The following is a 113,540-nucleotide window of genomic DNA, read 5'->3' on the forward strand; positions in this document are numbered from 1 at the left end:
CGACCCGCAACCGGGCGCGCGGGGTCAGGGCTGCGTTAGCGTGAGACACAAGAGGGCCTTTCTGACAGTGGACGACTTCGCAATCCCCACTCAACCAGCAAGGCCCTCCCTTGCGTTCACACCCCTGGATCACAGTCCTTCAACCAACCAGCCCGATCAGTACAGCTAGCCGTGCGCCCGTCCGTGCCGCCTGAACCGGCCCGAGGACCATCTGCTCGCCGCAGCAGCCCCTCAACGAGCGGGCACCCGCCGAACACGGCGGCCGCGCCGAGCGCACAGGCCACGAGAACCCGAAGAAGATCAGCGAGAACCTCATTCATGGTGCCACCGTAGAGGGGGCCACCGACACGCCCATCGCCTCGGCGAGCCGGGCCGTGGCGAGTTCCAGCCCCGCCGCCACCTCGCGGTGGTGGGCGGCCCGCAGGCGCTGGCCGACGGCTTGGGGGCTGATACCCAGGCGCCGGGCGGCCTGTGTCTGGGAGAGACCGGCCTCGACGAGGTCGATGACCTGCCAGCCGGCCGCGCTGCGCCGGTGGATCAGCGCCGCGACGAGGGCGAGCACCGTCTGCGCCTCGTCCAGCGCTCGGAGATTCCGCGTCCCCGCACCACCGACGAACCGTGGCGCGGCCGCAGCAGGGCGCCCAATGGCCTGCCGGGCCGCGAGGTAGGCCGGGCCGCGGGCGGCGCGGGTGGAGTCCGGCAGGGGAAGCTCGACCTCGCCCACGCCGACGCCGACATGCCAGTCCCCCAGCCGCCAGAGCACGGTGACGGCGCGCACGACGGCGGCGGGATCGGCGCTGAGCGCCTGGACCTCGTCTCCTGCCGTGCGTTCGAAACCCAGCCTGAAACCCTCGGCGAGGGGCGCCAGCGCCCGGAGGGCCTCGGGTACCCGGTCCGGCCCGCGCCGGCTCACGCGCTGATCGGCGATCACCACGGCCCAGCACCGGGCTTCGCCTTCAACCATGACCGAGATTCAACCCCTCAAACTTGATTCAAACAACTAAAGCCTCTGTCCTTGATGCCGAATCGGGTTCGTGTCATGCGTCGTGGGCGCAGCGGGCGGCCGCGGCCCCGGGGCGGTCTCAGCGGCAGCGCGCCACGCCGGGGACGACCACCTCATCCCACAGCCGGTCCACCTGGGCGCGCGTCGACTGCGGGGAACCGGCATTGTCGATGACGGTGTCGGCCACGGCCAGGCGCTCGTCGCGGGAGGCCTGCGCCGCTATGCGGCTTCTCGCCTGCTCGGCGCTCATGGCGTTGCGTGCCATCAGGCGCGTCATCTGCACCTCGACCGGCACGTCGACGACCACCAGGTGGTTGAAGTCGTGGGCCCTGCCGGTCTCGACGAGCAGCGGGATGTCGTGCACCACCACCGCTGCGTCGGGTGCGGCGTCCTGCAGTTCGGCGGCGGCGGCGTTGACGAGCGGGTGCGTGATCTCATCCAGCCGGCCCCGTGCGACGCGGTCGGTGAAGACGAGACCGGCGAGCCTTCCCCGGTCGAGCGCGCCCTGTGGGGTGAGGACCGACGGGCCGAACTCCTCGGCGAGGGCCTGCAGGCCCGCGCTCCCCGGCGCGACGACCTGCCGGGCCAGCTGATCGTAGTCGATGTGCACCGCCCCGTGCTCGACGAGAAGGGCGGCGACGGCGCTCTTGCCCGAGGCGATGCCCCCGGTGAGGCCGAGCGTGAAGACCCGGCCCACCGGCGGGCCCGTCACCGTGGGATGCGTGGTCGGCATGGCACGGTCAGCAGGTGAGCCGGCTCAACGCGTCGAGGGCGATCTCGAGGGCCACGCCGCGTGAGCCCCGCCCCCAGTCGCGGTCGTCGTGGCCGTTCTCCAGATCGGCCAGCGTGTCGGCGGTGTAGAAGAGCTGGGCGAACTGTGCCCCTCGGAGCGCGGCGGAGGCCGCCATGGCCGAGCACTCCATGTCGACGATGGCGCAGCCCTCGGCGCGGCGGTGGTTCAGCATGGCCCTGGTCTCCCGGTAGAAGGCGTCGTTCGTCCACACGGGCGCGTCATTGACCCGGTAGCCGGCGGCCTCGACGGCCTGGCCGATGACGGCGCGCATCGCGGGGTCGATGTCGATCCAGCGGCTGGCCGGCACGTACTGGAAGCTCGTTCCCTCGCCTCGCAGCGCCCTGGCCGGGACGACCAGCTCCCCGACCTCCAACGGTTCGAGGGCGCCGCACGAGCCGACGGCGATGGCCTTGCGGACACCGTGCCGGAAGAGCATGTCGGTGTTCATGACGGCCGCCGGGGCGCCCAGCGGCATCATGAGGATCGCGAAATCCCCCTGCGCGTCATGGCCGCGGTAGACCGGGTAGGTGTTGCCTATCTGCTCCAGCGTCTCGATGACGGGCAGGTTCTCGGCGCGGGCGTACTCGTCGACGACCTCGCCGAGGAAGGCGAGGATGGCCCGGCTCGGGTAGCGGTCGGCGGGTATGGACGCGTCCTCGCTCTCGCCGATGAGATCAATGGAGTCATCATCGCGTTCGAGGATGGGCAGGTCGTGGGTGTGAAGCATGAGGTCGGTTCCTGGCTCCGGCCGGCTCAACGCGCGGCCTCGGGCGGGTACGGGGTTCAGCGGACCGGTGGGCTGGGCCCTGCCGGACGCGATGAAGGCCCCAGCCCTTTTCAGGGCCGAGGCCTTCATCCTTTGTGACGTCCGCGTCATGCGACGAGGACGCCGACAGGCTCAGTGGCTGCCCGACAGCTTGTCGCGCAGCGCCTGAAGGGCCTCGTCGGAGGCCAGCGAGCCCTCGTCCCCGGCCGGGGCGGCCGAGTAGCTCGTGCCGGCCTCGGCGGCGGCCTGCTGGTCGGCCTCCTCGGCCTCGGAGGCCTGCTTCTTCAGGGCCAGCCAGCGGGCCTGGGCCTCGGCGTACTGGGCCTCCCAGGCGGCCTGCTGCTCCTCGTAGCCCGGCTTCCACTCGTTGGTCTCCGGGTCGAAGCCCTCGGGGTAGATGTAGTTGCCGTTCTCGTCGTAGCTGGCGGTCATGCCGTACAGCGAGGGGTCGAAGTCGTCGGCTGCGATGTCGACGCCCTCGTTGGCCTGCTTCAGGGACAGGCTGATGCGGCGACGCTCCAGGTCGATGTCGATGATCTTGACCAGGACCTCGGTGTTGACCGAGACGACCTGCTCGGGGATCTCGACGTGACGTTCGGCCAGCTCGGACACGTGCACCAGACCCTCGATGCCCTCCTCGACGCGGACGAAGGCGCCGAACGGGACGAGCTTGGTGACCTTGCCGGGCACGATCTCACCGATCTGGTGGGTGCGGGCGAAGACCTGCCACGGATCCTCCTGCGTGGCCTTGAGCGACAGGGAGACGCGCTCGCGCTCCATGTCGACGTCCAGGACCTCGACGGTGACCGGCTGGCCGACCTCGACGACCTCGCTCGGATGGTCGATGTGCTTCCAGGACAGCTCGGAGACGTGCACCAGACCGTCGACGCCGCCGAGGTCGACGAAGGCGCCGAAGTTGACGATGGAGGAGACGACGCCCTTGCGGATCTGCCCCTTCTGGAGCTGCTCCAGGAAGTTGTGCCGGGTCTCGGACTGGGTCTGCTCGAGCCAGGCGCGGCGCGACAGGACGACGTTGTTGCGGTTCTTGTCGAGCTCGATGATCTTCGCCTCGAGCTCCTGCCCCACGTAGGGCTGCAGATCGCGGACCCGGCGCATCTCGACGAGCGAGGCGGGCAGGAAGCCGCGCAGGCCGATGTCGACGATGAGACCGCCCTTGACGACCTCGATGACGGTGCCGGTGACGACGCCGTCCTCGTCCTTGATCTTCTCGATCGCACCCCAGGCACGCTCGTACTGGGCGCGTTTCTTGGAGAGGATCAGGCGGCCGTCCTTGTCCTCCTTCTGCTGGACGAGGGCCTCGATCTCGTCGCCGACGCTGACGACGTCGAAGGGATCGACATCATGCTTGATGGAGAGTTCCTTGGACGGGATGACGCCTTCGGTCTTGTAGCCGATGTCGAGGAGTACCTCGTCACGATCAACCTTGACGACAGTGCCGGTGACGATGTCGCCGTCGTTGAAGTACTTGATGGTGGCGTCGACTGCGGCTTCGAAGGCCTCAGCGGTGCCGATGTCGTCGATTGCGACGGCCTCAATGGAGGAGGTCATGTAGTAGGGCTCCGATGGTGGATGGTTATTGACTCAGTGCGCCGTGCCTGCTGGCGCGCACGACGGCGACGACGAAATCCGCGAAGAGCCCGCAACCACCGCTGTGAGCACCCGCCCGCGAACCGGGGACGTTGACCACGAACCGGCCCGCCGGCGACGACGCCGCACCCTCTGTCCGGCACGGCGCACACAGCGCAGCGACAAGTTTAGGCGGCCCCGGCGGCCCCGGGCAACCTTCGGATCCGCCGTCGGCCCCTGACCGGGCCCCCGCCCCGGCGACGCCCCGGCCGGGCCCGGCGGCAGGCTCAGCGCCAGGGGTCGGGCAGTGCGACGTACACGGTCTCGAGGTACTCCTCGATCCCCTCGAAGGAGCCCTCACGGCCGATGCCGGACTCCTTGACGCCGCCGAACGGCGCCGCCGCGTTGGAGAACAGGCCCGTGTTGGCGCCGATCATGCCGGTCTCCAGCACGTCCGAGAACCGTTGGATGCGATCGAGGTCCCGGGTGAAGACGTAGCCGGCCAGTCCGACGGGCACCGAGTTGGCGATGGTCAGGGCCTGTTCCTCGGTCGTGAAGGTGGTGATCGGGGCGACGGGCCCGAAGATCTCGGTGGTCATGATCTCGGCGTCGGGGGCCACTCCGGTCAGGACGGTGGGCTGGTAGTAACTGCCGGGCAGGTCGGGGATGCGGGCACCGCAGGTGGCCCTGGCCCCGGCCGCGATGGCACGATCGACCAGACCGGAGAGGGCGTCGCGGTCCGCGGCGGTGATCAACGGCCCCACCTGGGTGCCGGGTTCGGTGCCGGGCCCGCACACGAGCCCGGACAGCCGAGCGGTGAGCTTCTCGGTGAACTCGGGCGCGCACGCCTCGTGGACGATGAACCGGTTGGCCGCGATGCAGGCCTGGCCCATGTTGCGCATCTTCGCGGCGACGGCGCCGTCAACGGCCGCGTCGACGTCGGCGTCATCGAAGACGACGAATGGTGCGTTGCCGCCCAGTTCCATCGAGACGCGCAGGCTGTGCCGGGCTGCCGCTGCCGCGAGCGACTGACCCACCGGTGAGGAGCCGGTGAACGAGAGCTTGCGCAGGCGCGGGTCATCGATGATCGCATCGGTGACGTCGTGGGAACGGCAGGTGATGACATTGACGACACCGTCGGGCAGGCCGACGTCGGCGAGGACCTTCGCGAACAGCAGGGTGGTCAGTGGTGTCGCGCTGGCCGGGCGGATGACGGCGGTGCAGCCGGCGGCCAGGGCCGGCGCGATCTTCCGAGTGGCCATGGCCAGCGGGAAGTTCCACGGGGTGATGAACAGGCAGGGCCCGACCGGGCGCCGGGTGATGAGCTGGCGGAGGTTCCCCTCGGGGGTACCCGCATAGCGGCCGGTGATGCGCGGGGCCTGCTCGGCGAACCAGCGCACGAACTCGGCGCCGTAGGTGACCTCGCCATGGCTCTCGGCCAGTGGTTTGCCCATCTCGAGGGTCATGAGCAGCGCGAAGTCGTCCCTGCGCCGGATGATCTCCTCGAAGGCTGCGCGCAGTAGTTCCGCACGCTCACGAGGAGCGGTGCGGCGCCAGGCCTCCTGCGCCCCGACGGCGGCGTCGAGACCGGCCAGCCCCTGCGTCGCATCGGCGTCGGCGATGGCGGCCAGGATGCTGCCGTCGGCCGGATTCGTCACGTCGAAGGAGCCGGCTGCACCGGGCACCGCCTCGCCACCGATGATCAGCGTCCGGGGGGTGTCTGCTGGAATCGTGTACGAGGCCATGCGCTCACGATAACGCCCGGCCGCCGCCGGGGACGGGCGAGGGCGGCGGCCGGATCGCGGACCGGGACCGGCCTTCCGTCCCCGCTGTTAGGCTGGACGCGTCGTCGTCACCAACCCCGGACGGCCCGACGAAAGGTTCCCGTGAAAAGGTCAACGAAGCGCATCCTCGGCTGGAGCATCCCGCTGCTCGTCGTGGTGATCATCGCCGCCTACTTCGGCTGGCGCTGGCTCAAGACGCGTCCCTCCCAGTACGAGCAGGAGATCCCCGTCTACCCCATCACCCCCACCTCAACTGCCGGCGAGAGCGCTTCCGACGTGCCCGAGGGCTGCTCCCCCAATCCGTCGGAGATCGTGGGCACCCACATCCAGTTCGACGGGCACACCGATGAGTTGACCCTGCTCTCCCTCGGCCTCGACGCCGAGGGCCTGCCCGGCACGCCCCCCGGGGACGAGGGCTACACCCTGGCCTGGTGGAACGGCGGCCCGTCGGTCGGCTCCGGGCAGGGCAAGGTCGTCCTCACCTCGCACACCTTCCGCTACGGCGGCGCGCTCGGCAATGACCTCAACGAGGGGCTGCTCTCCGAGAACGACGTCATCCGGATCAGCGACGACGCCGGGAAGACGGTCTGCTACCGCTTCACCAATGCGCTCAAGATCTTCGTCGACGACTACGATCCCAACTCCAACGTCCTCTACGACGACTACGGCGACCCGATGATCGTCATCGTCGTCTGCTCGGACTACCCGGCCAACGGCGGCGACCCGGCCGCCCGGGTTCTCTACTACGCGGAGCTGGTGCGCGCGGCCTGACCAACGCGGCGGCCTCCTCGCCGGCCCGCCCTGAAGGACCCCGGTCATCGCGTCGGCAGGTCTGCGGTGGCTCGGGCGTAGGCGGCTGCCAGCCGGACGGGATCGGCGCGGTGCACGGCCAGCGCACAGCCGTCACCGCGAGCGTTGAGCCCGATGCCCTCATCGGCCCAGTGCTCCAGCGCCCTGCGCCAGGGCCCGAGCGTCCCCCTGGCATTGACGATGCGCCACCACGGCACGGGCGAGCCGTCGGTCGCCATGATGCGCCCCACCTGGCGCGGACCGGTCCCCACCAGTGCGGCGATGTCGCCGTAGGTGGCCACCTGCCCCGGCGGAACGCACTCGACGGCGCGCAGCACGTACTCGGTGAGCAGGTCGTCGGCCGGGGGCACGGCTGTCCTCAGTGCGCGGCGTCGTTCCAGCTGCGGCCGTAGCCGAAGGAGACCGACAGCGGCACCTTCAGCTCGACGGCATGGGTCATCGCATCGGCGACGATGTCCTGAACCTGCTCGCGTTCGCCGGGAGCGACCTCGAGGACGAGTTCGTCGTGGATCTGCAGCAGCATGCGGCTGGACAGCCCGGCCCGGGCCAGGGCCTGCTCCACCGCGAGCATGGCCACCTTGATGATGTCGGCGGCCGTGCCCTGGATGGGCGCGTTGAGGGCCATCCGCTCGGCCATCTCGCGGCGCTGGCGGTTGGCCGAGTTGAGGTCGGGCAGGTAGCGGCGGCGCCCCATCATCGTCTGCGTGTACCCCTGCTTGCGGGCCTGGACGACGATGTCGGCCAGGTAGTCGCGCACGGCTCCGAAGGTCTTGAAGTACTCCTCCATGAGCTCCCTGGCCGTGGGCACGGGGACACCGAGACGGCTCGACAGTCCGTAGGCCGACAGCCCGTAGGCCAGGCCGTAGTTCATCTGCTTGACGCTGGAGCGCTGGTCGGGGGTGATCGACTCGACCGGAACGCCGAAGACGTGGGAGGCGGTGACCGTGTGGAAGTCGATGCCCGAGGCGAAGGCCTCGATGAGCGCCTCGTCCCCCGAGGCGTCGGCCATGACGCGCATCTCGATCTGGGAGTAGTCGGCGCTCATCAGCCCCTCGTAGCCCTTGGCCGCGACGAACCCGTCGCGGATGCGCCGGCCCTCGGGGGTGCGGATCGGGATGTTCTGCAGGTTCGGCTCGGTGCTCGACAGCCGGCCGGTGCCGGCGACCGTCTGCAGGTAGGTGGTGTGGATGCGGCCGTCGTCACCGACCGACTTCGCCAGGGCGTCGACGATCTGGCGCAGCTTGATGGAGTCGCGGTGGGCCAGCAGGTGCTTGAGGAAGGGGTGCCCGGTCTTGAGGTACAGGCTCTCGAGCGCGGCGGCGTCGGTCGTGTAGCCGCTCTTGGTGCGCTTGGTCCTGGGCATGTTGAGCTGGTCGAAGAGGACGCCCTGCAGCTGTTTCGGTGATCCCAGGTTGATCTCACGGCCGATGACCTCGAAGGCCGCCGCCTGGGCGGCCTGCACCGTGGCGTCGAACTCGTCGTGCAGGTCGGCGAAGACGCCCTCGTCGACCCCGATGCCGCGCCGCTCCATGGCGGCCAGTACCTTCTGGAGCGGCATCTCGAGCTCACGCAGCAGGCCGAGCTGATCGGTCTCCTCGAGTGCCTTGTCGAGGGCGGGTGCGAGCTGCCCGACGGCCCGGGCCCGCACCATGGCCGCCGTCCCGGCCCGCTCGTCGGGGTCGTCCCCGAAGTCAAGGGTCTCCTGGGCCTGTTCCGGCGCCCCGTCACCGGTGTCGAGGGTGAGCCCGAGGTGGCGTCCCACGAGTTCTTCGAGTTCGTAGCGCCGCTGGTCCGGACGCAGGAGATAGGCGGCGAGCTGGGTGTCGCTGACGAGTCCGGCCAGTTCGAGTCCGCGCGCGCTCATGGCCTGCATCGGCCCCTTCGCGTCATGCATGACCTTGGTCGCGCTCGGATCGGCCAGCCACGCCGCCAGCGCGTTGTCGTCGTCGGCGCTCAGCGAGCCGAGGTCGAGCCGGGCGGCCTCGCCGTCGGACGCCGCGAGGGCCAGGTGACTCACGTCACCGGTGCCCGCGCCCCAGTGGCCGGAGGCCTCGACGCCGGTACCGACCCGGGCGTGCTCGGCGAGCCAGCCGCCGAGCGCACCGGGCTCGGGCGTCACGGGTGTGATCGTGACCGAATCGGCGTCGGCCGGGGCGTCCGGCTCATCGGTGGCGAACACCCGGTCGCGCAGCCCCCTGAACTCGAGGGCGTCGAACAGTTCGTTGACGGCTTCGCGGTCGATCGGTCTCCTGGCCAGCCCCTCGGCGGCGGTCTCGAGGGGGAGGTCACGGACCAGGCCGTTGAGGCGCCGGTTGCGCCGCACGTCGTCGAGGTGCTCGCGGAAACTCTGGCCCGCCTTGCCCTTGATCTGCTCGGCGTTGCCGATGAGTTCGTCGAGCCCGCCGTAGGCGCTCAGCCACTTCGCCGCCGTCTTGGGGCCGACACCGGGGACGCCGGGCAGGTTGTCGCTCGTCTCACCGACCAGGGCGGCCAGTTCGGGATACCGCTGCGGCGGCACACCGTACTTGGCCTCGATGGCGGCCGCGTCCATGCGCACCAGGTCGGAGACGCCCTTGCGGGGGTAGAGCACCGTCGTGTTGGAGTCGACGAGCTGGAAGGCGTCGCGGTCGCCCGAGACCACCAGCGACTCCCAGCCGAGTTCGTCGCCCTGCTGCGTCCAGGTGGCCAGGATGTCGTCGCCCTCGTAGCCGGTGAGGCTGGCGTGGACGATGCCCATGGCGTCGAGCACCTGTTCGATCAGCTGGATCTGGCCCGCGAACTCGGGCGGGGTGGCCGATCGGGTCGCCTTGTACTCGGGGTAGGCCTCGGAGCGGAAGGTGCCGCCGGACAGGTCGAAGGTGACGCCCACATGCGTGGGCCTCTCGTCCCGCAGCAGGTTGACGAGCATCGACGTGAAGCCGTACACGGCGTTGGTGTGCTGGCCGGTGGACGTCGAGAAGTTCTCGGCCGGGAGGGCGTAGAAGGCGCGGAAGGCCATGGAGTGGCCGTCGATGAGCAGCAGTCGTGGACGATCGTTCACGCCCACGAGCCTAGGCGCTCCGACCGGCGGTTTCATCCGGACCGGCCCAGAGCCGGCTGTGGAGGGGCCTCGGCGCGGCCCCGCCATTGGTCCTGGTCAGTTCTTCTTGGCCTTGTTGTGGTCGACGACGCCCTCCGCGACCTCGCGCATCGACTTGCGCAGGTCCATGGCGGTCTTCTGGATCCAGCGGAAGGCCTCCGGTTCGCTCATGCCGAGGCTCTCCTGCAGGATGCCCTTCGCCTGGTCGATGATCTTGCGGGAGGCGAGCCGGTCCTCGAGCGAGGAGACCTCCTCGTCGAGGGCGACGATCTCGGCGAACCGCGCGAGGGCGATCTCGATGGCGGGGACGACGTCTGAGGCGTCGAAGGGCTTGACGACGTAGGCCATCGCACCGGCCTCGCGGGCCTTCTCGATCAGCTCGCGCTGACTGAAGGCGGTGAGCATGACGCAGGCGGCGATGCGGTCGCCGGCGATCTGCTCGGCAGCGGTGATGCCGTCCATGACGGGCATGTTGACGTCGAGCACGACGACATCGGGTTTGAGTTCACGAGCCTGGTCGACCGCAGCCTGCCCGTCACCGACCTGGCCGACGACCTCGTAACCCTGTTCGGTGAGGAGTTCGACCAGATCGAGCCGGATGAGCGCCTCATCCTCCGCGACGAGGACGCGAGGCTTCGCGTCGGTTGCTGTACTGTCGGTCTTCTTTGCCACTATCTCTGCTCCTGTCCTGGCTCGTGATTCCTGCCCCAGCAGCGGAAACGGACAGAGCTGTCAGGGACGACACTGCCCACGCCGACCTGAGCATAGCGCTGTGAGACCTGTTGCGGGGTGTTGCATGAAATTGTTCTCAACCACCCGATGTGCTCGTGCACTAGGCGTGTGACACAATGGTCGGCGCCTGCCCGAGTGGCGGAATGGTAGACGCGGCGCACTCAAAATGCGCTGCCCGCGAGGGCGTAGGGGTTCAAGTCCCCTCTCGGGTACCAGCAGGCGAGTGTCGACTGCCCGCCGCTTCGCTGTCGCCTCGGCCATCACCGGTTCACCGTGTTCGCGTGCCGGACCCTCCCGGGACCGGCGAGGGGGCGGGAATCGATTCCCGCCCCCTCGCCCCTGGTGGACCATTCACCGAAGGTGCAGCCGGTTTCACACGGCGTTCTCCATGTACGGCGGCAGCTCGACGGGCTCGACCCAGTTGATGTCCTTGAGACGGTGGACACGCATCGTGTTCGTCTTGCCCTTGATACCCATGGGGGCGCCGCAGACCAGGACGACGACGTCGCCCTCCTCGGCCAGCTTCAGCTCCTGGAGCAGGCGGTTCACCGCGGTGACCATCTCCTCATTGGAGCCGTAGCTCGGGGTCTGGATGACGCGGGCGCCCCAGCAGAGAGTCAGCCAGCGCGCCGTCTTCTCGTCGGGGGTGAAGGCGAGCAGCGGGATGTCCGAGCGCAACCGTGACATGCGGCTCGCGGTGTCACCCGATTGGGTGAAGGCGATGAGATACTTCGCGCCGAGCTGACGGCCCGACGTGGCGGCCGCCATCGCGATGACGCCACCCGTGGTGTGCGGGTCCCATTCGATCTTCGCGATGCTCTCGAAACCCTGCTTCTCGGTGTTCTCGACGATGTTGGCCATCGTCTGGACGGTGATGACCGGGAAGGCGCCCACCGAGGTCTCGCCGGAGAGCATGACGGCGTCTGCGCCGTCGAGGACGGCGTTGGCGACGTCGGAGGCCTCCGCGCGGGTCGGGCGCGGATTCGAGATCATCGAGTCGAGCATCTGGGTGGCGACGATGACCGGCTTGGCCCACATGCGCGCCTTCTGGATGATCGTCTTCTGCACCAGCGGGACCTGCTCGAGCGGCATCTCGACGCCGAGATCACCGCGGGCGACCATGAAGCCGTCGAAGGCGTCGATGATCTCGTCGAGGTTCTCGATGGCCTGCGGCTTCTCGAGTTTGGCGATGACGGGTACGTGCACGCCCTCCTCGTCCATGATCTCGTGAACGCGGTTGACGTCGGCCGCGCGGCGCACGAACGACAGGGCGATCATGTCGAAGTCGTTGCGCAGCGCCCAGCGCAGGTCCTGCTCGTCCTTCTCGGACATGGCCGGCACGTTGACGGCGACGCCGGGCAGGTTGATGCCCTTGTGGTTCGAGACGGGGCCGGCGACGGTCACCCTGGTGACGACGTCGTTGCCCTTGACCTCGATGGCCTCGAGACCGATGTTCCCGTCATCGATGAGAATGCGGTCCCCGGGCTTCACGTCACCGGGCAGACCCTTGTAGGTGGTGGAGGCGCGGTTGGCGTCCCCGAGGACGTCATCGGTGGTGATGGTGAAGGTCTGTCCGTGAGTCAGTTCGACCTTGCCCTCGGCGAAGACGCCGAGACGGATCTTGGGGCCCTGCAGGTCGGCGAGCAGGCCGACGGTCTTGCCGACGGCCTCGGACGCGGCACGGGTCTCGGCCAGCCGACGAGCATGTTCGTCATGGTCGCCGTGGCTCATGTTGAAGCGGGCGACGTCGAGGCCCGCACGGATGATCTCTTCCATTCGCTCCTGGGTCGACGTCGCCGGCCCGAGGGTACAGACAATCTTCGCTCTTCGCACGGCCTCCAGCCTAGCTGAAGCCCCCGGCTCCGGCGCCTGGATGCATCGTCGAGTACCCCGGTTGCACCGATGTGTCACCGCCGACCGCGCGACCCGGTCAACCGCTCAGTCCCGCAGCAGCTCGAGAGCGCGGGTCAAGTCGGGCGGCGGCTCCGACTCGAAGTGCACGTACTCCCCCGATCCGGGGTGGACGAAACCGAGCTCTGCGGCGTGCAGCCACTGACGATCGAGACCGAGCCGGGCCGCCAGCTTCGGGTCCGAGCCGTACAACGGGTCGCCGACGCAGGGATGGTGCAGGGCGGCGAAGTGCACGCGGATCTGGTGGGTCCGCCCCGTCTCGAGGTGGACGCGGACCAGGCAGGCCGACCTCATCATCTCGATCACCTCGTAGTGCGTGATCGAGGGCCGCCCGTCGGCGGTGACCGCGAACTTCCACTCCGAACCGGGATGCCGGCCGATCGGGGCGTCGATGGTCCCCTCGAGGGGGTCGAGGTGGCCCTGGACGAGCGCGAGGTAGACCTTGTCGACGGTGCGGTCGCGGAAGGCGCGTTTGAGCATCGTGTAGGCGTGCTCGGACTTGGCGACGACCATGAGGCCGCTCGTGCCGACATCGAGACGATGGACGATGCCCTGGCGCTCGGGGGCGCCCGACGTGGTGATCCGGAAACCCGCCCCGGCAAGGCCGCTGACGACGTCGGGTCCGTCCCAGCCGAGTGAGGGATGGGCGGCCACGGCGGCCGGTTTGTCGACGACGACGATGTCCGGGTCGTCGTACACGATCGACATGTCGTCGATGCGCACGGGCCTGACGCCGGACCGGCGCTCGGCCAGGTCGATGTCGAACACCTGTCCGGGGCTCACGCGTTGGGAGGCCTTCGTCACGAGGGCACCGTCGAGCAGCACCTTGCCCTCGGCGATGAGCGCGGCCAGACGCGAACGGGTGAGTCCGGTCATCCGGGCTGCGGCGACATCGGCACGTTCACCGGCCAGGCCGTCGGGAACGAGCAGGACGCTCACGAGCCCTCCTCCGCCGTGCCGGAGGCCCCGCCGGTACGGGCGAGGTCCACCGCGTCGGCCCTCTTGACGGCCCTCTCCACGGCGCGGTCGGAGCGCACGGCCCACCAGATGAAGAGGATCGCGGCGCTGGTGATGCACACATCGGCGACGTTGAACACCGCGAAGTAGCGCACGGCGATGAAGTCGACGACGGTGCCGCGCATCGGCCCGGGCTCGCGGAGGAGGCGATCGAGCAGGTTGCCGGCAATGCCGGCCGCGATGAGTCCGGAGGCCAAGCTGGTCAGCCGGCCGCGGGCGCGCGGGAAGACCCAGACGAGCACGAAGGCGAGTGCGATGATCGACAGGCAGCTGAGGCCGATCGTGAACGAGGTGCCCATCGAGAAGGCGGCGCCCGAGTTGTAGACCACGTGCAGGCTCAGCCAGCCGGGGATGATCTGGTGGTCGTGCGAGGACAGGGCGTGCAGCGCCCAGTGCTTCGTCACCCGGTCGAGAACGAGGCCGAGGACGGCGACGGTGACCATGACCGCGCGCGTCGCTCTCAGCCGCGGATGCGCGCGGCGGGACATCACAGGGTCAGCGCCTCTCGGCGCGCTGCTTGCACGAGACACACATGGTGGCCTTGGGGAACACCTCCATGCGCGCCTTGCCGATCGGGTTGCCGCAGTTCTCGCAGACGCCGAACTGGCCGGCCTCGAGACGGCGCAGCGCTGCCTCGTTCTGCTCCAGCAGGGTGCGGGTGTTCGCGTTCATGCTGAGTTCCTGGTCGCGCTCGAAGTTCGTGGAGCTGACGTCCCCCGGATCCTTGCCCGAGGTGTCGCTGCTCTCGCCCATCAGCTGTTCGAGTTCGGCGTCCGAGGCCTCGACGGCCCGGCGCATGCGTTCGATCTCGGCGATGAGATCTGCACGCACCTCGATCACTTCTTCCGCGGTCCACGCCTCCTCGCCGTCCAGGACGGGCAGTGCGACAGCGATCTGCTGCGCCGCTGCCACGGACAAACCATTAGTCGTCATCGTTCAACTTCCTCCAGACGGTGACCACCTCGTAGAGGGACCATACACCAGCGGCCGATGATGGCCCATACCATCATCGGCCGCGGTGGCAGTCTGATCGTGCTGCTCAGCCCTGTCTCAGTCCTCCTGATTGCCCAGGAGAGCGTCGAGGCGAGGGGTCTGGCCGCCTGCGGTGGGCCGCAGGGAGAGGCTGCGCAGGCTTTCGAGGTGGCGCTGGATCTGCCCCTCGATGTTGCTGCGGTACTCCGACTCGAAGCCGCGCAGCTGGCTCACCGAGGCGGTGAGATTGTCCCGCTCCGCCTCGAGGGCGCTCAACAGCTCCGTACGCTTGCTGGCGACCTCGCCGTCCAGGGCGTCGGCGCGCTGCTGGGCCTCGTCCGTGACCCTCTTGGCGTTCTCCTGCGCTTCGGCGGTGACACGGTCGGCGGTGTTCCGGGCCTCGTAGTCGAGCCGGGCCGCCTTCTGGGTGGCCTCCTCGACGAGCTGGTCGGCCTGGACCCGGGCATCGGATCGGATCCTCTCGGCCTCGCTCTCGGCGCTGGACTGCACCTCGGCGGCCTTCCGGTTGGCCTCCTCGACGAGCTGGTCGGCCTCGCGGGTGCTCATCTCGAGCAGCCGGGCGGCCCACGGGCCGGCCTCCTCGGCGGTGGTGACGACGATGTGCTGCGGTTCGCCGCTGACAGCGGGCTGAACGCTCGTCGCGGTCGCCGCGTTCTGGGCGTCCTGCAGCTGGGACTGCAACTCGGCGATCCGCGCGCGCAGCTGCTCGTTCTCGCCGGAGAGCTGCGCAGCCGCGGCGGAGCCCTGGTCCGAGGACGAGCGCAGATCGTTCAGCTGGGCGCGCAGCTGCTCGTTCTCCTGACCGAGGCTGGCGACCTGGCTGTTGAGCTGTTCGACCTGCTGGCCGAGCTTGGCGTTCTCCTCGCCGGAGCCGGCATTCGCCTTGAGCTTCTCGTTCTCGTTGACCAGATCTGCATAGCTGATCTCGAGTTCGTCCATGAACTTGTCGACAGAGCTGGCGCGGTAGCCGTCCTCATTGGGCTTGCGGGCCATGGGGAAACGGATACTGCGAACCTCGTCAAGGGACAGCGTCATCTGTGCGCTCCAAACCTCGATATTGATTCCAAATCCTGCCCGCAACTGCGGGGACAGCCCCGAGGCTACCCTGCTTGCCCCAAACAGGTGCAGTCGGACACTCAAAACTCAACTTCGGGTTGAGACTCTCACACGAGCCACCACACCATCCTCTGAAGCATGACGACGGCGAGAAAGACGACCATGAAGGCGACGTCCAGACCGATGGTCCCGATCCTGATGGGCTTGATGTAGCGCCGCACGAACTTGATCGGAGGATCGGTCACCGTGTAGATCGCCTCGAATACCGCGGCCGCCGCGCCCCGGGGCCGGAAGTCGGGCACGAGCAGCGGGATCCAGCTGATGACCATGCGTGCGATGAGCACCCACAGGTAGATGCTGCACAGCATCGAGAGGAGACGGACGAGCAAGAACACGGGCACTCAGCTCTGGTTGAAGAAGCTGGGGCTGGCGAGCCGCTGCTTGTCCTCGGCAGTGACGTGGACGTTGCGCGGGCTGAGCAGGAAGACCTTGCTCGTGACGCGTTCGATGGAGCCTCGCAGGCCGAAGATGAGCCCGGCCGCGAAGTCGACCAGCCGTTTGGCGTCCGCGTCATCCATGTCGGTGAGGTTCATGATGACGGGGGTCCCCTCCCGGAAGCTCTCGCCGATGGTGCGCGCCTCGTTGTAGGTGCGGGGGCGGACCGAGATGATGCGGGCGAGATCGGCGGGCTGCGATTCCTCGGCCTCGTCGTCGATGTCGTGGGAGGCACGATGCTCGTGCGAGCCGGGTGAGGCCGCCTGCTTGGGACGCCGGTCGGGCAGCCGGGTGACGGTGGAGACCTGGACGGATTCCTCGGCCACCGCGTCGGTGTAGACCGAATCGGTGTAGTCGCCCCGCTCGGCAGGCTCCTCAGCGAAGCGGTCATCACTGACCAGACCCAGCCACACTGCGGCCTTCCTCATCGCTCCCGGCATGCCGTCCCCCTCTGATCAGCCGCGGTTGTCCATGAATGACACGACTGGAATTAGGGTACCTGTTCAGCCCCTGCTATCGGAACGATCACCTCGCTCGGCGCGCCAGATCAGGCCGATCTGCCGGCCGGTGACGCCGCGGTCCCGCCGGTGGCTGAACAGCTGAGGCGTCGTGCGGGTGCACGGGTCGTGGTGCTCGACGCCGACGCCGTCGCGTTCCAGCACGGCGTGCACCCCGGCCCCCAGGTCGAGGGAGGGCGTGCCCCAGCTCGTCGTGGCGCCCAGCTCGGGGATGATCGCGCAGGATTCGGCCTGCATCTCGGGCGGCACCTCGTAGCAGTCGCCGCAGATGTGCGGGCCGACCCACGCGTGGATGCTCGTCGCACCGAGTTCACGCATCCGGCGGACCGTGGCCGCCAGAACCCCGGCCAGCAGGCCTCGGCGGCCGGCATGGGCGGCGCCGATGACGCCGGCCCGGGCGTCGGCGAGCAGGACCGGAACGCAGTCGGCCACTCGGATGGCCAGTGGTGCTCCGGGCAGGGCGGTGACCAGGGCGTCGGCCTCTGCCAGCGGGCGCCGGCTGGGTCCGCTGGCCCCCAGCCAGTCGTCCGGGCCGGGCAGGTCGGCTCGGGTGATGGTCTTGACGGTGGTGCCGTGCACCTGGTGGACGACGCTGATCGGCGCCAAGGCGAGCCTGGCGCGCAGGGCCGTCATGTTGGCGCTCAACGCGGCCGGGTCGTCCTCGCCAGCTCGTCCGAGGTTCAGTGCGGCGAAGGCGCCTTCGGAGGCCCCGCCCTCGCGGTCGGTGAAGGCCACGCCGACGCCGTCGGCGCCCGGCTCGCTGAGGAAGGCGAACACCGGCCCGTCACTTCATGAAGTCGGGAATGTCCAGGTCATCGTCGTCCTCGGCCGGCCCGGCGCCCTGTTCGGCCCCGACCCCGGTACGGCGTGTCGGCTCCTCCTCGTTCTCGGCGGGGGCCTGCGACACGAACGACGTGCGGCCGGCAGAGCGCGCCGGCTGATTCTGCTCGGGACGTTCCTGGGCCGGGCGTTGCCCGGCGGGGCGGGTCTGCGGGCGGTCGGCCACCGCGGGACGACGGACCGGGACCGACTGTGAACTCTGGTCGCTGTCGAACCCGGCGGCGATGACGGTGACCCGCACCTCGTCGCCCAGCGCGTCATCGATGACGGTGCCGAAGATGATGTTGGCGTCCTCGGCGGCGGCCTCCTCGATGAGATCCGCGGCCTCGGAGACCTCGAACAGGCCGAGGTCGGAGCCGCCCGCGATCGAGAGGAGAACACCCTTGGCCCCGTCGATGGTGGCCTCGAGGAGGGGACTGTTGATGGCCTGCTCGGCGGCCGAACGGGCCCGGTCCTCGCCGCGCGCCGAGCCGATGCCCATGAGCGCGGATCCGGCGTCCTTCATGACCGATTTCACATCGGCGAAGTCGAGGTTGATCAGGCCCGGCGTGGTGATGAGGTCGGTGATGCCCGAGACGCCCTGCATGAGCACCTGGTCGGCCTGCTTGAAGGAGTCGAGGATCGACATCTGACGGTCTGTCATCTCGAGCAGTTTCTCGTTCGGGATGACGATCAGCGTGTCGACTTCCTCGGACAGGCTCCCGATGCCCTCATCGGCCTGCCGGGCGCGACGCTTGCCCTCGAAACGGAACGGGCGGGTGACGACGCCGATGGTCAGGGCGCCCAGCGACCGGGCGATCTTCGCGACGACGGGGGCCCCGCCGGTTCCCGTGCCGCCGCCCTCCCCGGCGGTGACGAACACCATGTCGGCGCCCTTGAGGGTCTCCTCGATCTCGTCGGCGTGGTCCTCGGCCGCCTGCCGTCCGGTCTCGGGGTTGGCGCCCGCACCAAGACCCCTGGTCAGTTCACGGCCGATGTCGAGTTTGACATCGGCATCGCTCATGAGCAGCGCCTGCGCGTCGGTGTTGACGGCGATGAACTCGACCCCCTTGAGACCATCTTCGATCATGCGGTTGACGGCGTTGACACCACCACCACCGACGCCCACGACCTTGATGACCGCCAGGTAGTTCTGGGACGCAGTTGCCACGAGAGTCCGCCTCATTCCTCGGGAGCCGCCGGGACCGCCCCCACCATACCGACTTGCTGGATCGAGTGCGTCCTGGCAGCGAGCCGCCAAGACTGATGCTCAGGCTAGGGAAGGCGGGGGTCTTAGTCCAACAGCCTCGGCGTGTTCAGCTCAGAATCTAAACCTGTGGTCGAGACATTGAGTGCCGAACCGTGACGGCACCTGCCAGGGCCCGAGCCGGGCATGATCGGCGGCCCGGTCAGGAGGCAGCGGGCCTGGAGGGCGCCGAGACGTCGTAACTGGTGTAGTCCCCGCCCTGGGCCAGCAGGACATCGATGACGGAGGCCTTCTCGGCGGACTGCTCGGCGCTGCCCCAGAAGATGGTGACGTTCCCGTCATCGATCCGGAAACTGATGGAGTCGGGAGAGTCGGCACCGACCTCGGTGAGCCGGTCGCGCACGGCCTGGGGCAGGGCGTTCGTCGCGGTGGCGACGTCGGCACGCAGATCCTGGTCGTCGGCGTCGGCGAGAGTGGCGATCGGTGCGGCGCCCCGGTCGGTGCTCGTGGCGAAGACGACGCCCTCGGCGTCAACCTGGCCGAAGCCGGCGCCCTGGGCGATCTGGTAGACGGCGGTGCGCTCGGTGACCTCGATGCGCACGGTACGCGGCCAGGCGCGCACCATTTCCGCGTCGGCAACGGTTGTCAGCTGCTTGACCCGGCCGGTGACCTCGTCGGCGTCGAGCCGGGCGAGCGGGGTGCCGGCTGGGACGGCCGCGGCGGCCACGACGTCCTCGTCCGACGTCAGCGTCGTGCCGGTGACCTCGACGTCGCCGACCACGAGCAGCGGGGAGAACCCGACCAGCCAGACGAGCCCGGCCAGTACGAGCGCGATGATCGCGCCGAAGGCGATTCTCCTGTTGCGCCTGCGGGCCCTGGCCCGCTGCCGCACCCTCAGCGCCTGATCCAGGTCGGAGCTCATGGCCGGTGCCCCGCGAGCCGGTCGAGCAGCGCCGGACCGGCCCGGGTGATGTCACCGGCTCCGATCGTCATGACGAGATCGCCGCCGCGCACGAGCGCGGCCAGCTCGCCGGGGAGGGCGGTCTTGTCCTGCACGTACCGCACGCGCGCGCCTGCCGCCCGCGCCGCGTCGGCGACGAGTTCACCGGTGACCCCGGGGATGGGTTCCTCACGAGCCGGGTAGACGTCGGTCACGACGACGAGGTCCGCCCGGGCCAGTGCCTGGCCGAAGGCGTCGGCGAAGTCGAGCGTCCGGCTGAACAGGTGGGGTTGGAAGCAGGCCACCAGCCGCCCCTGCCCGGCCACCCGGCGGCCTGCCGACAGGGCCGCGGCGATCTCGGTGGGATGGTGAGCATAGTCGTCGACGACGGTGACGGTTCCGCCGTCGAGTTCGGCGGTGCCCAGAAGCTGGAACCGGCGGTGGGTACCGGCGAATGACGTCGCACCGGCGCCCAGCGCGTCCTCGTCGAGGCCCAGCAGTTTCCCGACGACGAAGGCGGCGGCGGCGTTCTGCACGTTGTGGCGGCCGGGCACCGACAGGTTGAGGACGTGGTCGCTGCCGTCGTGGCTGAGTACCGCACGCCCGGTCATGCCGGAGAAGCCGATGTCGGTCAGGCGCGCGTCGGCGTCGTCCGCCTCGCCGTAGGTGATGACCCGGGCCGTCGTCGAGGGGTCGTGGCGCAGCCGTTCGGCCAGGGCCCGCGCTCCCGGGTCGTCGGCATTGACGACGACCTGCTCGACCGGTTCGGCCGTGGCGAACCGGTCGAAGCCGGCCGCGTAGTTCTCGGGGCTGCCCCAGTTGTCCAGGTGGTCGGCCTCGACGTTGGTGATCACGGCGATGTTCGTCGGGTACTGCAAGAAGGAGCCGTCGGACTCGTCGGCCTCGACGATGAAGCAGTCGCCGTGGCCGATGTGGGCGGACTGGCCCGTCGTGGCCAGCGGGGAACCGATGACGTAGCTCGGGTCGGCCCCGGCGGCCGCGACCATGGTGGCGATCATCGCGCTGGTCGTCGTCTTGCCGTGGGTGCCCGCCACTGCGACGGTGCGGTGGCCGAGCATGAGCGCGGCCAGCGCCGTGCTGCGGTGCCAGACTCGCAGCCCGGCCCGGCGGGCGGCCACGAGTTCGGGATTGTCCGCCTTGATGGCGCTTGAGACGACGACGGTGCTGACCCCATCGAGCTGGGCCGGGTCGTGGCCGACGTGGGCGGGGATGCCCATCGCCGCCAGGTGCCTCAGGGTCGGCGAGTCGGCCTGGTCGCAGCCGCTGACCGGGATGCCCAGCTCGTGGTAGCCGATGGCGATGCCGCTCATGCCGGTGCCGCCCATGGCGATGAAGTGCAGGGCGCCCAGCTGATCGGGGGGCACGAGGTCGACGGGTTCACGAAGCGGCACGGCCCGCCTCCTCGAGGATGGTCTCGGCGACCCGCCGGGCGGCCCCGGGCGGCATGACCTCCTGGGCGGCGGCACCCATCCGCTCCAGTCGCGCCCGGTCCCCCATGAGGGGAACGAGTTCGCCGACGAGCCGGTCACCGTCGAGTTCGGCATCGGGCACGAGCAGGGCGGCGCCCGCCTCGACGAGCGGTGCGGCATTGCGGGCCTGCTCGCCGTTGCCGATCGGCAGCGGCACCATGAGCGCGGGCAGGCCGACGGTGGCCGTCTCGACGACGGTGCCGGCGCCGGAGCGGCCCAGCATGAAGTCGGCGGCTGCGTAGGCGTTGTCCATGTCATGAACGTAGGCCAGCGGGTGGTAGCCGGCACCGGTCGACTCGTCGACGACGGCCTGGTCGTCGTGGAAGTTCTTCATGCCGAGCACGTGCAGCACCTGGATGCCGGCGGCCAGCAACGCGTCCCTCGCATCGGTGACGGCCCTGTTGATCGAGCGGGCCCCCGAGGAGCCGCCCGAGACGAGCAGGACGGGCAGGTCGTCACGCAGGCCGTAGCGGGCGCGGGCGGCCGCGCGGCGCGAGGCCCTGCCCTGCTCGGCCAGTTCGGCGATGGCCGAGCGCACCGGAAGACCCACCTGCCGGGCCCCCGGGAGCGGTGTGCCGGGGAAGGAGGTCAGGACCGCCGCCGCGAAGCGGGCGGCGACGCGGTTGGCCAGCCCGGGCAGGGCGTTCTGCTCATGGATGATCACGGGGATGCGCCTGCGGCGAGCCGCCAGGTAGGCGGGCATCGAGACGTAGCCGCCGAAACCGACGAGCGCCTCGGCGCGGGCGTCGTCGAGGATCCGGCCTGCCTGACGGACGGCCTCGCGGAGCCTGAAGGGCACCTTGAACAGGTCGCCGGTGACCCTGCGGGGCATCGGCACCGGCGGGATGAGACGCAGTTCGAGCCCGGCCTCGGGGATGACGCGGGTCTCGAGCCCCTTGGGGGTGCCGATGCACAGCACCGTACCGTGCGGGTCGAGTTGCTTCAGCTGCTCGGCGGTGGCGATGAGCGGCGAGGTGTGACCAGCCGTCCCACCCCCCGCCAGCACGACATTGACCATCATCGTCCCTTTCCATCGACCACTGAGGTGACGCGCACCGTCCGCTCCCGGGTGGGCGTGCCGCGGCGCGCAAAGGCGGCCATCGCCTCCGGCTCGTGACGTGCCGCCGCCAGCAGCACCCCGACCGCCATGAGGTTGGCGATGAGTGAGGAACCGCCATAGCTGATGAATGGCAGCGGCACGCCCATGACGGGGATCATCCGCATGGCGACGGCGATGTTGCAGATGGCCTGGATGAGCAGCCAGGCGGTCACCGAGGCGGCGGACATGCGCCAGAAGACGCGCGTACTGCGGGCGGCGATGCGCATGCCGATCAGGCCGAGCCCGAGGAACAGCCCGATCACGACGATCGTGCCGAACAACCCCAGCTCCTCGCCGAGCACCGCGAAGACGTAGTCGTTCAGTGCGCCGTCGTACAGGCCGCCCCACTTGGCCCTGCTGCGTCCCAGGCCGACGCCCCACCAGCCGCCGGTGGCCAGGGCGTAGACGGCGTTGAGCGGCTGCTCCGAGGTCCCGACGGTGTCCGAACCCGAGACGAGGGCCTGGATGCGCTGCACGCGCCCCGGGCTGGTCACGACCATCCCCGCGACGAGCAGCACGGCGGCCGTGATGACGGCGGCGAGCAGGTACCAGGGGGTGCCGATGAACCAGAACATCGCGAGCATGATCGCCAGCAGGATGACGCCCGTCCCGAGGTCGTGCCCGCCGATGACGACCAGACCGATGATCGCGACGAAACCGAGGGCCGCCGGGATGAAGAGGGTGGCGGGCCTGGTCAGCTGCTTGTGCTTGACCGCGAAGATGCCCGCCGCCCACAGGATGAGGCCGAGCTTGGCGAATTCCGAGGGCTGCAGGCTGAGCGGCCCCATGTGGAGCCAGTTCCGGTTGCCCTTGTTCGACGCGCCGTCGGCCGCCTCCCCGAGGGGCGTGAAGACGACCAGGAGTTCGGCAAGGATCATCGCGATGACGAGCAGCCAGCCGACCATGCTGAGCGTCTGCTCGCTGCGCCGCGAGATCCACCAGGCCAGCGGCACGCCGAGAGCCAGGTAGATCATGTGGCGACCGAAGAAGTAGTACGCGTTGCCCAGGTTCTCTGCGGCGTAGACGGACGACGAGCTGAGCACCATGAGCACGCCGAGACCGACGAGCAGCCCGGCGCAGGACATCACGAGGTAGTAGTCGGCGGCGGGGCGCATGAGCGCCTCGTGGAAGAGATCCGTGCCCCGGCCCGATCCCCGCGGCCGCTCACCGGACGCAGCCATGTCAGGAGCCCTGACCGGTCATGGCCCGGACCGCCGCGGCGAAGTCGTCGCCGCGCTGGGCGTAGCCGGGCCACATGTCCTTCGAGGCGCACCCCGGGGCCAGCAGCACGGTGTCGCCGGGGACCGCCAGCTGGGCCGCGCGGCGCACGGCCTCGGCCATGAGAGACGTGTCGGCCCCGTCGAGGACGACGACCGGCACCTCGGGGGCGTGGGCGGCCAGCGCCTCGGCGACGAGCCGACGGTCTGCGCCCAGCAGGACGGCGCCGCGCAGCCGTTCGCGGTGCGCGGCGACCAGTTCGTCGAACGAGGTGCCCTTGGCCTGGCCGCCGGCGATCCACACGATGTGGTCGAAGGCCCGCATGGACGAGTTCGCGGCGTGCGGGTTGGTGGCCTTGGAGTCGTCGACCCACCGCACGCCATCGGCCTCGGCGATCGTCTCGATGTGGTGGCCGCTCAGCCGCACGTCGCGCAGCCCCTGGGCGACGGCGCCGGCCGGGACGCCGGAGCTGCGGGCCAGGGCGGCGGCGGCCAGGGCGTTCTCGACGTTGTGCGGGGCGTACGGCTGGACGTCACTCAGCGAGGCGAGCGGCAGGGCCGAGGTCTGGCGCTGCCGGATGAAGGCCCGGTCGACGATCTGATCGTCCACGACACCCAGCTGCGCGACCGACGGAATCCCCAGGGTGAAGCCGATGGCGCGGGCGCCCTCGACGACGTCGGCGTCGGCGACCATCCGGCGCGTGGCGGGTTCGGCGACGTTGTACACGCACGCGTGGTGCACCTGGTTGAAGATGCGGGCCTTGTCCGCCCCGTAGGCGGCCATCGCGGCGTCGGCGTCGCCGGCGTAGTCGTACCACTCGAGGTGGTCGGCGTGCAGGTTGAGGACGGCGGCCGAGTGCAGGGCCAGGGAGGGCGACCAGTGCAGCTGGAAACTCGACAGCTCGACGGCGAAGACCTCGTAGCCGGCCGGGTCGTTGATGGCCTCGATGATCGGGCGGCCGATGTTGCCGACGGCCGCCGACCTGAGGCCGGCCGCGCGCAGCATGGCGTCGAGCATCTGCGTGGTCGTCGTCTTGCCGTTGGTGCCGGTGACGCCCAGCCAGGTGATCCGGCGGTCCGCGGGCATGAGACGCCAGGCCAGCTCCGGTTCGCCCCAGATCGGCAGTCCGGCCCCGGCGGCCTGGGCGAGCAATGGCCAGTCGGGACGCCAGCCCGGTGACGTGATGACCAGATCGGTCCCCTCGGGCAGGCGGGCGCTGGAACCGGGGCCGAGGCGGACCTCGGCCCCGAGGGTCTGCAGGATCCGGCCGTGCTCGTGGAGGGAGGGGCTCTCGGCGTCATCGAGCACGGTGACGGCGGCACCCAGCTCGAGCATCGCATCCGCCGCCGCGTATCCCGAGGTGCCCAGTCCTGCGACGACGACATGGGCCTGCTCCCACGGCGAGGTCCTGTCGGCAGTCGGCATCCAGTCCTTCACGGTCTCACCAACCCCAGATCCAGCCGCCGTAGAACAGCGCGAGAGCCACCGCCACGCACACCCCGCAGATGATCCAGAAGCGGATCACCACCGTGACCTCATCCCAACCGACCATCTCGAAGTGGTGGTGGAGCGGGGCCATCTTGAACACGCGCTTGCCGTGCGAGAGCTTGAAGTAGCTCACCTGGATCATCACCGAGGCCGTCTCGATGACGAACAGCATGCCGAGCACGATGAGCAGCAGCTCGGTGCGGGTGTAGATCGCCAGGGCAGCCATCGCCGCGCCGAGCGCCAGCGATCCGGTGTCGCCGAGGAAGATCTTGGCCGGTTTGGCGTTCCACCACAAGAAGCCGAAGCAGGCCCCGGCCAGGGCGATGGACACCACGGCCAGGTCATTCGGGTCGCGCACGGTGAAGCACCGTGGACCGTGATTGCCCCCGGTGATGCACCACTGGTTGGTCTGGAAGATGCTGATGAGGGCGTAGGCCGCGAAGACCATCGTCGAGGCCCCGGTCGCCAAGCCGTCGAGCCCGTCGGTGAGGTTGACGGCGTTCGAGCTCGCCGTGATGAGCAGGGTCATCCAGATGATCGCCACGACGACGGGCAGCCGCAGCCAGTTGATGTCGTGGACCAGGGAGATCGCGACGGTGGCCGGCCGCGCCCCCACGTTCTTGGCGACCTCGGGGTCTGCTGCGGCCGGGAACATGAGCGAGGCGACACCGAACAGGACGCCGATGAGGCCCTGCCCGATCACCTTGCCGCGCGGCGTCAGACCGAGCGATCTCTGCTTGGAGATCTTCGTCCAGTCGTCGATGAAACCCACGAGACCCGTCGCGACGAACACGGCGAGCACGAGCAGCCCGGAGATCGTGACCGAGGAGCGGGAGATCAGGTGCGCCAGGAGGTAGGCCAGGACGACGGCGCCGATGACGATCACGCCGCCCATGGTGGGCGTGCCCCGCTTGGTGCGGTGACCGGTGGGGCCGTCGTCGCGGATGAACTGGCCGTACCCGCGGTGCGCCAGGAAGACGATGAAGAAGCGGGTGCCCACGAGCGCGACGGCCATGGCGATGATGGCCGCCGTGAGAATCGTGATCATCGCGCAGTCCCTTCCTCGTCATGGCCGATGAGCCGTGCGGTGACGTCCTCGAGCGCCAGGACACGGCTGGCCTTGACGAGCACGACATCACCCGGGCCCAACTCTAGTGACTCGGCGGCGTCCTCCTTGCCAGCAACCCTGGCATTGGCCCCTGCCGTCGATCCGGTTCCCGGGGGCCCGCCCGCTGCGCGGGCGCCGTCGACGATGGATCGTGCGTACTCGCCGATGGCGATGATCTCGTCGTAGCCGAGCGAGGCGGCCAGCGCACCGGCCGCCTCGTGCAGCCCGGTGGCGTCCTGGCCCAGTTCGGCCATGTCCCCGATGATGGCGACCAGCCGGGCCCCGGGGATCTCGGCCCTTCGGGCCCGGCCCATGGCGGCGACGGTGCGCAGCGCGACGGCCATGGAGTCGGGGTTGGCGTTGTAGCAGTCGTTGATGATCGCGGCGCCGCCGGGACCCTCGACCAGTTCCATGCGCAGCGGTGAGCGGACGCGGGCCCCGGAGAGTGCCTCGCCCACGCCGGTGAGGGGGAGCCCGGCCGCCAACGCCATGGTGGCGGCCGCGACGGCATTGGGGACCTGGTGGGCGCCGATGAGGCCGAGACTCACTCCCACCCGTCCGTGCACCCCCTGACGCACTGCGTGCAGCCCGAACGAGCCGCGTTGGAGGGCGTCCAGGCTGATGTCCTCCGCCCAGACCGCCAGTTCGGCGTCACGGGTCGGCTGACCGGTGACCGACCAACGGGCGACGCGGGCGACCGTGCGCCCGCCCATGTCGGCGACCTGTTCGTCGTCGTCGTTGAGGACGGCCCACCCGTCGGCGGGCAGGGCCTCGAGGATCTCGCCCTTGGCCCGGGCGATGGCGTCCTGGCTGCCGAACTCGCCCAGGTGCGCGGTACCGACGTTGAGCACCGCGGCGACACGCGGCGGCACCACCTCGCACAGCTGCCGAATGTGCCCGATGCCACGGGCCCCCATCTCGGCGACGAGGAAACGGGTGTTCTCGTCGACGCGGCAGGCGGTCAGCGGAACGCCGATCTCGTTGTTGTGGTTGCCGGTCGGGCTGACGGTGGGGCCGGCCTGCTCGAGCACCTGGGCGAGCAGGTCCTTGGTGGAGGTCTTGCCGCTGGACCCGGTGATGGCGAAGGTCGTCATGCCGCGCCCGATCTCCTCATCGACGAGGGCCCGGGCGAGTCGGGCCAGCGCCGCTGCGGCATCGGGCACGAGGATGCGGGTCAGGGGGGCCTGGGTGTCGTGGCCGAGGATGGCGGCCGCGGCGCCCCGTTCCGCGGCGTCCCCGGCGAGATCGGCGCCGTCGACGCGCTCACCGGGCAGGCCGATGAACAGGGAGCCCCGGCTGGCCAGCCTGGTGTCGATGACGACATCGGGCCCCACCCGGACCTGGCCGTCACCGATGACGGACGCCTGGGCGCCTGCGCCGGTCACGAGCTGCGCGATGTGCTGTGCACTGCTGACTCGCACGTCAGTTCCCCTCTGGCACGCCACGATGGCGTTCACCGTCGCCGGCCGCACCCTCATGCAGCCGGGCCCACTCCTGCTCGATCACCGCGGTGTCGTCGAAGGTGTGGAGCACTCCCCCGATGTCCTGTGTCGTCTCGTGTCCCTTGCCCAGCACGGCCACCGCGTCGCCGGGCTCGGCCAGGGACAGGGCCAGGGCGATCGCGTGACGACGCTCTCCCCCGTCGATGGCCTCGGCCCGGCCGGCACTCCGCGCGCCGGCGAGCACCGCGGCACGAATGCTTGCCGGGTCCTCGGTGCGGGGATTGTCGTCCGTGACGACGACGACGTCCGCGTTCTGCGCCGCGATCCGGCCCATCGGCTCACGCTTCGCCCTGTCACGATCGCCCCCGGCACCGACGACGACGATCGTCCGGCCGTGTACCGCGCTGAGGGCGGAGGCCACTGCCTGGGGGGTGTGGGCGAAGTCGACGTAGACGCGCGGGGCGTCGCCCGGCAGATGGATCCGCTGCATGCGCCCCGGCACCTGGGCGGTCGCGAGGCCCGGGAGGGCGGAGTCCAGGTCGACGCCGCAGCGGTCCAGCATGGCCACGCAGGTGGCGGCGTTGGCGGCGTTGTAGCGTCCCGGCAGGGCGATGTCGAAGCTCAGGCGCCGTCCGGCGGCGTCGAGCTCGACGTGCTCGCCGCCCGTCCCGCTGTCGCCGAAGGCCAGGACCCGGTAGTCGGCCGCGGGGCCGAACCCGAAGGTCGTCAGCTCGACGTCCCCGGTGGCCCGGACCCGCTCGGCGAGGACCCGCCCCCACTCGTCGTCCGCGTTGATGACGGCCCGGCGGGTCATGCCGGAAGTGAAGAGCCTGGCCTTCGCCTCGAAGTAGTCCTCCTGCGTCCGGTGGAAGTCCAGGTGGTCCCGCCCCAGGTTGGTGAACGCCGCGACGTCGAAGCGCACGCCCTCGACCCGGTCGAAGGCCAGCGCGTGCGAGCTGACCTCCATCGCCACGGCGTCGGCGCCTCGCTCGGCCATGACGGCCAGCAGCGCCTGCAGATCGCACGACTCGGGAGTGGTCACCGTGCCCCGGGTACTGCGCAGGGGCCGCCCCTCCAGCCGGAAGCCGATGGTTCCGATGGTGCCGACCCGGTGCCCCGTGGCACGCAGGGCCGACTCGAGCAGGAAGGCGGTCGTCGTCTTGCCGTTGGTGCCGGTGATCCCGGCCATGAACAGACCGTGCGAGGGTTCGCCGAACAGGCGTGAGGCGATGTGCGCCATCGCATGGCGCGGGGAATCGGCTACGACGAGGGGGACGCCGGCGTCAGCGGCCATGGCCGCGCCCGCGGCGTCGGTGAGGATGGCCGCCGCGCCGGCGCGAACGGCCTGGGCGGCGAAATGCGCGCCGTGGGTGCGGGTTCCCGGTAGGGCGACGTACAGGCAGCCGGGGGCCACCTGACGGGAGTCCAGCGTGATGTCGCGCACCATCACCGTCCCCGCGTCCCCGAGCATCCGCAGGCCGAGGTCCGCGACCATCGTGGCGAGGGGCTGGGGGTCGACGACGGTAGGGCGCAGCGCGCGCTTGCTGCTGGCGGGCACAGGTGCACTCATCACGGCTCGTACTCCAGGGGTTCGGTGTCGATCGGGACCTCAGCGCTCGGTAGAACACCGTAGCGCGGAAGGGCCATGGACATGAGCATGCGGGAGGTCGGCATGGCAACCGTGCCGCCGTACTGGTCCTGCACCTCGAGGACCGTGTAGACGAGGATCTGCGGGTCCTCGATCGGGGCGACGGTCACATAGGACGACATGTACCGGTGCGCATCGTACTGGCCCGTCTCCTGGTCGATCATCTGGGCGGTACCGGACTTGCCGCCCATGCGGTACCCGGAGATCATCCTGTTCTCCTGACCGGTGCCGCCCGCCGTGACCGCCTCCATGATGTCGCGCACCTCGGCGCTGGCCTGCTCGGAGATGACGCGGCGGGAGGTGCGCTCCGGCAGGGACACCGCGGCCCCCGTGGCATCGGTGGCGGAGGCGACGACCGTCGGCCGGTGATAGACGCCGCCGTTGGTGACGGAGGCGAGGGCCGCGGCCATCTGGACGACGTTGGTCGAGAAGCCCTGGCCGAAGGCCATGTTGTCCTGCGTGTAGTCCGCCATCGTCGCGTCGGGCAGGTAGCCCTCGGCCTCACCTGGCAGTTCGATGCCGCTGGCGGAGCCGAAGCCGAAATCGGTCATGTACTGCTGGTACGTGGCGGTGTCCATCTGGCGCAGCAGCAGGGCCGAGCCGATGTTCGAGGAGTGGTAGAAGACGCCGCGCGCCGTGTAGTACTTCGTGTCGGCGTGCCTGTTGGAGTCCCGGATCTGGCCATCGCCGGAGGCTATCGAGGCCGGGACCTCGACCTTGGTGTCCGGGTCGGCCAGGCCCTGGTCGAAGAGGGCCGCGTTGGTGAAGACCTTGGCGACCGAGCCCGGCTCGTAGGCCTCGCTGATCGCCCTGTTGCCCAGATCGTCGGGATCGGCCGCGCCCGGGTCGTTCGCGTCGTAACCGGGGGTGGTCGCCAGGGTCAGGATCTCACCGGTCTTGACGTTCATGATGACCGTCGAGGCGCTCAGCGCGTTGTACTTGGCGGCCTCCGAGGCGATGAGCTGCTGGGCGGAGTACTGCAGTTCGGAGTCGATCGTCAGCGTGTAGGTGGTGCCGTCGGTGGCGTCCTTGAGGGTGTTGTCCGCCAGCGGGATGCGCCCGTACTGGCCCGACTCGTACTGCTCGTAGCCGTCGGTGCCGGCGAGCTGTTCGTCGGCGTAGTACTCGAAGCCACCGGCCCCGGTGCCCTCGGAGTTCACGAAACCGACGATGTTCGAGGCGAGCGTGCCCGAGGGGTACACCCGGATCGGATCGTCCTCGCTGGTGATGCCGTACAGGCCCTTGTTGCCCAGGACGTCGGTGACCTCGTCGAGCGCCTGGCGGAGCTGCTCGTAGGTGTCGGCGACGACGTCCTCCTTGAGCACCTCGTACTGGTTGACCGAACCGTCGCCGGTGGTGGTCCGCTTGAGGGCCGGCAGGTAGTCGGTGGTCGCGCCGCCGAGGAAGTTGACGAGCACCTCGGCGATCTGGTGGGGGGTGCGATCGGCCAGGTCGGCGGCCTGCTGGTCGGTCAGATTGTCGGCGTTGTACCCGTTGACGCTGATCGAGGCGGGATCGGCTATCACCTTCACTGCGGGCTGGGTGGTCGCCAGCACCTCGCCGTTGCGGTCGAGAATCGATCCCCGGGTGGCCTTGATGGTGCGCGTGTGCGTCATCTTCTCCGCCGCCGCCTGGGCGTTGGCCGCCGAGTCGAGGCCCTGCAGCTGAAAGGCCCGTCCGGCCAGCAGGCACAGGATCAGGACGAGGACGATCATGCTGGCGCGCAGCCGGAAGGTGGTCGAGCCCAGCCTCATGTGGAAATCGGCCGGGGCGGGGCTGTGCCCCGACCCGCGTGAGGGGCCCCGTCCGCTGTGGGAGCGCGATGAGGTCGTTCGGCGCGGGCCGGGCTGGGCACCCCGTGAGGAGGAGCGGGGGCGAGGACGATCGGGGGACGCCATCAGCCACCGGCCTGACTGCTCTGGACGGCCCCGGGGTCCGTCCCCTGTGCCTCGTCATCCCCCTGGCCCGCCTGATCCTGCTCGTCGGGCAGGGGCGGCTCGGCGGCCTCGGCCGGCTGGCCGGCCGACGAGGAATTCGCCGACGGGTTGGCCGCAGCGCTCTCGGCGGGGACGACGCCCGGCATCTCGGTGCCGTCCATGGCGGCGGGCGTGCCGTGACTCGTGCCATCGGGCATCTGGATGATGAGCGGGTTCGTGTTGGGCACCATGCCGAGCGCCGCGGCCATCCTCGCCAGCGAGTTCGTGGTGCTGAGCTCGTTCACCTCGCCCTGCAGCGCCGCCTCGTGGTAGGAGGCCTGCTCGGCCTGGTCCTGCAGTTCCTCGAGCTCGGCCTGCTGCTGCTGGATCTGGGTGCTCAGTACGAGGACCAGCCCGAGGCCGATACCGAGCAGGCCGATGAGCAGCAGGACGAAGGCGCCGTTGGTCAGGCGACGGCCGCCGTGCCCGTCGGGGGTGAAGACGCGCAGGCGGACGCGACGGGATCGGTGCTGTGCCATCAGCGCGCCTCCCCGGTCGAGGGCCTGACACGTTCGATGACACGCAGCCGCGCCGAGGCGGCACGGGGGTTCTTGGCGATCTCCTCGGCGGTGGGGCGCTGGGCGCCGCGGGTGAGCAGGGTGAACCGGGCGAGCAGGTGCTCGGGGACGACGGGCAGGCCGGCCGGTGCCAGGTCGCTGGCCGCCTCGGCGAAGGCACGTTTGACGATACGGTCCTCCAGCGAGTGGTAGGCCAGAACGGCCGCGCGCGCATGCTGGTTCATGCGTTCCAGCATGACAGGTAGGACCCCTGCCAAGGCGTCCAGCTCGCCGTTGACCTCGATCCGGAGCGCCTGGAAGACACGGCGGGCGGGATGGCCGCTCTGTCTGCCACGGACGGCGGCGGGCAGGGCACTGATGATGGTCTGCACGAGACGGGCCGAGGTGGTGAAGGGAGCGTGGCCGCGCTCGGCGACGATCGCCCGCACTATGCGCTGGGCCTGACGCTCCTCGCCGTACTCGCGCAGGATGCGGACGAGTTCGGCGGGCGGGTAGGTGTTCAGGACATCGGCGGCCGTCAGGGTGCCGCGGGTGTCCATGCGCATGTCGAGCGGGGCATCGACCCGGTAGGCGAAGCCACGGGCTGCGCGATCGATCTGCAGGCTCGACAGGCCGAGGTCGAGGAGCATGGCGTCGAGGTGTGTGACGCCCGCGTCGTCCAGGATCCGCCCGAGGTCGTCGAACCGGGCCTGCACCAGCCGAACGCGGCTTCCGAAGCGGGCCAGTCGCCGCCCCGCCACGTCCAGCGCCTCGGCGTCCTGGTCGATGCCGACCAGGACCGCCTGCGGACAGCGATCGAGGATGAGACATGCGTGCCCCGCCATGCCCAGGGTGCCGTCGACGTAGACGGCGTCGGGGCGATCGAGCGCCGGCGCGAGGCGTTCGGCGACGGCACCGGCCATCACCGGGACATGGAGGACGGTGGGGTCATCCTCAGGACCCTGTTCGACCATGTTCTCCTCCCCCGCTCCCGACAGCGGAACTGCGGCATCCGGTTTCAACCCGAGCCAGGTTCACCTGGCGCCGGGGAAGGTGCGCCAGGGGATCAGCCCGGGCCGAAGCCGCATGCCGCAGTCAGCGGTCAACATCAGCTGCGAGGATCTCGCCGTTCATGTCGGCGAAGACATCCTCCTGGGCAGCGGAGTAGTTCTCCCAGGTGGCGCAGTCCCAGATCTCGACCCTGTTGATGGCGCCGACCACGACGATCTCCTTGTCGAGCCCCGCGTAGGAACGCAGCGCCGGGGGGATCGTCACCCGCCCCTGCTTGTCCGGCACCTCATCGCTCGCCCCGGCCGCCAGCATGCGCTGGAAGTCGCGGACCTGCTTCAGCGTCGCCGGAGCGGTGCTGACCGACTGGGTCATGGCGACGAACGTGTCCATCGGGTAGATGGCCAGACAACGATCCTGGGATCGCGTGATGACCAGACCCTCGGCCAGTTCGTCCCGGAACTTCGCCGGGAGGAAGAAACGACCCTTGTCGTCGAGCTTCGGGGTGTGGGTACCCAGGAACATTGGGCCTCCCCCTTCGCTCACCGATGACGGGTTTTCACTCCACTGGCCCCCACATTACTCCATTTCGCTCCATTTCATTACACACCGCCCCCCTGCACCCCCACCCATATCGCCGATGACCGTAGACGACTCGTGCCGGTGAACGCACAAGAGCCCCCGGGCCACGTGGCCCGGGGGCTCTTGGGATTCCCCGGTGGGAACCCTGATTCCTCAGTCGCGGCGCTGCTCGCCGCCGAGCTGCACCACCGGTTCGACTCGGCTGCGGATCACAGGCGCCCCTCGTCCTGACGGCGGCGCCAGCGATCCTCCATCCTCGTCGTGAAGGGATCGGACGAGATGGGCTTGCCCTGGACCGGCTTGCGCCGGGAGTCCGTCCTCGTCCTGGCGGAGGATCCGCTCCAGGCGTTGAGGGCGAGTACGGCCGAACTGAACATGGCGACGAAGCCGACCACGCTGACGACCCAGACCGTCTGCATGCCGATGAGCAGAAGGGCCAGACCCATGACGAACCCGAGTCCGGCGAGACCTGCCTTGCGGCGCGAACGGGTAGGAGGACGGCGCTTGGCCGGCGTGCCCATCGTACGAGCCAGCCGGGGGTCTTCGGCTCTCAGCGATGCTTCGAGTTCATCGAGCATCTTCTGCTCTTCGTTCGAGAGGGGCATCACACGCCTCCTTAAGTCAGGCGTCCAGTCCATCGATGGACTGACTGTGCCTCCAGTCTATGACCCGCCCTGTCTCTGGGAAACGCCGATCTCGGATCAATTCCGGGCCGTCATCGTGTGGCGCATCGGCGCCACCACACCGCCGCGACGCAGGGCCGGCACCGGACCACATGCCCACGTGGGCGGTGGCCCGGCACCGGCGATCGTCGTCGCTCGTCAGCGGCTCATCACCGACGACGCCTGCGCAGGAGCGGCACAGCGGCCACCACGCAGACCAGTGCCGCTGTGAGTCCTGCCGCACCAGCACCGGTCCTGGGCAGGCCGGACGGGCTCGTCGAGTGTCTCCTGGGTGACTCACCGGTGGAGGGCTCGGGAGCCGGAGTGGAGGATTCCGGGGTCTCGTCAGGGGTCGACGGGGTCGGCTCCGGGACCGGCGTGTAGACGTTCTCGAACTCGACCGGGACGACCTGGTCACGCTCGGAGACGGTCACCGTCCGGTCCTGCGGAGCGTCCAGCGTGTACCCGTCGATCTGCGCCGCATCCGCGTCCTCGGAGATGGTGCACTCGGTACCCAGCGGGAAGGACGTGTCCGCCGTGACCGCCGTGCCGTCGCCCGGGACGGTGAGCGAACCGGTCTGACCGTCGGTGCAGTCATAGGTGAAGGTGAACTCCTTGTCACCAGCCGAGGCGCCGGACACCGACTTCGCCACGGAGAACGTGCCGCGGTGCAGGGTGTACGTGTTCGTCGCGGCGATCGCGATCTCGGCGCCATTGACCACATCGAAACTCGCGCTCGGACCCGAGGCCTCCTGACCATCAAGGGTCAGGATCGCCGCCAGGTCGGTGCCGGCGGCCTCGGCGTCGCGCTCGGTCACGGTGCAGCGGCCGACCGGCACGTTCGTGACGCTAGCAGTCGCTCCGGCCCCGACCGTCAGCTCGCCGGACACGGTGCTCTCCCCGGCCTCATCGGTGCAGTCGTAGTCGAAGGTGAATGACGTGGGAGCCAGTGAGGCGCCGTCGCCGTCAACGGTCTTCGCGACGGTGAAGCCGCCGACCAGCCGCGTGTAGTCGTTCGTCACGGTCAGGACGGGATTCTCGCCCTTGGCGATGGTCACCGTCGTGTCCGAGTACCGTGTCGCCACCGCGAAACCGGCGCGTTCAGCGCTGCCGGCGTCCTCGGTGATCGTGCACGAGGTCCCGGTCGGCAGCCTCGGACCGGACACCTCGCTGCCATCGCCGGGCACCACCAGCGAACCCGTCGCGTCATTGTCACAGCTGTAGTTCACGGTGAACGCATCCGAGGGCGAGGCCTGGTAGTCACCGGTCACCTGCTTGGCCACCGAGAAGGTGGCCTCGTCGCGGGTGTAGGCGTTCTCGAAGTCGACCGGAACGACCTGATCCTTCTCGGTGATCGTCACCGTCCGGTCCTGCGGAACATCCAGCGTGTACCCGTCGATCTGCGCCGCATCGGCGTCCTCCGAGACCGTGCACCAGGTGCCCAGCGGGAAGGACGCGTCGGCCGTGACCGCCCTGCCATCGCCCTTGGCCGTCAGAGAACCGGTCTGACCATCAGAGCAGTCATAGGTGAAGGTGAACTCCTTGTCACCGGCCGAGACACCCGACACCGACTTCGCCACGGAGAACGTGCCGCGGTGCAGGGTGTACGTGTTGGTCGCGGCAACCGCGATCTCGGCGCCATCGGTCACATCGAAGCTCACGCTCGGACCAGAGGCCTCCTGGCCATCCACGGTCAGACGCGTCTCCTGGTCAGCAACGATCACCTCGGCGTTACGTTCGGTCACGGTGCACCGGCCGACCGGCACATCGGTGACGCTGGCAGCAGTACCGGCCTCGACCGCCACGGATCCGGACCGCGTCGGCTCACCGGCCTCATCGACGCAGTCGTAGTCGAAGGCGAACGCCCGAGGCGCGAGTGAGGCCCCGTCGCCGTCAACGCTCTTCGCGATGGTGAACCCGCCGACCAGCCGGGTGTAGTCATTCGTCACCGTCAGCAGGAGCGCAGCACTTCCTGAGATGACCACGGATGTGTCCGAGTAACTCGTCGCCACCACGTAGCCATCGCGCTCTGCGCTGTGGGCGTCCTCGGTGATCGTGCATACGATACCGGCCGGCAGTCTCGGGCTGAGTACCTCGGAGCCGTCACCTGGCACATCAAGCGAACCCTCCGACCCATCGTCACAGCGGTAATTGACGGTGAACATCTCAGCGGACGAGGCCTGGTAATCACCGGTGACCAGCTTCCTCACAAGGAGTGCACCCTCATTACGGGTGTAGTTATTTGTGAACGAGACCGGTATCGGCGTCATCGCGTCCGATATCGTCACTGTCTGGTCCTGCGGCACGTCCAGTGCGTGGTTTGGCACCTCCGCAGACGAGGTGTCCTCCGAGATCGTGCACTCAGTACCGAGCGGGAAGGATCTGTCGGCCGTGACCGCCGCGCCGTCGCCTTTGACCGTCAACGAACCGGTCTGACCATCAGAGCAGTCATAGGTGAAGGTGAACTCCTTGTCACCGGCCGAGACACCCGACACCGACTTCGTCACCGAGAACGTGCCCAGGGCGGTCACCTGGTTGCTCAGGTTGACGGCGACGGAGGTCTGGTCGCCGATCGTCAGGGTGTTGGTGGTGCGGTTGCCGATGGTGAAGACGGGATCGCCCCACGCGTAGCCGTCGGGGGCCGGCGAGGCCGTTGACGTGTCCTCCTCCAGGGTGATCCGGGTACCGGCGGGGAAGGTGCTCGGGTACGGGGTCTTCTGGCCGACTCGCACCGTCATCGTCGTGGTGCCGGTTCTGCGGTCGGCGTTGAGCGTGCCGGGAGCCGTCCAGCCCTCGTAGGCCGAGGCCGCAGCGGGCAGCTCGTAGTTCACGGCGACCGTCAGGCTCGTTCCGTCGGGCACGCTGCTCGCGCCGTTGCCGCGCAACAGTTTGGTGACGTCGAAGCCGCCGAAACCGGCCGCCATCTCGACAGAGATCGAGAAGGAGTCGACGTAATAGCGTTCCGCGCTGCGTGTCTGGTTCAGGCCCTGGAGGGTGACGCTGTTCTGGTACTGGAAGCCCTTGACGACGCTGCCACCCGGGAAATCAGCGTTGTAGACGATGAAGTAGTTGGTCTCGGGCGCGAAGGGACCGGTCACCGTGATGGTGGCGGTGCTCCCCTCGGTGGTCATCGTCATGTCGAAATCGCCGTAGGCGCTGCTCAGGTCCTCACCGGCGGCGTTGACGATCGGGTCGCCCGCCTCGCGGGCCGGGTCGGTGGCGCTGTTGCGCAGTAGGAGCCGTGCCGTGGTCAGGTCGGTGGAGAAGGTCATGCCGTCGCCGAGGGTGTCGGTGAAGGTGAGGGTCTGGTTCGTCGAGCCGTCGAAGACCATCCCGGTGTCCTGGGTCAGGCTGGTGGTGTTGAAGTTGATGCCCCACTGCACGCTGGTGGCGTTCTCGGCGATGGCGCCGCCCCACTTGGACAGCGAGCCCCATCGGCCGTAGTCGGGTCCGGGGATGCCGCCGCCCGCGGGCAGTTGGACGGCCGTGACGACACCGTTCGCCGTGATGTTCGCGGTCTGGCTCGTCGTGCTCGTCGTGGCGACGAGCAGGGCCTGCCCCGTGCCACTGAAGCTGGTGAAGCCCGAGTTGCGGAGCTCGTCGACCGTGCCGTCGAAGGTGCACACGACACGGGTCCTCGTCAGTTCGCAGCTGCCGATCTGTTTCTCGGCGCCGTCGTAGAGGATGGACATCGGGGTGGTCTTGGGGAAATCGAGGTTCCTGAAGTTGGCGCCGAGGTCGATCGAGAAGGAGTCGCCGCTCTTCACGTTGGCCCTGGTGGCGTCCCAGGTGAAGGACAGCTTCGCGTAGCCGCCGACCTCGATCTTGCCGTCCTGGTTCTCGCCGCCGACGGTGGACCGCACCAGGCTCAGACCCGAGACGGTGATGGCCGAGTTCTCCTCGGCCCGGGCGGGAAGGGTCGTGTTGAAGATGGTGAGCATCAGGGTGAGTGCGAGGAATACGGCACCCAGCGGGCGCCGCACCGAGCGGGTGCGCGACATGGCAATGAACCTTCCGGTGGTCATCGGCGGCGGGGGTGCGCAGCAGCATGAAGCTGCGACATGATACGCCGGTGAGTCGGTGTCCTGTCAACTCATGGCAAGCGGTTGGCAGTGGACCGTGGCATCAGCCCGTCATTCCGGAGTGGCCCGGAGCGGTGATCGGCCCAGGGTGATGGCGGGTGAGCCGGTCCGGGCACCGGGATCACTCGAGGCCTCGCGACCCTGGTGAGGCCCGGCCGTCCGCCACCACAGCGCACCGAGACGAGCCACGTGCAACGGCGCCGGGCCGCTGACGAAGCAGTCAGTGGCCCGGCGCCGAGGACGGAACGCGCAACCTCTTTCAGGGTGCCGTCACCGGCGGCGCCTGCGCAGCAGCGGCAGGGCGGCCAGCGCGCCGGCCGCAGCGACGGCCGTGAGCCCGGCGGCACCGGAACCGGTCCTGGGCAGACCGGACGGGCTCGTCGAGCTCCGCCTGGCCGACTCACTGGGTGAGGAACTCGTGACAGGCGCAGAGGATTCAGGGGTCTCCACCGGCGCCGAAGGAGTCTGGGTCGGGGCCGGCGCGGAGGGCTCCGGGGACTCGCCAGGGGTCGTCGGATCCGGCGCGGAGGGCTCCGGGGACGAAGGGCTCTCCTCCGGGGCCGACGGGGTCGGCTCCGGGACCGGCGTGTAGACGTTCTCGAACTCGACCGGGACGACCTGGTCACGCTCGGAGACGGTCACCGTCCGGTCCTGCGGAACGTCCAGCGTGTACCCGTCGATCTGCGCCGCATCCGCGTCCTCCGAGACCGTGCACTCGGTACCCAGCGGGAAGGACGCGCCGGCAACCACCGCCACACCATCACCCCTGGCCGTCAGCGAACCGGTCTGTCCGTCGGTGCAGTCATAGGTGAAGGTGAACTCCTTGTCACCGGCGGAGGCACCCGTCACCGACTTCGCCACCGAGAAACCGCCCTCATCACGGGTATAGGCATTGGTGAACGAGAGCCGCTGCGAGGTCTCATTCCGGATCTTCACCGTCTGGGTCTGTGGGACTTCCACCGAGTAGCCAGGCACCTGCGCAGAGGAGGGATCCTCAGCCACGGTGCACTCGGTACCATTCGGGAAGGTCGTGCCGGCCTCGACCGACGTGCCGTCGCCCGGGACGGTGAGGCTGCCCGACTGACCATCAGTGCAGGTGTAGGTGAAGACGTAGGGCCCCACAGACTGGTCCCCGATACCTTCAATCACCTTGCTTACCTCGAAAGTACCGTGCCGGCTGTAGACATTCCACACGGTGATCCTCGTGTCCCTTCCCCCAGTCACATCGAACTCGGCCCCGGCAATATCTTCCCAGATCACATCCTGGTTGCTCACAACCGTGGTCGACCCCAGGTCGGCGCCGGGCACCGAGGCGTCTCGCTGATACGCATCGCACTGCCCGATCGGCACATCGGTGATGGTGACACCACTGCCGACCTCAACCGTCAGCACACCGGACACGGTGGGCTCACCGGCAGTGTTCGAGCACTCGTAGTCGAAGGTGAAAGACTTGGGAGTCAACTCGCCCGCATTGCCGATTGCTGGGTCTACGAAGATGGTGAAGCTGCCGACATCATCGGCGTGCGCGGGGACAGTCGCGTTGAAGAGTGTGATCATCAGGGTGAGAATGAGGAACACGGCACCCAGCGGGCGCCGTCTTGAGTGACTGCGCAACATGAGGACGACCTTTCCCAGGAGCATCGCGGATCGGGGGGTGCGCAGACAATTGAAAGCAGAACCATGCTAGGCGGGGCACTCCCGGCAGTGTCAAATCACCCCGCGAGCAGTCGGCCCCGGCCACAGCAGCGGCTTTTCATCGTGGAGTAAACTTGGTCGGTCCCCGGCAGAGGAAGAATGCAGTTGAGCGAATCCGAACACCAGGATCTCACCGAGCCCCTGGCCTCTGAGCTGGCCGTCGAGCAGCAGCACGTCGACCGGGTCTACGAGGCCCTTCGCCGGGCGGAGGCGCAGGCCCGCAGCGTCGAGGCCGAGTCCCGCGCCCGCTTCACCTCGGACCGCGCCGACTGGCTGCGTGAGGAGAACAGCACGGCACTGTTCGAGCGCGACGCCTTCGCCTACCAGGCGGCCAGGCGCCTGGCGATTCTCGACGAGGAGCACGAGGGCCTGGTCTTCGGCCGCCTCGACCTGCGCGAGGACGACGAGAGCCGCTACATCGGCCGCATCGGGGTGCGCGACGCCGACTACGAGCCCCTCGTCATCGACTGGCGCGCTCCGGCGGCCTCAGCGTTCTACCGCGCGACCCCGACGAACCCGATGGGCGTGATCCGCCGCCGTGTCCTGCGGTGCCGCGACGACAAGGTCATCGGCATCGAGGACGACCTGCTCGACACCGAGGCGCAGTCCGATCTGGTGATCATCGGTGAGGGCGCGCTCATGGCGGCCCTGTCACGGGCCCGCGGCGCGCACATGCGCAGCATCGTGGCGACCATCCAGGCCGAGCAGGACGAGGCGATCCGCGCCCCCCACCAGGGTGTCACGATGATCGCCGGGGGCCCGGGCACCGGCAAGACCGTCGTCGCCCTGCACCGCGCCGCCTACCTGCTGTACACGCACCGCAAACGCCTGGAGCGCGGCGGTGTGCTCGTCGTCGGCCCCTCCGACGTCTTCATGCGCTACATCGAACGGGTCCTGCCCGGCCTGGGCGAGGACGCCGTGGCGCTGCGCAGCATCGGCCGGGTCGCGCAGGACGTGCTGGGCACGGGCACCGATCGCCAGGACGACGCCGAGACCGCGATCCTCAAGGGCTCGCTCGTCATGGCCAAGCTGATGCGCCGCATCTGCAACGAGCCCCTGGCCGCCGAGGCAGCGCGCAGCCTCAAGGTCAGCGTCAAGGGCGAGTTCCTCAGGGCCGATGCCCGCACCCTGTCGGGCATCCGTTCCCAGGTGCTCGGACAGCGCACGATGAACCAGGCCCGCCCCGCCGCCGAGAAGGCGTTGCTCGATGCCCTCTACGCGGGTCGTCCCGCCGAGATCGAGGACATGCCCCGCGAGGAGTTCGACGATCGTGTCACCGGGCAGGCCGCCTGGCGGATGTTCATGAACGCCTGGTGGCCGCTCGTCGGCCCCGAACAGACACTCGCCCGCCTCGCCGAGCCGTCGGTGCTCGCCAAGGTCGCGCGAGGCCTGCTCGACCCCGACGAGCAGGCCGTGCTGTCACAGTCCCTGGCCCACGCCCGCGGCTACCTGCCCGGCTCGGGCCAGCCCAGGCCGGCCTGGACGGTCTCCGACATCCCGCTGCTCGACGAGTTGCACGCCATCCTCGGGCCGGTGCCGCTCGCCGAGGACGCCGAGCCCGAGCTGTTCGTCGACTCCGACGTGCCCGAACTCGTGACGGTGGCCGATCTGCTCACCGACCGCCGTGAGGACGACGAACCCCTCGAGAACTACTCGCACATCCTCGTGGACGAGGCACAGGACATCACGCCGATGCAGTGGCGCATGATCAGGCGGCGCGGCCCGCAGGCCAGCTGGACGATCGTCGGCGACCCGGCGCAGAGCTCCTACCCGGACGCCGGCCAGAGCGAACGCGCCCTGCGCGACCTCATCGGGCGCGCGCCCCACCGCACCTTCCGTCTGGCGACGAACTACCGGTCCCCCGCCGAGGTCATGGACCTGGCCGGCGCCTACATCCGCCGTCTCATCGACGACGCCGACCTGCCGAACGCGGTGCGCAGCACCGGCGAGCACCCGCGGCTGCTCAGCTGCACACCGGACCGCGCCGCCGAGGAGATCCGCACCCAGGTGGCCGCCCTGGCCGCCCGGGTCGAGGGCACCGTCGGCGTCATCGTGCCGCCGTCGCGCTACGCCGAGATCGCCGAGCTCGACCTCGGGGACTCGGATGAACGCGTCTTCGTCGTGACGGCCCTCGAGGCGAAGGGCCTGGAGTACGACGCGGCGCTGGTCGTCGCGCCCGACGAGATCGTCGACCAGGCCCCGGGCGGCCCGCGGGTGCTCTACGTGGCGCTGACCCGCCCCACCCAGCTGCTCACCACGCTCGACATCACCCCCGGCGCCTTTCCCGGCTCCTGGCGCACCGGGCTCGATTCCTGAGCCCGGACACGCGGCCATGAGCCGCATGCCTCGGCCCGGATCCGGGTCAGTCCGCTACCGGCGCCCCTCCTCCAGCATGGCGAGGATCCGGCGCGTCGCCGCCGAGCGGTTCTGAGTGAAGAACTGGATGCCGGGTGCCCCATCGGCGAGGAGCTCGCGGGCCAGTTCGGCGCAGATCTGCGCGCCGGTGAGACGCACCTGCTCGGGGTCGTCCGCGACGGACTGCAGACGGGCCACCATCTCCTCGGGCAGTGGCGCCCCGGACAGCTCGGCGAACTTGTCCACCTGCCTGATGGTGGTGACCGGCATCATGCCCGCGATGACGGGCATCCGGCAGCCGGCGGCGCGCAGCCGCTCGACCAGCAGGCGGTAGTTGGCCGGGCGGAAGAACAGCTGTGTGATGGCGAACTCGGCGCCGGCTGCCTGCTTGTCGCACAGCACCCGCACGTCGTTCTCGGCGGTCGACCCCTGGTGCACGTCGGGGAAGGCGCCGACGCCGACGCAGAACTCGCCGCGGCTCTTGATGAGTTCCACCAGCTCCGTGGCGTTGGACAGCCCCTGCGGGTGCCGCTGCCAGGGCACGAGCGGGCCGCCCGGCATGTCGCCGCGAACCGCGAGAATGTGGCGCACACCCATTTCGCCGTAGCCGTCGATGACGGCCTTCAGCTCGTCGACGCTCTGGCCGGTGCAGGTCAGGTGACCCATGACGCGCAGCCGCGTGCTGGCGAGGATGTCACGGACGGCGTCCAGGGTGCGTTCACGGCTGGAGCCGTTCGCACCGTAGGTGACCGAGACGAAGTCGGGGTGCAACGGCTCGAGCTGCTCGATGGAGCGGTGCAGCACGGCCTGCCCCTCGTCGTCGCGGGGCGGGAAGAACTCGGCGCTGATGGTTGGGCGATCGGTTCGGGCGAGCAGCTGCGCGATGGTCTCGTCGGGACGGAAATCCAGACGATCCTGCGGCGTCACTGCATCGGGACGGTACTCGTGCTGCACGCCTCTCAGCCTACCGGTACCGGTTAGGCTGCTGGGCGTGTCCATGCCCATGTTCAATCCAGCAGACCCGGCCGGCCCGTCCTTCCGCGGCGCCATCGGTGAGCGTCTGAGCGGCTTCCTCGACGGCGCCTGCGCGCGCCTGGCACGGATCTCACCGGCACTCACCCCCCTGGGCGAACTGGCCCGCGTCTTCACCGCCGGCGGCAAGCGGCTGCGCCCGGCCTTCTGCTACTGGGGGCACGCGGCCGTTGCCGGTCAGCCGACCGACCCGTCCCCGCTCGTCGCCGCCGCCGCGAGCCTCGACATGATGCACGTCGCGATCCTCATGCACGACGACGTCATCGACGACTCCAGCACCCGGCGGGGTCTGGCGGCCGTTCACCGCCAGATCGAGGCGATGCACGCCGAGCAGGCGGGCAGTGGGGACCCGGCTGCCTTCGGACGCGCCGGGGCGATCCTGCTCGGTGACCTGCTCGCGGCCTGGTCCGATGAGCTGATCTGGGAATCGGGGTTCCCCCCCGCCATGCTGACCACCGCGCACCCCGTGCTGGACGACATGCGCACCGAGGTCAACGCAGGCCAGTTCCTCGACATGGCCGCGGAGGCCGGCCTGACCACCGGGACGGATCCGATCGCCGTCGCCGAACGCGTCGTCGAGTTCAAGACGGCCAAGTACACGGTCACCCGTCCCCTGCAGTACGGCGCGGCCCTGGCCGGAGCCGACCAGGCGACGCTCGACGCCCTCGCCGAACTCGGCTCCCCCCTGGGACGCGCCTTCCAGCTGCGCGACGACCTGCTGGGCGTCTTCGGCGACGAGTCGCTCACGGGCAAACCCGCCGGTGACGACCTGCGGGAGGGCAAGCGCACAGTACTCATCGCCGAGGCGCAGACGGCGGCGCCGCAGATCCTCGGCCTTCTCGGGCGTCCTCTCGACGAGGCCGAACTGTCCCGGGCCCGGGCGCTGCTCGTCGACTGCGGGGCCCGGGCCCGGGTCGAGGCGCGTATCGCCGCCGATGGTGCGCTGGCCCGGGCCGCACTGGACCGGCTCGCGATCACCGACGAGGGACGCACCGCCCTGGCAGCCCTCATCGAGGCGTGTCTCGTGCGCGACTTCTGACCCGGCGTCCCGACCCGTGCCGGGCGTTGGCCCCGCCGTCTGCACCGGGGATCATCCCGGTGCATCCCCCGCCGGACCTGGACGCACCCACCCGGCGAATCATCTTTCTCAGGTGTTTCGTTGGGCCTGGCCCGCCCCGACGTCTTACACTGGCTCACAGGCTTACACGGCCTTCCTTCCCCGACCGTGTTTGGAGCAGACACCGTGACCAGAAATGGCACTGCTGACCCCTTGGTGGGTCATGTGCTGGATGACCGCTACGAGATCCTGCAGAAGCTGGCTCGTGGCGGCATGGCCACCGTCTACCGTGCCCAGGATCTGCGGCTCGGCCGCATCGTCGCGGTCAAGGTGATGCACGATGACCTCGACGAGGCGCAGGGAACCGACTTCGCCCGCAAGTTCGACCGCGAGGCGCGGGCCGCGGCAGCGCTGACCGATTCACACGTCGTCGGTGTCTTCGACCAGGGGATCGACGACGGCCGCCCCTACATCGTCATGGAGTTCATCGAGGGCTGCACGCTGCGCAACCTCATCACGCGCGAGGCGCCGTTCGACCCCGAACGCGCGCTCGGCCTCATCGAACCCATCGCGGCCGCCCTGGCGGCCGCCCACGAATCCGGTCTGGTGCACCGCGACGTCAAACCCGAGAACGTCCTCATCGGCAGCAAGGGCCAGATCAAGGTCGCCGACTTCGGGCTGGCCCGCGCCGCCAGCGCGAAGACGATCACCGTGGCCAAGGGCAACGTCATCGGCACGGTCAGCTACCTGCCGCCCGAGATCGTCGCGCAGACGCACGCGGACGCCCGCTCCGACATCTACTCGACCGGGATCGTGCTCTACGAGCTGCTGACCGGTGAGAAGCCCTACACGGGCGAGAACCTGCAGGTCGCCTATGCGCACGTCAACAAGTCGGTTCCCGCACCGTCGCAGACGCTGCGCCGCAACGGCCACGCCCCCGTACCCGATTACGTGGACGCACTGGTCATCGCGTGCACACGCCGCGATCCCGATCGCCGCCCGGCCGACGGGCACGACCTGCTCACCAAGGTGCGCCGCGCCCGCGCCGCCGTGGCGGCGGGTGTCACCAAGGACGACTCGTTGTCCATGGTCATGTACCCCGCCGGGTGGCGCGAAGGACGCACCTGGTCGGGGGCGAACGTCCGCGTCGGCAGTGTGCACATCGACACCGAACCGATCCGGCTCTCGTCGAGGGCCCGGGGCCGGGAACGCGCCGTGTCCTCGGCCGCCCCCCGCACGACCCGCGTCCGGTCCGCCGCCGGCCAGACTGTGACGAGCCTGTCGGCCGCCGGGGCGAATCCCCGGCAGGGACGTCACCGCCACGACGAGCCGGCGCGCCCGCCCTCGGACGGCTGGCACCCGGTCGACTCGCCCTCGCGCCCGGCCGCGCCGGTCAGCCCGGTCGATTACCGCGATCACCTGTCCCAGACCGGCTCGCATCCGCTGCCGCGGCATCAGCGCAGCCCGCTCCCGCGCAGCCAGCGCACGCCGTTGTTCCCGGAGATCGCCAACGACCCGGTGCACCGCCGCCGTCGCGGCGTCGTCGCGACCCTGCTCGTCCTGGTCCTGGCCACCGTCATCGGCGTGAGTTCCTGGTGGGTCACCTCCGGGCGCTTCATCGAGACACCGGACATGGTCGGCATGAGCCAGGACTCCGCGATCAGCGCCGCCCAGCAGGCCGGGCTGACGGTCAGCTTCGAGCAGGCCTACAGCGACGACGTCGAGGCCGGCCTGGTCATCTCGACCGATCCGACGGCGGGCACGAGGATCGAGCGCAAGTCGCAGATCGACGCCGTCATCTCGGCCGGGCCGCAGACCTACACGATGCCGAACGTGGCGGGTCTGACCCAGGAGGCCGCTGTGCAGGCCCTCCTCGACGCCCACCTGGCCGTCGGAACCGTGACGCAGGAGTACTCCGACACCGTTGAGGCCGGCTCAGTCATCTCGGCCGGCGCGGAGGCGGGCACCCAGGTCGTCCACGACACGGCCGTCGACCTCGTCGTCTCGATGGGCCCCTCGCCGATCCAGGTGACCGACTACACCGGCAAACCGGCCGATGAGGCCAAGAGCGCCCTGGAGAAGGCCGGTTTCACGGTCACCACCGAGGAGCAGTCCTCCTCGACGGTCGAGGTCGGTCATGTCATCTCGCAGGACCCCGCCGGCGGTCAGCTGCAGGCCGGCAGCGAGATCCACCTGGTGGTCTCCAGCGGCGCCGAGGAGGTCTCGGTGCCCGACGTCCGCGCCCGCACCATCGACGACGCCCGGTCGATCCTCGAGGCCGCCGGGTTCACCGTCGAGGAGAAGTACGTCGACGAGAACGCCTCTGTGCGCCTGAACCGGGTGCAGAAGACCGATCCGGTGCGCAACACGAAGCTCGCGAAGGGCTCAACCGTGACGATCTACATCATCTGACCGGGTGCCGCCGTGGGGCTGGAGGCACCCCGGATCGATCCCGACCGGGCCGGCCGGTGCCCCGGAACCGGCCTCAGCCGAGCAGCCACATCACGAGGAGCAGCGCGGCGGCCAGGGCGCAGAGCAGGACGCCGGTCAGGGCCCAGCGCCCGGGCGTGCCGCGCACCGCGGGCCGTTCCCCCGCCGTCGCAGCGGGCCGGGCGGGATCCGCGGCCTCAGGGGTTCTCACGACGTGAACGAGGTGTTCGCTGACCCGTGCCGGGAGAGGCCCGTTCGTCCCCCATTCCGGGGGCAGGTCCGGTGTGGCGTCCTCGACGATGAAGGGCTCGGCGAAGCGGGCCCGCTGGCCGCTCGCGGGCTCCTGCGCGGTCGGCGCGGCGCGGACGGCTGTCAGCTCCGTGCGGGCGGCGGACGCGCTGGCGGTGCGGGCAGGGGCCGTGGCCAGCAGGTGCCCGAGGAAATCACCGACAGGGGTGCCCCGGTACTGCGCGGGCACCTCTGCCCCGCCACGGGCCACCGCGCCGGCCGAGGGCCGGCGGCCGGTGAGCATCTGCACCAGGAGGGCGCCCACCGAGTAGAGGTCCTGGACGGGATCCGGCGCGGCCCCGGAGAAGGCCTCGAAGGACATGTACCCCGGTGTCCCCACGGCGGCGCCGAGCCCCCGGGTGTCCCGCGTGCCGTCAGCGGTTTCGGCAACACCGCCGAGCCCGCCGAGGATCACGCGGGGACGCCGCCCGGCGCACAGCAGCACGACGTGGTCGGCGATGCCGCGATGCACGAGCCCCGCGCCGTGCAGCACGGTCAGGGCGGCCAGCAGCTGGTCGGTGATCTCGAGTGCGTTGTCGACGTCGATGGGTTCGTGGGCGGCCAGCCGGTCGCCGAGCACCTGGCCGCCCACCAGGGGGCTGAGGACGAGCGCCGGTCCCCCGGCCGCGCCGCCCACGACGACGGGTACCGCCAGGTGGGCCGCGGTAGTGGGGATTCGGGCGAGCAGCCCGCTCAGGGGTCCCGGGGCGTCGTCGACGAACTCGCAGGCCAGGTAGACCTTCTGCTCGTCGTCCCACACCCTCCAACGATTCCCCGCGAGGGCATCGACACGTTCGTAGCGTCCGCCGAAGACATCACCCATGGTGCGCAAGCATGCCATCAAAGACCCGGCGGCGCACGGTGACCTGCCGGCATGACCCGCCCGAGGGCGGGCACAGGGCGCCGGCGGACAGCAGAGGAGGGCGGCCCCGTGGGGCCGCCCTCCTCTGCCATTGTCGCGTCGGCTCAGCGCTCGGTGACGCTGCCGCCGGCCTTCTCGATCTTCTCCCTGGCGGAGGCGCTGAACTTGTCGGCGGTGACGTCGAGCTTGACGCTCAGCTCGCCGTCGCCCAGCACCTTGACCGGCCTACCGGCACGAACCAGTCCCGCGTCGACGAGGTCGTCGACGCCGACGGCGCCGCCCGCCGGGAAGTGCTCGGCGATCCGCGCCACGTTCACCGGCTGGTACTCGACCCTGAAGGGATTCTGGAAGCCGCGCAGCTTCGGCATCCGCATGTGCATCGGCATCTGGCCGCCCTCGAAGCTCTCGGGCACGTTCTTGCGTGCGCCGGTGCCCTTGGTGCCGCGGCCGGCGGTCTTGCCGCCCTTGCCAGCCTCGCCACGGCCGACGCGCTTCCTGGTGTGCTTCGCGCCGGGCGCCGGGCGCAGGTGATGAACCTTGATCGGCATGCTCACTTCACCTCTTCCACGGTGACCAGGTGACGCGCAGCGCGGATCATGCCGCGGATCTCCGGGCGATCGGGCTGCGTGACGGTGTCACCAATTCGCTTCAGACCGAGGGACCTGACGCTCGCGCGGACGGCGGGCTTCTGGGCCACGGTCGACTTGATCTGGGTGATCTTCAGGTCTGCCATCAGGCCGACACCTCCGATTCCTTGCGGGCACGCAGCAGGGCGGCGGGGGCGACGTCCTCGACGGACTTGCCACGGCGCTTGGCGACCTGCTCGGGCTCCTCGAGCATCTGAAGGGCCTCAACGGTGGCATGCACCACGTTGATGGCGTTGGGCGAGCCGAGCGACTTGGCCAGCACGTCCTGGACGCCCGCGCACTCGAGGACGGCGCGGACCGATCCGCCGGCGATCACGCCGGTACCGGGCGAGGCCGGACGCAGCATGACGACACCGGCCGCCTTCTCCCCCTGCACGGGGTGCGGGATGGTGCGCTGGACCAGCGGCACCTTGAAGAAGTGCTTCTTGGCCTCCTCGACGCCCTTGGCGATCGCCGCGGGCACCTCCTTGGCCTTGCCGTAGCCGACGCCGACCGTGCCCTCACCGTCACCCACGACGACGAGCGCGGTGAAGCTGAAACGGCGGCCGCCCTGGACCACCTTGGACACGCGGTTGATGGCGACGACGCGCTCCAGGTACTCGTCCTTGCGCTCGCTCTGCTTGTCGCGGCTCCGACGGTCGTCACGGCCGCGACGGTCACCGCCCTGGCGGCCGGTGGCGCCGCGCTGGGATGTATTCATCGCTTTTCCTAATCCTTCCGTCAGAGACTCAGCCCCGCCTTGCGGGCGCCGTCGGCGACCGCTGCGACACGGCCGTGGTACTGGTTGCCCGCACGGTCGAAGACGACCTGCTCGATACCGGCGTCCTTGGCGCGCTGGCCGACGAGCTCACCGACCCGGGCGGCCTTGGCCGTCTTGTCCCCGTCGAGCGCTCGCACGTCCTGCTCCATGGTGGAGGCGGACACGAGGGTGACACCGGCGACGTCGTCGATGACCTGCGCCACCATGTGGCGGGCGCTGCGCGTGACGACGAGGCGGGGACGCTCGGGGTAGCCGAAGATCTTCTTGCGGCCGCGCTTCTGGCGGCGCAGCTGGGAGGACCTGCGGGCGGCGAGATGCTTCTGATGCTTGATGTTGACCGCCATGATCACTTACCAGCCTTCCCGACCTTGCGGCGGATGTGCTCACCGGCGTATCGCACGCCCTTGCCCTTGTAGGGCTCGGGCTTGCGGATCTTGCGAATGTTCGCAGCGACCTCGCCGACGACCTGCTTGTCGATGCCGTGCACCTTGAAACTCGTCTGCGTGATGACCTCGAAGGTGATGCCCTCGGGGGCGTCGACGACGACCGGATGCGAGAAACCCAGCGCGAACTCGAGCTGGGTCGGGCTCTTCGCGACGACCCGGTAGCCGACGCCGACGATCTCGAGGTGCTTCTCGTAGCCATCGGTGACGCCGATGACCATGTTGTTGACCAGTGTCCGGCTGAGGCCGTGCAGCGACTTGCTGACGCGCTCGTCGTCGGGACGTTCGACGACCAGCTGGCCCTCGTCGTTCCTGGACACGGTGATGGGTTCCGGGATGGTCCGCGAGAGTTCGCCCTTCGGCCCCTTCACGGTCACGTCCTGCCCGGCCAGAGTCACCTCAACACCGGACGGAACGGTGATGGGGAGCCTGCCAATTCGTGACATTCCTGTTCTCCTTACCTGTTCTCGTTCGGTTCACCAGACATAGGCGAGCACTTCGCCGCCCACTGATTTCTCATGGGCCTGCCTGTCGGTCATCAGGCCCTGCGAGGTCGAGATGATCGCGATGCCCATGCCGCCCAGGACCTTGGGCAGCTGGTTCGACTTCGCGTAGACGCGCAGGCCGGGTTTGCTGATGCGGCGCAGGCCCGCGATGGAGCGTTTGCGGTCATCGCCGTACTTGAGCTTGAGGGTGAGCGTCTTGCCCACCTCACCGGCCTGGGGCTCGGCGACCGCGAAGTCCAGGATGTAACCCTCCTGCTTCAGGATCGAGGCGATGCCCACCTTGATCTTGGAGCTGGGCATGCTCGCCTCGTCGTGGTACGCCTGGTTGGCGTTGCGCAGACGGGTGAGCATGTCTGCGATCGGGTCGGTCATAGTCATGGCTTGTCAGCCTCTTTCTCACAACGGTTTCCGGGTCGGGCCCGGACCTGTTGTGGTCGAGTGTGGAGCCCGCCTGCCTCGGCGCAGTGCCGAGCGGCGGCCGGCGGCTCGCGCCGCCACTGGGTCGTTGGGTGAGCCCTGGGACTCACCAGGACGACTTGGTCACGCCCGGCAGGTCGCCCGAGTGGGCGAGCTCGCGCAGGCAGATGCGGCACAGGCCGAACTTGCGGTAGACGGCCTTCGGCCGGCCACAGCGCTGGCAGCGGGTGTAGGCGCGCACGGCGAACTTGGGCTTGCGGGCCTGCTTGGCTTTCAGAGCGGTCTTAGCCATGAGCTGTCTCACTTCCTCCTGCGGCCACGCTGCGGACCGCTGCTCTTCTTCTTGACCTTCGGGTCGTCAACGGCCTTGAACGGGAAGCCGAGGGCCCTGAGCAGGGCCTTGCCCTCCTCGTTGGTCCTGGCGGTCGTCACGAAGGTGATGTCCATGCCACGGACGCGGTCGATCTTGTCCTGGTCGATCTCGTGGAACATGACCTGCTCGGTCAGGCCGAAGGTGTAGTTGCCGTTGCCGTCGAACTGGTTGCTGTTCAGGCCGCGGAAGTCGCGGATCCTGGGCAGCGCGAGCGTCAGCAGGCGATCGGCGAACTCCCACATGCGGTCGCCGCGGAGCGTGACATAGGCACCGATGGCCTGGCCCTCGCGCAGGTGGAACTGGGCGATCGACTTGCGGGCCTTGACGACCATGGGCTTCTGGCCCGTGATGGCCGTGAGGTCCTTGATCGCCCCGTCGAGCACCTTGGAGTCGTGCGCCGCCTCGCCGACACCCATGTTCACGACGATCTTGGACAGACCGGGGATGAGCATCGGGTTGGTGTAGCCGAACTCGTCCTGGAGCTTCGCGCGGATCTCGTCGCGGTAGCGGGCCTTCAGACGCGGTGTCTGGGGCGCGGTGGCAACGGCCACGTCGGCGACCTTGAGAGCGTTGTCCTTGGTGCGGGCCATCAGATCTCCTCCCCCGTCTTGCGGGCGACGCGGACACCACGGGTGCCCTCGTACTCAGAGCCGTCGGGGCGGCGCTTGGTCACGGTCACGCGCTTGGACCCGACGCGCGTCACGACGTCCTTGCCGCCGTCCTTGACGAGCAGCTGGACGTTGGAGGCGTGGATCGGGGCCTCCCGCGAGATGATCCCGCCCTTGACCTGACGGCCCGTGTTGGGATCGGCGGTGTCGCCCTGGTGGCGTTTGACGATGTTGACGCCCTGGACCGTCACGCGGTTGTCCTCGGGGAAGACGGCGAGGATCTCACCGACCGCGCCCTTGTCCTTGCCGGCGATGACCTTGACACGGTCACCCTTCTTCAGCTTCATCTTCGCCATGTCAGATCACCTCGGGAGCCAGCGAGACGATGCGCATGAAGCGCTTGTCACGCAGTTCGCGGGCCACCGGCCCGAAGATACGGGTACCGCGGGGCTCACCCGTGTTACCGCCGAGAACGACGGCCGCGTTCTCGTCGAACTTGATGTAGGAGCCATCGGGACGACGGTGCGGCTTGACGGTGCGCACGACGACGGCCTTGACGACCTCGCCCTTCTTCACATTGCCACCGGGAATGGCGTCCTTGACGGTGCACACGATGGTGTCACCGAGCCCGGCGTAGCGACGCTTCGAGCCGCCGAGGACACGGATGCACAAGAGCTCCTTGGCACCAGTGTTGTCGGCGACCTTCAGTCGCGTCTCCTGCTGGATCATTTCTTCTCCTCTGCCCGACCGGTTCCCCGGGTCTCCCCGAGGCCTGGCCGGACTCGTAGTTGTCCTCTGGGTTCTGCCAGAGGGAGCAGCGGCGTCACCGGCACGATGACCGCCGGGTCTCGGTTACTTGGCCTTCTCGATGATGGTGACGAGACGCCAGCGCTTGGTGGCCGACAGCGGGCGCGTCTCCATGATGCGCACGCGGTCCCCGATCCCGGCCTCATTGTTCTCGTCGTGGGCCTTGAAACGGACGGTCTTGGTCATGACCTTGCCGTACAGGGGGTGCTTCACGCGGTCCTCCACGGCGACGACCACCGTCTTGTCCATCTTGTCGGAAACAACCAGGCCCTCACGGACCTTGCGGGTGTTGCGCTCGACCGACTCGCTCATTCCGCGACCTCCCCTTCACGATCAGGATCCTCGATGATGCCGAGGTTGCGTTCCTGCAGCACCGTGTAGATGCGGGCGATGTCCTTGCGGACCTCGCGCAGACGTGCGGTGTTCTCAAGCTGGCCGGTGGCTGCCTGGAAGCGCAGGGCGAACAGCTCCTCCTTCAGCTCGACGACCTTGGCGTTGAGGTCGACGCGGGACAGCCCGCGCAGCTCGGCGGCGGTGTTGCTCCGGTTCTTCGCCATGTCAGTTCTCACCTGCTTCGCGCTTGATGATGCGTGCCTTGAAGGGCAGCTTGTGGATGGCCAGCCGGAGGGCCTCGGAGGCGACTTCCTCCGACACGCCGGACAGCTCGAAGAGCACCCGGCCCGGTTTGACGTTGACGACCCAGAACTCGGGGGTACCCTTGCCCGAACCCATGCGGGACTCGGCGGGGTGCTTGGTCAGCGGACGGTCCGGGTAGACGTTGATCCAGACCTTGCCGCCTCGCCTGATGTAACGGGTCATGGCGATACGCGCGGCCTCGATCTGGCGGTTCGTCATGTAGGCCGGTTCGAGGGCCTGGATGCCGAACTCGCCGAAGGCCAACTGCGTGCCGCCCTTGGCCATGCCACGGCGCTTCGGGTGGTGCTGCTTGCGGTACTTGACGCGCTTGGGAATCAACATGGTCAGGCTCCTGCGTTCTGGGTTTCGGGTGCCTCGGCCGGGGCAGCGGCGGCACTGCTGCGCGGGGCCTGCTCGCGTGCGGCATCGGCGCGGCGACGACCGGAACGCTCACCGCGGCCCGGGCGGCGGCTGCTGCGCTGACGCCCAGGAGCGGCCTGGCGGGCCGCCTTCTGGGCCGCACGCTCGGCGCGGGTGCCGGTGACGTCGCCCTTGTAGATCCACACCTTGACGCCGATGCGCCCGTACGTCGTCCTGGCCTCGTAGAAGCCGTAGTCGATGTCGGCGCGCAGGGTGTGCAGCGGCACGCGGCCCTCCCGGTAGCCCTCCGAGCGGCTCATCTCGGCGCCGCCGAGACGGCCGGAGCACTTGATGCGGATGCCCTGGGCGCCCATTCGGATGGCGGTCTGCTGGGCCTTGCGCATCGCGCGGCGGAAGGCCACGCGGGCGCCGAGCTGCTCGGCGATGCCCTGGGCGACGAGCTGGGCGTCGGTCTCGGGGTTCTTGACCTCGAGGATGTTCAGCTGGATCTGCTTGCCCGTGAGTTTCTCGAGCTCGCCGCGCACACGCTCCGCCTCGGCGCCGTTGCGCCCGATGACGATGCCCGGGCGTGCGGCGTAGAGGAAGATCGTCAGGCGGTCCGACCGGCGCTCGATCTCCACGGACGAGACGCCGGCGCGCTCGAGGTTCTTCCTGATCCAGGTGCGAACCTTGTCGTCCTCGCCCACGAGCTCGGCGTACTGCTTCTCGGCGTACCAACGCGACTTGTGGTCGGTCGTCACACCCAGGCGGAAGCCGTTCGGGTTGATCTTCTGTCCCATGCTCAGGCCTCCTTCTTGTCGCCCGAGTGGGGCTCGACGACCGCGGTGATATGGCTGGCACGCTTGAGGATCCGGCTGGCGGAACCCTTCGCGCGGGCGCGGATGCGGCGCATGGTGACACCCTCATCCACGAAAATCTGGCTCACGTAGAGATCGTCGGCGCGAAGCCCCTCGGCCGACTCGGCATTGGCGACCGCGCTCTCGATCACCTTGCGGACCGGCTCGGCCGCGGCCTGCGGGGCGAAGCGGAGAGTGGCGATGGCCCGGTTGACGTCCATCCCGCGCACCGTGTCGACGACGCGGCGCACCTTGCGGGGGCTCATCCGGACGTGACGCGCAATGGCGTACGAGCCAGGGCGATCCCCGAGCAGGGCAAGACGACGGCTGGGCCGTTCGTTGTTATTGCTCATCGAATTCATTCCTTCTGGTCCGCGCCTCAGCGCCGGCGGGCCTTCTTGTCGTCCTTCACATGGCCGCGGAAAGTACGCGTCGGGGCGAACTCACCGAGCTTGTGTCCGATCATCGACTCGGTGATGAACACCGGGACGTGCTTGCGTCCGTCGTGCACGGCGATGGTGTGGCCGAGCATGTCCGGGGTGACCATGGAGCGGCGCGACCAGGTCTTGATGACGTTCTTGGTGCCGTTCTCGTTCTGCAGGTCGATCTTCTTCTGCAGGTGCTCGTCGACGAACGGACCCTTCTTCAAGCTGCGAGGCATTGTCTACTGCTCCTGAATCAGCGCTTCTTGCCGGACTTGCGGCGACGGACGATCAGCTTGCTGCTGGCCTTGTTCTTGTTGCGGGTGCGGCCCTCGGGCTTGCCCCACGGGCTCACCGGGTGGCGGCCACCGGAGGTGCGGCCCTCACCACCACCGTGCGGGTGGTCGATCGGGTTCATCACGACACCGCGAACGGTCGGGCGGATGCCGCGCCAGCGGTTGCGGCCGGCCTTGCCCCAGTTGATGTTGGAGTACTCGGCGTTGCCGACCGAGCCGACCGTGGCCCGGCAGCGGACGTCGACCATGCGCATCTCGCCCGAGGGCATGCGCAAGGTGGCGTACTTGCCCTCGCGGGCGACCAGCTGGATCACGGCGCCCGCGCTGCGGCCGAGCTTGGCGCCGCCGCCGGGACGCAGCTCCACGGCGTGCACCTGGGTGCCGACCGGGATGTTGCGCAGCGGCAGGTTGTTGCCGGGCTTGATGTCGGCGTCGGGTCCGGAGACCACGGTCATGCCCTGGGCCAGGTTCAGCGGGGCGATGATGTAACGCTTCTCGCCGTCGGCGTAGTGCAGCAGCGCGATGCGAGCGGTGCGGTTGGGGTCGTACTCGATGTGAGCGACCTTGGCGGGCACGCCGTCCTTGTCATACCGCTTGAAGTCGACCAGCCGGTAGGCCTGCTTGTGCCCGCCGCCGATGTGCCGGGTGGTGATGCGACCGGAGTTGTTGCGACCACCGGTCTTCGGCTTCGGGGCCACCAGGGACTTCTCCGGCCGCGAGCGGGTCAGTTCACTGAAGTCGGACGCGCTGGCGCCACGACGGCCCGGCGTGGTCGGCTTGTACTTACGAATAGCCATGAGGTTTCTTCGTTCCTTGTCTACGCGTCAGCTCCCGGTCACTCGGCCGGAGCGTTCCCGAAAATGTCGATGTGGTCGTCGGCCGCCAGGGTCACGATCGCTCGCTTGCTGCTGGCGGTCCGGCCGATGCCGTAGCGCGTGCGACGACGCTTGCCGGCCCGGTTCTGGGTGTTGACCGACTTGACCTTGACACCGAAGATGGCCTCGATGGCCTCACGGATCTCGATCTTGTTGGCCTTGGGGCTGACCTCGAAGGTGTAGGTGTTCTGGTCGATCAGCCCGTAGGTCTTCTCGCTCACCACCGGGGCGAGGATGACGTCGTGCGGATCGTGGATCTTGAAGTCGCTCACTTGGCGTCCTCCTCATCCTCGGCCACGGCGCCGGCGGCGGCCCTGGCGGACGTGTTCTTTGCGATGAAGGCCTGAAGAGCCGACTCGGTGAACACCACGGCGTCGGCGACGAGCACGTCATAGGCGTTCAGCTGGTCCCAGCTGATGACGTGCACGCCGACGAGGTTGCGCAGTGAGAGCCAGTTGGTCTCGTCGGTGCGCTCGAGCACGGCCAGAACGCGGCCGTGGTCGCCGAGTGAGGCGAGGAGGGCGGCGGCGCTCTTGGTGCTGGGACGCTCGCCGGAGACGAACGAGTCCACCACGTACAGGAGGCCCTCGCGGGCGCGGTCGGAGAGGGCGCCGCGCAGGGCGGCGGCGATCATCTTCTTGGGCGTGCGCTGCGCGTAGGAGCGCGGCACCGGACCGTGGACGATACCGCCCCCGGTCCACTGGGGGGCGCGGGTCGAACCCTGACGGGCGCGACCGGTGCCCTTCTGGCGCCACGGCTTGCGGCCGCCGCCGGAGACCTCGGCGCGGGTCTTCGTCGAGTGGGTGCCCTGGCGGGCCGCGGCGAGCTGGGCGGTGACGACCTGGTGCATCAGCGCGATGTTGGCCTGGACGTCGAAGAGCTCACCGGGAAGCTCGGCGGAACCGGTCTTCGTACCGCTGGCGTCGAGGACGTCGACTGTGCTGTTCTCGTTCACTTGGCATCACCCTTCTTGGCGGCGCTGCGCACGACGACGAGACCACCCTTGTTGCCGGGGACGGCGCCGCGCACGAGGATCAGCCCCTTGTCGGCGTCGACCGCGACGACGGGGAGGTTCTGGATGGTCTTGCGCTCGTTGCCCATGCGGCCGGCCATGCGCAGACCCTTGAACACGTGACCAGGGGTGGAGCAGGCGCCGATGCCGCCGGGCGAGCGGTGCTTGCGGTGGACGCCGTGGCTGGCACGCAGACCGGCGAAGCCGTGACGCTTGACGACACCGGCGGTGCCCTTGCCCTTGGTCACGCCGACGACGTCGACGATCTCGTCGGCGGCGAAGACGTCCGCGCCGAGTTCCTGACCCAGCGTGTACTCGGCGGCATCGCTGGTGCGGATCTCCGCGAGATAGCGGCGAGGGGTCACGCCGGCTGCGGCGAACTGGCCGGCGGCGGGCTTGTTGACCGACTTGGCCTTGACAGCGCCGTAGCCGAGCTGAACGGCCGAGTAGCCGTCCTTGTCAGGCGTGCGGACCTGCGTGACGACGCAGGGGCCGGCCTGGATGACGGTCACCGGCACGAGCCGGTTGTTCTCGTCCCACAACTGGGTCATGCCGAGCTTGGTGCCCAGCACGCCCTTCACTTTGCGATCGATGGTCATGTTCTGCGGCCTCACGGAAGCTTGATTTCGATGTCAACGCCGGCGGGAAGATCGAGACGCATGAGCGAGTCGACGGTCTTCGGAGTCGGGTCGAGGATGTCGATGAGCCGCTTGTGGGTGCGCATCTCGAAATGCTCGCGGCTGTCCTTGTACTTGTGGGGCGAACGAATGACGCACCACACGTTCTTCTCGGTCGGCAACGGCACTGGGCCGGCGACCTGGGCACCCGTCCGGGTGACGGTGTCGACGATCTTGCGCGCCGACGAGTCGATGACCTCGTGGTCATAGGCACGGAGCCTGATGCGGATCTTCTGTCCCGCCACGGTTGTTCCTCTTCTCGTCCCTGCTGAGCCGGTGCACCCGGCCTGGCCTGGTTGTGACCAGGGCGAATCCACCTCGAAAACTCTCCGTTTTCACCGCTATTCGCCCTTGTCAATGTCATGTCGCCTGGCACCCGAGGTCGGGCGTGTCGGCCAGCATTTTTTGAGCGCACGCCATGCGTGCGCTCGATCGGCTGCCCGGACAGGGCCTCGCCGAGGCCCGTACCGCTGCCTGGGTTCCCCGCAGCGCGGCGCCTCGGAACGACGTCCGACGCAGTCCCACCGCAGGGAGCAACTTGTCCATGTTCCCATGAATCGATGGCCCAGGCAAATCACTGGTGCAGATTTCTTGCCGGCCGGCCCGCGCGCGGCGGGGCCGGGGCCGAGTTCACAGGCGCCTGCGCAGACCTTCGATGCGGGCCAGGGTGGATTCCCGGCCGAGGATCTGGCAGGTCTCGAACAGCGGCGGGCTGACCTTGCGACCACTGGTGGCCACCCGCAGCGGCGCGAAACCGGCGCGGGCCTTGAGGCCCATGGCGTCGACGAGCCGGGCACGCAGGGCGGCCTGGATCGTGTCCGCGTCGAAGGGCTCGACCGCGCCGAGGACCTCGGCCGTGGCGTCGAGGATCTCGGCGGCGTCGTCCTTGAGCTGGGCGCGCGCGGTGTCCTCGACACGGATCGAGTCGTCGGGAACCGTCAGGAAGGCGATCTGGTCCCAGGCGTCCGACAGCTTGACCAGGCGCGGTTTGATCATGCCTGCCGCCGCCCGGACGATGCCCGCCCAGGCCGGATCGGGGTCCGGACCCCACTGCTCGTTCTCACTGATGTACTCCACCAGACGATCACCCAGCTCGTCGTCCGAGAGCTCCCGGATGTAGTGACCGTTGAGCCAGTCGAGCTTCTTGGTGTCGAAGATCGGGCCGACGGTGTTGACCTTGCCCCAGTCGAAGCCCTCGACGAACTGCTCGAAGGTGCTGATCTCCTCGTCGCCGCCCGCCGGCGGGTAGGCCAGCAGCTGGAGGAAGTTGCGCAGGGCCTCGGGCAGGTAGCCCTGCTCCTTGAACCACATGAGGCGCGCGGCCGGGTTCTTCCGCTTGGAGATCTTGGAGTGATCGGCGTTGCGCAGCAGCGGCATGTGCGCGAACTGGGGCGGTTCCCAGCCGAGCCAGCGGTAGAGCAGGATGTGCTTGGGGGTCGAACTGATCCACTCCTCCCCCCGCACGACCGTCGTGATGTCCATCTCGTGGTCGTCGACGACGACGGCCAGGTGATAGGTGGGGAACCCGTCGGTCTTCATGATGATCTGGTCGTCGGGGAACGGCGCCTTGACATCGCCCCGGATCACGTCGTGGAAGACGGTCGGTGCGTCATCGGGGATGAGCATGCGCACGGTGGGGGTCTCGGTGAAGCCGGGCAGTTCGGCGCGCTCCTGCTTCGTCATCCGGTAGCACAGCCGGTCGTAGCGCGTGTCCTCCTTCCGGGCGGCCTTCTCCTCACGCATCCGGGCCAGCCGCTCGGGGGAGCACCAGCAGTGGTACGCATGGCCCTCCGCGATGAGCCTGTCGACGATCGGCTGGTAGCGGTCCAGCCGCTCGGACTGCTTGTACGGGGCGTAGGGCCCCCCGAGGACCGGCGACTCGTCGGGGCTCAGGCCCAGCCAGTCGAGGGTGTCGATGATCTGCTGCTCGGAGCCGGCGACCAGGCGGGCGCGGTCGGTGTCCTCGATGCGCAGCACGAACCGGCCGCCGGTCTTCACCGCCCACGCCTTGTCGAAGAGGGCCATGTACGCGGTGCCGACGTGCGGATCACCGGTGGGGGAAGGAGCAACACGAGTGCGAGCAGGAGTCGTCATAGTGGCGCCAAGTCTAGTGGCTGTCACCCGCGGCCTATTATCGAACTCATGTACGAAGTACGAGTGCTGTGTCAGGTGGCGCAGCTGACACCCGCGGCACCGGTCCCCCTGGCCGTCGAGACCGTGCCGGCGGGTTTCCCCTCGCCCGCGCAGGACTACTGGGAGCGCGACATCGACCTCAATGAGCACTTGATCCGCAACCGGCCCGCCACATTCGTCGTCCGGGTCGCCGGGGACTCGATGGAGGGGGCGGGGATCTTCGACGGGGACGAACTGATCGTGGACCGTTCCCTCCAGGCCGGTGAGGGGGACGTGGTGATCGCCGTCATCGAGGACGAGCTGACCGTCAAACGCCTCCACCTGACCCCTGACGGCCCTCAGCTTCAGCCGGCCAACGACGCCTACCCGGTGCTGAGACCCCGCGAGCTGAGGATCTGGGGGGTGGTGACGACATGCCTGCATCATCTGCACCGCTGACCCGGTATGCGCTGGTGGACGTCGACGCGTGCTACTGCGCGTGCGAGAGGATCTTCCACCCCGAACTGGAGGGCGTCCCGGTGGTGGTACTGTCCAACAACGACGGCTGCGTGATATCCCGCAGCAGCGAGGCCACGGCCCTCGGGGTGGAGATGGGCGCCCCGTGGCTCCGGATCAGGAACTGGGCCGCCCGCCGGGGCGTGGTCGCCCGGTCGTCGAACTACGAGCTGTACGGGTCGATCTCCAGGCGGCTCATGGATCTCCTCCACGACGTGTCCCCCGCCGTCGAGGCGTACTCGATCGACGAGGCCTTCATCCGCGTGCAGGCCACCGACCCGGACGGCCTGGCCGCCCTCGGCCACCGGATACGCGCCACGGTGCGGCGGGACCTGGGGATACCGGTGTCCGTGGGGATCGGCCCGACGAAGACCCTCGCGAAGCTCGCCTCCCATGGCGCGAAGCACTCCCGGGCCCTCTGCGGGGTCGCCGTGTGGGACCAGTGCACCGAGTCCGCCCGGGCACGGATCCTCCAGGCGACACCGGCCGCCGGCGTGTGGGGGGTGGGGCGTCGCACGGCCCGGCGGCTGGCCGCGCGAGGCATCGACACGGCCGGGCAGCTGCACGGGCAGGACCCCGGCGCCCTCCGGCAGCAGTTCGGCGTGAACCTGGCCCGCACGGTCCTGGAGCTGCGCGGGACACCGTGCATCGAGACCGCGGACCATGACGCCGACCGGAGCGGCCGGCTGGTGTTCTCCCGGTCGTTCTCCACCCCCGTCACCACGGCGGACCAGATGCACCAGGTGCTGAGCCTGTACGCGCAGCAGCTCACCTCCCGGCTGCGCCGCCAGGGCTCCGTGGCGGGAGCGGTGTGGGCCTTCGCCGCCACGAGCCCGTGCCGGGAACCCTTCCACCAGGTGTCGGCCGCGGCCGAGCTGCCCGAGCGCACCGACGATCCCCTGGCGGTACTGCGGAGCGTGTCCGGGCTGCTGGAGCCGCGGATGGCCGAGGGGGCGCGATACGTGCGGGCGGGGATCTGCCTGTCCGAGCTGGCCCCCGCAGGCCGCCAGGAGCCCCTGCCCGTGTTCGCCGCGGATCCCCGCGGGCGGCGCATCGGCGCCGTGATCGACGAGGTCAACACCCGGGTCGGCCACGGCGCGGTCGGGCTCGGGCTGGCCGGGCTGGCCTGCCCGCCCGACTGGCAGATGCGCCGCGGGATGCTCTCCAACCGGGGTACCACCTGCTGGGCGGAGCTGACGACCGTCCGGGCCTGAGCGGGCGGGGCGCGCAGGCGCGCCACTGACATCCACGGCCCGGACCCATGCCGGGCACCGTTGGACGTGGGCTGCCGCGAGTAGGGTGGGGCCGTTTCTGGCGGGAGCCGCGGTTCGCCGGCCCGCCCCGGTCTCGACTCGCAGGACTGATCATGACCACACGCACCACCCGGACGGGTCCGGCCACGGACTCCGCGTCCGCCGAGGGGCTGCGTCGTTCGCTACGCGGCCGGCACCTGACGATGATCTCCATCGGGGGCGCGATCGGCACCGGCCTGTTCGTCGCCTCGGGCAGCACGATCTCCCAGGCCGGGCCGGGCGGCGCGCTGGTGGCCTACGCGGCGATCGGCGTGATGGTCTGGCTCATCATGCAGTCGCTCGGCGAGATGGCGGCATGTCTTCCGGTGGCCGGCTCATTCGGCGAGTACGGGACGCGTTTCGTCTCGCCGTCCTTCGGGTTCGCCATCGGCTGGAACTACTGGTTCAACTGGGCGGTCACGGTGGCGGCCGAGCTGGTGGCGGCCGCCCTGGTGATGAAGTTCTGGCTGCCCGACGTGCCCTCGATCGTGTGGTCCGGCCTGTTCCTGCTCATCCTGTTCGGCATCAACGCGCTGTCCACCCGCGCCTACGGTGAGAGCGAGTTCTGGTTCGCGACCATCAAGGTGGCCGCCGTGGTCGTCTTCCTCGTCCTGGGCGTGGCCATGATCGCCGGAATCCTGGGGGATTCCCCGGGCGCCGCCAACTGGACGCGGGGCGAGGCCCCCTTCGTCGGCGGCGGCAAGGGGATCCTGCTGGTCCTGCTGGTGGCCGGCTACTCCTTCCAGGGCACCGAGCTCATCGGTACCGCGGCCGGTGAGGCCGCGCACCCGGAGCGGACGATCCCGCGGGCCATCCGCACGATCTTCTGGCGCATCCTGCTGTTCTACGTCGGGGCGATCATCGTCATCGGTTTCCTCATCCCCTACACCGACCCGAACCTGCTCAACACCTCGGAGGAGAACGTCTCGATCAGCCCGTTCACGCTCGTCTTCCAGCGCGTGGGCGTCCTGGGGGCGGCCAGCCTCATGAACGCCGTCATCCTCACCTCGGTGCTCTCGGCCGGCACCTCGGGCCTGTATTCCTCCACGCGCATGCTCTTCGCGCTGGCCGAGCGGGGCCACGCGCCGCGTTTCCTCAAGCGGCTGAGCCGCCACCAGGTGCCGCTCAACGCCCTGCTGGCGACCACGCTCGTCGGCCTGACCGGCTTCCTGACCTCGCTGATCGGCGACGGGCGTGCCTACGAACTGCTGCTGACGGTCTCGGCCCTGGCCGGCTTCATCACCTGGGCGGGGATCTCGTGGTGCCACTGGAAGTTCCGCGCGGCCCTGAAGGCGCAGAACCACGACCTGGGCGAGTTGCCCTACCGGGCCCGGTTCTTCCCGGCCGGCACCATCGCCGCCCTGCTGGCCTGCGTGGCGATCATCGCGGGTCAGGCCTACGAACCCGTCGTCTCGGGGGCGTCCCTGTCGGACATCCTCATGTCCTACGTGGGCATACCGTTCTTCTTCGCCCTGTGGTGGGGCCACAAGCTGGTGACCCGGGCCCCGAGGGTCGACCCGGCGACGGCCGACCTCGGGCTGGACTGATGCCCGGCCGGGTCTCGGCGCTGCCGGCTCGTCCGGGGAGCGGCAGAGGGGTCACGGCCGGGGCCGTTCCGCGGCCCGGCCGACGTGCCGCAGCCTCAGCTGGGGGCCGGGTGAACGCACCGGGGTGAAGCCGCAGCGTTCCAGGACGGCGATCGAGGGGGCGTTGTCGGGATCCACGTCGGCGAGCACCGTCGCGCACCCGTTGGCGTGCGCCCAGTCCAGCAGGGCGGTCAGCGCCTCGCTCATGTAGCCCCGGTGCTGGGCGCTCGCCGCGAGGCCGTAGCCGATCTCGGCCGCCCCCCGCAGATCCGGCGGGGCGTGGAAGCCGATGTCGCCGACGACCAGCCCGTCGCGCCGACGCACGATCATGTACATGCCGTAGCCGGGCACCCAGTTGTCGAACTCGATGGCGGCCCTGGCCAGGCGGGCCGCGCTGCTCGTGTCGGCGTGCGGATAACCGGGGGCGCACGGCAGGGGGCACACCCCCTCGGCGAGCGCCTGGGCCTGGGCCGGGTCGACGCCGACCAGGTCCAGTCGTCGTGTGCGCAGCACGATCGGCTGCCAGGGCTGGGCGGTCATGACCCCATCCTGACCCATCCCGGCCGGTGGCCGGGGCCCGGCTGCCAAGCCGTCGGCGGAATCGACCGCTCGCGGGGCGCATCGGACGTGCAACCGGCTTGCCGCCCACCCCCGGCAGGAGCGGCAACTCCATAAAATGAGTGGGCCGGGCCGCCGTGACGACCCGGCCCCCGAGTAGACCAACGGAACCGCATGTCCAACACCGAGCAGAACCCGTCCACCACCTCCGCGTCCCTGAGCCCGGGACTGCTGTGCGTCCTGGCCCTCCTGTCGGCGGCTCCCCCGCTGGGCACCGACATGTACCTGTCGACCTTCGTCCAGATGGCCGCCGACCTGAACACCTCGGCCTCGGCGGTGCAGCTGACACTGACCAGTTTCATGGTGGGCATGGGCGCCGGCCAGCTCATCGCCGGGCCCGTCTCCGACGCCACGGGCCGGCGCCCGGTCCTGCTCCTCGGCACCGGCCTGCTGTTCGCCGCCTCGGCCCTGACCATCGTCGCACCCGGCATCGGCCTGCTCATCGCGCTGCGCCTGCTCACGGGGCTCGGCGGCGGGGCCGCCGTGGCGCTGGCCCGCACGGTCGTGGCCGACAGGGCGCACGGGATCGCGGCGGCGAAGGCCTTCTCGATGCTCATGATGATCCAGGGCATCGCCCCGGTCGCGGCCCCCGTCGTCGGCGGGCTGCTCGCCACCCACGGCGGCTGGCGGGGCATCTTCGCCGTCATCACCGCCTGCAATCTGGCCGCCTTCGTCCTGACGGCCACCAGCATCCAGGAGACGCTGCCCCCTGAACGGCGCAACCACGACGGCCCCCGCGCCTTCTTCGCAGTGGCCGGCAGGGTCGTGTCGAACCGCCGGTTCATGGGCTTCACCCTCGTCACCGCGTTCGGTTTCGGCGTCATGTTCGCCTACATCTCGGGCTCCCCCTTCGTCCTGCAGGAGACCTATGGGCTGAACCAGCTCACCTACGCGCTGCTCTTCGGCAGCGGGGCCCTGTGGATGACGATCGTCTCGGGGGCCAACGCCCGGCTCGTCGACCGGTTCCCCGTGCGCTCGGTGCTCGGCACGGGCCTGGTGATCATGACGTGCGCGGCGCTGGCCTTCCTGGCCGCCGGTCTCGTCCGTGCCCCGCTGTGGTGCATCGTCGGCTGCATGCTCACCACCGTCACCGGCGTGGCCCTGGTCCTCGGCAACGCCACCGCGCTGGCCACCGACGCGCTCGGCGGGCACGCGACCGGCACCGGCTCCGGCCTGCTCGGCGCCATCCAGTTCCTCATCGCCGGGTGCATCTCCCCGCTGGTCGGTCTGGCCTCCGACCCCACGACCGGGATGGCGATCGTCATGCTGGTGTGCCTGGCCGTCGTCCTGGGGGCCGGCCTCCCGCTGGCGCGCGCCGGTTCGGCCGCCGCGCCCGATGGTGCCTAGACTGGGCCGGTGACCGACGAAGCAGCGCATCACGGCCAGTCCCGCAGGGCACGGGCACGTGCCTGGACGGACAGCCACTGCACCGGGCTGCTGGCACTCATGTGCCTCCTCGCGTTGGCCGCCTATCTGACCGTCAGCCTGCTCAAGTACGCCCGTCTCGGCGACGGCATGGACCTGACGATCTTCGACCAGGCCATCCGCTCCCTGGCGCGGGGCGAACCCGGGTACACGGCGATGAAGTCGCCGGGCATGTCGATCTTCGGCGACCACTGGCACCCGATCATCGCGGTGCTGGTGCCGTGCTACTGGCTCTGGGACGACCCCCGCGTGCTGCTCATCGCGCAGGCGGTCTGCGTGGTGTGGGCCGGCTGGGTGCTCGGCCGCCTCGCCCAGCGGCGCATCGGCGCCGGGCCGGCGCTGGCCATCACCGCCGCCTGGCTGTGCGCGCTCGGCACGCAGTCGGCGATCATCTTCGACTTCCACGAGGTCGCGCTCGGCCTGCCACTGCTCGCCTACGCGCTGAGCGCCTTCTGCCGGCTGCGATGGGGCCTGTTCTGGGCCCTGGCGGCCTCGCTCATGCTCGTCAAGGAGGACATGTGCTTCCTGGTGGGCGGCCTGGCGATCGCGCTGCTGGTACGCCGCCGGATCAGGGCCGGCCTGGGCCTCGGGGTCTTCGCCGTGGCCTGGACGGCCGCCGCAGTCTTCGTGGTCATCCCCCGCATCAACCCGGAGCACGTGTACGCCTACCTGGGCTCGCTGGGCACCGTCACCGTCGAGGGCGTCCAGGAGGCCGGGCACCCGGCCTGGTACGGTCCGCTGTCGACGCTCGGCACCGCCGCCGTCCTCCTCGCCGCGACCGGGTTCGTCGCCGCCCGGTCGGCGCTGATCTGGGGATTCATCGGGTCCTTCGCCGTACGCGCCCTGTCGAAGAACCCGCAGCACTGGACGACTGGTTTCCACTACAACCTGATGCCGATGCTCGTCGCCTGCTTCGCCTTCGTCGACGCCTGGCCGCGTCTGGCGTCCAGGGCCGAGGCCCTGGGGCGGACCGGGTCCCGGGGCCTTCGGGCCCGGGTGGTCCGGGCCTGGCGGGCGCTGGCCCTGCCCGTCGTCGTCGCCGTCGCCCTGGTGTCGATCCCGGCCGGCGCCGTGCTCCACGACCTGACCGGCAAGGCCTGCGGGGCGGCCTGCGTGGAACTGGACGAGGCGACGGCGATGATTCCCGCCGGTTCGTGGGTGGGGGCCGACGTCTACCTGACGAACCACCTGGCGGACCGTTTCGAGGTGAGCCAGTGGCGCCCCACCGACGGCTACCTCGACGACCTGGGCAAACCGGTCGACCCGGAATGGCTCGTCCTGAACCTGGAGACGATCAGCTACGAGAACGAGACCAGTTCGTGGGTGCAGGAGTTCCTGGACGACCCCGTCGTGCGCGGCGCCCGCTACGAGGTCCGGTGGGCCGGGGAGGCGATCGTCGTCCTGCAGCGGGAGGGCTGAGCCGCCTGGGCCGGGCCCTGCTCAGACGATGACGTAGCGGACGAGGACCATGCCGGCCAGGACGAGCAGGAAGGCGATGGTGATGATCCAGTCGTTGCCGCTCGCGATGAACCAGCGCAGGCGCGCGCTGCCCGGCAGCACGTGGTCGCGGATGTTCAGCCGTGTCAGGCCGGCCCACACCAGTGTCGTGGTGACCGTGATGAGCAGGCACCACGGGCACAGCGCGTGGATGACGAAGTAGGACTGGCTGAACAGCCACAGGGCGAAGAGCAGCGCCACCGTGTAGAGCGCCTCGGCGCACCGCATGTACCAGCGCGGAAAGCGCACCCCGGCGACGGTGGCCACCGAGATGGCCAGCACGACGCCCTCGAACAGGATGCCGAGGAAGGCGTTCGGGAAACCGAGCAGGGTGGCCTGCCAGGTGCTGGCGACGGTGACGCAGCTGATGCGCTCGTTGATGTCGCAGGCCAGGTCGAGCCCGGGGTCGCCGGCCAGCTCCCAGGCCTCGATGGACAGCTTGAACGAGACGAACAGGCCCACCAGGCCGGAGACGATCATCTCAGTGGCGGTGCGGGCCCGCCACCGCTGGGGTGCCGGGCCGGCCAGCTCAGGATCGAGCTCGACCGTCCCGGAGGATTCGAGATCTGCTGCCACGCTTTGCTCCTCGTGCATCTGCTCGGCTCTGGATCGCGCCCCCGCCGGGCGCCCAGTCGAGCATACCTGCACCGAACCCGGCGCCGATCACGGCGAACGCACCGGGCGGCCCCGGTCCGGGGAGGTCGGCTGCGCTGCCGCAGTCACACTGACGGCGTCGTCACGGTGACGGCAAAGGGCCCGCTCCCCACGGAAGGGGAGCGGGCCCTGCGCCTGATGCTCGGGAATCAGCTCACTTGTCGATCTTGGTCACACGACCGGCGCCGACGGTGTGGCCGCCCTCACGAATGGCGAACTTCAGGCCGACCTCCATGGCGATCGGCTTCTGCAGGTGCACGACCATGTCGGTGTTGTCACCGGGCATGCACATCTCGACGCCCTCGGGAAGGGTCACGGTGCCCGTCACGTCCGTGGTACGGAAGTAGAACTGGGGGCTGTAGTTGGTGAAGAACGGCTTGTGGCGGCCACCCTCCTCCTTCGTCAGGACGTAGACGCTGCCCTCGAAGTCGGTGTGGGGGGTGGTGCTGCCGGGCTTGGTCACGACCATGCCGCGCTCCACGTCCTCCTTCTTGGTGCCGCGCAGGAGCAGACCGACGTTGTCGCCGGCCTGGCCCTCGTCGAGGATCTTGCGGAACATCTCGACGCCGGTGACCGTGGTGGTCTGGGTGTCGCCGAGGCCGACGATCTCGACCTGCTCGCCGGTCTTGATGATGCCGGACTCGACACGACCGGTGACGACGGTGCCGCGGCCGGTGATGGTGAAGACGTCCTCAACGGGCATGAGGAACGGCTTGTCGGTGTCGCGAGTGGGCTGCGGCACGTACTCGTCGACGGCGTTCATGAGCTCCATGATGGACTCTTCCCACTTCTCATCGCCCTGGAGGGCCTGGTAAGCGGAAACGCGGACGACGGGGCAGTTGTCGCCGTCGAACTCCTGGCTGGTGAGCAGCTCGCGGGTCTCCATCTCGACGAGCTCGATGAGCTCGTCGTCATCGACCATGTCGCACTTGTTGAGGGCCACGACGATGGCGGGGACGCCGACCTGGCGGGCGAGCAGGACGTGCTCGTGGGTCTGCGGCATCGGGCCGTCGGTGGCGGCCACGACGAGGATCGCACCATCCATCTGGGCGGCGCCGGTGATCATGTTCTTGACGTAGTCGGCGTGGCCGGGGCAGTCGACGTGTGCGTAGTGACGGTTCTCGGTCTGGTACTCGACGTGGGCGATCGAGATCGTGATGCCGCGCTGGCGCTCCTCAGGGGCCTTGTCGATCTGCTCGAAGGCCTCGAACGAGTTCCATTCGGGGTACTTCTTCGAGAGAACCTTGGTGATCGCCGCAGTCAGGGTGGTCTTGCCATGGTCGATGTGACCGATCGTGCCAATGTTGCAGTGCGGCTTCGTACGCTCGAAATGGGCCTTTGCCACTGGGGCTCCTTCATGATGTCGCGTCACGCTGGCTTGCGGGACGCCCGTGTTGACTACTGCGGGGATTCCCCCGCAGTTCTGGTTGTATCAGTTCCCGGTACCGGCCGGTGAAATACCGGGCACGATAACGCATGGGCACGCGCCCACGAACTTTTGCAATTTTGGTCCTTCCCCGCGGCATAGTCAAACGCCCCGGGAGGGACCGGGTCCGCCCGCCGCACGCGCGGCGGGCGGACGTGGTGGTCGGTTCACTCCGCGGTGCCGCGGGCCTTCGCGACGATCTCGTCGGCGATCGACTTGGGCACCTCGCCGTAGGAGTCGAACTCCATGGTGTAGGAGGCCTGGCCGGAGGTCTTGGACCGCAGGTCGCCCACGTAGCCGAACATCTCCGACAGCGGGACGAGCGCGCGGACGACCTTGTTGCCGTGTTCCTCGACCATCTCGCGGATGTGACCGCGACGGCCGTTGATGTCGCCGATCACGGTGCCGAGGAAGTCCTCGGGCGTGGTGACCTCGACGGCCATCATCGGTTCGAGGAGAGCCGGGTCGGCGCGACGCGCGGCCTCCTTGAAGACCATCGAGCCGGCGATCTTGAAGGCCAGCTCCGAGGAGTCGACGTCGTGGTAGGCGCCATCGGTCAGGGTGACCTTGATGTCCTCGACCGGGTAGCCGGCGAGGACGCCGAACTGCATGGCCTCCTGGATACCGGCGTCGACCGCGGGGATGTACTCCTTGGGCACGCGACCGCCGGTGACGGCGTTGACGAACTCGTAGCCGCTGCCGGGCTCGGTGGGCTCCAGGTCGATGATGACCTTGCCGTACTGGCCGGAACCGCCGGACTGCTTCTTGTGGGTGTAGTCCACGTTCTTCACCGGGCGGCGCAGGGTCTCGCGGTAGGCGACCTGCGGCTGGCCGATGTTGGCCTCCACGTGGAACTCGCGCTTCATGCGGTCGATCAGGATGTCGAGGTGGAGCTCACCCATGCCGGCGATGATCGTCTGGCCGGTCTCCTCGTCGGTGTGGACCTGGAAGGTGGGGTCCTCCTCGGCGAGACGCTGAATGGCGACCGACAGCTTCTCCTGGTCCGCCTTCGACTTGGGCTCGATGGCCTGCTCGATGACGGGGGCGGGGAAGGTCATGGACTCGAGCACGACCGGACCGGAGGCGTCGCACAGGGTGTCGCCGGTGCCGGTGTCCTTCAGGCCCATGACGGCGCAGATCATGCCCGCGGGCATCTCCTCGACCTCTTGGCGCTTGTTGGCGTGCATCTGGTAGATCTTGCCGATGCGCTCCTTCTTGCCCTTGGTCGAGTTGAGCACCTGCGAGCCGGTCTTGAGGACGCCGGAGTACACGCGGACGAAGGTCAGCTTGCCCAGGTGCGGGTCGGCCGCGATCTTGAACGCCAGGGCGCTCAGCGGCTCGTCCTTGCTGGGGTGGCGGTCGATCTCGACGGACTCGTCGCCCGGCTTGAAGCCGCGGATGGCAGGCACGTCGAGCGGGCTCGGCAGGTAGTCGACGATCGCGTCGAGCAGGGGCTGGACGCCCTTGTTCTTGAAGGAGGTGCCGCACACGACGGCCGTGAAGGCACCGGCCAGGACGCCACGACGGATGGCCGCCTTGAGGTCCTCCTTGGTCCAGTCCTCGCCGCCGAGGTACATCTCCATGAACTGCTCGTCGTTCTCGGCGACGGTCTCGACCATCTCGGCGCGGGCCGCCTCAACGGCCTCGGCCATGTCGGCCGGGATCTCCTCGACCTCGTAGTGGGCGCCGAGCTCGGTCTCGCCACGCCACGTCTTGGCGTGCATCTCGACCAGGTCGACGACGCCGATGAAATTGGCCTCGGCGCCGATCGGCAGCTGCAGCAGCACCGGGGTCGCGTTGAGGCGCTCCCTGATGGTCTTGATGCACCAGTCGAAGGAGGCCCCCGTGCGGTCGAGCTTGTTGACGTAGCAGATGCGCGGGACGTTGTACTTGCTGGCCTGACGCCACACGGTCATCGACTGGGGCTCGACCCCGGCGACACCGTCGAACACCGCGACGGCACCGTCGAGGACGCGCAGGGCGCGCTCCACCTCGACGGTGAAGTCCACGTGACCGGGGGTGTCGATGATGTTGATCTGGTAGTTGTTCCAGAAGCAGGTCGTGGCGGCCGACGTGATCGTGATGCCGCGCTCCTGCTCCTGCTCCATCCAGTCCATGGTGGCCGCACCGTCGTGCACCTCACCGATCTTGTGGTTCACACCGGTGTAGTACAGGATGCGTTCGGTCGTGGTGGTCTTACCAGCGTCAATGTGGGCCATGATGCCGATGTTGCGCACCTTGGCCAGGTTCGTCTGCAGGTCCAGGGCCACTGGATCAAACCTCTATTTCTTGGTCTTGGTTGAACGATCCGCCCCGGAGCAGGGCGGCGCCCCCGCCACTGCGAGCGGGGGCCTTTGCTGCGATTACCAGCGGTAATGGGCGAAGGCCCGGTTGGCCTCCGCCATGCGGTGGGTGTCCTCGCGCCTCTTGACCGAGGCGCCCAGGCCATTGCTGGCGTCCAGGATCTCGTTCATGAGACGCTCGGCCATGGTCTTCTCGCGACGCGCGCGGGCGAAGCTCACGAGCCAGCGCATGGCCAGCGTGTTCGACCGCGCGGGCTTGACCTCGACGGGCACCTGATAGGTGGCGCCGCCAACCCGGCGGGAGCGGACCTCGACCGAGGGCTTGACGTTGTCAAGGGCCTTCTTGAGGGTCTGCACCGGGTCGACGCCGGTCTTCTCACGGGTGCCCTCGAGGGCGGTGTAGACGATGCGCTGGGCGGTGGTCTTCTTGCCGTCGAGCAGGATCTTGCTCACGAGCTGGGAGACCAGCGGGGAGCTGTACACCGGGTCGATGATGACGGGGCGCTTGGGCGCGGGTCCCTTGCGAGGCATTACTTCTCCTTCTTCGCGCCGTAGCGGCTGCGGGCCTGCTTGCGGCCCTTGACACCCTGGGTGTCGAGGGCGCCGCGGATGATCTTGTAACGGACGCCAGGCAGATCCTTCACGCGGCCGCCGCGCACGAGCACCATCGAGTGCTCCTGCAGGTTGTGGCCGATGCCGGGAATGTAGGCGGTGACCTCGACTCCGGAGCTGAGACGGACGCGGGCGACCTTGCGAAGCGCCGAGTTCGGCTTCTTCGGGGTCGTCGTGTAGACACGCGTGCACACGCCACGGCGCTGGGGCGATCCCTTGAGCGCCGGCGTCTTGGCCTTGCTGACCTTGTCGGTGCGGCCCTTTCGGACCAGCTGCTGAATAGTGGGCACCTGCTGGTATCTCTTTCGTTGTTAGAGGGATTCTCCTGATGGTGCAACTCCCCCAGCAACCCGACCGCCGCACCCAGCAACCGATGCGCGTTCGAAGGACGATGGGTCGTTGCCGCACACACCCGGGCACCACCAGGCCGCCTCGCAACGTTCAGGAACCGGGCCGTGAGGGCATGTGCTTCATCCGGGCAAACCGAACCAAGTCACAAGTTTACGCGGCGCGGCGCCGGTTGGCAAAAACATGGCGCACCGCCCGGCCGGGCGCGCGATCGGCCGGGCACCAGTGAGATCTGTCATACGAACCCGGTGACAGATCGTACTGCCGCCGGGGAGCCCGGCGGCGAAATCCTTGAGCCATGAACAACATGGCCTCCACGACAGCACCAGAACCGGCCGTCCGGATCAGCGGCCTGACCAAGTCGTTCGGCCCGCTCGTCGCGGTCGACCGGCTCGACCTCACCGTCGCCAGGGGCGAGGTGGTCGCCTTTCTCGGCCCCAACGGTGCCGGCAAGTCCACCACCCTCGACGTCGTCCTCGGGTTCTCCCGGGCCGACGCCGGCACCGTCACCGTGCTGGGCGACGCACCGGCCCGGGCCGTCCGCGACGGGCGGGTCGGCGCCGTCCTCCAGGCCGGCGGCCTGCTGCCCGACCTCACCGTGCGCCAGACCCTCGACGTGGTCGCCTCCCTGCAGTGCAGTACCCCCGACGTCGAGGCCGTCATCGCCCAGACCCGCCTGTCGGGCCTGCTGCGCCGCAAGGTGGGCAAGTGCTCCGGCGGGGAGGTCCAGCGCATCCGTCTCGCGCTGGCCCTGCTGCCCCGCCCCGAGTTGCTCGTCCTCGACGAACCCACCACTGGCATGGACGTCACCGCCCGCGCCGACTTCTGGGAGACCATGCGCGAGGCCACGGCGCAGGGCCGGGCCATCCTGTTCGCGACCCACTACCTGACCGAGGCCGCCGACTTCGCCGATCGCATCGTCATCATCGACCGCGGCCGGCTCGTCGCCGACGGCTCGGTTGACGAGATCCGGGCGCTCGGCGAGGGCACCACCGTCACCGCGAGCTGGCCGGGGCTGAGCGGCGAGCCCGAGCTGCGCGAGGCGCTCGCCCCCGTGGCCGGCTCCCTGCTCACGGTGAGCGTCCACGGCGAGCACGTGGAGCTGCGGACCACCGCCGCCGACGACGTGGCCCGGCTCCTGCTCACCGCGACCCCGGCCGTGCACCTGGGCATCAGCGCGCTGAGCCTCGACGACGTCTTCACCGAGCTCGTCGCCCAGGAGCCCGACGCCGCACCGGCCCCCTGAGCGGCGCTCCGCGCCGCAGACCAGTACCGCGGCCCGGCCGCCCACCACGGAGCGGCCCGGCCCGCCAGAAGAACTCACGAAGGATTCATCGACCATGACGACACTCACCACGACCAGCGGGCGGCCCCGGCTGGGCACCTACACGCGGATCGACGCGCTGACCACCCTGAAGCGGGCCGACATGATCGTCTTCACCCTGCTACTGCCGTTGGGCATGTACCTGTTCTGGGGCGCCATGCAGGACTACTCCGGCCTGGACGTCGGACGCGGCAACATCGCCGCCTCGACCATGGTCAACATGGCGGTCTTCTCCGTCGCGGTCGCGGCGACCTGCACGGCGGCCGGCGCCGCGGTGGAGCTGGCCGGCGGCTGGGGCCGCCAGATGGCCCTCACCCCGGCCGGCACCCGCGGCTACGTCCTCGTCAAGCTGCTCTGCGCCGTCATCGTCTCGGCCGCGCCCGTCACGATCATCTTCATCGCGGGGCTGTTCACCGGCGCCGAGATGGACGCCTTCTGGGTGTGGGCCGCGAGCTATCTACTCGCGCTGGCGCCGACGGCCCTGCTCTTCGGCTGCTACGGCCTGGCGGTGGGGCTGTGGTTCCCGGCGCAGGGGGCCGTCGGCATCGCGGGCACCTCGATCGCCCTGTTCGGCTTCCTCGGCAATCTGTTCATGCCGCTCGACGGCACCCTGTTCGCCCTGGGCCGCTTCACCCCCATCTACGGGGCGGGAGCCCTGGCCACCCGGCCCATCCAGGGCGACACCGTCGCCCTGATGAGCGACGTCGTCGACGAGGCGCTGTGGGTGCCGCTCACTAACATGATCGCGTGGACCCTGCTCTTCGCCCTCGTGGGCCTGGCGGCGCGCCGCCGGACGACCCGGCGCCGGTGAGCACGATGACCGGGCGTGCGGCGAGTCCGGCCGGTGGGCGGAAGGGATTCTGGCACCGGGTCAACTGGATGGCGAGCATCTGGGTGGTCTTCCTCCTCATCCCGCTCGTCATACTCGCTCGCTCCACCACGGCCTGGCCGGCCAAGGCCAGCGGGCTGGTGGGCACCTGCGGGTTCATCGTCGCCTACCTCGTCATGGTGAACTCCTCGTCCGAGACGTTCGCGTGGGAGCGGCTGCCGGCGGGGACCACGATGGCCGAACAGCTGCGGGTACCGCTGCGCGCGAGCTGCGTCCTGCTCCCCCTCGTGGCGCTGACCGTGCCGGGCCTGGGCTGGTGGGCGTTCTACTTCCTGCCGTTCTTCACCGCGCTGCTGCTCTACACGACGCGGCTGGGCACGGGGCTGCTGGCCGTTGCCCTGCTGAACGCGGGGGCGGCGATCTGCGCGGTGCTGTTCATTCCCGACCCCGAGATGAGGTGGAACGGCGTACTGGGGCCGTGCTTCTCGGTGTTCATCATCGCGCTGTCGCGCATCGGCGTGGACGCCGAGGAGCGCCGCCAGGTCAAGGAGCGCGAGCTCGCCGCGGCGTCCGAGCGCGAGGAGATCAGCCGGGACGTCCACGACCTGCTGGGCCACTCCCTCACCGTCCTCACCCTCAAGGCCGAGGTCGCGCAGCGTCTCGTACGCCGCGACCCCGACGCCGCCGAGCGCGAACTCGGCGAGATCGTCGGGCTGGCCCGCACGGCCCTGGCGGACGTGCGCGCCACCGTCACCCGGCTGCGCGTACCGGACCTCGCCGGCCAGCTGGAGGCCTCCCGCACGGCCTTCGCCGCCGGCGGCCTCGAGGCGGCCTTCTCGGGACGGCCCGACGCGGTGCCGGCTCCCCAGCGGGAGCTGCTCGCCTGGGCGCTGCGCGAGGCGACGACGAATGTGCTGCGCCACGCCGGGGCGCGCAGCGTGAGCGTCGAACTCGCCCCGGGACTGGTGCGGGTCACCGACGACGGCGCCGGCGCCGCGGGGCACGAGCTGGGCAACGGGCTGCGGGGGCTGTCCGAACGTGTCCGGGCCGCCGGGGGCACCCTCACGCTGACCAGCCCGGCGCCCGGGGGCGGCACGGGCACCGGCCCGGGAACCCTTCTGGAGGTGAGACTGTGAACCCCTCCCCCATCAGGGTGCTCATCGCCGACGACCAGGGGCTCGTCCGCGGGGCGCTCGCCACCCTGCTCGGGCTCGAACCCGACATCGAGGTGGTCGCCCAGGCCGGCACGGGCCAGGAGGCGATCGACGCGGTGCGCGCACAGCCGATCGACGTGGCCCTGCTCGACATCGACATGCCGGACATGGACGGGCTCGCAGCCGCCGCGGCGATCACCGCCCTGGGTCCGGGCTGCCGCAGCCTCATCGTCACGACCTTCGGGCGCCCGGGCTATCTCTCGCGGGCCCTCGAGGCTGGGGCGAGCGGCTTCCTCGTCAAGGACACCCCGCCGGCCGAACTGGCCGAGGCGATTCGAAAGATCGCCCGGGGCCTGCGCGTCATCGACCCGACGCTGGCCCAGGAGTCGGTGCTGCTGGGGCCGAACCCGCTGACCGAGCGCGAGAAGGACGTCCTGCGGCTGGCGGCCGAGGGGGCCGACGCGCAGGGCATCGCCGGGACGCTGGCGCTCGGCGAGGGCACGGTGCGCAACTACCTGTCGAGCGCCATCGCCAAGACGCACGCCCGCAACCGCACCGAGGCGGCCCGGACGGCGGAGCGGAACGGCTGGCTGTAGTGAAACGGCCTCGGGGCGCCGCTGCGGGGACGATCAGCCGGCCTCGACGGGCAGCCAGGGCAGGCCGGGGCTCGTCCGGGCGTCCTCGTCGGTGACCGTCAGGTATTCGACGCCGTCGAGCAGCCCGGGCAGTCGCCCGGCGGGACGCATCATGAGGGCCGTCGCCGCGACCTCGGCCCGCATCCCGTCGGCGCACACCGCGCTGGCCTGGCGCACCCCGGAATCCGACGGCCGCCCGGTGGCCGGGTCGACGACGTGGTGCACGACCTGCCCGTCGACCAGGCGCGGCAGCTGCTGCAGGTAGTCCCCTGAGGTGGCCAGGTCGGCGCCATCGGCCAGCTCGACGGAGCCGAGGATGGCGTCACCGGCCACGGTGTTCACCCCGACCCGCCAGGGCAGTCCGTCCGGCCTGGTGCCGGCAGCCGCGATCGACGAGGCCCCGACCGAGACGAGAGCGGATTCGACCCCCCGGTCGAGACAGAGCCCGCGGACGGCGTCGGCGACGAATCCCTTCGCGATGGCCCCCAGGTCGAGCCGTGCCCCGCCGTGCAGGCGGTAGGCGCGTTCGTCCACCTTCTCGAGCAGTTCGGGCGCGCAACGCCGCCTCGCCGCCTCGATCGCCTCCCGGCCGGGTGGGCGCACGGGCCGGCCGGACGCGAGGGCGGCCAGCCAGTCCTTGACGTTCCACATCCGGCTGAGTGCGCCGATGCAGGGCGTGAAGGCCCCGTCGCTGAGTGCGGCGAGCGTCAGGGCGGCGTCGAGCACCGCGGCCGTCGGGGCGGCGACCTCGACGACGGTCCCGCCGGAGCGGTTGAGCGCGGACACGTCCGAGTCCGGCTGGAAGCGCGACAGCAGCGACTCGTGGCGGATCAGCAGGTCGGCGGTCTCCTCGACCAGGTCACCCAGCCGCCCCGTCACGACGGTCACCTCGACGATGGTCGCCATCGCGGGCAGGACGAAGCGCTGCGCCCCAGGTGCCGCCCTGATGCGCGCGGGCCGGCCGCCCGGTCCGGCCGGGCGGTGCGGGACCAGCGGGTCAGTAATCCTCGTCCTCCAGACCCAGGCCGGGCATGTTGATCGTGTCGGCACGTCCGTCGTCCTCGACCCCCTGCGCCTGGTAGACGGCGCGCAGCGAGGCCTGCAGGAACTGGCTGTGCGCCACGGTGGCGCCCGAGATCGTGTCGACCGCGGTCGGGTCCTGGACCTCGACGAGGCTCGCGGAGTACTGCTCGTAGGAGGCGACGGCGGCCTGGGCGCGCTGGTAGTACTCGGCGTTGGCGATCTCGCCCGAGCTGTCCTTGCCGTAGTTCTCGTCCTTGACGGTGCCGTCGGACTCGACCGTCTCGTACGTGGCCTCGGTGATCCGGCCGCCCTGGACGGTGATGGTGACGGTGCCCACCGAACCCTGGTCGTCCTCGTTGGACTGGCCGGTGTAGGTGCCGTCACTCATCGGAATGCTCATGTCGACGAGTTCGTCGTCGCCGGCGCAGGCGGTCAGCATCATGGCGCCGACCGCGCCGAGCCCGGCGAAGGCCGCGAAGCGTCGGGTGAGGCTGCGGTTCCGGTTGCTCATGCTCACTCCCCCTGATCCGTACCGCCGGTCATGACCACGTTCGACTGGGCGGGCTCGTCACCGCCGGCACCGGCATCGTCGTGAACGGTCGTCTCGACGATCCTGCCGTGGTCGAGACGAACCTCGCGCTGGCCCTTCGATGCGACCCAGGCGTCGTGGGTGACGACGATGAGCGTGGTGCCCTCGGCGTGCAGCTGCCCGAAGATGTCGAGCACGATGCGTTCGTTCTTCTCGTCCAGGTTGCCGGTGGGTTCGTCGGCCAGGACGATCTTCGGCGAGTTGATGAGGGCGCGGGCGACGCACACGCGCTGCTGCTCGCCGCCGGACAGCTGGCTCGGCAGGTGGGTGGCCCGTTCGGCCAGGCCCACCCGGTCGAGGGCGGCGAGGGCCTCGGTCTCGTCGGGCATCGAGTGGTAGTACTGGGCGACCATGACGTTCTCGAGGGCCGTCAGGTGCGGGATGAGGTGGAACTGCTGGAAGATCAGGCCGATCGTCTCCCGGCGCACCTGGGTGAGGTCGAAGCCGGAGAACTTCGAGATGTCCCGGCCGTCGAGCATGACGGTGCCCTCGGTGGGCTGGTCCATGCACCCGATGATGTTCATCATCGTCGTCTTGCCGGAACCGGACGGGCCGACGATCGAGACCCACTCGCCGCGCCGGACGGTGAGGTCGACGTGGTCGAGGGCGTGCAGGTCGCCGTAGATCTTCGAGACGTCGGTGAGCCGCAGCAGATCGGACGTGGTGTTGGTCATGATGGTTCCTATTCTCCGCGCAGCACCAGGGCTGGGTCGATGTCGACGGCTCGGCGCACCGGGATGAGGCTCGCCAGGGTGGACACGCCGATGGCGGCCACGACCGTGCCGATGAGGATGAGCGCGTGGGCCTCGACGGTGCGGTGGAAGACGTTGAGCGAGATCACCTGCGCCAGACCGAATCCGGCGATGGCGCCGATGACGCCGCCGATCAGGCCGAGGACGACGCCCTCACCGAGGAACTCCACGATGATCGACCGGTCGTCGGCGCCGAGGGCCTTGCGCAGGCCGATCTCGTTGCGACGCTCCGTGACGATGGCCATCATCGTCGTCGAGACACCGATCATGATGAGGGCCAGCACGATGACCGAGATGATCACCATGAGCGAGCGGAGCATGCCCAGCACGTCCGCGTCGGACTGGGCGAGGCGTGCCACCGGATCGGCGCTCACCTCGGGGTGGTCGGCGTCGATCCGGTCGGCCAGCTGCTGGAGGGCGTCGCCCTCGACCGAGATCGAGAACTCGGCGACGGTGAAGACCGGTGGCTCGCCGGTCAGCTCGGTCATGTCTTCCATGGACAGGTAGACGAAGCCGTCCTCGTTGCCGCCGGTCTCCAGGATCCCCGAGACCGTCACCGCGGTCTCGGCGCTCGTGGCCGCCTCGGCCTGGCTCACGTCCTGGTTCGAGATCTCCTTGCCGTTCTCCCCCGTCGCCCCCGTTCCCGGGGTCTGGCTCCCGCTGTCGCCCGAGTCGTCCTTGGCGAGCATCGACAGGGTGACCGAGTCGCCCACATGGGCGTCGACGGCCTGCGCGACGTCCTGGCCGATGAGCACCTGGCCGGTGCCGGCGGGCCAGTCGCCCTCCACGTACCAGTACGGGTTCAGCCGGTGGGCGGCATCGAGATCGGCGCCGGCCGCCACGTACGGCAGGTCGTTGACGAGGACCGACTCGTAGTCGATGCCAACCGCTCCGACGAGCCCGTCGGGGCCGACCTCGTCGGCGATCTCCTCGACGACCGAGACGTCGAAACCGGTCGCATCACCGGCCGGTGTCAGCAGCATGTTGGCGCCGGCGGAACGCATCTCGCGGGCCATCTGTCGCGGCACGTCGACCGAGATCGTGGCCAGCGCCGAGAGTGTGGTGGCGCCCACCGCGACGGCCAGCATCGCGACGATGACGCGGGAGTGCCGCCGCAGGATCGACGACATGACCATGCGGATGAACAGTCTGCGCTTGGGGTTCATCGTGTCACCTCCCGTGCAGCACTTCGGCCGGGCGCAGCCTCAGCAGGAATCTGACGGCCGGAATGGAGCCGGCCAGGACGACGAGCAGGACCAGGGCCGCGACGATGCCGGCGACCGAGGGCAGGATCGATATGGCCGAGCCGAACACGAGGTGCCCGATGACCTGGGCCAGGCCGATCCCGACGCCGAACCCGAGCAGGCCCCCCACCAGGCCGATGATGAGGATCTCGGTGAGGATCAGGCCGACCACCGCCGCGTCGCGGGCCCCGATGGCCTTCATCAGACCGATCTGGGCTGCGCGCTCCATGACGTTGGCGGTGACCAGGTTGGCGATGGCGAGCGCGGCGCCGGCCATCGACAGGACCGTGACGAGCACCATGAGCAGCTGCGTCTTCTCGAGGATGGTGCCCTCCGACTCGGAGACCTGGCGTACCGCACGGGCCGTGGAGTCGGGGATGACCTCCTCGATCTGGTAGGCGATCGAGGAGACGTAGGCGGTGCAGTACCAGGTCTCGCGCTCGGCCACCGACAGGCTGGCGGGATTCTTCGCGGCCTTCCTGGCCAGGTCGTTGTCCGGCGTGGTGAGGGCCGAGACCTCGACCTCGCCGACCGCGTCGGGTACGGCGATGAGATCCTGGGTCGCGGCGATGTTGGTGAGCACCTGGTTGTCCACGTCCTCACCCGTGGTGACGATGCCCGACACCGTCATCTGCTCGGTGACACCGTCCCGGGTGAGCGTGAAGGGGTCGCCGATCCCGAGCCCGTTGTCCTGGGCGAAGGTTACGCCCACCACGGCCTGGTCCGTGGCCTCCTGGTCGGGCCACGCGCCGTCGATCGTCCACCAGCCGCGCATGTTCACCAGGCCGGTGTCGACCGATTCACCGTCGGCCAGGTCGAGGTGCCGGTTGAACCAGGTGCCGACGACGGTCACGTCCTCGGTGGTGCCGCCCGCCGTCGACACGTCACCCTGCGCGGTGAGCAGGGGCGCGAAGTCGACGATGTTGTAGGTCCAGAAGATCGTCTTGATCCTGGGCACGTCCGCCTCGTCCAGGTAGGACTGCTGGATGTCGTCGCCGCCGTCGACGTCGTAGATGTCCTGGACGACCGCGGCCCCCTGGGGGCGGACGACGATGTTGGCCCCGTAGGCCTTCAGCTCCTGGTTGATCTTGTCGCCCACGGAGAACATGACCGAGAGCATTGAGGTGGCGACCGAGGCACCGAGGGCCACTGTCGCGATGATCATGAGACGCCGGGAACGCTGCCTGAGCAGTGCCCCGCGCAACATGCGAAGAAACATGATGACTACCTCGTTCGGGTTCAGGCGAAGACGTCGGCGCTGGATTCCAGGACGTGGATCGGTACGCTCAGCTCGCCATTGGCGATGGTGTAGTCGATCGGGATGGGATTGCATCCGCCCTTGAAACCGATGGTGGCGATGTTCATGGCCACCCCGCACAGCTTGCAGATGACCTGGCCGTCCTCCTCGTAGTAGCCGCTGGGACCACAGATCTCGCAGGCGTCGAGGCCGACGCCGAAGGACGTTCCGGCCTTCTGGATCGCGATGAAACGCACCGTGGTGCCCGCGGACGTCTGGTACTCGAAACGGTGCAGGTGCGCATCGCTGATCGCGTCGAGGCCGACCACGACGTTGTCGCCCTTGACGTCGAAGGGCTCGGGGGCCGACAGCTCGACCTCCTGTGTCGCATAGCGCTCACCGATGGTCAGGACACCGGCTGTGGCAGCCAGGGCGCCGAGGCTGAGGACCGAACGACGACTCATCGAGCGGACGCCGGCCCTCTTCAGCCGCTGCTCGGACGCCGCGTCCGCCCCGGTGGGCGTGCGGCGCGCCTGGACCAGCAGGATCATGGCGGCGACGGCTGTGGCGGCCATGGCGACGAAGGAGAACAGGTTGAGGTGATTGACCAGCCAGGACATCGCCGTGGCGGTCTGTTTCGAGACGCGGATGACCCGCAGGGAGTACAGCAGCCGGATGATGAGGAAGACGTGGGTCGCGGTGAGGACCAGACCGGTGATGGTGAACAGGACCGGGGCGTAGAACGGGCGCCGCGTGCACATCATCGAGACGCTCGCCCCGGCGACGACCGCGAGTCCGACACCGGTCAGGAAACCCAGCGCGTTGAGGAAGGTGGTGCTGGAGAACAGCGTCGAACTGGACGGCACCCACTCCCAGATCTGGAGGTAGACGCTCTGGCTGGCCCGGAAGACGACGGCCAGGGCCCAGAGGAAACCGGCGGCCGAGGCCACGACGCGCCACGGCGCGGGGATCGGGTTCGCGACGCCGGCGCTGGCCAGCGAGTTGCCCTGCGCCCCGCGCAGGAGCCCCAGGGTCCGCCGACCGAGGAACCAGACGAGGGCCAGGAGCACCACGAAGAGCCCGACGGTGGGTTCGAGGGTGGTGAGGGTGAGCCGCTGACGGTCGAAACGGATGATCGAGAACTGGTGGACGATGATGAACGCCAAACCGATGACCGCACCGGTCAGCGCACCCCAGACCACCGGGCGGGGGCCCGGACGAGCCGGGTCCCCGCCGCAGGCCAGGCGCACACTGGGAGCCAGCGCTCCGATCGTCAGGGCGACGAGGATGAGCGAACCGAGCGCGTCAACGAGCTGTGCGAGCACTGTCTCTCCCGAATGACTGAGGTTTGGTATACCAAAGCTCGATCATAGGCACCGGATCAGCTGATCGGTAGCCGAGGGGCCGGTCACCACCACACGGCCTCGGGGTCCCAGTGCCAGTCGGGGAAGGTCGCGACGATCGGTTCGGTCCAGAAGCGCCCCTCGACGCCGGTCTCGTCGTCGGTGTGCAGCATCCAGCCGTTCTCCTCCGGGGAGTGGATGGTGATCTCGAGCGTGTAGTCGCCGGCGGCCAGCTCGGGCAGGTTGAGGCCGTAGTGCGGGCCGTCCGAGGCGTTCATGGTCATGAAGGTGCCGCTCTGCACCTCGTTGTCGGAGGCGTCCTTGATGGCGTACTCGACGGTCAGGCCGGGGACGAAGTCGCCGGCGCCGTAGCCGAGCTGGTTGTCCTCGACGGCCGTGATGTCGGCCTCGAGGTGCATGGCGGCCTGGGAGGCGTCGACACCCATCTTCGGGGTCATCTCGACGGGCTGGAAGTAGACCGCTGCGATCTTGAGGGGGCCGGAGAAGACCTCATCGCCGACGGGTTCCTCCTGGAAACCGGCGTCGCCACTGTCATCGGCGGTCTCGGCGGCCGAGGCATCGGCGGTGCTCGTGTCGGCCGCCGAACTGGAGTCGGAACTCGAACTGCCGGAGCAGCCGGTCATGAAGCCGGCCAGCGCCAGTGCGGCGATGAGGCTTCCTACCTTCTTGAATGACATGGACATGAAATGTCTCCTGTGTAGAGAGGATTCGGTGCTATTCAGTTGTCTGACCCGCTGTCCGCTCGCCCCGGTCACCGGGCGCCCCGCCGCGACGGCGTTGACGCCGGGATCCGATGACGTAGAGAGCAACGATGATGACGAGAACCACGGCCTGGCCGGTCAGGTTCTCAACCCGCGGGTAGATCCCCAGCAGGTCGATCGTGGGCAGCCCGTCGATCGCCGTCGACGGCAGGACGTCGGCCTCCTGCAGCTCCTTGATGCCGGAGCCGGTGAAGACGACGGCCATGGCCGCCAGGAAGATCGACGTGATGATGAAGAAGGGCCGCAGCGGGATGCGCAGGCTGAAGAACCGGATCGCCACGTAGACGAGGACGAGGCAGACCGCACCGACGGCCAGGCCGAGCCACACGAGGTGGGTGTCGTCGCCCGCCATCGCCAGGATCGGCTGGTAGAAGAGGATCGTCTCGGCGCCCTCGCGCAGCACGGCGACGAAGGTGACCAGCACGAGGGAGAACAGTGAGGCGCGGCTGATGCCGTTCTCGGTCGACCCCGGCAGGTACTTCTTCCACGAGGCGTGGTCGGAGTTCTCGATCATCCAGTTCGACACCCAGATGAGCATGGCCACGGCGACCAGCGCCGTGACGCCCTCGAGCAGTTCCTGGTTGGAGCCGGCCGCCGCGGTCACGAAGTGGAACAGGAGCGCCAGGGCGCCCGAGATGAGCACGGCGAGGGCCACGCCCGCCCAGATGGCGCGCGACTCGCGCCGCAGGCCGGCCTTGATCATGAAGGCCATCACGGCGGCGACCACGAGGATGGCCTCCAGGCCCTCGCGCAGGATCACGAGGAAGGCGGAGAGGAACAGGGTGAGGCCGCCCCCCTCGCTCGTCGCCCCGGTGCTCGGGTCGTACCCGTCGAGCGTGTTGGCGTCCTGGATGAGCATGACCTCGAGCTCGGCGACTCGCGTCGCGACCGAGTCGTTGTCCTGGTCCGTCATGTCCCGTTTGATGTTGGCGAACTCCAGCTCGATGGTGGACACGCGGGCGCCGGAGACGCGACTCATGGTGACCTTCTCGAAACCGGTCGTCTCGTAGTTCCCGTAGTAGGCCTCGTTGACGAGTTCCTTGCCCCGGTCCGGGTCGCCGGCCGCCGAGGCGTCCCTGCCCTGATTGAGCAGGTCGATCATGGTCGAGGCGACCTGACCCCACTTGCCGGGACTGATCGGCATGTCCTCGGCCCGTTGGGAGTTGCCGTCGAGGGTCTGCGCCGCATCCGTCACGAGTCTCTTGAGCTCGTCGACCCTGCTGTCGACCTCGGTGCCGTTGTTGTCCTTGATCGCCTGGATGAGCAGGGCGAAGTCCATGTCGGCGTCCTTGACGTCGGCGCCCGACTTCGCCCCGAGCGCCTCCTCGAAGCCAGAGCCCACGTACGTCTTGTAGCGGGTGTCCCTGACCTGGTTCTTCGCGCCGTCCTGGTCGCCGTCGTGGAAGGTGGCGGCCGCCGCATCGAGCTCGTCACTGATCTGCTGGGCCACTGTCGTCCACTGCCCCGCGGGTTCGGCGACGGCCGTCGCCGGACGGCTGAGCGGCAGCAGCACCGCGAGGAGCAGGATCACGCCGATGGCGACGGGCAGGCGGTGCAGGCCGGCCGGCCTGTCCACCATCGCTGTCAGCTGCGCGGAATGCACTGGCGAACACCCCATTCCTCGAGAAGGACTCGGTTCTTCACAGGTCCTCGACAGAACCCACAGGGAGTTAGCCTAGGCTAACAGTCTCAGGGTTCGCCAGTCGACTCGGCGATCGTTTCGTTCTTGCTGGTCAGACGGCCTTGCACTCCTCGCCTCGGGAGGCGACAGCCTGTCACAGGATCAGGGGCTGGGTACGACCACAGGCCCTCTGCCCTCTGGACGACCCCGGCGAAGGCCGCGTCGTGCGCCGCCACGAGCGGGTCCACAACGCAGCGAGGGCGCCCCGCGTGTGTGCGGGGCGCCCTCGGTGTTGATGGGCCGGTCAGCGAAGATCGCCGAAGTCCAGGTCGTCGAGCGGGACAGCGGCACCGGAGCCGGAGCCGAAGTCGTAGTCGAACGGGTCGTAGCTCATCTGGAAGGAGTTGGCCTTGGCCTCGGCCGTCGGCTCCACCCGGATGTTGCGGTAGCGCTCCAGTCCGGTACCGGTCGGGATGAGCTTGCCGAGGATGACGTTCTCCTTCAGGCCGGCCAGGTGATCCGACTTGCCCTGGATGGACGCATCGGTGAGCACCTTGGTGGTCTCCTGGAAGGAGGCCGCGCTCAGCCAGGAGTCGGTCGCCAGGGAGGCCTTCGTGATGCCCATGAGCACCGGGCGTCCCTCCGCCGGACGGCCGCCCTCGGCCACCGCCGTGCGGTTGGCCGCCTCGTAGGTCTGCCGGTCGACGAGCTCACCCGGCATCATCGGGGTGTCGCCCGATTCGATGACGGTCACGCGACGCAGCATCTGGCGGATGACGATCTCGATGTGCTTGTCGTGGATCGGCGAGCCCTGGGAGGCGTAGACCTTCTGGACCTCCTCCACCAGGTGCTCCTGCACCCGGCGGACGCCACGGACGCGGAGCACGTCCTGGGGGTCGACCGTGCCGCCGGTGAGCTGCTCACCCACGCTGACGTGCACGCCGTCGGCGATCACGTGGCGCACCCGGTTCGAGTCCTCGAACTCGAGGCGGGCGCGACGCGGCAGGGTGTACTCGACATCGGCCCCGCCGTCGTCGCGGACGATCGTCAGCTTGCGACCGCGGTCGGTCTCCTCGATCCTGATGCGGCCGTCGGCCTCGGCGATCGGGGCCTTGCCCTTCGGGGTGCGGGCCTCGAAGAGCTCGACCACGCGCGGCAGGCCCTGCGTGATGTCGTCGCCGGCCACACCACCGGTGTGGAAGGTGCGCATCGTCAGCTGCGTGCCGGGCTCACCGATGGACTGGGCGGCCTGGATGCCGACCGCCTCGCCGACCTCGACGAGACGGTTGGTGGCCAGTGACGTGCCGTAGCACATCGCGCAGGCACCGGTGTGGGCCTCGCAGGTCAGCACCGAGCGGACCTTGACGGAGGTGATACCGGCATCGATGGCGGCGCGGACATTGGCCGCCTCGAACAGCGTGCCGGCACCGATGACGACGTCACCGGAATCGGTCACGACGTCCACGGCCGCGACACGGCCGTAGACGGAGGTGTCGAGCATCCTGGCCGGAACCAGCGCGCCGTCCTCGGTCGCCGTCGCGATGACCTTGTTCAGGCCGCGTTCGGTGCCGCAGTCCTCCTCGCGGATGACGACGTCCTGGGAGACGTCGACCAGGCGGCGGGTGAGGTAGCCCGAATCGGCGGTGCGCAGAGCGGTGTCCGCCTGACCCTTCCGGCCGCCGTGGGTGGAGATGAAGTACTCCAGAACCGTCAGGCCCTCGCGGAAGTTCGACTTGATGGGCCGCTCGATGATGTCGCCCTTCGGGTTGGCCACGAGGCCTCGCATCGCGGCGATCTGACGCATCTGGGTCAGGTTGCCGCGGGCACCGGAGTTCACCATCATGTAGATCGGGTTCGTCCTGGTGAAGTTCTTCTCCATCGCGCTGGTCAGCTCGGCCGTCGCGTCGTTCCAGATCTGGACGAGTTCGCCGCGGCGCTCCTCCTCGGTCACGGCACCGCGATCGTAGAGCTTGTCGATCTTGGCGGCCTTGGCCTCGTAGGTGGCCATGATCTCGGGCTTGTCCGGTGGCGTCTGCACGTCGCCGATCGAGACCGTCACGCCGGAGCGGGTGCCCCACTCGAAGCCGAGGTCCTTGAGGTTGTCGAGGGTCTCGACGACCACGGGCCTCGGGAACTTCACGGCGAGATCGTTGATCAGGGCCGAGAGCTGCTTCTTGCCCACGTGGTAGTCCACGAACGGGTAGTCGTCGGGCAGCGCGTGGTTGAAGATCACCGAGCCGAGGGTCGTGTCGAGGATGATCGAGCCGTCCTCTCGCATCGCCCCCGCCTGGGCGGGCGGCGGGACGATCCCGGTCAGCTTGATCTTGCACTTGGCGCGCAGGTCCAGCTGGCCGAGGTCGTTGGCCATGATGGCCTCGGCCTCGGAGCTGAAGGCACGGCCCTCACCGGGCAGGCCGTCGAGGTCCTGGGTGAGGTAGTACATGCCGATGATCATCTCGTGGCTGGGCAGGGCGATCGGCTTGCCGTCGGCGGGCTTCAGGATGTTGTTCGAGCTGAGCATGAGGATGCGGGCCTCGGCCTGCGCCTCCGCGCTCAGCGGCAGGTGAACGGCCATCTGGTCGCCGTCGAAGTCGGCGTTGAAGGCCGCGCAGACGAGCGGGTGCAGCTGAATGGCCTTGCCCTCGATCAGCTGGGGCTCGAACGCCTGGATGCCGAGTCGGTGCAGCGTCGGTGCACGGTTGAGCAGCACCGGGTGCTCCTTGATGACCTCGTCGAGAACATCGAAGACCTGCGGGCGCTGACGCTCGACCATGCGCTTGGCGCTCTTGATGTTCGGCGCATAGTTCAGGTCGTCCAGACGCTTCATGACGAAGGGCTTGAACAGCTCCAGCGCCATCTGCTTGGGCAGACCGCACTGGTGCATCTTGAGCTGCGGGCCGACGACGATGACCGAGCGGCCCGAGTAGTCGACGCGCTTGCCGAGCAGGTTCTGGCGGAAGCGCCCCTGCTTGCCCTTGAGCATGTCGGACAGCGACTTGAGCGGACGGTTGCCCGGGCCGGTGACCGGACGACCACGGCGCCCGTTGTCGAACAGCGAGTCGACCGCCTCCTGGAGCATGCGCTTCTCGTTGTTCACGATGATCTCGGGCGCGCCGAGGTCGAGCAGACGACCAAGGCGGTTGTTGCGGTTGATCACGCGACGGTAGAGGTCGTTGAGGTCGCTGGTGGCGAAGCGGCCACCGTCCAGCTGCACCATCGGGCGCAGGTCGGGGGGGATGATCGGGACGGCGTCGAGCACCATGCCCATGGGCGAGTTGCCGTTCTCGAGGAAGGCGTTGACCACCTTGAGACGCTTCAGGGCGCGCGTCTTGCGCTGGCCCCGGCCGGTCTTGATGATCTCGCGCAGCTTCTCGGCCTCACCCTCCAGGTCGAAGGTCTCGAGGCGGCGCTTGACCGCCTCGGCACCCATGAACCCCTCGAAGTACTTGCCGAAGCGGTTCTTCATCTCGCGGTAGAGCACCTCGTCGCCCTCGAGGTCCTGCACCTTCAGGCCCTTGAAGCGCTCCCACACCGCGTCGAGGCGGTCGATCTCGCGGCCGGCGCGGTCGCGGATGGTCTTGAGCTCCTTCTCGGCGGCGTCCCTGACCTTCTTCGTGACGTCGGCCGCCGCACCCTCGCTCTCGAGGGTTGCGAGGTCCTCCTCGAGCTTGGCCATGCGCTTGGCCAGGTCGGCCTCGCGGCGCTGCTCGATCTGGCCCCGCTCGGTGGCGACCTTGGCCTCGAGGGAGGGCAGGTCGCGGTGGCGGGCCTCCTCGTCGACGCTGGTGACCATGTACGCGGCGAAGTAGATGACCTTCTCGAGGTCCTTCGGTGCGATGTCGAGCAGATAGCCCAGGCGCGAGGGAACGCCCTTGAAGTACCAGATGTGGGTGACGGGGGCGCGCAGCTCGATGTGGCCCATGCGTTCGCGACGCACGTTGGAGCGGGTGACCTCCACACCGCACCGCTCGCAGACGATGCCCTTGAAGCGCACACGCTTGTACTTGCCGCAGTAGCACTCCCAGTCGCGGGTGGGCCCGAAGATCTTCTCGCAGAACAGGCCGTCGCGCTCGGGTTTGAGCGTGCGGTAGTTGATCGTCTCGGGCTTCTTCACCTCGCCGTGGGACCACTCACGAATCTGGTCGGCCGTGGCCAGGCCGATCTGAAGCGTGTCGTAGGTGTTGACGTCCAGCACGTTGGTTCTCTTTCCCCTGCCTCCGGCAGGCGGTCAAAACTGTGGATCCAGTGGTCGTGGGACGGGCCGGAGCCCGACGCCGGAAGGCGTCAGGCCTCGGACTCCAGCTTGTACGAGTCGGCGCCGGGCCGGCGGGAGAGGTCGATGCCCAGGTCGTCGGCGGAGCGGAAGTCGTCCTCCGTGTCGCGCAGGTCGATGACCTGGCCGTCGACGCCGAGGACCTCGACGTTCAGGCACAGCGACTGCATCTCCTTGACGAGGACCTTGAAGCCCTCGGGGATGCCGGGCTCCGGGATGTTCTCGCCCTTGACGATGGCCTCGTAGACCTTGACGCGGCCGGCGACGTCGTCGGACTTGATGGTGAGCATCTCCTGAAGGGCCCAGGCGGCGCCATAGGCCTCGAGGGCCCACACCTCCATCTCGCCGAACCGCTGGCCGCCGAACTGGGCCTTGCCGCCCAGGGGCTGCTGCGTGATCATCGAGTACGGGCCGGTGGAGCGGGCATGGATCTTGTCGTCGACCAGGTGATGCAGCTTCAGCATGTACATGTACCCGACGCCCACCTTCTCGGGGAAGGGCTCGCCGGAACGCCCGTCGAAGAGGGTCGCCTTGCCGTCGCTGTCGACGACCATGTCGCCGTCGCGGTTGGGCAGGCCGTTGGCCAGCAGCCCCGAGATCTCGGCCTCGTTGGCGCCGTCGAACACCGGGGTGGCCAGGCGGGCATTGCCGGCGACGTGCTCGAGTCCGACCTCGCGCAGCCGCTGGGCCCAGGGATCGTCGCAGTCGCCGATGTCCCAGCCCGAGTGGGCCACCCAGCCGAGGTGCATCTCGAGCACCTGGCCGAGGTTCATGCGGGAGGGCACGCCGAGCGGGTTCAGGATGATGTCGACCGGGGTGCCATCGGCCATGAAGGGCATGTCCTCGACCGGGAGGATCTTGGAGATGACGCCCTTGTTGCCGTGCCGGCCGGCGAGCTTGTCACCCACCTGCACCTTGCGCTTCTGCGCGACGTAGACGCGGACCATCTGGTTGACGCCGGGCGGCAACTCGTCGGAGTCCTCGCGGTCGAAGATGCGCACACCGATGACGGTGCCCTCCTCGCCGTGCGGGACCTTCATCGAGGTGTCGCGGACCTCGCGGGCCTTCTCGCCGAAGATGGCGCGCAGCAGACGCTCCTCGGGGGTCAGCTCGGTCTCGCCCTTGGGGGTGACCTTGCCGACGAGGATGTCCCCGGTCCGGACCTCGGCGCCGATGCGGATGATGCCGCGCTCGTCGAGGTTGGCGACCATGTCGTCGGACACGTTCGGGATGTCGCGGGTGATCTCCTCGGGCCCGAGCTTGGTGTCGCGGGCGTCGACCTCGTGCTCCTCGATGTGGATCGAGGTGAGGATGTCCTCGGACACGACCCGTTCGGACAGGATGATGGCGTCCTCGTAATTCAGGCCGTTCCACGGCATGAAGGCGGCCAGCAGGTTGCGCCCCAGGGCGAGCTCGCCCTGGTCGGTGCAGGGACCGTCGGCCAGGGGCGTGCCCTTCTCGACGTGCTGCCCGGGCACGACGACCGGACGCTGGTTGACGCAGGTGCCGGCGTTGGAGCGCTGGAACTTCTCGAGCTTGAACGTCTGGTAGGTGCCGTCGTCGCAGGCGATGTCGATGAGGTCGCCGGTGACGGAGGTCACCGTGCCGGGCTTTGAGGCGCAGGTGACCTCGCCGACGTCGATGGCCGTGCGGTACTCCATGCCGGTGCCGACGAAGGGGGCCTCGTTGCGCACCAGCGGAACGGCCTGGCGCTGCATGTTGGCGCCCATGAGGGCCCGGGAGGAGTCGTCGTGCTCGAGGAACGGGATGAGGGCCGAGCCGACCGACACCATCTGGCGCGGGGAGACGTCCATGTAGTCGACCTCGTCGCGCGGGAGCAGGTCGACCTCGCCGTGGCGCTTGCGCACCAGGACGCGGTCCTCGACGAAGCGGCCGTCCGCATCGACCCCGGCATTGGCCTGGGCGATGATGTGCCGGTCCTCCTCGTCCGCGGTCAGGTAGTCGACGTCGTCGGTGACCACGCCGTCGACGACCTTGCGGTACGGCGTCTCGATGAAGCCGAAGGCGTTGACCCTGGCGAACGAGGCCAGCGAGCCGATGAGGCCGATGTTCGGCCCCTCAGGGGTCTCGATCGGGCACATCCGGCCGTAGTGGCTCGGGTGGACGTCGCGGACCTCCATGCCGGCGCGGTCGCGGGAGAGGCCGCCGGGGCCGAGGGCCGACAGGCGGCGCTTGTGCGTCATCTCGGCCAGCGGGTTGTTCTGGTCCATGAACTGCGAGAGCTGGCTGGTGCCGAAGAACTCCTTGAGCGCGGCGGTGACCGGGCGCACGTTGATCAGGGTCTGGGGCGTGATGGCCTCGATGTCCTGCGTGGTCATGCGGTCACGCACGACGCGCTCCATCCTGCCCAGGCCGGTGCGGAGCTGGTTCTGGATGAGCTCGCCCACGGTGCGCAGGCGGCGATTGCCGAAGTGGTCGATGTCGTCCGCCTCGACGAGGAGACCGCCGTCGAGCTCGGTGCGGCCCTCGTGCAGGGCGCAGATGTAGTGGATCGCGGCCTTGATGTCGTCGATCGTCAGCACCTGCTGGTCGAAGGGCAGGTTCAGGCCGAGCTTCTTGTTGATCTTGTAGCGGCCCACCTTCGCGGTGTCGTAACGCTTGGGGTTGAAGTAGAAGTTCTCCAGCAGCGTCTGGGCGGCGTCGCGGCTCGGCGGCTCGCCGGGGCGGAGCTTGCGGTAGATGTCGAGGAGCGCCTCGCCCTGGGTGGTGACGTGGTCCTTCTCCATCGTCATCCGGATGGACTCGTGCTCGCCGAACTCCTCGAGGATCTGCTCCTCGGTCCAGCCCAGCGCCTTGAGCAGGACGGTGACGTTCTGCTTGCGCTTGCGGTCGAGACGGACGCCGACGGTGTCGCGCTTGTCGATCTCGAACTCGAGCCACGCACCGCGGGAGGGGATCACCTTGCAGGTGAAGATGTCCTTGTCGCTGGTCTTGTCAGGGGTCTGCTCGAAGTAGACGCCCGGGGAGCGCACGAGCTGGGAGACGACGACGCGCTCAGTCCCGGTGATGATGAAGGTACCCTTGTCGGTCATCAGGGGGAAGTCGCCGATGAACACGGTCTGGCTCTTGATCTCGCCCGTGTCGTTGTTCATGAACTCGGCGGTGACGAACAGCGGCGCGGCGTAGGTGGCGTCACGGTCCTTGCACTCGTCGATGGTGTACTTGGGCTCCTCGAAACGATGGTCACGGAAGCTCAGCGACATCGTCTGGGAGAAGTCCTCGATCGGGGAGATCTCCTCGAAGATCTCCTCGAGTCCGGACTTGGTGTTGACACTGGTGCGCCCGGCAGCCAGGGCTTCATCCACCTCACGCTGCCAGACGTCGTTGCCGACGAGCCAGTTAAACGATTTCACCTGCAGATCGAGCAGGTTGGGGACCTCCAGGGGCTCCTGAATCTTCGCGAAGGAGATTCGTCCGCTGCTGGAGACGACATCAGTATTCTTCAACGCATTGCGCGAGGCGGCCAAGGTGTGGTCCTTCCAAGAACTCGCTAGGTTCTTTGCATGCAAAACGGCCCGCGTCGAAACGGGTCGTCCATATGGCGATAAGCAACTACGAACTATAGACCAGATCCGTCAGAAGGGCAAGCTCACGCCAGAGGTCATCACACCGATCGCCCTGTCGGTCTCGCCGCAGAGACCGACCGAACCGGACCACACCCCAGATCATACGCACGTGCCCCGTACGGGCAAGCCGCGGCGCGCCGCCGCGTGGGCCGGTCACCGCATCGCGTTGAGCCGGTCGAGGTGAACGATGTCATCGCACAACCGCTTCGCCAGCGGCGGACTGTGGGTGATGACGAGCAGCCCGATTCCCCGGTCGCGGGTGAGCCGGACGTCCCCTGTTGAGGACGAGGAAGCGGTCGGCCGCCGCACTGGCAGGTCTTCGGGCTCATGGGCGTTCCGGACGACGCCGGGTTCCTCCGCCGCCGCTTACCAGGCGACCGTGCCCAGTGCGCTCGATGCGGCATCGTTCCCACTGACCGCTGCGGGACAGCTCCGGACTCACACCGGATTCCCTCTTACGACGATTCACCCATGGCGAACCGCACCAGTGACCTCACCATATTGAGAACCGGCTGGAAGTAGAACCCCACTGAGAGACTCATCCGCGCCGTCCCGCGACCGCGGCACCCGTCCGAACGTCGAGACGGGCCGGGGCGATCGCCTGTCTCGCCCCGGCCCGCCCATGGCGACGAGACCGCTCATGACACTAGCATAAATAAAAATGATTCTCAATATAGAGTCGCTGCGGTCACCTTCGCTGCAGCTGGGCGGGTGAACAGGCCGCGTCTCGGTTGGCGCCCTCCGCGAGGTTCGAGTAGTGCTGGTCGCACCATTGCTGGGCGTCCTCGACCGAACCAAAATCATCGAGGACGAGGGCGACGAAGATGAACTGGTCGTCGGTGACCGCCGGGCCGTATGCGGACCTGCGAACGAGGAGCACCTGGGTGCCGCCGAAGGCGAACCGATCACTGAGTGCCTCGTACTCGGCCAGGACGATCGGGGCCGAGTCGACGGTCGCCTTGCCGCTGGGGCGTGCGGCCGGCTGGTTCGGCGACAGCACGACATGGCTCCCCACCTGAACAGCCCACTGGCCCTGCACCGGCTGGATGCTCGCCCAGCCGGCGTCGGCGTGGCTGGACAGCCGACTGTAGGCCTGGGCATCGGTTGACATGGACGAGCCGGAGGTCGTCGCAGCCGGCGTGGAGACCGCACGGACCGATTCTGAGCCGGCACCGATGGCCAGGCCCTCGGGCTGCTCGTCGTCCTGTGAGAGGCCCACGCCGAGCGTGAACAGCACGGCGACGAGGAGCACCGCCACACCGATGGCAGCCCAGCGGACGATCTCGCTGCGGCTGCGGGGGCCCCGTGCTGGGTTCACCGCCGGTCCTCCTCACTGCTCCTGACTCGTCCAGAACTCTTACACCGTACCGGCCCGTTCGCGCCAGGAACACTCCTGAGCGAAAGCCGGTCGACACAGGGCCTCTGGCGGCCCGAAAACGAAGCGGGCACCGGCCCCCTTGAGGGGCGGTGCCCGCTTCGGGTCACTGACGCTCAGTGAGCCACCAGGACCATGCGGTGTCTCACTTGAAGGAGACGGTGGCGCCGGCGGCCTCGAGCTTCTCCTTGGCCTGGTCGGCGGCATCCTTGGCGACCTTCTCGAGGAGCACCTTCGGGGCCGCCTCGACGAGGTCCTTGGCATCCTTGAGGCCGAGGTTCGTCAGTGCGCGGACCTCCTTGATGACCTGGATCTTCTTGTCGCCGGCGGCCTCGAGGACGACGTCAACCTCGGCGGCGCTGTCGTCGGCGGCGGCCTCACCGGCATCGGCACCGGCGGCACCGGCCGCCGGGGCTGCTGCGACGGCCACGGGGGCGGCCGCCTTGACGTCGAAGGCCTCCTCGAAGGCCTTCACGAAATCGGACAGTTCGATGAGAGTCATGTCCTTGAACTGCTCAAGGAGCTCCTCAGTGCTGAGCTTCGCCATAATGGGCGTCCTTCCTTACTCGTTCGATGCAGCGTCAGCCGCGTCTGTGGTGGCCGCAGCGTCTGCTGCGTCGGGTGCCGAGTCCTCGGCAGTGTTGTCGTGCTCCTGGTCTGCGGCGGGACCTCCCGCCCCGCCGATGACGGTGGGATCCTGGGCCGCCTTCTCCTGAAGGGCGCCCACGGTCCGGGCGGCCTGCGTGAGCGGGGCGGTGAACAGGGCAGCGGCCTTGCTCATGGAGGCCTTCATGCCGCCGGCCAGCTTGGCGAGCAGCACCTCCCGCGACTCCAGGTCGGCGAGCCTCCTGACCGTGTCGGCGTCGAGGACCTTTCCGTCCATGACGCCGCCCTTGATGACCAGAAGCGGGTTGTCCTTCGCGAAGTCACGCAGACCCTTCGCCACGTTGGCGACATCACCGGAGATGAAGGCGATGGCCGTCGGGCCAGAAAGCTGGTCGTCGAGTCCGTCGACGCCGGCCTTGGCAGCAGCGAGCTTGGTCAGGGTGTTCTTCGCAACGGCGTAGGTGGCGTCCTCACCAAGGGACCTGCGCAAATCCTTGAGGTCCTTGACGGTGAGTCCGCGATACTCGGTCAGCACGGCAGCGTTGCTCTCCGCGAACTGCGCGGAGAGGCGCTCGACCGTGGCCGCCTTGTCTGGCCTCGCCATTGGGTCTCCTTCCCACTTCGTCGTTCGTGTCGAAGCCCCTGGCGGCCCGGGCAACAAAAAAGCCCCGGTACGCACGTACTGGGGCACGGCATCGACGATGTCGTGAGCAGCACCTGCGCGGGCGCCTTCTCGACGAGAAGGCATTGTGGAGATCCACCAGCGGTCTTCGGCCCGGTTGATCATACTCGCCGAATCCCGATGGTCCAAACCCGCGCCCGGCCCTGGATGCAGGATGGGGCCGACCCCGCGGGGTCGGCCCCATCCTGCACCGGACAGCCGGGGGCTTGCTCACTCGGCGGGGCGAGCGGCGGCCGGGTCGATCTGGACGCCGGGGCCCATCGTGGTCGAGAACGTGACCTTGCGCACGTAGCGACCCTTGGCGGTGCTCGGCTTGAGGCGGTAGACCTCATCCGCGGCAGCCTTGTAGTTGGCCAGCAGGGCCTCCTTGTCGAAGCTCAACTTGCCGATGACGAACTGCAGGTTCGCATGCCGGTCGACGCGGAACTCGATCTTGCCTCCCTTGATGTCGGAGACCGCCTTGGTGACGTCCATGGTCACGGTGCCGGTCTTCGGGTTCGGCATGAGGCCACGCGGGCCGAGCACTCGACCGAGACGGCCGACCTTGCCCATGAGGTCCGGCGTCGCGACGACGGCGTCGAAGTCGAGGTAGCCATCGGCGACCCGGGCGATGAGCTCGTCCGCACCGACCTCGTCGGCGCCGGCGGCAATGGCCTCGTCGGCCTTGGCACCCTGGGCGAAGACGAGGACCCTCGCCGTCTTGCCCGTGCCATGCGGCAGGTTGACCGTGCCGCGGACCATCTGATCGGCCTTGCGGGGGTCGACCCCGAGGCGCATGGAGACCTCAACGGTCTCATCGAAGTTGCCGGGCTTGTACTGCTTGATGATGGCCAGGGCCTCATCGGGCGAGTACAGCTGGTTGCCGTCGCGCAGCTGAGCGTCGGCGGCGTAACGCTTTGAGTGCTTCATGCTGGTTCCTTTCCGTCAGCCTCGTGAGCTGATCCACCAGTTCTGGTGAGGGGAGCACACCCCTTCCAGGTGTTCAAGAGGTGACGTCCACCGACGTCACGGGGAGTCACTGAACGACGACGCCCATGGAACGAGCGGTTCCGGCGACGATGTTCATGGCGGCCTCGATGTCATTGGCATTGAGGTCGGGCATCTTGGTCTGGGCGATCTCGCGCACCTGGTCGGACGTGATGGTGCCGACCTTCTCCGTGTCGGGCTTGCCCGAACCCTTCTGGACGCCGGCGGCCTTCTTGATGAGTTCGGCGGCCGGCGGGGTCTTCGTGATGAAGGTGAAGGTGCGATCCTCGTAGATCGTGATCTCGGCGGGGACGATGGTTCCGCGCATGGCCTCCGTCTTGGCGTTGTACGCCTTGACGAACTCCATGATGTTGACGCCGTGCGGGCCGAGGGCGGTGCCGACGGGAGGCGCGGGGGTCGCTGAACCAGCCTGAATGGCGATCTTGACGATCGCCGCTACCTTCTTCTTGGGAGGCATGTCGTGGGTCCTTCTCTGCTGGTTTGCCGCGCACAGCGCAAGGGACTGCGCACGCGTGTGTGTACTGGGCGCCCTGCCGCCCCGGCCCGCGGTGGGCCGTGCAGGTCCTCAGCCCATGGCCTTCTGGATCTGCGGGAAGGTCAAGTCTACTGGCGTCTCACGGCCGAGGATCTCGACGTTGGCCTTCAAGCGCTGATTGTGCGTGTTGATCTCGGTGATCGTGGCGTGGACCCCGGCGAAGGGGCCGTCGATGACCATGACCTGGTCGCCCACGGCGTAGTCGACGACCTCGACCTTGGCGCGGGAGCCACGGGGCGTGGCCCGGTTCTCGGCGTTCAACCTGGCGACGACCGAGGGCGTCAACATGTTCTCGACCTCGGACAGGCTCAGAGGTGTGGGTTCCTGCGCGTTGCCGACGAAACCGGTCACCGATGGGGTGTGCCGCACGGTGCCCCAGCTCTCGTCGGTCATCTCCATGCGCACGAGCACGTACCCGGGCATGTAGGTACGGGTGACGTTCTTCTTCTGACCGTTGCGCATCTCGACCGCGTCCTCGGTGGGAACGATGGTCTCGTAGATGAAGTCCTCCATGTTGAGCGACTTCACGCGGTTGTCGATGTTCTGCTTGACCCGGTTCTCCATGCCCGAGTAGGTGTGCACGACGAACCAGTCGCCGGGCTTGACCACGAGCTCGTCATGGAGTTCCTCGAGGGCCTTGGCGAGAGCCTCGTCGACGTCGCCGCTCTCGGCGACGGGCTCGCCCGCCTCGTCGTCCTCGGTGGCCTGGTCGGGCTGCTCGGCCTCGTCGTCCACGGCGTCGAGGTCGATCTGGACGTCGTCGGGGGCCTCGGACGAGAAGTCGTCGAAATCGAGGTTGATCTCGGAAGCGCTGGACTCCTCGGACTCCTCGAGGGAGCCGAGATCGATCTGGATGTCGTCGGCGGGTGCAGTGAAATCGTCCTCGGGAACGTCAGTCACGTGTGTCTCCTCCTGGTCCTCAGCCGAACAGCTTCAGCAGTAGTTTCGTGAAACCGAAATCGAGGCCCGCGACGATCGCCATGATGAACACGACGAACACGAGCACGACGACGAAGTACTGGCTGACCTCCTGGCCACTGGGCCAGATGACCTTCTTCAGCTCGCCGACGGACTGCTTCGCGAAGGCCCACGGGGTGGTGCGGCCACGCTTGGCGGCCTCCGTCGGCTTCTTCTTCGCCGTTCCGGTACGCCGCGTCGGCGCCGTCGTGTGCTTGCGCTCGATGGTCTTCACGGGGGCCGCGTCCTCGTCCTGCGCGAGATGGCGCCTCGGTTTCCCGGAACGCTTTCCCCTCGCCGGGGCGTCCTTCCGTGTCTCGGCGTCACGGGTCGTCGCGAGCTCATCCTGGGACGCGCGCTCGTCGGCGTCGGCGGCCTCGTCCGCGCGCTTGGTCTCTTCGGCCACGTACTGCCCCTGTTCGAGTCTTTCCCGGGAGCACCGGCAGGCGCTCTCGCTGGTACCGGGACGTGGACGCCCCTGCGTTGTCTGCGAGCCTGCAGGCCCACCGACCATGGAGGGCACGTACCGCACCGCATGGCCCGATCGAACCCATCGCACGGAACGCGCCCTTGCAGGGCACGAGGGACTTGAACCCCCAACCTGCGGTTTTGGAGACCGCTGCTCTGCCAATTGAGCTAGTGCCCTTCGGACCCAGCCCGCCCCCGGGCGACCGCCCGGGGACACACTGCGCCACCAAGAGAAGAAGTTTAGCGGCAAATCCTTCATGAACGAAACCCGAGCCCCCGGATCACCCGCCACGAGACACCGGGCCGAGACCGGACCGAGGGCGGCCGGGGACGCGGGACGCCCGCCAAGCCGTCAGACGGGCACAGGGGGGCGCGGACGCGAGTGGGGGACGCACCGGACCGCGCCCCCCTGGCAGGATCAGGGGAACCCTGAGACATGACCAGGGTCGATCCGATGAGGGATTCACAGTTTTCACAGCACTCATCCGCGCTCGTCACCGACCCATACCAGCCTTCAAGAGGTCGGCCGAGGCAATTCATGGCAACATGACCCACAGCTTGCCCCCAGGTTGAGCACAGCCGAGAGCGAACAAAACCCTGATTGACAAGCACCGTTGATGATCCGCTCACAGCGAGCACCCCCCTAGGGGCATGAAGCTGCTTGCCGGGACGCTGTTGGTCGGGCGTGCTCGCATGGTTTTTCCTCACAGGAGGCGATAATCTTCTCCTCGAAGCCGACCTCGACACCCCCGACCACAGCTTGACAGCTGAAGACCCACCTCACCGCACGAATCATCACCGCACCTGAGCAAACCCCTCGGCGATGGCGTGACGCCCATCATGGTTCGGACTCGGCGCCGGCTTCCGCATGGACCCATACACCCCCTCACCGAAAGCTGGTGATTCCGTCCGCGGACTTCTGCCATGTCACTCATCACCAAGGATCAATCCCTCGCTGACTTCGACGAGAAGAACTTCGATGAGTTGTTCTCGAACGTCGGCGCAGAGTCTGCCCCCCGAGTCGAGTGGCGCACCAGCGTCGAGCCCCGGGACCAGGTTCGCCGGCGCAGCACCAGGATCGTCTGGGGCATGGCCGGCTGCGATCTGGCTGTCATGGCGATCACGACACTCCTCGCGGCCAGGTACCGCGACGCCATCGACTGGTTCGTCGCGGGCGGCACGGTCGGCCCCGCCGCGGTCCTCATGGTGCTGGTCTGGCTGGTCTGCCTCGCGCGGTGCGGGGCCTACCGGATCCGGAACATCGGCGTGGGGGTCATCGACTACCGCACCATCCTGCATGGCTCGCTGATCGCCATGGGGCTGACCGGCGCCGGCGCCTATCTGCTCGACGCGTCGATCTCCCGCGGGTTCTTCCTCCTCACCTACGCGATCGGCGTTCCGGCGCTGCTGGTCGACCGGTGGATTCACCGGCGCATCCTCTTCGTCCTGCACCGTCGCCGCAGGATCAGGCGCTCGGTCATCGTGGCCGGCGACGCGACACACGTGGCAGACGTCATCCAGGTCTTCAAGCGCGAGCGGTGGCTGGGGTACGACGTGGTCGGTGTGCTGACCCCGAACATGATGCCCTGCCTGCAGTACCCGAACATCCCGGCCGTCGGCATGCTGGAGAACGTTCTCGACGTGGCGCGCAGCAGCGATGTCGGCACCATCGTCTTCGCCGAGGGTTCCTTCTCGCGCTCCCACATGTTCGACCGGCTGGCCGCGAAACTCGAGGCCGAGAACATCGAGCTGATCGTCGTCCCGGCGCTGAGTGACATCGCGCCCCAGCGCATGACCATGCGGCCGGTGGCCGGTATGCCGCTGATGTACATCGACAAGCCGTCGACGCACAGTTACAGCCAGGTCGCCAAGCGCATCTGCGACATCGTGTTCTCCTCGCTGCTGATCCTGCTCAGCCTGCCGGTCATCGCCGTCACGGCCCTCGCCATCAAGATCGAGGACGGCGGCCCGATCATCTTCAAGCAGCAGCGCATCGGCATCGGCGGCAAGCCCTTCGAGTGCTACAAGATCCGCTCCATGGTCACCAATGCGGCCGAGATCAAGGAGCGGCTCATCGCCCAGCACCAGAACGAGTCCGAGGGCGACGTGCTGTTCAAGATGAAGAAGGACCCGCGCATCACGAAGGTCGGCGGGTTCATCCGCCGGTTCTCGGTCGACGAGCTCCCGCAATTCTTCAACGTCCTCAAGGGCGACATGTCCCTCGTCGGGCCCCGCCCCGCGCTCAAATCAGAGGTCGACAAGTACGAACAGCACGTCCGTCGTCGCCTCGACGTGCGGCCGGGCATCACCGGGCTGTGGCAGGTCTCGGGCCGCTCGGACCTGTCCTGGGCCGACACGGTCCGCCTGGACCTTTACTACGTGAACAACTGGTCCCTGGTGCAGGACCTCAGCATCCTGCTCAAGACCTTCAAAGCGGTGTTCAGCTCCTCCGGGGCCTACTGACCCCCACATCGAGAACCACCCCGCTGCCACCCAGCGGGGTGGTTTCCTCTCTCCTCGCGGGTAGCGGCGCCGTCCCGTCCCGCTACATGCCCACGCCGACCAGCACGGGTTCTGGCACGAGCCCTACCCCGTAGGCCGCCTGGACCCCGTCCCGGATGGTCCTGGCCAGGGCGATGACGTCCTCGGCGGTGGCGTCGCCGCGGTTGGTCAGGGCGAGCGCGTGCTTCGTCGACAGCCGTGCCGGACCGTCGCCGAAGCCCTTGTGAAAACCGGCGTGGTCGATGAGCCAGGCCGCCGAGGACTTCACGCGCCCATCCGGCTGGGGGAACCGAGGCGCCTCGTCCGGTAGCCGGGCCGCCTGCTCGGGGTTCAGGATCGGGTTGGTGAAGAATGAGCCGGCGGACCAGGTGTCGTGGTCCTGCGGATCGATGACCATGCCCTTGCCCGCCCGGAGGGCCAGCACGCTCTCGCGCACCTGCGCTGACGGGGCCCGGCTCCCGGGTTCGACGCCCAGCCGCCCGGCCAGCTCCGCGTAGGCGATCGGCATGGACTGGTCGCCCAGCAGGAACTGGAAGACGACCTCGAGAATGACGTAGCGGCCGGTCGCAGCCCCGGGCTCGCGGGTCTGCTTGAAGACCGAGTCCCGGTAGGCGAACCCGCATTCGGCGTTGGCGAAGGTCCGGTAGCTCCTGGTCTCGCGGTCCCAGGTGCGCACCCGGTAGACGTACTGGCCCACGTCGGTGCCATAGGCGCCGACGTTCTGCACGACGGTGGAACCGACCAGACCCGGGATGCCCGACAGGGCCTCGGGGCCGCGCCACTGGTTCTGCACGGCGAATGCGACGAAGTCGTCCCAGACCTCACCGGCGGCGACTCCGACGACCGCTCCCCCGCAGGCCGAGACCTCGGCCTGGATGCCGTGGGTGTCGACCCGCACGACGGTGCCGTCGAAGCCGGTGTCGCTGATGAGCACGTTGGAACCGCCCGAGAGCACCAGGAGGGGCTCTCCGGCCTCGTCGGCCTCGGTGACGGCGTCGATGAGTTCGCGTTCGGTCCGGGCGATGACGAAGTGCTTGGCGGGGCCGCCGATGTGGAAGCTGGTGTGCTCGCTCAGCTGCGGCGAGGCGGGGACCGTGCGGGGCTCGAGGAAGCCGTCGGCGCGGTCGATGCGGCAGTCCTCGCCCGCGGCCGGGAACTGCTCGACGTCCTCCTCCCACTCGATACTCATGCGTGCTCCCCTATGAAGACATGGGCCCGGGCCGCGCCGAGCACCTTGGTGTCCTTCTCGCCCTCGGCGGCCGCCGGGATGCGTGCGTCGATCATGATGGTGGCGGTCTCGTCGACTATCTCGGTGACCCGGGCGGTGACCCGCACGTGGGTGCCCTCGTCGTCATCGGGCAGCCGGACGGGGCTGGTGAAGCGCACCGCGTAGTCGATGAGGCGTGCCGGGTCCGTGCACCAGTTGGTGACGACGCGCAGTGCCGAACCCATCGTCCACATGCCGTGAATGATGACGCCGTCCAGGCCCAGTTCGCGGGCCGAACGGTCGCTCCAGTGGATGGGGTTGAAATCGGTCGAGGCGCCGGCGTAGCGAACGGCCGCGGCACGGGTGGCGTAAAGGTCCAGGGCGGGAAGTTCGTCGCCCACGGCGACGGAGGCGGGGTCGAAGCCGTTCATGCCGCATCCTCCTGACGGGTGTGGACGAGGGTCGAGACGGCGGTACAGCAGGGCTCGCCCTCGATGGTGTCGAGCTGGACCGAGATGGTGACCATGTCGGCGGGGCCGCGACGGCGCACCTTCGTGATGGTCAGTGTCGAGACGATCCGGTCCCCGACACGCAGCGGGCGAGTGATCTCGAAGCGCTGGTCGGCGTGGATCGTGCGGTGCAGAGCCAGGCCGAGGTCGGGGTCCTCGAAGATCGCGCCCCAGGCCCGGGCGGCGATGACCGCCGCGAAGGTGGGCGGTGCGATGACGGACTCGTCGTCCCCGGTGTACGCGGGATTCGTGTCGCCGAGCGCTCCGGCGAATTCCTCGATCTTGGCGCGGCTCACCGTGTAGGGCCGCGGAGAGGGGTAGGTCCGTCCCTCGTGTTCTGTGCCGATGCTCACCCCTCAATCTTAGGGTGACCGGCCTGCCCACCGTTTCCTCCACGGCCCGGGGCCGGCCGGCTCACTGCTGGTCGGCGTCTGGGGCCCCATCGGCGGGTTCGGCTGGGCCCGGCGACGGATGGGGCGTCTCCTCGTCGTCGCCCACGGCCCCCAGGCCGGGCGGGGTCCAGCCGGCGGCTGCTCCCCCGCCGGGCTGCCAGCTGTTGGGCCGCCAGGCCGTGCTGGGCCGCCATGGGCCGTCCTGGCTACCCGTCAGACCGCTCGCCGGTTCCCAGCCACTCGTCAGACCGCTCGTCGGCTCCCAGTCGCTCGTCAGACTGCTCGCCGGTTCCCAGTCGATCGCGGACCGCCAGGTCGTGCCGGGCGAGAGCACCTCGCTGGAAGGGGTCCACGTGGTCATGGGCGTGAACCAGTCGTCGCCGCGGTCCGGCGCGGGCTCGGGCCGGGCAGCGGGCGGAGGCATCGTCTCGGACGGGGGCCCGGCGACGGGTTCGGGCACCGGCTCCGCCGGCTGCACGGTGGCCACCGGCCCGGTGGGCTGCACCGTGGAGACCGGGGCGACCTGTTCGGTCTGAGGTTGGGCGTGGTCTGCGGTTCTGGCGGCCTGGCGGGGCGGCGTCACGGGCCTGCGCAGCGAGGCCGGGAGCACCGCGGGCCCGGCCCGGAGCAGGTCGGCGGGCACCCCCGAGGCGCTGTGGGCAGGCTGGGGCCGGCCGTCGTGGGCGCGTTGACCGAGCAGGCCGTCGAGCGCGTGCGGGTCGCGGCCGGGTGCCGGCTCGCCCGGGGCGTGGACGCCGAGGTAGGAGTCGAGGAGAGGGTCGTAGACCTCGAAGGCCTCGGGGGCGAGGTTCCAGAACAGTTCGGGCGCGATGAGGGTGCGGCCGTCGGCGCGCGGCGGCAGTTGCGCCGCGTCGGGGTGGAGCGACAGGTTCGCCGTCCAGGCGCGTCCGGCGCCGTCGCGCAGGCCGATGGCGTGGCTGGGGTCGAGTGAGCCGAAGACGTAGACGAGCTGGCGCTGGGCCGGCGTGGGCAGGATCGGGTTCGCCTCGGCCCCGTTGTTCGTCCGGGATCGTGGCAGCGGCCGGTTGACGGCCTTGGGGTCGTGGAGATAGGCCATGGGCCGTGTCGACCCCGGCTGGACGAGCAGGACCTCCTTGCCGGACTGCTGCCACTCCAGCAGGTGCACGTCGGTCTGCTGGGTGAACAGGCGCCTGCGGTCGCGCCGGCTCGCGGCACGAACCCACCAGCCCGCGATGGTCAGGCCCATGACAAGCGTGCAGCAGAAGGGCAGGGGGTTGCCCGGCGTGGCGCGCCCAGCACGGAAACCGGTCAGCGCCCAGAAGCAGAAGAGGCCGATCACCAGGCAGGTGCCGATCGTTCTTCCGGCGCTGGTCTTCTCGATGGTGGCCATGGCGCGACGATCGCGTCGCTCGGTCTCGGTGAGCAGGAAACCGACCGCGCCCCGGGCCGCCTGGGTGTAGCGGCGTTTGTCGAGCATGTGCAGCAGCGGGACGAGCGCGTAGCAGACGCTCATCGCGATGGCGGGGGCGAGCATGACCCTGCTCGATCCCGCCGGGCCGAAGAGGAGACCGACGGTCATCAGTAGGCTGCCCGCGCAGCCCACCCAGCAGCTCGTCAGCGGGACGAAGAGCACGATGAAGGAGGCCATGACGACCAGGCGCGCGCCGAGGAGCATGAGGACCTGCTCGAAGGGTCCGGATCCGAGGACGCCGAGTACCCACCAGTCGCCGAGCGCAGCGACGATCGCGCCGCCCACGCGGACCAGCACGGTGCCGGCCACCGAGTGCCACAGCTCGTCTGGGGTTTGCAGGGCGGGCGGGTAACGGTCCGGGGACAGGCGGGGACGGGCCGAGGGGGTCTTCATGGTCAGGACTCTATAGCGATCCCGTTCCTACTGTCTTCGCGTTCCGACATGGCCGAACGGCTTGAGGCCGCCGGGCGGCGCCCGGCGGCCTCAAGGAAGGAACCAGATTCGCTCAGCGGGTCTCGCGGTGAGCGGTGTGCTTGCCGCAGCGCGGGCAGAACTTGCTCAGCTCAAGACGATCCGGCGTATTGCGGCGGTTCTTCTTGGTGATGTAGTTGCGCTCCTTGCACTCGGTGCAGGCAAGCGTGATCTTGGGGCGGACATCCCCGGTCTTCTTGGCCATGATCGAACCTCTGTCGTGCCGGTGCTCCACGGAGCACGTCTCGTCGTTCCCGCAGAGCCCGTGGGCCCTGCGGCTCTCATGAGAAAGCCATGACGCACGAGGCGCCACGGCCCTGGTAGCGGGAGCGGGATTCGAACCCGCGACACAGCGATTATGAGCCGCTTGCTCTGCCGCCTGAGCTATCCCGCCTCTTGCCGGCCTCGCGGCCCGCAAGCAGCTGCCTTGATGACCGGGTCGCGCGGTGTACGGCCCTGCCGCAGCGGAGCCCCCATGCGGAATCGAACCGCAGACCTTCTCCTTACCATGGAGACGCTCTACCGGCTGAGCTATAGGGGCCAGCCGGGGAAGAATGTTACCGGACCCCTGCCCCGGTTCTCAAATCGTCTCGGTGCGGCGGGGCGAGCCCGCCACGGAACGGATCGCCTGGGACGGGATCACCGAGCACCGGTCAGGGTCGGGCTCTCCGGCCGCGGGACGGATCGTGCCAGGACATCGCCTGCAGGGCCAGCCGAGCCCGCCCTGACGCAACGGGCACGTCAGGGACTGTGTGACCCGGAGCAGGGCCGGTTGACAGGCAGTGCCCTAGGCTGGGTCGCAGCCCCGACCTCGGAGAGAACATGCCCGCACCACAAGGACCGGCCACCCGGCGCCGCATCCCGAGCACGATGTCGCTCGCCGCCATCCTCACCCTCGCCGTGCTCGTCGCGGCAACAACGATCCGCTGGGCCGCAGGGCAGCAGGAGCGGGAGCGCTGCGGCGGTCAGCCCTGCCCGCAGGCCTCGCCGAGCACGTCGGCTCCGAGCAGCTCAGGGCAGGACGGCACGACAGGAACGGGTGGAAGCCGCCACGGGTCCATCACCGATCCCGAGTTCATCGCCTGGGCAGTGGCCGACACCGAGGACAACACGGACGGTTTCACGCCCACCAAACTCCGGGTTGGGGTTTTAGCGGAAACGATGACCATCAGCGGCTATGACGCCTCAAGTGCCTACGTAATCCGCCGGTACTCCACGAACGGTTTCGAGTCGGAGAGCAGATCCGATGCAGCCGAAGACCAGGGCCCTGCCAGCACGAGCATGGAGGCTCCCTTGCCGACCGGGGCCGAGTTCTACGAACGCCTCGTGATCCATCTGGAGGACGTCGATGCCGAGTGTCCGGGCCGCCTGGAGGTCAGCGCCACGAGCACTTGGTCGCAGCAGGCCGTCTACTCGCAGTTCTGTTCCTACAGATTGACCCGGGCTTGGGTGAACGAAACGCAAATACCCCTGCCCGACAGTTTCAGCGATGCCACAGCGATCTCCGAGGTCCTGGATCAGCCATTCGCCGTCGCCGCGCCCGATCGTCCCGTCACCGGCGTCGTACTCCGCTACGGCAACAGTCGGGAGGGCTGGGACGGTTGCCTGGTTTACCAGGACAATGCTGAGGGTTTCCTGGTGACGACCAGTCACCTGACCGGGGGATCCGACGATGCCATCACCACGCGGTGGATGTCGAGTAGGACAAGGAGCTGGGAGACCGGCCACGAGCTGAATCGCGACGAGATCGATCCCACCGTCATCGAAACCATCATGAACAGCACCATTGATGAGCATGGTCTGCTGACCATCATCTGGAGCACCGGGTTCGAGCAATTCACGATCCAGGCCCGCTCCGGCGCCGAGTACGCGCTCGACGGGACCCGGCTGAACTGACCCCTCACACCGACCCACTACCGCTGGTCCACTGGTTAGGATCGGGGGCGACCCCCAGGAACAAGGAGCCCCATGCGACTGCGTCACAGCCCCTTCGCCAATCCATCGTCGTTGCTCAGGAGACGGCTGATGAGGATGCTCGTCACCGCCCTGGCCGTCCTCATCGCCCTGCTCGTCGTCCTCGCCGTCACCGTCACCGGCGCCATCGCCGGGCTCTTCTCGCCGGCGAAGGACGAACCGAGCGAGATCCACCCCATCGGGCCGAGCCTGCCGCAGGACGATGACGTCGCCGACCCCGAGTTCGTGGGCTGGGCGATCGACCAGTCGCTCGCCGCCGACTCCGCCTTCGAACCGACCCGCATCGTCATGACCAGTGACAGCCTCACGATCGCCGGCGCGAGCGGCTCCGACGGCGTCCGCTACCGCTACCTGCTCCCCGGGCGGGATCAGACGAGCTCCACCGACACCAGCAGCGCGAACCTGGCCGCCCTGGACCGGGATGCGCTCGACCTCGACCGGTTGCGGTCGACCTGGACGGGCGCCGACTGCGAGCACGGCTCTCCGCAGGTCCAGGTCACGGCGGCTCGCGGCGGCGAGATCGCCTACTCAGTGCTGTGCCCCACCGACTCGGGGGACGGCTACGCGCTGACCGAAGCATGGCTCGGGGACGAGGAGATGACGCTGCCTGAGGGCTTCTCATCGCCCGAGTCCATCACGCGGGCGCTCGACGAGACACTGCCCGCCCTGACCGGTGACGCCCCGCTGTCGCAGGTCATCGTCCGGCAGGACCAGAACGACCCGAGCAAGGAACTGGTCCAGGCCACCCAGCCGGCGGACGAGTCGGGCCTGACCCTGTCCACCACCTACCTGCAGGCCCGCGGCGCCGAGAACCCGGCCGTGCTCACCGTCGAAGAGGAGACCGAGGAGCCATCGACGACCACAGGGCGGTTCTCCTGGGACGAGATCGACGCGCAGACGCTCACCGGGATCACCGACGCGTGCCGCGAGGACCCTGCGGTGAACCTCTACCAGGGCTTCCAGGTGCACTGGTCCGACGACTACTGGCAGTTCGTCGTCACGACGAACTCGAACCCGGCGCGTACCTACACGCTCGACGGGATCCTCCTGGCGTGAGGGTGTTCCTGTCCGGCCCAGCTCACCGCACGGGCGACGTCAGCCGGGCCGGACGGGCGGATCAGGACCGGCCGCGGACCAGCCAGTCCCAGGCCGACAGGCCGGCGGTGGCGCCGGCGCCCGAGGCGATGACGATCTGCTTGTAGGGCGTGTTGGTGCAGTCGCCCGCGGCGAAGACGCCGGGCATGCTGGTGGTGCCGCGGGCGTCGATGATGATCTGGCCGCGCCCATCACGGTCGACCTCGTCCGGCAGCCAGCCGGTGCTCGGTACCAGCCCGATCTGGACGAAGACGCCATCGAGCTCGGCGGTGGTCTCCTCGCCACTGGCGCGGTCCTGGTAGCGGATCGCCGTCACCCGGTCGCCGTTGCCGAGCACCTCCTGGACGGCGGCGTTCGTGACGACCTCGATGCTCGGGGTCTCGCCCATGCGCCGCAGCAGCACCTCGTCGGCCTTGCACTCGGGCATGAACTCGATGACGGTGACGCTGCGGGCGACACCGGCCAGGTCGAGTGCCGCCTCGGCGCCGGAGTTGCCGCCGCCGATGACGGCCACGTCCTTGCCCTTGAAGAGCGGGCCGTCGCAGTGGGGACAGTAGGTGACGCCCTTGTTGCGGTACTCCTGCTCACCGGGCACCCCCATCTGGCGCCAGCCGGCGCCGGTCGCCAGGACGACCGCCCCGGCACGCAGGGCGGCGTCCGGCCCCACCTGGACGGTGATGGTGCCGTCGTCGGCGCGGCTGAGGCCGGTCGCGGTGACCCCGTCGATGATGTCGATGTCGTCGTACTCGCTCGCGTGGGCGCGCAGATCGCCGGCCAGTTTCGGACCCTCGGTGTGGGGCACGGAGATGAGGTTCTCGATGGCCAGGGTGTCGTTGACCTGGCCGCCGAAGCGATCGCCGATGATGCCGGTGCGGATGCCCTTGCGCGCCAGGTAGATGGCCGCCGAGACACCGGCCGGCCCCTGTCCGACGACGAGCACCTGGTAGGGGGCCCGGTCGTTGAGCCCGGCGCTGGCGGCGGCACCGGCCTCGGGGTCGAGTGCGGCGATGATCTGGGCGGCCTCCATGCGCCCCTGGCCGAAGAGCTCCCCGTTCAGGTACATGGTCGGGGTGGCCAGGATGTTCCGTGCCTCGACCTCGTCCCGGAACAGGGAGCCGTCGACGATCGTGTGCCGGATCCTGGGGTTGATGACCGCCATGGCATTGATGGCCTGGACGACGGTCGGGCAGTTCTGGCAGGTCAGCGAGATGTAGGTGATGAACTCCTGGTCGGACTGGACCGCCTTGACTGCTTCGATGGTCGCCTCGTCCAGTTTGACGGGGTTGCCGCCGACCTGGAGCAGGGCCAGGGCGAAGGAGGTGAACTCGTGCCCCAGCGGCAGCGCCGAGAAGGTGATCGAGATCCCGGTGCCCGGCGAGGTGAGCGAGAAGGACGGTCTGCGATCGTGGGCGGTGTCGTCGCGCCGGACGCTGATGCGTTCGGACAGGGCGGCGACCTGCCCGAGCATCTCGTCGATCCGGTGCGACTGCTCGCGGTCGTCGAGGCTGACGACGCATTCGACGGGCCTGGTGATGCGGTCCATCAGCGGGCGCAGCTGGGCGATGAGTTTCTCGTCGAGTACTGCCATGGTCGTGTCTCCTGGTCGGCGGCCGGCGGTCAGATCTTGCCGACGAGGTCGAGGCCCGGGGTCAGGGTGTCGCCGGTCTCGTCCCAGTGCGCGGGGCAGACCTGGTCGGGGTGCTGGCGGATGTACTGGGCGGCTCGGACCTTGCGCAGCAGCTCGGTGGCGTCACGGGCGATGCCGTCGGCGCTGACCTCCATGAGCTGGATGACGCCATCGGGGTCGATGAGGAAGGTGCCGCGGTCGGCCAGGCCCTCGCCCTCACGGAGCACCTGGAAGTTGGTTGCCAGCTGGGCCGAGGGATCGCCGAGCATGTAGTACTGCACCTTCTGGACCTGGTCGGAGTCGGTGTGCCAGGCGGCATGGACGAAATGGGTGTCCGTGGAGGCGGAGTAGATCTCGACGCCGAGGGCGGTGAACTCGTCGTAGTGATCGGCCAGATCGCCGAGTTCGGTGGGGCAGACGAAGGAGAAGTCGGCCGGGTAGAAGAAGACGACGGCCCACTTTCCTCGCAGGGTCTCGTCGGTGACCTCGACGAAGTCCCCCTGGTGGAAGGCGGTGGTCTTGAAGGGAAGGAGCTGGGTTCCTACGAGCGACACTGCGGGTACCTCCTGGTCCTGGTCGATGGATGTGTCACCGGTGCAACCCGGGGAGCGAACGGTCTTGTTCCCCTACCCGCGGTCATTTCGCCATCTGCTCGCGGTCCATCACCCCTCCTGTGCGAATCCCCTTGTCGGAAGCCATTTCCGCTCGTCAGCCGAGGGCGAACAGCACCAGGTGGGGTCGTGCTGCGGGCAGCCGGGAGGAAACCGTGGGGCTCCTCCGCGAGGTGTCGGCTCAGGCGTCGCGCAGATCCAGTGCGACCCGCCGGTCGGACCGGTGGAAGATCCTGACTCGTCGATCGACGCGCTGCTGCACCTCACCGTCGTCGACCCATCCGGTCGAGCGCAACGCCCGATGCACCCCGGTGTTGCCCGCATCGGGTTCGACGACGACCAGGTGGCATCGCGGGTCTGCGTCGATGAGGGCATCAGCCATGATGGGCAGCAGCGGCGAGAACACTCCCCTGCCGGTCATCGCGGGTTCTCCTATCGCGATGTGGAAGCCCAGGTCATGGGGCCTCGCCGCATAGCATCGGCCGATCTCGTCACGTGCGGGGCGGTAGACCTCCACGTACCCGGCCGCGATACCCCGGTACAGCAGGATCAACGGCACCGAGTAGGTCCCCGCCAGCCGCTCCCGCCAGTCATCGGCCCATCGCCGCGCGGGCCACGCCTGGTCCCACGTGGCGACCAGGTGGGGCCGGGCCATCCATGCGGCGACCATCTCGGCGTCCTCCTCGGGATCGGCGACCCGCAGTTCGACATCGGCATGCCCCAGGCGGTCCCTGGTGAACCGGGCCAGATCCGGAACCGGTGGCCCGTCGGCGAGCACCCAGTCCCGTGGCACATCCGTGCGGAGGCGGGCCAGTACCCGCCGGGTGGCCTCCTGACCATTCCCGCCGGTCGGCTGCTCTCCTCTGCTCATGATTCTCCTTCCCGACGCCCCAGCCGCGGTCCTGGGCGATTCATCGCGGACCGCACCACCGACCCGTTCCAGGTGCAGCGCGGGGCTCATGACTCTCCGACACTTCGCGGCGGCAACACGATCCACGGTCGTCACCGACACGGCTCGGCGGTCACCACGACTGCAGCGTAGGCGCCTCGGATGTGATCGGGCGTGAATTCTTCACAGCATGCCGGTGATTCCAAGGACGCGAACGAAATCAACGGCCAGTTCATCGCGCAGTTGTTCACCGGGCGCGATTCATCGATCGGAGGGACCCGCCATCAGTCGTTCGGCGCATCCGGCCATGCCGCCCGCCCCTACCGTCGAGAACCCCATACGTGCTTGTCACATCGGACTCCAGGTGGCCGACCCCGCAGAACACGCCACCGCCGGAGCACTCATCCCTCAGGTGATGTCACGCCCGGCCGGCACATTTCGGACCAGAAATCCCTGCACGGCATTCAGGATTCGCCCCGGCATTTCCCTGCCGACCCCGGAGCACGCCACTTCACCAGTGTGTTCCACTCACGGTCGGAGCCCACTGGGAATCACCCCAGATGATTCTGTGAATGAGTCCGGCGGCATTCCAGAATTATTTTCGTGAATAGGCTTCATGTGTTGCACGAGCAGGGTTTGGCGACCGCTGTTCACCCGTTTTCGAAGGAGTTGATCCGCTGTGACCTCACTCGTCATCATCGGCGCAGGACCCAAGGCCGTCGCCGTTCAGGCCAAGGCTCATGTCCTCCGCGGGCTGGGGATGACGCTTCCGGAGATCCAGGTCGTGGACCCTGTCGGTGTCGGCGGCAACTGGCTTCCCGAGGGCGGGTGGACCAACGGGCGGCATGTCCTGGGCACCTCGCCCTTCAAGGATGTCGGCTTCCCCTACCGCACGCGCATTGCCGACGCCCTGCCGCCCGACCCTGATGCCGACGGCATGACTGGATCGCTGAGCCGAGTCGTCGACCGCGAGCTGCTCGCCCTGAGCTGGGTACGGTTCCTCATCGAGACCGGCCGCTACGCCTCGTGGATCGACCGCGGCCAGCCCCGGCCGCAGCACCGGCTGTGGGCGGAGTACCTGCGCTGGGTCGCCGCCCGCACCGGCCTGGATCCGATCCGGGGTCGGGTCACCGGTCTGCATGCCGATGCCGCCGGCTGGTCGTTGTCGGTCGACATGATCGATGGCTGGGGCCGGACCGTCACCGGTGACGCCCTGCTCGTCACGGGCCCGGGGCCCAGCACGCGTCGTATCGCGGAGATCCCCCGGGTGTACTCCCTGGCCGGCTTCTGGCGGATCATCGCCGACCACGAACTGCCCGAGGCCGCCAGGATCGCGGTCATCGGCGGCGGCGAGAGCTCAGCGAGCGTCATCAGCGAGATGATCAGGCACGATGTCGACGAGATCAGTCTCGTCTGCCCCGCCGCGACGCTCTTCTCCCGGGGTGAGGGCCAGTTCGAGAACGCGATGTACTCCGACCCGCACAAATGGGCGGACCTCGATGACGAGGCCAGACGGGACTTCATCTCGCGCACGGACAGGGGGGTGATCTCCGTCGCGATGCACGAGTGCCTGAGTTCTGATGACCGCATCGCCCATCTGCGCGGCACGGTGCGCGATGCCCGCGAAGCCGGCTCAGGGGTGGAACTCACCGTGACGGACCCGGTGCAAGGATCCCACACCGCCTTCTTCGACCTGGTGGTCGATGCCCGCGGCGGCAGCCCCGTGTGGTTCACCGAGCTGATGGACCAGCAGACCCGGTCGCTGGTGGCCGCGGCCTGTGGCGGCGACCTCACCGCCGGTTCTCTCGAGAGTCGCATGACTCCGGCACTCGCCGTGGACGGCCTTTCCCCGCTGCTGTTCGTCCCGTCGCTGTCGGGGTTCCGCCATGGGCCGGGATTGGCGAATCTGAGCTGTCTCGGGGAACTCTCCGACAGGATTCTTGCGGGTATCGGCGTGGGCCATCTGCCGGGGAGCAGTCCCACTGCGGTCACCTGACGCCGTCACCCGGGCGCGAAAAATCCCCGTACCCATCCGGCACGGGGATTTTCGCACCGCGGGGCCGTGGCCCCGCGCGGTGGCAGGTGAAGGATTCGAACCTTCGTAGGCATCGCCGACGGTTTTACAGACCGCTCCCATTGGCCGCTCGGGCAACCTGCCATGCGACGACAGACTCTACCAGTCTCTTCCCCGCAGGGGAAATTGGATGGAGTCCCGCAGGGGAAATTGGACGGAGCCCCGAGGGTACTCGGGATGGACCCCCGAGGGTACTCGGAGCGCAGCCCCGAGGGGGTACTCGTTGATGGCCCAGAGGGGGCCGCCGGCCGCGTCCGGTCAGCTCCTGGCACCCCTGCGACGGTGCTCCCTGGCCGTGCCCACGGGTCTCGGCCTGGCCAGGACGAAGACGCAGCCCACGACGGTGAGAACAATACTGATGACCGCCCAGCTCCAGACGAGGAAGGAGTCGCGGAGGGCGTCGACCATCAGGGTCGAGTTCCCCGCCCACCCGTAGACGAGCTGTACCAGCCCGTCGATGACGAGCAGCAGGGCACCGATCCTGGGGGTGCCATGGCTTCGGACGAGTCCGATGACGGCCAGCACGAACAGGACGGCCCCGATCAGGACGGCGGCGAGGGCGAGCAGGAGGATGCCCGCGTTGGCGGCCTCGGATGTGGCCCCCCTCGTCAGGCGCAGCACGGGGGGGACGATCACGAGGGCGAGCAGGAGGACGGCCGCACCGATGGCGGCGGCGAGGGCGGCGCGGCTGCGCCGCGGTTCGACGTCGAGCCGGACCGCACCGGCTGCGGACCGCGCCCGCGGGGTCGTCGGGCGGCGAGGACTCATTCGGCTCCGGCCCGCTCGGCTGCCCCGGCATCACCCCCGTTGTCCTCCGCCCGGTCCGCGCCGCGCTGCGGGGGGACGGCGGGGTACTGCGGTTCGACGGCGCGGGGGGTGTCCGTGTCGGCGGTCCGGCGGCAGACGAAGAAGATGCCCAGAACGATCGCCGCGTACATGACGACAACGGCGGCGAGCACGGCTGCGCTCACGGGCCGCAGGGTGTGCGCGGTCAGCTGGACGACGATGGCGTCGGCGATCGCGGCGACGATGAAGAAGACGTCTCCGATGCGCACCGTGCTGCCGTCGCGGAACAGGCCGATGACGGCCAGAACCGCCAGGATGACCGAGGCGATCACC

At 68.9% G+C, this 113,540-nt stretch carries 106 protein-coding genes, 5 tRNA genes and 1 riboswitch (1 of these 112 running past the window's edge); of the genes, 18 read left to right on the plus strand and 93 right to left on the minus strand.

Annotated features, from left to right (window positions below; translation table 11 throughout):
* Positions 1 to 316: 316 nt before the first annotated feature.
* The 5 genes from PROPJV5_RS08025 to PROPJV5_RS08045 form a co-directional block, all read right to left on the minus strand.
* On the minus strand, positions 317 to 964 hold the full coding sequence (locus PROPJV5_RS08025; RefSeq protein WP_119715844.1) for a helix-turn-helix domain-containing protein: 648 nt from the start codon (positions 962 to 964) through the stop codon (positions 317 to 319).
* 118 nt (positions 965 to 1,082) lie between these two features.
* On the minus strand, positions 1,083 to 1,736 hold the full coding sequence (gene coaE / locus PROPJV5_RS08030; RefSeq protein WP_119715845.1) for a dephospho-CoA kinase: 654 nt from the start codon (positions 1,734 to 1,736) through the stop codon (positions 1,083 to 1,085).
* Between the two features lie 7 nt (positions 1,737 to 1,743).
* The gene (locus PROPJV5_RS08035; RefSeq protein WP_182858645.1) at positions 1,744 to 2,523 is read right to left on the minus strand and encodes a nucleoside phosphorylase; all 780 of its coding nucleotides are present in this window, start codon (positions 2,521 to 2,523) and stop codon (positions 1,744 to 1,746) included.
* A gap of 171 nt (positions 2,524 to 2,694) precedes the next feature.
* Positions 2,695 to 4,131: a 30S ribosomal protein S1 gene (rpsA, locus tag PROPJV5_RS08040; protein WP_119715847.1), complete on the minus strand. Its 1,437-nt coding sequence runs from the start codon at positions 4,129 to 4,131 to the stop codon at positions 2,695 to 2,697.
* 305 nt (positions 4,132 to 4,436) lie between these two features.
* Positions 4,437 to 5,894 (minus strand): NAD-dependent succinate-semialdehyde dehydrogenase, encoded by a 1,458-nt coding sequence (locus PROPJV5_RS08045; protein WP_119715848.1) that lies wholly within the window; start codon positions 5,892 to 5,894, stop codon positions 4,437 to 4,439.
* 141 nt (positions 5,895 to 6,035) lie between these two features.
* On the opposite strand from PROPJV5_RS08045, the gene PROPJV5_RS08050 reads away from it, so the two are divergent.
* On the plus strand, positions 6,036 to 6,704 hold the full coding sequence (locus PROPJV5_RS08050) for a class F sortase (RefSeq protein WP_119715849.1): 669 nt from the start codon (positions 6,036 to 6,038) through the stop codon (positions 6,702 to 6,704).
* Positions 6,705 to 6,748: 44 nt separating this feature from the next.
* On the opposite strand, the gene PROPJV5_RS08055 is transcribed toward PROPJV5_RS08050, so the two are convergent.
* From PROPJV5_RS08055 to PROPJV5_RS08065, 3 genes are read right to left on the minus strand one after another with little or no spacing between them, the layout of a single operon-like run.
* Complete coding sequence (locus PROPJV5_RS08055) at positions 6,749 to 7,093, minus strand: MGMT family protein (RefSeq protein ID WP_220474391.1); 345 nt, start codon at positions 7,091 to 7,093, stop codon at positions 6,749 to 6,751.
* An 8-nt stretch (positions 7,094 to 7,101) separates the two neighbouring features.
* Positions 7,102 to 9,819, minus strand: a complete 2,718-nt coding sequence (gene polA / locus PROPJV5_RS08060; protein WP_119715851.1) for a DNA polymerase I — start codon at positions 9,817 to 9,819, stop codon at positions 7,102 to 7,104.
* Positions 9,820 to 9,879: 60 nt separating this feature from the next.
* Positions 9,880 to 10,497 carry an ANTAR domain-containing response regulator gene (locus PROPJV5_RS08065; protein ID WP_119715852.1) on the minus strand — a complete coding sequence of 206 codons (618 nt, stop codon included), beginning with the start codon at positions 10,495 to 10,497 and terminating at the stop codon, positions 9,880 to 9,882.
* A 186-nt stretch (positions 10,498 to 10,683) separates the two neighbouring features.
* Between PROPJV5_RS08065 and PROPJV5_RS08070 the strand changes: the two genes are divergently transcribed.
* Positions 10,684 to 10,769: transfer RNA gene (locus PROPJV5_RS08070), tRNA-Leu, on the plus strand.
* Between the two features lie 157 nt (positions 10,770 to 10,926).
* Here the strand turns inward: PROPJV5_RS08070 and pyk are convergent.
* The 24 genes from pyk to PROPJV5_RS08190 all read right to left on the minus strand — a co-directional run bounded on the left by pyk (position 10,927) and on the right by PROPJV5_RS08190 (position 39,367).
* The gene (gene pyk, locus PROPJV5_RS08075; protein ID WP_119715853.1) at positions 10,927 to 12,387 is read right to left on the minus strand and encodes a pyruvate kinase; all 1,461 of its coding nucleotides are present in this window, start codon (positions 12,385 to 12,387) and stop codon (positions 10,927 to 10,929) included.
* 105 nt (positions 12,388 to 12,492) lie between these two features.
* Positions 12,493 to 13,404 (minus strand): RluA family pseudouridine synthase, encoded by a 912-nt coding sequence (locus PROPJV5_RS08080; protein WP_119715854.1) that lies wholly within the window; start codon positions 13,402 to 13,404, stop codon positions 12,493 to 12,495.
* Entirely contained in the window at positions 13,401 to 13,970 is a 570-nt protein-coding gene (gene lspA, locus PROPJV5_RS08085) for a signal peptidase II (RefSeq protein ID WP_119715855.1), read from the minus strand. Before lspA ends, PROPJV5_RS08080 begins: the two co-directional genes overlap by 4 nt.
* A gap of 7 nt (positions 13,971 to 13,977) precedes the next feature.
* Complete coding sequence (locus PROPJV5_RS08090) at positions 13,978 to 14,415, minus strand: TraR/DksA family transcriptional regulator (RefSeq protein ID WP_119715856.1); 438 nt, start codon at positions 14,413 to 14,415, stop codon at positions 13,978 to 13,980.
* Between the two features lie 117 nt (positions 14,416 to 14,532).
* Positions 14,533 to 15,510, minus strand: coding sequence for a DivIVA domain-containing protein (locus PROPJV5_RS08095; RefSeq protein WP_119715857.1), 978 nt, complete (start codon positions 15,508 to 15,510; stop codon positions 14,533 to 14,535).
* A gap of 128 nt (positions 15,511 to 15,638) precedes the next feature.
* Positions 15,639 to 15,926, minus strand: coding sequence for a YggT family protein (locus tag PROPJV5_RS08100; protein WP_420812724.1), 288 nt, complete (start codon positions 15,924 to 15,926; stop codon positions 15,639 to 15,641).
* Between the two features lie 6 nt (positions 15,927 to 15,932).
* Positions 15,933 to 16,466 carry a cell division protein SepF gene (locus tag PROPJV5_RS08105; protein ID WP_119715858.1) on the minus strand — a complete coding sequence of 178 codons (534 nt, stop codon included), beginning with the start codon at positions 16,464 to 16,466 and terminating at the stop codon, positions 15,933 to 15,935.
* A gap of 63 nt (positions 16,467 to 16,529) precedes the next feature.
* Positions 16,530 to 17,321, minus strand: coding sequence for a purine nucleoside phosphorylase YfiH/LACC1 family protein (locus PROPJV5_RS08110; protein WP_119715859.1), 792 nt, complete (start codon positions 17,319 to 17,321; stop codon positions 16,530 to 16,532).
* Between the two features lie 7 nt (positions 17,322 to 17,328).
* Complete coding sequence (ftsZ, locus tag PROPJV5_RS08115) at positions 17,329 to 18,534, minus strand: cell division protein FtsZ (protein WP_119715860.1); 1,206 nt, start codon at positions 18,532 to 18,534, stop codon at positions 17,329 to 17,331.
* A 238-nt stretch (positions 18,535 to 18,772) separates the two neighbouring features.
* A complete protein-coding gene (locus PROPJV5_RS08120; RefSeq protein ID WP_119715861.1) occupies positions 18,773 to 19,492 on the minus strand; it encodes a cell division protein FtsQ/DivIB in 720 nt (239 codons plus the stop codon).
* Positions 19,489 to 20,922, minus strand: coding sequence for a UDP-N-acetylmuramate--L-alanine ligase (murC, locus tag PROPJV5_RS08125; RefSeq protein ID WP_119715862.1), 1,434 nt, complete (start codon positions 20,920 to 20,922; stop codon positions 19,489 to 19,491). Before murC ends, PROPJV5_RS08120 begins: the two co-directional genes overlap by 4 nt.
* Positions 20,909 to 22,018: an undecaprenyldiphospho-muramoylpentapeptide beta-N-acetylglucosaminyltransferase gene (gene murG / locus PROPJV5_RS08130; RefSeq protein WP_119716005.1), complete on the minus strand. Its 1,110-nt coding sequence runs from the start codon at positions 22,016 to 22,018 to the stop codon at positions 20,909 to 20,911. Before murG ends, murC begins: the two co-directional genes overlap by 14 nt.
* Positions 22,018 to 23,280 carry a peptidoglycan glycosyltransferase FtsW gene (locus tag PROPJV5_RS08135; protein ID WP_119715863.1) on the minus strand — a complete coding sequence of 421 codons (1,263 nt, stop codon included), beginning with the start codon at positions 23,278 to 23,280 and terminating at the stop codon, positions 22,018 to 22,020. The genes murG and PROPJV5_RS08135 overlap by 1 nt, the downstream gene beginning before the upstream one ends.
* A 1-nt stretch (position 23,281) precedes the next feature.
* Entirely contained in the window at positions 23,282 to 24,742 is a 1,461-nt protein-coding gene (gene murD / locus PROPJV5_RS08140; protein WP_119715864.1) for a UDP-N-acetylmuramoyl-L-alanine--D-glutamate ligase, read from the minus strand.
* Positions 24,743 to 24,758: 16 nt separating this feature from the next.
* Positions 24,759 to 25,853: a phospho-N-acetylmuramoyl-pentapeptide-transferase gene (mraY, locus tag PROPJV5_RS08145; RefSeq protein ID WP_119715865.1), complete on the minus strand. Its 1,095-nt coding sequence runs from the start codon at positions 25,851 to 25,853 to the stop codon at positions 24,759 to 24,761.
* Complete coding sequence (locus tag PROPJV5_RS08150; RefSeq protein ID WP_239018437.1) at positions 25,850 to 27,334, minus strand: UDP-N-acetylmuramoyl-tripeptide--D-alanyl-D-alanine ligase; 1,485 nt, start codon at positions 27,332 to 27,334, stop codon at positions 25,850 to 25,852. The genes mraY and PROPJV5_RS08150 overlap by 4 nt, the downstream gene beginning before the upstream one ends.
* Position 27,335: 1 nt before the next feature.
* Positions 27,336 to 28,925 carry a UDP-N-acetylmuramoyl-L-alanyl-D-glutamate--2,6-diaminopimelate ligase gene (locus PROPJV5_RS08155; RefSeq protein ID WP_119715867.1) on the minus strand — a complete coding sequence of 530 codons (1,590 nt, stop codon included), beginning with the start codon at positions 28,923 to 28,925 and terminating at the stop codon, positions 27,336 to 27,338.
* Positions 28,925 to 30,757, minus strand: a complete 1,833-nt coding sequence (locus PROPJV5_RS08160) for a peptidoglycan D,D-transpeptidase FtsI family protein (RefSeq protein WP_119715868.1) — start codon at positions 30,755 to 30,757, stop codon at positions 28,925 to 28,927. The genes PROPJV5_RS08155 and PROPJV5_RS08160 overlap by 1 nt, the downstream gene beginning before the upstream one ends.
* A 143-nt stretch (positions 30,758 to 30,900) precedes the next feature.
* Complete coding sequence (gene ftsL / locus PROPJV5_RS08165) at positions 30,901 to 31,458, minus strand: cell division protein FtsL (RefSeq protein WP_119715869.1); 558 nt, start codon at positions 31,456 to 31,458, stop codon at positions 30,901 to 30,903.
* Positions 31,458 to 32,450, minus strand: a complete 993-nt coding sequence (gene rsmH, locus PROPJV5_RS08170; RefSeq protein ID WP_119715870.1) for a 16S rRNA (cytosine(1402)-N(4))-methyltransferase RsmH — start codon at positions 32,448 to 32,450, stop codon at positions 31,458 to 31,460. The genes ftsL and rsmH overlap by 1 nt, the downstream gene beginning before the upstream one ends.
* Before the next feature lie 121 nt (positions 32,451 to 32,571).
* Positions 32,572 to 33,009, minus strand: coding sequence for a division/cell wall cluster transcriptional repressor MraZ (gene mraZ, locus PROPJV5_RS08175; RefSeq protein ID WP_119715871.1), 438 nt, complete (start codon positions 33,007 to 33,009; stop codon positions 32,572 to 32,574).
* A 266-nt stretch (positions 33,010 to 33,275) separates the two neighbouring features.
* Entirely contained in the window at positions 33,276 to 33,671 is a 396-nt protein-coding gene (locus PROPJV5_RS08180; RefSeq protein ID WP_182858646.1) for a DUF3040 domain-containing protein, read from the minus strand.
* A gap of 227 nt (positions 33,672 to 33,898) precedes the next feature.
* The gene (locus PROPJV5_RS08185) at positions 33,899 to 37,729 is read right to left on the minus strand and encodes a DUF5979 domain-containing protein (RefSeq protein ID WP_119715873.1); all 3,831 of its coding nucleotides are present in this window, start codon (positions 37,727 to 37,729) and stop codon (positions 33,899 to 33,901) included.
* A gap of 351 nt (positions 37,730 to 38,080) precedes the next feature.
* Positions 38,081 to 39,367, minus strand: a complete 1,287-nt coding sequence (locus tag PROPJV5_RS08190; RefSeq protein WP_147385406.1) for a DUF5979 domain-containing protein — start codon at positions 39,365 to 39,367, stop codon at positions 38,081 to 38,083.
* A 243-nt stretch (positions 39,368 to 39,610) separates the two neighbouring features.
* Between PROPJV5_RS08190 and PROPJV5_RS08195 the strand changes: the two genes are divergently transcribed.
* Entirely contained in the window at positions 39,611 to 41,821 is a 2,211-nt protein-coding gene (locus PROPJV5_RS08195) for a HelD family protein (RefSeq protein WP_239018438.1), read from the plus strand.
* A 54-nt stretch (positions 41,822 to 41,875) separates the two neighbouring features.
* Here PROPJV5_RS08195 and PROPJV5_RS08200 read toward each other — a convergent pair whose 3' ends face one another.
* Positions 41,876 to 42,814 carry a methylenetetrahydrofolate reductase gene (locus PROPJV5_RS08200; protein WP_239018439.1) on the minus strand — a complete coding sequence of 313 codons (939 nt, stop codon included), beginning with the start codon at positions 42,812 to 42,814 and terminating at the stop codon, positions 41,876 to 41,878.
* A 43-nt stretch (positions 42,815 to 42,857) separates the two neighbouring features.
* On the opposite strand from PROPJV5_RS08200, the gene PROPJV5_RS08205 reads away from it, so the two are divergent.
* Positions 42,858 to 43,931 carry a polyprenyl synthetase family protein gene (locus tag PROPJV5_RS08205; protein WP_119715877.1) on the plus strand — a complete coding sequence of 358 codons (1,074 nt, stop codon included), beginning with the start codon at positions 42,858 to 42,860 and terminating at the stop codon, positions 43,929 to 43,931.
* Between the two features lie 243 nt (positions 43,932 to 44,174).
* Positions 44,175 to 46,361: a Stk1 family PASTA domain-containing Ser/Thr kinase gene (locus PROPJV5_RS08210; RefSeq protein ID WP_119715878.1), complete on the plus strand. Its 2,187-nt coding sequence runs from the start codon at positions 44,175 to 44,177 to the stop codon at positions 46,359 to 46,361.
* A gap of 73 nt (positions 46,362 to 46,434) precedes the next feature.
* On the opposite strand, the gene PROPJV5_RS08215 is transcribed toward PROPJV5_RS08210, so the two are convergent.
* The 23 genes from PROPJV5_RS08215 to gltX all read right to left on the minus strand — a co-directional run bounded on the left by PROPJV5_RS08215 (position 46,435) and on the right by gltX (position 59,319).
* Positions 46,435 to 47,490, minus strand: a complete 1,056-nt coding sequence (locus PROPJV5_RS08215; protein WP_182858647.1) for a protein kinase domain-containing protein — start codon at positions 47,488 to 47,490, stop codon at positions 46,435 to 46,437.
* Positions 47,491 to 47,633: 143 nt separating this feature from the next.
* Positions 47,634 to 48,077, minus strand: coding sequence for a 50S ribosomal protein L15 (rplO, locus tag PROPJV5_RS08220; RefSeq protein ID WP_119715880.1), 444 nt, complete (start codon positions 48,075 to 48,077; stop codon positions 47,634 to 47,636).
* A gap of 2 nt (positions 48,078 to 48,079) precedes the next feature.
* Positions 48,080 to 48,262 carry a 50S ribosomal protein L30 gene (gene rpmD, locus PROPJV5_RS08225; RefSeq protein ID WP_119715881.1) on the minus strand — a complete coding sequence of 61 codons (183 nt, stop codon included), beginning with the start codon at positions 48,260 to 48,262 and terminating at the stop codon, positions 48,080 to 48,082.
* The gene (gene rpsE, locus PROPJV5_RS08230) at positions 48,262 to 48,876 is read right to left on the minus strand and encodes a 30S ribosomal protein S5 (protein WP_119715882.1); all 615 of its coding nucleotides are present in this window, start codon (positions 48,874 to 48,876) and stop codon (positions 48,262 to 48,264) included. The genes rpmD and rpsE overlap by 1 nt, the downstream gene beginning before the upstream one ends.
* A gap of 20 nt (positions 48,877 to 48,896) precedes the next feature.
* Positions 48,897 to 49,280, minus strand: a complete 384-nt coding sequence (rplR, locus tag PROPJV5_RS08235; protein WP_119716006.1) for a 50S ribosomal protein L18 — start codon at positions 49,278 to 49,280, stop codon at positions 48,897 to 48,899.
* A 2-nt stretch (positions 49,281 to 49,282) separates the two neighbouring features.
* On the minus strand, positions 49,283 to 49,825 hold the full coding sequence (rplF, locus tag PROPJV5_RS08240) for a 50S ribosomal protein L6 (RefSeq protein WP_119715883.1): 543 nt from the start codon (positions 49,823 to 49,825) through the stop codon (positions 49,283 to 49,285).
* A 30-nt stretch (positions 49,826 to 49,855) separates the two neighbouring features.
* On the minus strand, positions 49,856 to 50,263 hold the full coding sequence (gene rpsH / locus PROPJV5_RS08245; protein WP_119715884.1) for a 30S ribosomal protein S8: 408 nt from the start codon (positions 50,261 to 50,263) through the stop codon (positions 49,856 to 49,858).
* 145 nt (positions 50,264 to 50,408) lie between these two features.
* The gene (locus PROPJV5_RS08250; RefSeq protein WP_119715885.1) at positions 50,409 to 50,594 is read right to left on the minus strand and encodes a type Z 30S ribosomal protein S14; all 186 of its coding nucleotides are present in this window, start codon (positions 50,592 to 50,594) and stop codon (positions 50,409 to 50,411) included.
* 8 nt (positions 50,595 to 50,602) lie between these two features.
* The gene (gene rplE / locus PROPJV5_RS08255; RefSeq protein ID WP_119715886.1) at positions 50,603 to 51,265 is read right to left on the minus strand and encodes a 50S ribosomal protein L5; all 663 of its coding nucleotides are present in this window, start codon (positions 51,263 to 51,265) and stop codon (positions 50,603 to 50,605) included.
* Positions 51,265 to 51,639, minus strand: coding sequence for a 50S ribosomal protein L24 (gene rplX / locus PROPJV5_RS08260; protein WP_119715887.1), 375 nt, complete (start codon positions 51,637 to 51,639; stop codon positions 51,265 to 51,267). The genes rplE and rplX overlap by 1 nt, the downstream gene beginning before the upstream one ends.
* A gap of 1 nt (position 51,640) precedes the next feature.
* Positions 51,641 to 52,012, minus strand: a complete 372-nt coding sequence (gene rplN, locus PROPJV5_RS08265) for a 50S ribosomal protein L14 (protein ID WP_119715888.1) — start codon at positions 52,010 to 52,012, stop codon at positions 51,641 to 51,643.
* A 123-nt stretch (positions 52,013 to 52,135) separates the two neighbouring features.
* Entirely contained in the window at positions 52,136 to 52,402 is a 267-nt protein-coding gene (gene rpsQ, locus PROPJV5_RS08270) for a 30S ribosomal protein S17 (RefSeq protein ID WP_119715889.1), read from the minus strand.
* The gene (gene rpmC / locus PROPJV5_RS08275) at positions 52,399 to 52,647 is read right to left on the minus strand and encodes a 50S ribosomal protein L29 (RefSeq protein WP_119715890.1); all 249 of its coding nucleotides are present in this window, start codon (positions 52,645 to 52,647) and stop codon (positions 52,399 to 52,401) included. Before rpmC ends, rpsQ begins: the two co-directional genes overlap by 4 nt.
* A 1-nt stretch (position 52,648) precedes the next feature.
* Positions 52,649 to 53,068: a 50S ribosomal protein L16 gene (gene rplP, locus PROPJV5_RS08280; RefSeq protein ID WP_119715891.1), complete on the minus strand. Its 420-nt coding sequence runs from the start codon at positions 53,066 to 53,068 to the stop codon at positions 52,649 to 52,651.
* A 2-nt stretch (positions 53,069 to 53,070) separates the two neighbouring features.
* Positions 53,071 to 53,886 (minus strand): 30S ribosomal protein S3, encoded by an 816-nt coding sequence (gene rpsC / locus PROPJV5_RS08285; RefSeq protein ID WP_119715892.1) that lies wholly within the window; start codon positions 53,884 to 53,886, stop codon positions 53,071 to 53,073.
* A 2-nt stretch (positions 53,887 to 53,888) separates the two neighbouring features.
* Positions 53,889 to 54,296, minus strand: coding sequence for a 50S ribosomal protein L22 (gene rplV, locus PROPJV5_RS08290; RefSeq protein WP_119715893.1), 408 nt, complete (start codon positions 54,294 to 54,296; stop codon positions 53,889 to 53,891).
* Between the two features lie 26 nt (positions 54,297 to 54,322).
* A complete protein-coding gene (gene rpsS, locus PROPJV5_RS08295; RefSeq protein WP_119161014.1) occupies positions 54,323 to 54,604 on the minus strand; it encodes a 30S ribosomal protein S19 in 282 nt (93 codons plus the stop codon).
* Positions 54,605 to 54,621: 17 nt separating this feature from the next.
* Positions 54,622 to 55,458 carry a 50S ribosomal protein L2 gene (gene rplB, locus PROPJV5_RS08300; RefSeq protein ID WP_119715894.1) on the minus strand — a complete coding sequence of 279 codons (837 nt, stop codon included), beginning with the start codon at positions 55,456 to 55,458 and terminating at the stop codon, positions 54,622 to 54,624.
* A gap of 38 nt (positions 55,459 to 55,496) precedes the next feature.
* On the minus strand, positions 55,497 to 55,808 hold the full coding sequence (gene rplW / locus PROPJV5_RS08305) for a 50S ribosomal protein L23 (RefSeq protein ID WP_119715895.1): 312 nt from the start codon (positions 55,806 to 55,808) through the stop codon (positions 55,497 to 55,499).
* Positions 55,805 to 56,491: a 50S ribosomal protein L4 gene (gene rplD, locus PROPJV5_RS08310; RefSeq protein WP_119715896.1), complete on the minus strand. Its 687-nt coding sequence runs from the start codon at positions 56,489 to 56,491 to the stop codon at positions 55,805 to 55,807. The genes rplW and rplD overlap by 4 nt, the downstream gene beginning before the upstream one ends.
* Entirely contained in the window at positions 56,488 to 57,147 is a 660-nt protein-coding gene (gene rplC / locus PROPJV5_RS08315) for a 50S ribosomal protein L3 (RefSeq protein WP_119716007.1), read from the minus strand. The genes rplD and rplC overlap by 4 nt, the downstream gene beginning before the upstream one ends.
* An 11-nt stretch (positions 57,148 to 57,158) precedes the next feature.
* Entirely contained in the window at positions 57,159 to 57,470 is a 312-nt protein-coding gene (gene rpsJ / locus PROPJV5_RS08320) for a 30S ribosomal protein S10 (RefSeq protein ID WP_119715897.1), read from the minus strand.
* Positions 57,471 to 57,855: 385 nt separating this feature from the next.
* Positions 57,856 to 59,319, minus strand: a complete 1,464-nt coding sequence (gene gltX, locus PROPJV5_RS08325; protein ID WP_119715898.1) for a glutamate--tRNA ligase — start codon at positions 59,317 to 59,319, stop codon at positions 57,856 to 57,858.
* Positions 59,320 to 59,367: 48 nt separating this feature from the next.
* On the opposite strand from gltX, the gene PROPJV5_RS08330 reads away from it, so the two are divergent.
* From PROPJV5_RS08330 to PROPJV5_RS08340, 3 genes are all read left to right on the plus strand, one after another.
* On the plus strand, positions 59,368 to 59,796 hold the full coding sequence (locus PROPJV5_RS08330; protein ID WP_119715899.1) for a LexA family protein: 429 nt from the start codon (positions 59,368 to 59,370) through the stop codon (positions 59,794 to 59,796).
* A complete protein-coding gene (locus PROPJV5_RS08335) occupies positions 59,772 to 61,067 on the plus strand; it encodes a Y-family DNA polymerase (protein ID WP_119715900.1) in 1,296 nt (431 codons plus the stop codon). Before PROPJV5_RS08330 ends, PROPJV5_RS08335 begins: the two co-directional genes overlap by 25 nt.
* A gap of 152 nt (positions 61,068 to 61,219) precedes the next feature.
* Positions 61,220 to 62,692 carry an amino acid permease gene (locus tag PROPJV5_RS08340; RefSeq protein WP_119715901.1) on the plus strand — a complete coding sequence of 491 codons (1,473 nt, stop codon included), beginning with the start codon at positions 61,220 to 61,222 and terminating at the stop codon, positions 62,690 to 62,692.
* A gap of 51 nt (positions 62,693 to 62,743) precedes the next feature.
* Here PROPJV5_RS08340 and PROPJV5_RS08345 read toward each other — a convergent pair whose 3' ends face one another.
* The gene (locus tag PROPJV5_RS08345) at positions 62,744 to 63,271 is read right to left on the minus strand and encodes a GNAT family N-acetyltransferase (protein WP_182858648.1); all 528 of its coding nucleotides are present in this window, start codon (positions 63,269 to 63,271) and stop codon (positions 62,744 to 62,746) included.
* A gap of 192 nt (positions 63,272 to 63,463) precedes the next feature.
* On the opposite strand from PROPJV5_RS08345, the gene PROPJV5_RS08350 reads away from it, so the two are divergent.
* The gene (locus tag PROPJV5_RS08350; protein ID WP_119715903.1) at positions 63,464 to 64,696 is read left to right on the plus strand and encodes a multidrug effflux MFS transporter; all 1,233 of its coding nucleotides are present in this window, start codon (positions 63,464 to 63,466) and stop codon (positions 64,694 to 64,696) included.
* Positions 64,697 to 64,705: 9 nt separating this feature from the next.
* Positions 64,706 to 66,193, plus strand: a complete 1,488-nt coding sequence (locus PROPJV5_RS08355) for a DUF2079 domain-containing protein (RefSeq protein WP_147385407.1) — start codon at positions 64,706 to 64,708, stop codon at positions 66,191 to 66,193.
* A 21-nt stretch (positions 66,194 to 66,214) separates the two neighbouring features.
* On the opposite strand, the gene PROPJV5_RS08360 is transcribed toward PROPJV5_RS08355, so the two are convergent.
* From PROPJV5_RS08360 to rpsL, 5 genes are all read right to left on the minus strand, one after another.
* Positions 66,215 to 66,847, minus strand: a complete 633-nt coding sequence (locus tag PROPJV5_RS08360) for a vitamin K epoxide reductase family protein (protein WP_239018440.1) — start codon at positions 66,845 to 66,847, stop codon at positions 66,215 to 66,217.
* Between the two features lie 232 nt (positions 66,848 to 67,079).
* Complete coding sequence (gene tuf / locus PROPJV5_RS08365; RefSeq protein ID WP_119715906.1) at positions 67,080 to 68,270, minus strand: elongation factor Tu; 1,191 nt, start codon at positions 68,268 to 68,270, stop codon at positions 67,080 to 67,082.
* Between the two features lie 248 nt (positions 68,271 to 68,518).
* Positions 68,519 to 70,621, minus strand: coding sequence for an elongation factor G (gene fusA / locus PROPJV5_RS08370; protein ID WP_119715907.1), 2,103 nt, complete (start codon positions 70,619 to 70,621; stop codon positions 68,519 to 68,521).
* Between the two features lie 93 nt (positions 70,622 to 70,714).
* Entirely contained in the window at positions 70,715 to 71,185 is a 471-nt protein-coding gene (gene rpsG / locus PROPJV5_RS08375) for a 30S ribosomal protein S7 (RefSeq protein WP_119715908.1), read from the minus strand.
* Positions 71,185 to 71,556 carry a 30S ribosomal protein S12 gene (rpsL, locus tag PROPJV5_RS08380; RefSeq protein ID WP_119160998.1) on the minus strand — a complete coding sequence of 124 codons (372 nt, stop codon included), beginning with the start codon at positions 71,554 to 71,556 and terminating at the stop codon, positions 71,185 to 71,187. Before rpsL ends, rpsG begins: the two co-directional genes overlap by 1 nt.
* 356 nt (positions 71,557 to 71,912) lie before the next feature.
* Here rpsL and PROPJV5_RS08385 point away from each other — a divergent pair, with 356 nt between their 5' ends.
* The 4 genes from PROPJV5_RS08385 (at position 71,913) to PROPJV5_RS08400 (ending at position 75,517) form a co-directional block, all read left to right on the plus strand.
* Positions 71,913 to 72,860 (plus strand): ABC transporter ATP-binding protein, encoded by a 948-nt coding sequence (locus PROPJV5_RS08385; RefSeq protein ID WP_239018441.1) that lies wholly within the window; start codon positions 71,913 to 71,915, stop codon positions 72,858 to 72,860.
* A gap of 94 nt (positions 72,861 to 72,954) precedes the next feature.
* Positions 72,955 to 73,749, plus strand: a complete 795-nt coding sequence (locus PROPJV5_RS08390) for an ABC transporter (RefSeq protein WP_119715909.1) — start codon at positions 72,955 to 72,957, stop codon at positions 73,747 to 73,749.
* A gap of 68 nt (positions 73,750 to 73,817) precedes the next feature.
* Complete coding sequence (locus PROPJV5_RS08395; RefSeq protein ID WP_220474392.1) at positions 73,818 to 74,903, plus strand: sensor histidine kinase; 1,086 nt, start codon at positions 73,818 to 73,820, stop codon at positions 74,901 to 74,903.
* Complete coding sequence (locus PROPJV5_RS08400; protein ID WP_119715911.1) at positions 74,900 to 75,517, plus strand: response regulator transcription factor; 618 nt, start codon at positions 74,900 to 74,902, stop codon at positions 75,515 to 75,517. Before PROPJV5_RS08395 ends, PROPJV5_RS08400 begins: the two co-directional genes overlap by 4 nt.
* 33 nt (positions 75,518 to 75,550) lie before the next feature.
* On the opposite strand, the gene PROPJV5_RS08405 is transcribed toward PROPJV5_RS08400, so the two are convergent.
* From PROPJV5_RS08405 to PROPJV5_RS08495, 18 genes are all read right to left on the minus strand, one after another.
* On the minus strand, positions 75,551 to 76,462 hold the full coding sequence (locus PROPJV5_RS08405; protein WP_119715912.1) for an FAD:protein FMN transferase: 912 nt from the start codon (positions 76,460 to 76,462) through the stop codon (positions 75,551 to 75,553).
* A gap of 91 nt (positions 76,463 to 76,553) precedes the next feature.
* Positions 76,554 to 77,090, minus strand: a complete 537-nt coding sequence (locus tag PROPJV5_RS08410) for an FMN-binding protein (RefSeq protein ID WP_119715913.1) — start codon at positions 77,088 to 77,090, stop codon at positions 76,554 to 76,556.
* Between the two features lie 2 nt (positions 77,091 to 77,092).
* A complete protein-coding gene (locus PROPJV5_RS08415) occupies positions 77,093 to 77,842 on the minus strand; it encodes an ABC transporter ATP-binding protein (RefSeq protein ID WP_119715914.1) in 750 nt (249 codons plus the stop codon).
* An 8-nt stretch (positions 77,843 to 77,850) separates the two neighbouring features.
* A complete protein-coding gene (locus PROPJV5_RS08420; RefSeq protein ID WP_119715915.1) occupies positions 77,851 to 79,086 on the minus strand; it encodes an ABC transporter permease in 1,236 nt (411 codons plus the stop codon).
* Positions 79,087 to 79,090: 4 nt separating this feature from the next.
* Positions 79,091 to 80,383 carry an ABC transporter permease gene (locus PROPJV5_RS08425; RefSeq protein WP_182858649.1) on the minus strand — a complete coding sequence of 431 codons (1,293 nt, stop codon included), beginning with the start codon at positions 80,381 to 80,383 and terminating at the stop codon, positions 79,091 to 79,093.
* Positions 80,384 to 80,403: 20 nt separating this feature from the next.
* The gene (locus PROPJV5_RS08430; RefSeq protein WP_119715917.1) at positions 80,404 to 81,726 is read right to left on the minus strand and encodes a DUF2318 domain-containing protein; all 1,323 of its coding nucleotides are present in this window, start codon (positions 81,724 to 81,726) and stop codon (positions 80,404 to 80,406) included.
* 83 nt (positions 81,727 to 81,809) lie between these two features.
* Complete coding sequence (locus tag PROPJV5_RS08435; RefSeq protein ID WP_119715918.1) at positions 81,810 to 82,448, minus strand: iron transporter; 639 nt, start codon at positions 82,446 to 82,448, stop codon at positions 81,810 to 81,812.
* A 31-nt stretch (positions 82,449 to 82,479) separates the two neighbouring features.
* The gene (locus tag PROPJV5_RS08440; RefSeq protein WP_119715919.1) at positions 82,480 to 84,105 is read right to left on the minus strand and encodes an FTR1 family iron permease; all 1,626 of its coding nucleotides are present in this window, start codon (positions 84,103 to 84,105) and stop codon (positions 82,480 to 82,482) included.
* Between the two features lie 346 nt (positions 84,106 to 84,451).
* Positions 84,452 to 88,342 (minus strand): DNA-directed RNA polymerase subunit beta', encoded by a 3,891-nt coding sequence (locus PROPJV5_RS08445; RefSeq protein WP_119715920.1) that lies wholly within the window; start codon positions 88,340 to 88,342, stop codon positions 84,452 to 84,454.
* Positions 88,343 to 88,431: 89 nt separating this feature from the next.
* Complete coding sequence (rpoB, locus tag PROPJV5_RS08450; protein WP_182858650.1) at positions 88,432 to 91,908, minus strand: DNA-directed RNA polymerase subunit beta; 3,477 nt, start codon at positions 91,906 to 91,908, stop codon at positions 88,432 to 88,434.
* Between the two features lie 392 nt (positions 91,909 to 92,300).
* Positions 92,301 to 92,511, minus strand: a riboswitch (cobalamin riboswitch).
* Between the two features lie 184 nt (positions 92,512 to 92,695).
* Positions 92,696 to 93,325 carry a hypothetical protein gene (locus PROPJV5_RS08460; RefSeq protein ID WP_119715922.1) on the minus strand — a complete coding sequence of 210 codons (630 nt, stop codon included), beginning with the start codon at positions 93,323 to 93,325 and terminating at the stop codon, positions 92,696 to 92,698.
* Between the two features lie 202 nt (positions 93,326 to 93,527).
* Positions 93,528 to 93,929 (minus strand): 50S ribosomal protein L7/L12, encoded by a 402-nt coding sequence (gene rplL / locus PROPJV5_RS08465; RefSeq protein WP_119715923.1) that lies wholly within the window; start codon positions 93,927 to 93,929, stop codon positions 93,528 to 93,530.
* Positions 93,930 to 93,944: 15 nt separating this feature from the next.
* On the minus strand, positions 93,945 to 94,592 hold the full coding sequence (gene rplJ, locus PROPJV5_RS08470; RefSeq protein ID WP_119715924.1) for a 50S ribosomal protein L10: 648 nt from the start codon (positions 94,590 to 94,592) through the stop codon (positions 93,945 to 93,947).
* 288 nt (positions 94,593 to 94,880) lie between these two features.
* Positions 94,881 to 95,579, minus strand: a complete 699-nt coding sequence (gene rplA / locus PROPJV5_RS08475; protein ID WP_119715925.1) for a 50S ribosomal protein L1 — start codon at positions 95,577 to 95,579, stop codon at positions 94,881 to 94,883.
* 106 nt (positions 95,580 to 95,685) lie between these two features.
* Complete coding sequence (gene rplK / locus PROPJV5_RS08480; protein ID WP_119715926.1) at positions 95,686 to 96,114, minus strand: 50S ribosomal protein L11; 429 nt, start codon at positions 96,112 to 96,114, stop codon at positions 95,686 to 95,688.
* A 108-nt stretch (positions 96,115 to 96,222) separates the two neighbouring features.
* Positions 96,223 to 97,092: a transcription termination/antitermination protein NusG gene (nusG, locus tag PROPJV5_RS08485; protein ID WP_119715927.1), complete on the minus strand. Its 870-nt coding sequence runs from the start codon at positions 97,090 to 97,092 to the stop codon at positions 96,223 to 96,225.
* A gap of 19 nt (positions 97,093 to 97,111) precedes the next feature.
* Positions 97,112 to 97,555 carry a preprotein translocase subunit SecE gene (secE, locus tag PROPJV5_RS08490; RefSeq protein ID WP_182858651.1) on the minus strand — a complete coding sequence of 148 codons (444 nt, stop codon included), beginning with the start codon at positions 97,553 to 97,555 and terminating at the stop codon, positions 97,112 to 97,114.
* 167 nt (positions 97,556 to 97,722) lie between these two features.
* Positions 97,723 to 97,795: transfer RNA gene (locus PROPJV5_RS08495), tRNA-Trp, on the minus strand.
* A 746-nt stretch (positions 97,796 to 98,541) separates the two neighbouring features.
* Here PROPJV5_RS08495 and PROPJV5_RS08500 point away from each other — a divergent pair.
* A complete protein-coding gene (locus PROPJV5_RS08500) occupies positions 98,542 to 100,080 on the plus strand; it encodes a sugar transferase (RefSeq protein WP_239018442.1) in 1,539 nt (512 codons plus the stop codon).
* Between the two features lie 82 nt (positions 100,081 to 100,162).
* Here the strand turns inward: PROPJV5_RS08500 and PROPJV5_RS08505 are convergent, their stop codons facing one another.
* The 7 genes from PROPJV5_RS08505 to PROPJV5_RS08535 all read right to left on the minus strand — a co-directional run bounded on the left by PROPJV5_RS08505 (position 100,163) and on the right by PROPJV5_RS08535 (position 104,692).
* Complete coding sequence (locus PROPJV5_RS08505) at positions 100,163 to 101,308, minus strand: UDP-N-acetylmuramate dehydrogenase (RefSeq protein WP_119715929.1); 1,146 nt, start codon at positions 101,306 to 101,308, stop codon at positions 100,163 to 100,165.
* Positions 101,305 to 101,757, minus strand: coding sequence for a MaoC/PaaZ C-terminal domain-containing protein (locus PROPJV5_RS08510; RefSeq protein ID WP_119715930.1), 453 nt, complete (start codon positions 101,755 to 101,757; stop codon positions 101,305 to 101,307). The genes PROPJV5_RS08505 and PROPJV5_RS08510 overlap by 4 nt, the downstream gene beginning before the upstream one ends.
* Positions 101,754 to 102,188 carry a MaoC family dehydratase gene (locus PROPJV5_RS08515; RefSeq protein WP_119715931.1) on the minus strand — a complete coding sequence of 145 codons (435 nt, stop codon included), beginning with the start codon at positions 102,186 to 102,188 and terminating at the stop codon, positions 101,754 to 101,756. Before PROPJV5_RS08515 ends, PROPJV5_RS08510 begins: the two co-directional genes overlap by 4 nt.
* Positions 102,189 to 102,249: 61 nt before the next feature.
* Positions 102,250 to 104,073 carry a hypothetical protein gene (locus PROPJV5_RS08520; protein ID WP_119715932.1) on the minus strand — a complete coding sequence of 608 codons (1,824 nt, stop codon included), beginning with the start codon at positions 104,071 to 104,073 and terminating at the stop codon, positions 102,250 to 102,252.
* A gap of 112 nt (positions 104,074 to 104,185) precedes the next feature.
* On the minus strand, positions 104,186 to 104,356 hold the full coding sequence (gene rpmG / locus PROPJV5_RS08525; RefSeq protein ID WP_119160970.1) for a 50S ribosomal protein L33: 171 nt from the start codon (positions 104,354 to 104,356) through the stop codon (positions 104,186 to 104,188).
* Positions 104,357 to 104,469: 113 nt separating this feature from the next.
* Positions 104,470 to 104,545 (minus strand) — tRNA-Met (locus tag PROPJV5_RS08530).
* Between the two features lie 74 nt (positions 104,546 to 104,619).
* Positions 104,620 to 104,692, minus strand: a tRNA-Thr gene (locus PROPJV5_RS08535).
* A gap of 281 nt (positions 104,693 to 104,973) precedes the next feature.
* On the opposite strand from PROPJV5_RS08535, the gene PROPJV5_RS08540 reads away from it, so the two are divergent.
* Together PROPJV5_RS08540 and PROPJV5_RS08545 are read left to right on the plus strand one after the other, a co-directional pair.
* The gene (locus tag PROPJV5_RS08540) at positions 104,974 to 106,047 is read left to right on the plus strand and encodes a hypothetical protein (RefSeq protein WP_147385409.1); all 1,074 of its coding nucleotides are present in this window, start codon (positions 104,974 to 104,976) and stop codon (positions 106,045 to 106,047) included.
* A 129-nt stretch (positions 106,048 to 106,176) separates the two neighbouring features.
* Complete coding sequence (locus PROPJV5_RS08545) at positions 106,177 to 107,181, plus strand: hypothetical protein (RefSeq protein WP_119715935.1); 1,005 nt, start codon at positions 106,177 to 106,179, stop codon at positions 107,179 to 107,181.
* A gap of 61 nt (positions 107,182 to 107,242) precedes the next feature.
* Here the strand turns inward: PROPJV5_RS08545 and ahpF are convergent, their stop codons facing one another.
* The 3 genes from ahpF to PROPJV5_RS08560 all read right to left on the minus strand — a co-directional run bounded on the left by ahpF (position 107,243) and on the right by PROPJV5_RS08560 (position 110,329).
* The gene (gene ahpF / locus PROPJV5_RS08550; protein ID WP_119715936.1) at positions 107,243 to 108,808 is read right to left on the minus strand and encodes an alkyl hydroperoxide reductase subunit F; all 1,566 of its coding nucleotides are present in this window, start codon (positions 108,806 to 108,808) and stop codon (positions 107,243 to 107,245) included.
* A gap of 29 nt (positions 108,809 to 108,837) precedes the next feature.
* On the minus strand, positions 108,838 to 109,401 hold the full coding sequence (gene ahpC, locus PROPJV5_RS08555) for an alkyl hydroperoxide reductase subunit C (RefSeq protein ID WP_119715937.1): 564 nt from the start codon (positions 109,399 to 109,401) through the stop codon (positions 108,838 to 108,840).
* Positions 109,402 to 109,639: 238 nt separating this feature from the next.
* Positions 109,640 to 110,329, minus strand: a complete 690-nt coding sequence (locus tag PROPJV5_RS08560) for a GNAT family N-acetyltransferase (protein ID WP_119715938.1) — start codon at positions 110,327 to 110,329, stop codon at positions 109,640 to 109,642.
* A gap of 697 nt (positions 110,330 to 111,026) precedes the next feature.
* Between PROPJV5_RS08560 and PROPJV5_RS08565 the strand changes: the two genes are divergently transcribed.
* The gene (locus tag PROPJV5_RS08565; protein ID WP_119715939.1) at positions 111,027 to 112,343 is read left to right on the plus strand and encodes a SidA/IucD/PvdA family monooxygenase; all 1,317 of its coding nucleotides are present in this window, start codon (positions 111,027 to 111,029) and stop codon (positions 112,341 to 112,343) included.
* Positions 112,344 to 112,423: 80 nt separating this feature from the next.
* Here the strand turns inward: PROPJV5_RS08565 and PROPJV5_RS08570 are convergent.
* The 3 genes from PROPJV5_RS08570 to PROPJV5_RS08580 all read right to left on the minus strand — a co-directional run.
* Positions 112,424 to 112,505 (minus strand) — tRNA-Tyr (locus PROPJV5_RS08570).
* Between the two features lie 174 nt (positions 112,506 to 112,679).
* Entirely contained in the window at positions 112,680 to 113,189 is a 510-nt protein-coding gene (locus tag PROPJV5_RS08575; RefSeq protein WP_119715940.1) for a hypothetical protein, read from the minus strand.
* Positions 113,186 to 113,540 carry the 3' portion of a hypothetical protein gene (locus tag PROPJV5_RS08580; protein ID WP_147385410.1) on the minus strand. 161 nt of this gene lie beyond the right edge of the window, so 355 of the gene's 516 nt are visible here — the last part of the coding sequence; its start codon lies off the right edge, out of view — the gene reads right to left on this strand; the stop codon is at positions 113,186 to 113,188. Before PROPJV5_RS08580 ends, PROPJV5_RS08575 begins: the two co-directional genes overlap by 4 nt.

This window comes from Propionibacterium ruminifibrarum (genome assembly GCF_900289195.1).
Classification (GTDB): domain Bacteria; phylum Actinomycetota; class Actinomycetes; order Propionibacteriales; family Propionibacteriaceae; genus Propionibacterium; species Propionibacterium ruminifibrarum.

Bases quoted from the DNA above. Each gene is read 5' to 3' on its own strand.
- PROPJV5_RS08035 (WP_182858645.1), bottom strand. From the start codon at position 2,523: ATGCTTCACACCCACGACCTGCCCATCCTCGAACGCGATGATGACTCC.
- PROPJV5_RS08545 (WP_119715935.1), top strand. From the start codon at position 106,177: ATGAGGATGCTCGTCACCGCCCTGGCCGTCCTCATCGCCCTGCTCGTC.
- rplL (WP_119715923.1), bottom strand. From the start codon at position 93,929: ATGGCGAAGCTCAGCACTGAGGAGCTCCTTGAGCAGTTCAAGGACATG.
- rpsE (WP_119715882.1), bottom strand. From the start codon at position 48,876: ATGAATACATCCCAGCGCGGCGCCACCGGCCGCCAGGGCGGTGACCGT.
- PROPJV5_RS08045 (WP_119715848.1), bottom strand. From the start codon at position 5,894: ATGGCCTCGTACACGATTCCAGCAGACACCCCCCGGACGCTGATCATC.
- rpsG (WP_119715908.1), bottom strand. From the start codon at position 71,185: ATGCCTCGCAAGGGACCCGCGCCCAAGCGCCCCGTCATCATCGACCCG.
- PROPJV5_RS08160 (WP_119715868.1), bottom strand. From the start codon at position 30,757: ATGAGGCTGGGCTCGACCACCTTCCGGCTGCGCGCCAGCATGATCGTC.
- PROPJV5_RS08250 (WP_119715885.1), bottom strand. From the start codon at position 50,594: ATGGCTAAGACCGCTCTGAAAGCCAAGCAGGCCCGCAAGCCCAAGTTC.
- rplK (WP_119715926.1), bottom strand. From the start codon at position 96,114: ATGCCTCCCAAGAAGAAGGTAGCGGCGATCGTCAAGATCGCCATTCAG.
- PROPJV5_RS08405 (WP_119715912.1), bottom strand. From the start codon at position 76,462: ATGGCGACCATCGTCGAGGTGACCGTCGTGACGGGGCGGCTGGGTGAC.
- PROPJV5_RS08500 (WP_239018442.1), top strand. From the start codon at position 98,542: ATGTCACTCATCACCAAGGATCAATCCCTCGCTGACTTCGACGAGAAG.
- mraY (WP_119715865.1), bottom strand. From the start codon at position 25,853: ATGATCACGATTCTCACGGCGGCCATCATCGCCATGGCCGTCGCGCTC.
- rpsS (WP_119161014.1), bottom strand. From the start codon at position 54,604: ATGCCTCGCAGCTTGAAGAAGGGTCCGTTCGTCGACGAGCACCTGCAG.
- rplB (WP_119715894.1), bottom strand. From the start codon at position 55,458: ATGGCTATTCGTAAGTACAAGCCGACCACGCCGGGCCGTCGTGGCGCC.
- PROPJV5_RS08025 (WP_119715844.1), bottom strand. From the start codon at position 964: ATGGTTGAAGGCGAAGCCCGGTGCTGGGCCGTGGTGATCGCCGATCAG.
- PROPJV5_RS08330 (WP_119715899.1), top strand. From the start codon at position 59,368: ATGTACGAAGTACGAGTGCTGTGTCAGGTGGCGCAGCTGACACCCGCG.
- rpmG (WP_119160970.1), bottom strand. From the start codon at position 104,356: ATGGCCAAGAAGACCGGGGATGTCCGCCCCAAGATCACGCTTGCCTGC.
- PROPJV5_RS08410 (WP_119715913.1), bottom strand. From the start codon at position 77,090: ATGAGCAACCGGAACCGCAGCCTCACCCGACGCTTCGCGGCCTTCGCC.
- rplF (WP_119715883.1), bottom strand. From the start codon at position 49,825: ATGTCACGAATTGGCAGGCTCCCCATCACCGTTCCGTCCGGTGTTGAG.
- PROPJV5_RS08425 (WP_182858649.1), bottom strand. From the start codon at position 80,383: ATGTTTCTTCGCATGTTGCGCGGGGCACTGCTCAGGCAGCGTTCCCGG.
- PROPJV5_RS08185 (WP_119715873.1), bottom strand. From the start codon at position 37,729: ATGTCGCGCACCCGCTCGGTGCGGCGCCCGCTGGGTGCCGTATTCCTC.
- PROPJV5_RS08350 (WP_119715903.1), top strand. From the start codon at position 63,464: ATGTCCAACACCGAGCAGAACCCGTCCACCACCTCCGCGTCCCTGAGC.
- rpsH (WP_119715884.1), bottom strand. From the start codon at position 50,263: ATGACTATGACCGACCCGATCGCAGACATGCTCACCCGTCTGCGCAAC.
- PROPJV5_RS08435 (WP_119715918.1), bottom strand. From the start codon at position 82,448: ATGTCCATGTCATTCAAGAAGGTAGGAAGCCTCATCGCCGCACTGGCG.
- PROPJV5_RS08335 (WP_119715900.1), top strand. From the start codon at position 59,772: ATGCCTGCATCATCTGCACCGCTGACCCGGTATGCGCTGGTGGACGTC.
- polA (WP_119715851.1), bottom strand. From the start codon at position 9,819: ATGAAACCGCCGGTCGGAGCGCCTAGGCTCGTGGGCGTGAACGATCGT.
- rplX (WP_119715887.1), bottom strand. From the start codon at position 51,639: ATGGCGAAGATGAAGCTGAAGAAGGGTGACCGTGTCAAGGTCATCGCC.
- PROPJV5_RS08215 (WP_182858647.1), bottom strand. From the start codon at position 47,490: ATGGGTGATGTCTTCGGCGGACGCTACGAACGTGTCGATGCCCTCGCG.
- PROPJV5_RS08390 (WP_119715909.1), top strand. From the start codon at position 72,955: ATGACGACACTCACCACGACCAGCGGGCGGCCCCGGCTGGGCACCTAC.
- PROPJV5_RS08385 (WP_239018441.1), top strand. From the start codon at position 71,913: ATGAACAACATGGCCTCCACGACAGCACCAGAACCGGCCGTCCGGATC.
- rplV (WP_119715893.1), bottom strand. From the start codon at position 54,296: ATGAGCAATAACAACGAACGGCCCAGCCGTCGTCTTGCCCTGCTCGGG.
- PROPJV5_RS08520 (WP_119715932.1), bottom strand. From the start codon at position 104,073: ATGAAGACCCCCTCGGCCCGTCCCCGCCTGTCCCCGGACCGTTACCCG.
- PROPJV5_RS08340 (WP_119715901.1), top strand. From the start codon at position 61,220: ATGACCACACGCACCACCCGGACGGGTCCGGCCACGGACTCCGCGTCC.
- rplE (WP_119715886.1), bottom strand. From the start codon at position 51,265: ATGGCCCGCACCAAGGACAACGCTCTCAAGGTCGCCGACGTGGCCGTT.
- PROPJV5_RS08560 (WP_119715938.1), bottom strand. From the start codon at position 110,329: ATGAGCAGAGGAGAGCAGCCGACCGGCGGGAATGGTCAGGAGGCCACC.
- rplR (WP_119716006.1), bottom strand. From the start codon at position 49,280: ATGGCGGTCAACATCAAGCATCAGAAGCATCTCGCCGCCCGCAGGTCC.
- ftsL (WP_119715869.1), bottom strand. From the start codon at position 31,458: ATGGCACAGCACCGATCCCGTCGCGTCCGCCTGCGCGTCTTCACCCCC.
- PROPJV5_RS08575 (WP_119715940.1), bottom strand. From the start codon at position 113,189: ATGAGTCCTCGCCGCCCGACGACCCCGCGGGCGCGGTCCGCAGCCGGT.
- rpsQ (WP_119715889.1), bottom strand. From the start codon at position 52,402: ATGAGCGAGTCGGTCGAGCGCAACACCCGCAAGGTCCGTGAGGGCCTG.
- PROPJV5_RS08180 (WP_182858646.1), bottom strand. From the start codon at position 33,671: ATGCCCCTCTCGAACGAAGAGCAGAAGATGCTCGATGAACTCGAAGCA.
- PROPJV5_RS08135 (WP_119715863.1), bottom strand. From the start codon at position 23,280: ATGGCTGCGTCCGGTGAGCGGCCGCGGGGATCGGGCCGGGGCACGGAT.
- rpsC (WP_119715892.1), bottom strand. From the start codon at position 53,886: ATGGGACAGAAGATCAACCCGAACGGCTTCCGCCTGGGTGTGACGACC.
- PROPJV5_RS08395 (WP_220474392.1), top strand. From the start codon at position 73,818: ATGGCGAGCATCTGGGTGGTCTTCCTCCTCATCCCGCTCGTCATACTC.
- rplP (WP_119715891.1), bottom strand. From the start codon at position 53,068: ATGTTGATTCCCAAGCGCGTCAAGTACCGCAAGCAGCACCACCCGAAG.
- PROPJV5_RS08190 (WP_147385406.1), bottom strand. From the start codon at position 39,367: ATGATCACACTCTTCAACGCGACTGTCCCCGCGCACGCCGATGATGTC.
- PROPJV5_RS08090 (WP_119715856.1), bottom strand. From the start codon at position 14,415: ATGACGACTAATGGTTTGTCCGTGGCAGCGGCGCAGCAGATCGCTGTC.
- PROPJV5_RS08440 (WP_119715919.1), bottom strand. From the start codon at position 84,105: ATGGTGGACAGGCCGGCCGGCCTGCACCGCCTGCCCGTCGCCATCGGC.
- PROPJV5_RS08095 (WP_119715857.1), bottom strand. From the start codon at position 15,510: ATGACGCTGTCCCTTGACGAGGTTCGCAGTATCCGTTTCCCCATGGCC.
- murG (WP_119716005.1), bottom strand. From the start codon at position 22,018: ATGGTCAATGTCGTGCTGGCGGGGGGTGGGACGGCTGGTCACACCTCG.
- rplC (WP_119716007.1), bottom strand. From the start codon at position 57,147: ATGACCATCGATCGCAAAGTGAAGGGCGTGCTGGGCACCAAGCTCGGC.
- PROPJV5_RS08155 (WP_119715867.1), bottom strand. From the start codon at position 28,925: ATGAGTGCACCTGTGCCCGCCAGCAGCAAGCGCGCGCTGCGCCCTACC.
- PROPJV5_RS08415 (WP_119715914.1), bottom strand. From the start codon at position 77,842: ATGACCAACACCACGTCCGATCTGCTGCGGCTCACCGACGTCTCGAAG.
- PROPJV5_RS08105 (WP_119715858.1), bottom strand. From the start codon at position 16,466: ATGCCGGGAGCGATGAGGAAGGCCGCAGTGTGGCTGGGTCTGGTCAGT.
- rpsA (WP_119715847.1), bottom strand. From the start codon at position 4,131: ATGACCTCCTCCATTGAGGCCGTCGCAATCGACGACATCGGCACCGCT.
- rplN (WP_119715888.1), bottom strand. From the start codon at position 52,012: ATGATCCAGCAGGAGACGCGACTGAAGGTCGCCGACAACACTGGTGCC.
- PROPJV5_RS08510 (WP_119715930.1), bottom strand. From the start codon at position 101,757: ATGAACGGCTTCGACCCCGCCTCCGTCGCCGTGGGCGACGAACTTCCC.
- rpmD (WP_119715881.1), bottom strand. From the start codon at position 48,262: ATGGCAGACCTGAAGATCACCCAGATCAAGTCGACCGTGGCCCAGAAG.
- PROPJV5_RS08420 (WP_119715915.1), bottom strand. From the start codon at position 79,086: ATGAACCCCAAGCGCAGACTGTTCATCCGCATGGTCATGTCGTCGATC.
- rsmH (WP_119715870.1), bottom strand. From the start codon at position 32,450: ATGGTCGAACAGGGTCCTGAGGATGACCCCACCGTCCTCCATGTCCCG.
- PROPJV5_RS08540 (WP_147385409.1), top strand. From the start codon at position 104,974: ATGCCCGCACCACAAGGACCGGCCACCCGGCGCCGCATCCCGAGCACG.
- rplO (WP_119715880.1), bottom strand. From the start codon at position 48,077: ATGCCGATCAAGGTTCATCACCTGCGCCCGGCGCCCGGCGCGAAGCAC.
- rplA (WP_119715925.1), bottom strand. From the start codon at position 95,579: ATGAAGCACTCAAAGCGTTACGCCGCCGACGCTCAGCTGCGCGACGGC.
- PROPJV5_RS08505 (WP_119715929.1), bottom strand. From the start codon at position 101,308: ATGAGTATCGAGTGGGAGGAGGACGTCGAGCAGTTCCCGGCCGCGGGC.
- gltX (WP_119715898.1), bottom strand. From the start codon at position 59,319: ATGACGACTCCTGCTCGCACTCGTGTTGCTCCTTCCCCCACCGGTGAT.
- ahpF (WP_119715936.1), bottom strand. From the start codon at position 108,808: ATGGCAGTACTCGACGAGAAACTCATCGCCCAGCTGCGCCCGCTGATG.
- rpmC (WP_119715890.1), bottom strand. From the start codon at position 52,647: ATGGCGAAGAACCGGAGCAACACCGCCGCCGAGCTGCGCGGGCTGTCC.
- PROPJV5_RS08345 (WP_182858648.1), bottom strand. From the start codon at position 63,271: ATGACCGCCCAGCCCTGGCAGCCGATCGTGCTGCGCACACGACGACTG.
- PROPJV5_RS08120 (WP_119715861.1), bottom strand. From the start codon at position 19,492: ATGAGCTCCGACCTGGATCAGGCGCTGAGGGTGCGGCAGCGGGCCAGG.
- mraZ (WP_119715871.1), bottom strand. From the start codon at position 33,009: ATGTTCCTGGGTACCCACACCCCGAAGCTCGACGACAAGGGTCGTTTC.
- rplJ (WP_119715924.1), bottom strand. From the start codon at position 94,592: ATGGCGAGGCCAGACAAGGCGGCCACGGTCGAGCGCCTCTCCGCGCAG.
- coaE (WP_119715845.1), bottom strand. From the start codon at position 1,736: ATGCCGACCACGCATCCCACGGTGACGGGCCCGCCGGTGGGCCGGGTC.
- murD (WP_119715864.1), bottom strand. From the start codon at position 24,742: ATGCCGACTGCCGACAGGACCTCGCCGTGGGAGCAGGCCCATGTCGTC.
- lspA (WP_119715855.1), bottom strand. From the start codon at position 13,970: ATGTCCCGCCGCGCGCATCCGCGGCTGAGAGCGACGCGCGCGGTCATG.
- PROPJV5_RS08205 (WP_119715877.1), top strand. From the start codon at position 42,858: ATGCCCATGTTCAATCCAGCAGACCCGGCCGGCCCGTCCTTCCGCGGC.